Below are 112,710 nucleotides of genomic sequence, written 5' to 3' on the forward strand. Positions count from 1 at the left end.
TGCTCATGATGAACCGGTCGCGGTCCGGATGGCGCGGCTCGTTGGGATCGTAGCGCATGACGCCGAAGTACAGCGTCGCCAGGATGTCGGCTGCCGAGAAGTCGCCGCCGGGATGGCCGAGCCGGGCCTCGTGCACCATCGTGAAGGCGCTGCGGCGAATGCTCAGAGCCCGGGCGCGGACCATGTCGATCCTGTCGATATCAGATGAAATAGGCCACGACCCACCAGTAGACATGCAATGTCTCCAGCTGCATTGACGCACCGGAAATACAGGTCCGATTAATATTTCACGGTCCGAAGTTATTATTGTTCGAGCGAGCCAAACCCAAGAACAAGCGTTTGGTTTCGATTTTTAGCGAATGTTATCGGATTCGAGGCGGGCGTCAATAGGATTTTACCGCTTACATGGACATTCCTGCCATTTGGCCCTGCAGGCATTGACCAGTTACACGAATAAGTCGAGCGATTCCGCTTCCCGAGACGCTCGAGGCGCAGACAGCTAACCCTCTGAAAGGAGAGAAAATAAAGAGATAGCAACCTGCACGCGCAAGTCATTTTGCACCATCGGTGCGATGAATCGCAAGAAATCGAAAATTACCGATTACGATATATCTCGATTGTGAGCTTTTATAATCGAGTCTTGCCAAGTTGGCGGATGCCCATCAAATGACCGGCCTGCATCGGCCGCGACGACGCCGCGCCGGCCAGCTCCAAGTGAAATAGAGGAGCGATGTCCGCAATAAATGCCGACCCTCAGCAGCGCGGCCTCGCCAGCGGAGAGGATCTGCAGGACTCAGATGTCGCGGCCATGGCTGCCGGCCACGATGGCCTCGATGGCCTCGTCGAGGCCGTCGAAATGCGGATCGATCGCCTGAAGGCGGCGCAACACCTCAAGGGCCCGCTCGTGCTGGCCGATGTCTTCGAGCAGTACGGCCAGATCCTTCATTGCCATGAAATGGCGCGGCTCGATGCGCAGCACGGTCTGGAAGTCGCCGAGCGCCGGCGACAGACGGCCAGCCAGAAGATGCAGGGTGCCGCGCCGATAGTAAGCTTCGGCGAGGGCCGGCTGCCGCACCGTCAGTTCGTCGAGAATATCGAGCGCGCCGGCGGCGTCACCGGCCGCCACCGCCTTCTGGGTCCACGACAGCATGAGATCGCAGGTGGCGCTGCCGCTCTCGGCCCAGCGGTTCCGGATGTCGGTCTCGATGCCGGCCGCCTCCTTGCGATCGCGGGCAGCGGCGAGGCGGGTGAACAGACCGTCCAGCTCGGCGGTCCTGTCGGCCGGAACGACCGAGGTCAGCCGTTCGCGCCCGCTGGCGGCGGGCGGCGGCAAACCGTCTTCGGCGAAAGCCGATCCGGCAGCGATCATGAACAGCAAAGCGAAGGGCACAAAAACACGCATACCCGGGAAGGTACCTTCCCGGGCAGCGATCGTCGAGTGCATCCTGGCGCCGAGGCGGGCCAAGCGCCCGCCCTCAATCAGCCCTGACGGGCCTTGTAGCGCGGATTCTTCTTGTTGATGATGTAGATACGGCCCTTGCGACGGACCATGCGATTGTTGCGGTCGCGGGTCATGAGGGCCCGGAGAGAGTTCTTGATCTTCATTTGGTCCATCCTTGCCGACATGCCGCCACGGCGTCAGCGTCAGAAGACGCGCCGCCGACGGGGCGATGCCCGACGTCATCAATCCCGATGCCAGGAGGGCAGAGCCCCCTTGCCCGAATTCGGGCGGACCATACGTATCGACCTCGCAGATGTCAATTGCGCCATGACCGACTTTTCGGGGGGAGACAGCTGTTTTTGCGAGGACGAAGATGGCGGCCGGCAGAGGCAATCCGGCTAACGGCTTTCCCTGTTCTGTTCGGCCACCTCCTCGAGGTCCTCAGCCTTGTCGGCCATGTCGTCCAGCGCCTCCGCCTTCTCGGCCAGGGCCTGGCTGACCTCGCGAATTTCGTCCTCGTCCAGCTTCTCGATGCCGACGAACTTGTTCTGCGCCTTCGACGTCAGGATCAACTCGTCGATCTTCGCCTGCAGGGCCTTGCCGTCGCGGTTCTGGGAGTTCTGGAGAACGAACACCATCAGGAAGGTGACGATGGTGGTCGAGGTGTTGATGACGAGCTGCCAGGTTTCGGAAAAGCCGAAGAAAGGCCCGGAGATCGCCCAGACGACGACCATGCCCACGGCGAGGGCGAAGGTCGCCGGCCGGCCGGACAGTTCGGAGATGGCGGAGGCAAATTGCGAGAAAAGGCGCGACGCAGTGGAACCGCTCATGGTCACCTCGTGTTGCGAACGTAGGACGCCCTCGTCGACGCGGGGATCGGACCCCGGCCCGTGCGGCGAGGAGCGACACGCACGCGGAGACAACCAAATCCCAAGGAGGCGGTTCCGCGCCGGCCCTACGGTTTCGTCGTCCCCGCCCTTTTCTCGCCGCCATTCCGCTGTTATCGCATGGAGGACGGGAACCGACGTCCAGAACTCCAGTGCCGGCTCCCGACGTCGGACGAAGAGGCTCGAACACCATGCCCGGGCAGTTTGCCAGCCTTTCCCGCCTGCTTGACAGCGTTGGCCGCTTCATCCGGCTCGGCCGGGCGCCCGATGCCGCCACGGCGGCGCCGGCCTGCGACGGCTGCGATCTCGTCCGCGTCGCCAGCTACAATATTCACAAGGGCATCGGCAACGACGGCACCTACGATCCGGCCCGCACGATTTCGGTGATCGCCGAGATCGACGCCGACATCATCGCGCTGCAGGAATGCGACCGTCGCCTGGGCGACCGCAAAGGCCGGCTCAACCTTGCCACGTTGGAGCGGGAAACCGGCCTCACCCTGGTGCCGCTGGCAGCCCGGCCGATGAGCCATGGCTGGCACGGCAATGCCCTGTTCTACCGGCGCGGCACCATCATCAGGGCCGAGCGACTCCACCTGCCGCACGCCGAACCGCGCGGCGCCGTGCTGGCTGAGTTCGACATCGGCGGCCGACCGCTGCGCGTCGTTGCCGCCCATCTCGGCCTGTTGAGCCGTACTCGGCGCCTGCAGATGGAGCGCCTGCGCTCGCACCTCGAAGCGCGCGAGGCGATGCCGACGCTCTTGTGCGGCGATTTCAACGAATGGCGGCCCGGCCGGGTCAACTCGCCGCTGGAACGGCTGTCGCCCCTGTTCCAGACGGCCAACGCCGTACCGAGCTTTCCCTCGCGCCGACCGGTCTTCCCGCTCGACCGCATCTTCGGCTGGCCCGACGGACTGGTCGCGGAATTCGGCGTGCATGACAGCCCGGTCGCCCGGCGTGCGTCGGACCACCTGCCGGTCAAGGCGGTGGTCGACCTGAAGTCGGCCGGCGGGCTGTTCGGCGACACCTCACTCCTGCCGCCGCGCCGCGAGCGCGACGCGGGCGGCGGCCAGGTCTTCGACGGCGAGTCCGACCGACTTGAAGACCGTTATCTCCGCCGCTGACCGCCGCCCTTCGACACGCCCCCCGCAAAGATCGTAGAGCGTGCCGGCAATCTCCTTCAGCGCGCCCGATGCCATCGGCCCCTTGATGTCGCCCGATTCGATCGCCGCCGCCGGCCCGTCGACGAACACCCGGCCGCGCGCCACGGCGTCATCGTCGGCCTCGCGCATGTCCGGGGTGAAGGAGCCGACGAGATCGAGGTGCTGGCCGGGGCGTAACCAGTCGCCTCGGATCAATGGCGACCGGGACAATGTGGCGCAGGAGATGACATCCGCCTCGCCGACGGCCGCTTCGAGATCGCCGCGCACGTCGGCCGCAATGCCCTTGTCCCGCAGGCGGCGCACCAGCCGCTCGGCCCTCGCCGGCGTCGGGTTCCAGACGAGCACGCGCTCGATGGACAACGCCGCGCGGTAGGCATCGGGCATCTCCGATCCGATGTGGCCTGCCCCGACCACAAGAAGCGTGCGGGCATCGGGCCGCGCCAGATAGGACGCGGCGAGCGCCGAGGCGGCCGCCGTGCGCCGCCCCGTCAGCGTCGCGCCATCCATCAGCGCCATGTGGGCGCCGGTCGTTTCGTCGAACAGCAGATAGCTCGCCGTCACCGCCGCAAGACCGCGTTTGGCGTTGCCCGGCACGACGTTGACGATCTTGACGCCGCCGTGGCTGCCGTCGCCCATCCAGGCCGGCATCACGAGCAGCGTGGCATCCGGCTCACCGGAGCGCGGCAGACCATGGGCGTGGCGCAGCGGCGCCGTCACGCCGGCCGCGAACATCTCGCGCAGCCCGGCGATCAGCGCCGAGTAGTCGAGGGCGGACGCGGTGGCATTGGCGTCGAGAACGAGCATGAAAGGCTCCCGGATGCGGAAAGCCGGAAGCATAACGCCCCGGCGTGCGATTGGAAGCCCGCTCTCGCGCCACGTCGCCTTCATATCGGCGCGTCAAGGACACCCATGTAGACGAGCCATCCATTTTCCGTATATGTGCCATGCAAATCCAGTTTTAACGTTAAACTCGCCAAACGAATAGTTTTTGAGCGCACCCACCGCGACTATCATTGCCGACATAACCTTAGACAACTCACCGAACGAAATCGGAATATGCTTTGACAGGATGATTTTATTCGAGGCGAAAGCCAATAAAGACAGCTCGTTTTGTGCGCATTAGCCTCGCAAAGCGGCAAAGGCGATCATCCCCACCTCCTCTCGGGAGAGACCATGACCTATCGACGCATCACACTGCCGCTCTTTCTGGTGCAGGAGCAGCGGCGCCTCGGCGGCAGCGGCGTGTTCACCGCGCTGATGACCGACATCTGCACCACCTGCAAGACGATCTCCAACGAGGTGAACCGCGGCGCCATGGCCGGCACCATGGGCTATGCCGGTTCGCGCAACGTGCAGGGCGAGGAGCAGAAGGAGCTCGACGTTCTCGCCAACGACATCTTCCTCTACATGACCGACCAGAGCGGCAACTGGGCCGGTGTCGCCTCCGAGGAACTGGAGGACGCCTATATCTCGCGCGGCTCCGATGGCCGCTATCTGCTGCTGTTCGATCCGCTCGACGGCTCGTCCAACATCGGCGTCAACGTGGCCGTCGGCAGCATCTTCTCGATCCTGCGCCTGCCCGAGGGCGCCGACCCCGCCGACGAGAACGTCTACCTGCAGCCCGGCGTCAAACAGGTGGCCGCCGGCTATACCATCTATGGCTCGTCGACCATGATGGTGCTGACCTCCGGCCACGGCGTCAACGGCTTCACGCTCGACCACAACATCGGCGTCTTCGTCCTTACCCACCCCGACATGCGCATTCCCGAGGACACCGGCGAATATGCCATCAACGCCTCGCGCGAGCGCCACTGGCCGGCGCCGATTCGCCGCTATGTCCGCGAATGCATCGCCGGGCCGGAAGGGCCGCGCGGCAGGAGCTTCAACACCCGCTGGATCGCCTCGATGGTGGCCGAGGTGCATCGCATCCTGATGCGCGGCGGCGTGTTCATGTATCCGGTGGACAGCGACAACGCGCAGAGGGGCGGTCACCTGCGTCTTCTTTATGAAGCCAACCCGATGGCCTTCATCGTCGAGCAGGCCGGCGGCCGGGCGATCTCCGGAGACGAGCGCATCCTCGACATCGCGCCCGAGCGGCTGCACCAGCGCACCGGCGTCATCCTCGGTTCGAAGAACGAGGTGGAGCGCATCGGCCGCTATTACGCCGAAGCGGGCGGCAAGGAAGAGATATCCGCCGCCTGATGCCGTCCTGAGTCAAGCGCGAATGTCGCGGATGATCTCGGCGGCGGCCTGCCCAAGGTCGCGTGCCTTCATCCAGACAAGGCAGACCGGCAGGTCGAAGGCGGCGGGCAGCTCCACCGCGTCGACCCCGCCGATGACGCCATCGACCGACACCTTGGGCAGCACGCTGAGATAGCCGTGCTCGCGCACCAGGTTGATGATGACGGGGATCGAGTCGATCTCGGTGAAGTTGGCCGGTGTCTGGTCGCTGCGTTCGCCGCCCGCCTCCAGGAGGTCCCGCACGGCGCGCCTGAGACCGGAGCGGGCGGTCGGCACCGCCACAGGTTCGCGGCGCAGCGCTTCCACCGGATCGGGCGAGCGAGTCCGGAAGCCCGCCGCCCCGACCACGGCGAGGCGCGAGCGGCCGATCTCGACGCTGTCGAAGTCGGGGCCGGATACCAGCATGTCGACCAGCGCGAAGTCGAGTCGCCCGGCCTTCAGCTCGGAGATCAGATCCTCGGCGGTCGAACTCTTCAGCATCAGGTGGCTGCGCCGACCCGGCTGCCGCCAAGCGGCGACGAGATCGGCCAGCATGTGGGCGATCTGGCTTTCATGGCCGAGCGGCACGATGGCGCCGAGCCGGAGCGTGGCGACCTGACGGCGAAAGTCGCGGGCCGACGTGCTGGTCAGCAGGGTCCAGCGGCCGAGAAGCTCGGAAGCGAGCGCGGCGACCCGCTCTCCGGCCGGCGTCGGCCGGCAGCCGCCGGCATTCCGGTCAAGCAGCCGGGTTCCGAGCTTCTCCTCGAGGCGGGCGAGCTGGCGCGACAGCTGCGGCTGGCCGACGCCGATGCGCCGGGCCGCCGTGCGAATGCTGCCGGCGGCAAGCGCGTCGACGAAATGTTGCAGCGCCAGGAGCGACAACGGCCGGGCCGCCGCCCACTGCCGGCCGCTTTCCGCCTGATCGTCACCCCATATCGCCACGGCGAGGTCGGCGATCTGCGCCAGATCGCGCCCGATGCGGCGCGCCTCGAAGGTGAAGGTCAGGCTGGAGCCGGCGGCAAAGGCCAGATCGACGGCCAGGGCCGCTTCCACCCGGCGAAAGGCCGCCGCCACGCTGCCGGTCGGCCGGTCCAGCGTCCGCGCCGCGCCCCGGAGCGAGGCGGCGCGCAAAACGCTATCGCAAATGATGAGTGCTGCTGTATCCATATGAGGCAGATCCGCGGGATTTGACCAACTCAGAGGCAGCGACAGACGCTAGGCATAGGCCGTTCAGATAAAGGGATATCCCTTCCCTCGCAACCTTGACCTATGCTGGCCGACGAAAAGGTGACGAGAGTGTCAGAATTGTCCTCCCCCGATTTCGCAGACGAAACGTCGACGGGCCTCGCCGTCCTGGAAGCCGTGGCGGCGGGAATGGGCGCCGTCGTGCTCGATGGCAAGCCGCTGCATTTCACCGCCCTGAGGCGTCTGTCGGCCGGAACCGACGTCGTGGTGATCGACGAGGCGGCCCTGGCCGCCGCCGCCGCCGCCCGTGCGGCCTTCGAGGCGGCGCTTGCCTCCGGAGCGCTCGTCTACGGCGCCAACACTGGCGTCGGGGCCATGAAGGATTGGACGCCGTCGCCGCAGGACCTTGCCCGCTTCAACGCCGACCTCGTCATCGCCCATTCGTTCGGCATCGGCACGCCGCTGCCCATCCCGGTCACCCGTCTTGCCATGGCGATCCGCGCCAACACCATGCTCGCCGGTCACACCGGTTCGACGCCGGCCCTCGCCCGCCAGCTGGTCGCCTGGCTCAACGCCGGCCTGACGCCGGTGCTGCGGCCGGTCGGCTCCATGGGGACCGGCGACATCGGCCTGATGGGACAGGTGGGAGCCGCGTTGGCCGGCGAAGGCGAGGTCCTATTGGCCGGTGAGACGATGCCCGCGCGCGAAGCGATCGCCCGGGCCGGCCTTGGTTCCTTCGAGTGCGGCGTGAAGGACAGTCTGGCCGCCCTGAGCTCCAACGCCGCCGGCGTGGCACTTGCCGCCTCCGCCATCGGCCGCGCCGCCGGCACGCTGCGCACGCTGATGGCCACCGGCCTCACCGCCGCCTCGGCTGCCGGCTCCCTGCCGGCGCCGGCACTGGCCGCCACCGTTCTCGGCACGCCGCGTCAGGCGGAGATCGGCCACTGGATCGACACCGCCCGCACGGAAGCGGCCATCCCGCCCGGCAATCGCGTCCACGATCCGCTCAGCCTGCGCATGATGCCGCAAGTGTTTGCCGCCGCCATCGACGCCGTCGAGGCCACCGGCCGCGCAGCTGTCGCCGACACCGCCAAGAACGACGACAACCCCGTGGTCGTCGATGGCGCCGTCCTGTCGTCCGGCGGTTCGCTGCCGCTCGACCTGACGCTCGCCGTCGAGGGCACAACGCTGGCGCTAGCCCATCTGGCGCGCAACGCCATGAACCGCTGCATCCTGATCGCCAACGGCCGCCTGATCGGCTTGCCGGTCAATCTGGTGGCGCCCGGCACGACGAGGACCGGCTTCGGGCCGGTGCTGAAGCTCGCCGCCGAACTGTTCGCCCGCGTCCGCCATCTCGCCATACCGGTTTCGACGGAACCGGTCGTGGTGGCCGACGGTTTGGAGGACGAGGCGACCTTCCTGCCGCTGGCCGTGGAGAACCTGTCGGGTGCGCTCGACGCGCTCGACATGCTGGCCGCGCTGGAAGCGTTGATCGCCGCCGCCGCCTTCGACGTGGCCGGCCTCCGGCCCGAGGGCCTCGCCGGCCGCGTCCATGCCACCGTTCGCCGCTTCGCAGCGCCGCACGACCGAGACCGCCCGCTGTCGCGCGAGATCGAGGCGATCGCCGCCGACCTCGCTTCCACGGCGCGGATCGCCGAGTTGGGGAAGGCGGCGCCACTGCCAGGATTCGACAATTTTTTTGCTATTTTCGACAGCGCCTGAGAATGCCGTGCCTCTCAATGGCCGGTGAAGACTGAAAAAATAGAACGGGATTACCCGCTACCTGCCAGGAGAACAGTCATGACCCAGTTGAAATACGCTACCGCCGTGCTTGCCCTTGGCCTTCTCGCCGGCACCGCCGACGCCAAGGTCGTGGTGTCCTCGAAGATCGACACCGAGGGCGGTGTCCTCGGCAACATCATCCTGCTCGCGCTTCAGAATTCCGGCATCGAGGTCGAGGACCGCATCCAGCTCGGCGGAACGCCGGTGGTGCGCCAGGCGATCACCGCCGGCGAGATCGACATCTATCCCGAGTACACCGGCAACGCCGCCTTCTTCTTCAACAAGGCCGACGATCCGCTGTGGAAGGATGCCGCCAAGGCCTACGAGGAAGCCAAGAAGCTCGACTACGACGCCAACAAGATCGTCTGGCTGACGCCGTCGCCGGCCAACAACACCTGGGCCATCGCCCTGCGCAAGGACGTGGCCGACAAGGCCGGCGTCAAGTCGCTCAGCGATTTCGGTGCCTGGGTCGCCAAGGGCGGCGAAGTGAAGCTGGCCGGCTCGGCCGAGTTCGTCAATTCGGCCTCCGCGTTGCCCTCGTTCCAGACCACCTACGGCTTCAAGCTGACGCCCGAGCAGCTGATCGTGCTGTCCGGCGGCGACACGGCGGCCACCATCAAGGCGGCGGCCGACCAGACCAACGGCGCCAATGCCGCCATGGTCTACGGCACGGACGGCGCCATCGCCCCCTCGGGCCTCCTAGTGCTCGACGACGACAAGGCGGTGCAGCCGGTCTACCAGCCGACCGCCATCGTCCGCGAAGAGGTGCTGAAGGCCAACCCGACGATCGCCGACACGCTGAAGCCGATCTTCGAAAGCCTCGACCTTGTGACGCTGCAGGACCTCAACGCCCGCGTCCAGATCGGCGGCGAGCCGGCCAAGGCGGTTGCCGAGGACTATCTGAAGACCAAGGGCTTCCTCAAGTAACAGCCTGACGCGGAGGGGTTCTGCCCCTCCGCCTTTCCCAGCCGAAGGATTGCCATGACGACGCTTTCAGATGCCGGAACGGACGGAGCCGCCGCGCCGCGGGTCGACCGTCTCGGCGTCGTCATCGCCATCCTGGTGGCCGTGACGCTGGCACTGCCCTTTGCCACCTTCCGGGCGACCCGCATCGCCTCGGGAACCGGCCTCCGGCTGTTCGACGCGCTGCCGCCGATGGAGGCCGCCGCGGTCACCGCCGTTCTCGTCGCCGCGCTGGTCACGGCCGTGGCGAGCCGCAGCCCGGTGTTCCGCCTCGTCCTCGGCGCGCTGGCCATCGGCGCCCTCGCCCTCAGCGTCGGCGCCGCCGGCACGCACCTGACGCCGACCGACAACCCCTATGCCCGCATCGCGCCGGCCAGCGGCTTCTGGGTCGGGGTGTTCGCCACCGCCATGCTGGTCACCGACGCCATGGTGCGGCTGAAGCTCGGCCCAGTCGGCCGGCTGGTCGCGCTGGTCGCCACGGCGGCGCTGATCGTCGCCCTGCTCGCCTCCGGCGCCTGGAGCCACCTGTCGCTCATCGCCGAATACCGCAACCGCGCCGACGTGTTCTGGCGCGAGGCGATCAACCACGTGGTGCTCGCCGCCGGCTCGCTGGCCGCCGCCGTCGCCATCGGTCTGCCGCTCGGCGTCCTCGCCTATCAGGTCCGCGCCGTCCGCGACCCGATGATCAACGTCCTCAACATCATCCAGACCATTCCGTCGATGGCGCTGTTCGGCATCCTGATCGCCCCGCTCGGCTGGATCGCCGCCAACGTGCCGGGCGCGCATGCCATCGGCATTCGCGGCATCGGCACGGCGCCGGCCTTCCTGGCGCTGTTCCTCTATTCGCTGCTGCCGATGGTCGCCAACACCGTGGTCGGCCTGTCCGGGGTGTCGCGCGCCGTGGTCGACGCCGCGCGCGGCATGGGGCTCACCGACCGGCAGCGCCTCCTCCAGGTGGAAATGCCGCTGGCGCTGCCGGTCGTTCTCACCGGCATCCGCATCGTCCTCGTCCAGAACATCGGCCTTGCCACGGTGGCGGCGCTGATCGGCGGCGGCGGCTTCGGCGTCTTCCTGTTCCAGGGGCTAGGCCAGACGGCCACCGACCTCATCCTGCTCGGCGCGCTGCCGCCGGTGGCGCTGGCTTTCGCCGCCGCCGTCGTGCTCGACGCCGTCATCGAGATTTCCGGCAAGGGTAAGGCATGATCGAACTCAGCCATCTCACCAAGGTCTATGGCGACATCCCCGTCGTCAACGACGTCCACATGGAGATCGAGTCCGGCACGATCACCGTCATCGTCGGCACCTCCGGCTCGGGCAAGTCGACGCTCTTGCGCATGGTCAACCGGCTGATCGAGCCGACCGAGGGCCGCGTCTTCATCGAAGGCAACGACGTGTCGATGATGCCGGCGCACGAACTCCGGCGCTCGATCGGCTACGCCATCCAGAACCACGGCCTGTTTCCGCACTGGACCGTCGCCCGCAACATCGCCACCGTGCCGATGCTGCTCGGCTGGGACCGCAAGACGGTGGCCGCCCGCGTCGAGGAACTGATGGAGCTGTTCCAGCTCGATCACGCCCAGTTCGCCGGCCGCTATCCGCACGAACTGTCCGGCGGCCAGCAGCAGCGCGTCGGCGTCGCCCGCGCGCTGGCGGCCAAGCCCGCCCTCCTGCTGATGGACGAGCCGTTCGGGGCCCTCGATCCGATCATCCGCGCCAAGGCGCAGTCCGACCTCAAGGCCATCCAGCGGCGCACCGGCACCACCATACTGCTGGTCACCCACGACATGGCCGAGGCGGTCCATCTCGGCGACCGCATCGCCGTCATGGACGGTGGCCGCCTCAAGCAATATGCGCCGGCCGCCGACATTCTGGCCCGACCGGCCGATGCCTTCGTCGACGACCTGATCGGCTCCCTCGACCGCCCCTTCCATTACCTGACGCTCGGCACGGTCGGTGCGGCGGTCGAACCCGGCGAGGCGGACGGTGCACCGCTTGCCGCCGATGCCAGCCTCTACGAGGGCCTCGGCGTGCTGCTCTGGTCCGGCCGCAAGACGGCGCCGGTGGTCGACGCCGCCGGAGCGCCGATCGGCCGCGTCAGTCTCGACAGCATTGCCGGCCGGGCGGCGCGGCCCAGATGATCCGCCCCGGCACCCTCCTGCGGCTGATCGTCTTCCTGACGCTCATCACCTTTCTCGCGGCGCCGGATCGCTTTGCCGGCCTGCTGGCGCCGCTGACCAACAACGGCGCACCGCCGATCTACAATCAGGGCAGCCTGATCGACCTGACGTTGTCGCATCTGCTCACCGTCGCCGTGTCGACGCTGGCCGCCGCCGTGGTCGCCGTCGGGCTCGCCATCTTCGTGACGAGGCCGGCCGGCGCCGAGTTCCTCGCCCTGTCGCGCGCCGTCGTCAACATCGGCCAGACCTTCCCGCCGGTGGCGGTGCTGGCGCTTTCGGTACCAGCCATGGGCTTCGGCGAGGCGCCGACCCGCATGGCGCTGTTCCTCTACGGCCTGCTGCCGATCTTCGAGAACACGCTGGTCGGCCTGTCGACGCTGCCGCCGGCCGTCGTCGAGGCCGCCTCGGCCATGGGCATGACGAACCGCCAGCGCCTTCTGAAGGTCGAGCTGCCGCTCGCCATGCCGCTGATCGTCGAGGGCATCCGGCTGTCGGCCGTCATCGGCCTGGCCACGGCGACCATCGGCTCGACGGTGGCCGCCAAGGGGCTCGGCGAGGTGATCGTCGCCGGCCTGTTGTCCAACAATCTCGCCTTCATCGTCCAGGGCGGCGTCATCACCGGCGTCCTGGCCGTGCTGATTTCCGACGGCTTTCAGGCCGTGGCGCGCCAAGCGGCAAAGCGGCGCGGCGCCCGGCCGCAGACGGAGACCTGAGCCATGTCCGATTTCGACCTCGTCCTCGCCGGCACGCTGGTTCTGCCGGACGAGCTGGTGCCGCGCGGCTTCGTCGCCGTTTCGGGCGGCAAGGTGGCGATGATCGGCCGCGGCGTCGCCCCCTCGGCCCGCACCCGCCACGACCTCGGCGACGCTCTGATCCTGCCCGGCGCCATCGACGCCCAGGTGCATTCGCTCAGCCAGAAGGGCCAGGAGGACTTCGTCTGGTCGACGCGGGCGGCGGCAGCCGGCGGCGTCACCACCATCGTCGACATGCCCTATGACGAGGGCGACGTGGTCAACTCCGCCGACGCGGTGAAGCGCAAGGTCGCCCATGCCGAGAGCCAAGCGCGCGTCGACTTCGCCCTGCATGGCACCATCGACCCGGCCGAGGGAGCAAGCCGCATTGCCGAGATGATCGAGGCCGGCGTTGCCGCCTTCAAGTTCTCGACCTTCGGCACCCACCCGACGCGCTTTCCCCGCATCCCGCCGCAGATGCTCCACGACGCCTTCGCCGCCATCGCGCCTTACGGACTGGTGGCCGGCGTTCACAACGAGAACCACGAGGCGGTCGAGGCGCACATGGCCAAGGTGAAGGCGGCCGGCATCACCGACTGGCGCGCCCACGGCCTGTCCCGCCCGCCGATCACCGAAACGCTGGCCATGGCCGAGATCTACGAGATCGGCGCCAGCACGGGCTGCGACGCCCACGTCGTCCACTGCTCGGTGGGGCGCGGCTACGAGCTGGCCGCCCGCTATCGCGCCGAAGGCCACATGGCCACCGCCGAGGCCTGCATCCACTACCTGACGCTCGACGAGGAGCACGACGTCGCCCGGCTCGGCGGCAGGGCCAAGATCAACCCGCCGATCCGGCCGCGCGCCGAGGTGGAGACGCTGTGGCGCCACGTCGCCGCCGGCAACGTCTGGCTGGTGTCCACCGACCACGTCGCCTGGTCGGAGGAGCGCAAGACCGACCCGGACATGCTGAAGAACGCGTCCGGCGCCCCCGGCCTCGAAGCGATGATCCCGCTGTTCGTCAAGGGCGCGCTCGAACGTGGCGTGCCGCTGACCTGGGCGGCGAAGCTGATGGCCGAGAACCCGGCCCGCCATTTCCGCATCGACCACGTCAAGGGCGCGCTCGCCGTCGGCCGCGATGCCGACATCGTGGTGATGACGCCCGAGCCCTACGTCTACGACGCCGCCGCGAGCGGCAACACGGTGGTCGGCTGGTCGCCCTACAACGGCATGCGCCTGCCCTGGCGCGTCGCCGCCACCTACAATCGAGGCGATGAGGTCTATGCCGGCGGCAAGGTGCTGGCCGAGCCCGGCCGTGGCCGCTTCGTCCGCCCGCCAGTCACCCGGCCGATTTCGCCATGACCAACCGTCTCGCCCGCGCCGACCGCATCGCCGCCGACATCGACGCGCTGGCCGCGCTGACCGATCCCGATCGTCCCTGGACGCGCCGCGCCTTCACGCCGCGCTTCCTCGACGGGCGAGCCTACATGGCCAAGGCAATGGCGGACGCCGGGCTCGACGTCCGCATCGACACCGCCGGCAACATGATCGGACGCCGGCCGGGGCGGGTTCCCGGCAAAGGCGTCCTCGCCGTCGGCTCGCATTCCGACACGGTGCCGGACGGCGGCCGGTTCGACGGCATTGCCGGCGTGGTGGCCGGCCTGGAGATCGCCCGCGCCCTCCGGGAGCGCGGCATCGAACTCGACCACGATTTCGAGGTGGTCGACTGCCTCGCCGAGGAGGTGTCGATCTTCGGCGTCTCCTGCGTCGGCTCGCGGGCCATCGCCGGCGTGCTGCCGGAAGACTGGCTCGTCCGCACCGCCGACAGCCTCACCCTCGCCGAAGGCATCCGGGGCGTCGGCGGCGATCCCGCCCGCCTTGCCGAGGCGAAGCGGTCCGACATCGCCGCCTTCCTCGAACTGCACATAGAGCAGGGGCCGGTGCTGGAAGCCGGACGGCTCGACGTCGGCATCGTCACGGCCATCGCCGGCATCACCCGCGTCGAGATCGCCGTTGCCGGCCGGGCCGACCACGCCGGCACCACGCCGATGACCACCCGCGCCGACGCGCTGGTCGCCGCCGCCGAACTGGTGATCGCCATCGAACGGCTGGCGCTCGAACGGTCGCTGGGCGAGGCCCACTTCGCCGCCACCGTCGGCGAATTCTCCATCCTGCCCGGCGCCGCCAACGTGGTGCCGTCGTCCGCCCGACTGCTGATCGACGCCCGCGCCGAACGGCGCGCCGACATGGAGGCCTTCCTCGCCGATCTCGCGGGCCTCGTCGCCGACATCGCCGGCCGTCGCGGCGTGGCGATCGCCGAGCCGCGCCGGGTGTCCGACAACTGGCCGACGCCATCCGACGCGGGGCTGCTGTCACTCATGGAAACCGCCGCCGACACAGCGGGCGCCACCCACCGGCGCATGGCCTCCGGCGCCGGCCACGACATGGCGTTCTTCGCGCGCATCGCGCCGGCCGCCATGCTGTTCGTCCCCTGCCGGGACGGCCGCAGCCATTCCCCCGACGAATGGGCGGAGGCCGAGGCCATCGCCCTCGGCACCGACGTGCTGATCGAAACCATCCGGCGCCTCGATGCGCGCCAAGACACGGAGTGAACCCATGGGCCGCATTCTCACCCTCCGCGACGTCGAGGCCGCCGTGCGCGGCGGCTCCGTCTACGCCGCCGGCGGCGGCGGCTGGGTCGACCATGGCCGCATGCTCGGCGGCGCCGCCGTGCGCATGGGCAAGCCGGAGCTGGTCTCGGTCGACGAACTCGCCCCCGAGGCGATCGTCGCTACGGCGGCGGCCATCGGCGCGCCGGCCGGCACCACGCCCTGGGAGATGCAGGGCGTCGACTACGTCAAGGCCGCCCAACTGCTGCAGGAGACGCTCGGCAAGAAGATCGCCGGCTTCATGGTCGGCCAGAACGGCCGCTCGTCGACGCTGAACGGCTGGCTGCCGGCGGTGACGCTCGGCGCCAAGGTGGTCGACGCGGTCGGCGACATCCGGGCGCATCCGACCGGCGACATGGGCTCCATCGGCCTTGCCGGTTCGCCCGCGCCGACCATCCAGACCGCCGTCGGCGGCAACCGCGCCGACAATCGCTACATCGAGCTGGTCGTGCGCGGCGCCACCGCCAAGGTATCGCCGATCCTGCGCACCGCCTCCGACATGTCCGGCGGGTTCATCGCCTCCTGCCGCGCGCCCGTCACCGCCGCCTACGTCAAGGCCAACGCGGCGCTGGGCGGCATTTCCCTGGCGCTCGCCCTCGGCGAGGCCATCCTCGACGCCGAGGACAAGGGCGGCGCGGCGGTGATCGATGCCATCCTGAAGACCACCGGCGGCGCGCTGCTCTCCGAGGGCCGCATCACCAAAAAGGCGGTGGTCTACACCAAGGAAGCCTTCGACATCGGTACGGTGACGCTCGAAAGCGGCAAGCGGGCGACCACGCTGCACATCATGAACGAGTACATGGCGGTCGACGATGCCGGCGGCCGGCGCATCGCCACCTTCCCCGACGTCATCACCACGCTCAATACCAACGGCGAGCCGCTGTCGGTCGGCCAGCTCGAAGAGGGAATGACCATCTTCGTGCTGCACGTGCCGAAGACGCTGATCCCCCTGGGGTCCTCGGTGCTCGATCCCACCGTCTATCCGCCGGTGGAAAAGGCGATGGGCATCGACATCGCCCGCTACGCGCTCGGCGCATCGGTCTGAGGGGGGAGACGACCATGGCCAATCCCCGCTTTCCCACCCCCGGCGGCACCACGCTCCGCGCCAAGGGCTGGCGGCAGGAAGCGCTGCTGCGCCTCCTCGAAAACGTGCTGTCGGTCGGCGAAGACCCCGACAACCTGATCGTCTACGCCTCGCTCGGTCGCGCCGCCCGCAACTGGGCCGCCCACGACAGGATCGTCGAGACGCTGAAGACCATGGACGAGGACCAGACGCTGCTGATCCAGTCCGGCAAGCCGGTCGGGCTTCTGAAGACGCACCCGCAAGCGCCGCTGGTCATCATGGCCAACTGCAACATCGTCGGCCAGTGGGCAAAGGCCGAGGTGTTCTACGACCTTCAGGAAAAGGGCCTGATCTGCTGGGGCGGCCTGACGGCCGGCGCCTGGCAGTATATCGGCAGCCAGGGCGTCATCCAGGGCACCTACGAAATCTTCATGCGCATCGCCGAGAAGCGATTCGGCGGCACGCTCGCCGGCCGTTTCGTGCTGACCGCCGGCCTCGGCGGCATGGGCGGTTCGCAGCCGCTGGCCGGCCGCATGGCCGGCGCCGCCATCCTCTGCGTCGACGTCGATCCGGAGAGGGCCGAGAAGCGCAAGGCGATCGGCTATCTCGACGTGGTCGCCCCCGATCTCGACGCGGCGCTCGACATGGTGCTGGCGGCCAAGGCGGAGGGCCGGGCGCTGTCGGTCGGCCTCGTCGCCAACGCCGCCGACGTCTATCCGGAGATCGTCCGGCGCGGCATCATCCCCGACGTCGTCACCGACCAGACCGCCGCCCACGACCTCGTCTACGGCTACGTGCCCAACACCCGCACGCTTGCCGAGGCGCGGGCCATGCGCAAGACCGACCCGGCCAGCCTGATGGCCGAGAGCCGCGCCGCCATCGCCGTCCACGTCTCCGCCATGCTGGATTTCCAGAAGGCCGGCGCCGAGGTGTTCGACAACGGCAACCTGATCCGCACCCATGCCCGCGACGGCGGGGTAGCGAACGCCTTCGACATCCCGATCTTCACCGAGGCCTATCTCCGGCCGCTGTTCTCCCGTGCCATCGGACCGTTCCGCTGGATGGCGCTCAGCGGCGACCCCGAGGACATCCGCAAGATCGATGACAAGGTGCTGGAGCTGTTCCCCGACGACCACATCGTCGGCAACTGGATTCGCCTCGCCCGCGAGAACGTGCCCTTCGAGGGCCTGCCGGCCCGCATCGCCTGGCTTGGCCACGGCGCCCGCACCGAACTGGCGCTCGCCGTCAACGCCATGGTGAGGGACGGCACGCTCAGGGGGCCGGTCGCCTTCTCGCGCGATCATCTCGATGCCGGCGCCATGGCCCACCCCAACATCATGACCGAGAAGATGAAGGACGGCTCCGACGCCATCGCCGACTGGCCGCTCATCGACGCCATGACGCTCTGTTCGTCGATGGCCGACCTCGTGGTCGTCCATTCGGGCGGCGGCGGCTATGCCGGCTTCATGACCTCGGCCGGCGTGACGCTGGTCGCCGACGGCACCGACGCCGCCGATCGCCGCCTCGACCTGTCGCTCACCAACGACACGTCGATCGGCGTCATCCGCTATGCCGACGCCGGCTATGCCGATGCGGCGGACGAAGCGGAGAGGAAGGCGGTCGGCTGGTTGGGGCTTTAGGCAGTTTGGCGGGGATCGTCTGAAGTTCTCGTCCGTCAGGCAGCTAGCACGGCTTTCGACAACCGGAGCGAGCTTGAGGTTCGTGGAGTGGAATTTCAGCGCCAGCCGCGGCCGCCGCGCTCGCGACTGTGGGCGACCGCCGCAAGAACGCGCTGGCGCGACAGGTCCAGGAGCCGGCGCATCGCCGCCTCCGCCCGCCCGCCGTCGCGCGCCAGGATGGCCGACAGCACCTCTTCGTAGGGTGCGAGATCGATCGGCGTGCCGCTGGCATCCTTCTGGGTCAGGCTGAAGGAGGCCTTGAGCGCTGTCTTCACCGCGCCGCCGATGGTGACGAACAGGCCGTTGTGCGTCGCCGCGATGATGGCGAGGTGGAACTCGCTCTCGGCGCCGGCGGCCAGCGGCGCCTGATCGAGCATCGACACCATGTCGGCGTAGCGCCGGCAGATGCGGTCGTGATCCTCGGCCGTGCCGGAGTGGGCGGCAAGGTAGCAGGCGCGCGGCTCGAAGCACTGGCGCACCTCGTAAAGATCCTCGATGATCCGTTCGTCGAACTGGGCGCTCAGCCGCCAGGACAGCACGTCGGGGTCGAGGAGATTCCAGTCGGCGAACGGCAGCACCCGCGTGCCGAGCTTGGGCGCCACCTCGATCAGCCGTTTTGCCGCGAGGTTCTTCACCGCCTCGCGCACCGTCGAGCGGCTGACACCGTATTCCTGGCAGAGTTCGGCTTCGATCGGCAAGGAGTCTCCGGGACCGAACTCGCCTGAGACGATCCGCGTGCCGATGATTCGCGCGACCTGGGCACTCATGGTGCCGATGGTGGAGTCTCTCTCGAACATACTTCTCTTTCCCGGAGCATCCGCCACGGAGGCCGAAGCGGCCCGATCGAAGCGCGTCTGCTCAGCCACACCAATTCGAGCGTCCATCCGCCCGGCCCGGCACCGGACCTCGGGGCGGACACCCGGCCGTCCGGCGAGCTGGCCGCCCGTTCGGAAAGCGTGTCCGGTCGAGGCCCCGGCGGGAAAACGGCACCAGAGGAGTCCCGCTCTTCCACTGGAAGCGCGCTCTACCTGTACCTTTTTCTCACCAAAAATGTCCAACGCGAGGATTGACAAGGCCCCCTCTCGCCGTACAATCTTATCATCATACCATAAGAAGAAAACTGGTTTTCTGGAGGAGAATGCAGGTGAGCAGCATCGAACTGGATTCGGTGTCCAAGCGGTTCGGCTCCGTCGAGGTCATCTCGGAGCTGTCGCTGACCATCCACTCCGGCGAGTTCATCGCCTTTCTCGGGCCGTCGGGCTGCGGCAAATCGACGCTTCTGCGCATGATCGCCGGGCTGGAATCGGTCGACGGCGGCGAAATCCGCATCGGCGGGGAAAGAGTGGATCACCTTCCCCCGGGGGCGCGCGGCGTCGCCATGGTGTTCCAGCACTACGCACTCTACCCGCACATGACCGTGTTCGATAACTTGGCATTTGGTCTCAGGAACATCGGCACGCCCGAGAACGAGATCGCCCGCCGCATCGAGGAAGCGGCCCGCATCCTGGAAATCGGCCATCTCCTCAAGCGCAAGCCGGGCCAGTTGTCCGGCGGCCAGCGCCAGCGCGTCGCCATCGGCCGCGCCCTCGTCAAGGATCCGAAGGCCTATCTCTTCGACGAACCGCTTTCCAACCTCGATGCCGCGCTGCGCGTCCGCACCCGCGTCGAGCTGGCCCGCCTGCACCAGCAGACGCGCGCCACCACCATCTTCGTCACCCACGATCAGGTCGAGGCGATGACGCTGGCGAGCCGCATCGTGGTGATGAACGCCCGCAAGGTCGAGCAGGTCGGCACGCCGATGGACATCTACGGTCGTCCGGCCACCGAGTTCGTCGCCCGCTTCGTCGGCTCGCCGGCCATGAACTTCCTGCCCGTGAGCATCAGCGAGCGCGGCGGCCTCGCATCCGCCGCGCTCGGCGACGGATCGATCGTCGACACCGACGTTCCCGTCAACACCCTCCCGGCTGGCGGCGCGCTGCGCGTCGGCATCCGCGCCGAGGCGATCCACGTCCGGCCGGACGGCGCGATTCCCGGCAAGGTGGAGGTGGTCGAGCGCCTCGGCGATCGCACCCATCTGCACATCCGCCTGACGGACGGCAACACGCTGGTCGCCGAGGACAAGGGCATCAGCCAGGTCCAGCCCGGCGATACCGTTCGCCTCGCGGTCGAAGGCGCCACCGCGCACCTCTTCGACGACGCGGGCCTTGCCTATCACGCACGCCAGTGACGGAGGCTGATATGACGGACGTCACGCTATCGCCTAGCAAGGCGGTCGCGGCGGTCAAGCGCCCGACGGGCGCCTCGATCGGCCCGCGCTGGAGCAACGCGCTGTTCGTGGCACCTTACATGGTGTTCTACGTCGTGCTGCTGGTCTATCCGCTGTTCAAGGGCATCTGGATGTCGATGCTCGAGTCCGACATGTTCGACGACACGTCGAAATTCGCCGGACTGGCCAACTATCATCGCCTGTTCAACGACAAGATCTTCATCGGCACCGTCTGGAACACCGTTCTGTTCGTGCTGATGACCGTTCCGGTGTTCGTGGCGATCGGTCTTCTCCTGGCGCTCGCCCTCAACCGGAGCGACCGCACCTCGGCGAGCCTGCGCGCCATCTTCTTCGGCACCTCGGTGCTGTCGGTCACCATCGTCACCATCATCTGGAAGATGATGTACATGCCCGGCAACGGCGCCATCGCCAGCATCATGAAGCTGTTCGGTCTGGAGCCGGTCGCCTTCATCACCACGGCGTCGCTGGCGCTACCGGCCATCGCCGTCACCACCATCTGGTGGATCATCGGCCTGCCGATGATGCTGTTCCTCGCCGCGTTGCAACAGATCCCCGGCGAACTCTACGAGGCCGCCGCCCTCGACAACGCCAGCCGTTGGCGCTCGTTCTGGTCGATCACCCTGCCCTCGATCCGGCGTACCATGCTGGTCGTGGTCATCTACGAGATCGTCGCCCAGTTCCAGCTGTTCGGTCAGGCCCAGTTGCTGACCCAGGGCGGTCCCAACAACGCATCGCGCCCGATCGTTCTGTTCATCTACGAGCAGGGCTTCCGCTCATGGAACCTCGGCTACGCCGCCGCCGCCTCGGAAATCCTGTTCCTGATCATGGCGGTCGCAGCGCTCGCCCAGTTCTTCGCATCTCGCAAGCGCGTGGAGGAATAAGCCATGGCTGCCAGTGAACACATCGTCGGCCGCGGCATCGGCAACAAGCTGATCCTTCTGTCCGTCGTCCTCGTCGCCGTCATCTGGATGCTTCCGATCGCCTGGACGCTTCTTCTGTCGTTCAAGCCGAACTCGGAACTGATGATCTCGACGGCGTCGGCCTTCCACCCGCCCTACACGCTCAAGAACTACTCCGACATCTTCCAGTCGTCGGGTGTGTTCCGCTGGCTGTGGAACAGCGCCGTGGTGTCGGTCGGCGTCACCGCCGGCATTCTGATCCTGTCCTCGCTCGCCGGCTACGGCTTCGCCCGGGCCGAGTTCAAGGGCCGCGACATCCTGTTCGTGCTGGTGCTGCTCGGCCTCGCCGTGCCGGAGCAGGCGGTGATCATCGCCCGTCACCAGATGTTCTCCGACCTGAAGATGCACAACACCTATCCGGCGATCATCCTGCCGGGCCTGTCGAGCGCCTTCGGCGTCTTCCTGATGACCCAGTACTTCAAGGCGATCCCCAAGGATATCGACGAAGCGGCGATGCTCGACAACGCCTCGCGCTTCAAGATCTTCTGGAAGGTGCTGCTGCCGCTGACCATCCCGGCCCAGGCGACGCTCGGCATCTTCTCCTTCCTCGGTGCCTGGAACGACTACCTCTGGCCGCTGATCTCGGCGACCAAGCCGGAGATGTTCACCATCACCGTCGGCATGGCCTCGACCCAGACCAACTTCGCCCAGTCGGAAGGCCTCGGCTTCCTGATGGCGCAAGCGATCTTCGCGGGCCTGCCGGTGTTCATCGTCTACCTGTTCTTCCAGAAATACATCGTCCGGGCCGTCGCCGGCGCGGCGATCAACTGACCCCCGGAGGAGGGGTTCAGCGACGCGGAATCCAGCGCATATCCGGCCGAGCGCGAGGGTTTTTCAAAGAGATCGGCCGTATTGGAGGAGGTCCAATGAGAAAGCTGACTACTGCCCTGCTGGCAGGTCTGGTCCTTACGGCCGGCGCCAGCGCCGCCCTGGCGGCCGACAAGACCGAAATCTCTGTCGCCCGCTTCTTCGGCGCCTGCGAAGCCGACTACGGTACCGTCACCGACGTGACCAAGGCCAACGGCGAGTGCGGCATCATCACCGCGCTGATCAACAAGTTCAACGCCGAGAGCAAGACCACCGTCGTCAAGCCGGAAATCGTCGAGTGGCCTGGCTACGACCAGCTGACCGCCCGCATCCGTTCGGGCGAGCCGCCGGTCATCTCGGTCATGCATGAAGCCGTCATCTCCGACTATTCGTCGCGCGGCCTGCTCGAGCCCCTCGACGAGGACTTCGCCAAGGCCGGCGTCGACGTCAACGACATGACCGACGCCGCCCGCCAGGGTGTCACCAAGGACGGCAAGATCTACGCCATGCCGTTCGACACCCACACCTGGCTGTGGCACATCAACATGAACCTCTTCAAGCAGGCCGGTCTCGTCGACGAGGCGGGCAAGCCGATCCTGCCGAAGAGCACCGACGAGCTGATGAAGCAGGCCGAGCAGTTCAAGGAAAAGACCGGCAAGCCTTACTTCGTCTGGACGCTCGCCAACGAGACGGCCTTCTACACCCGCACCTTCGACACGCTGCTCTACCAGCAGAATGCCGACTTCTTCGCCGACCCGAACAAGGTCAACTTCTCCTCGCCCGAGGCGAAGAACGGCCTGCAGCTCTTGACCGACCTCTATTCGAAGGGTCTGACCACCAAGAACCAGGACTACGCGGCCTCGGTCTCCAGCTTCGCGGCGGGTGATGCCGGCGTGTTCATCTGCGGTACCTGGCTGATCGACACCTACGACCAGGAAGCCAAGAAGGACGGCGCGCTGGCCAACGGCTATGCCGTGACCGCCTTCCCGCAGATCTACCCCGGCAGCCCGCGCGTTTGGGCCGACGGTCATAGCTGGGTGCTTCTGAAGCAGGATCTGTCCGAAGCGCAGCGCGCCTCGGCGATCGAGTTCATGAAGTTCCTCTGGGACAACAACTACGAGTGGTCGCGCACCGGTCACCTGCCGATCCGCAAGTCGATCATCGACGGCGACCAGTTCAAGGGTCTGCCGCATCGCGGCGACATCGCCTCGCTCGCCGTCAACGGCACCGCGCTGCCGTCCGCCGTCAAGCGTCAGTTCTCGATCCAGGACATCGAGGGCGAGGAAGTCGGTTCGGCCATCCGCGGCGACAAGTCCGTCGAGCAGGCCCTGACCGACGCCGAGACCCGCATCAACGAGCTGCTCGCCAACGCGAAGTAAGCCGACACCACCTGCCCGGCCGGATCACTCCGGCCGGGCAGACACCGCCTTGGTCGCCCGGCCGAACCTCCCACCGGTCGAACAGACGACACGCGCCGTCCGAACCCCGACCGGGAGATCGCGAACTCTCCCGCCTTCGGACCGCGCCATTCCGAGATCATCCAAACCCGAAAGCTGAAAGCCCATGACGTCCGCTCGTCTCATCGTCGACGCCGATTTTGCCATCTCCGATCTCGACCGCCGCGTGTTCGGCACCTTCGTCGAGCACATGGGTCGCTGCGTCTACACCGGCATCTTCGAGCCGGGCCACCCCACCGCCGACGAGAACGGCTTCCGTCAGGACGTTGCCGAACTCACCAAGGAACTCGGCGTCACCATCGTCCGCTATCCCGGCGGCAACTTCCTCTCCGGCTACAACTGGGAGGACGGCGTCGGCCCGAAGGAACAGCGCCCGACCCGCCTCGACCTCGCCTGGTTCTCCACCGAGACCAACGCCTTCGGCACCAACGAGTTCATCGACTGGGCCCGCCAGGTCGGCGTCGAGCCGATGTTCGGCGTCAACCTCGGCACGCGCGGCATCGACGATGCCCGCCGCTTCATCGAGTATTGCAACCATCCCGGCGGCACCGAGCTTTCCGAGCTGCGCAAGAGCCACGGCTACGAGAAGCCGCACGACATCAAGTTCTGGTGCCTCGGCAACGAGATGGACGGCCCCTGGCAGATCGGCGCCAAGACGGCGGCCGAATACGGCCGCGCCGCCCACGAGACGGCCAAGGTGATGCGCTGGGTCGACCCGTCGATCGAGCTGGCCGCCTGCGGCTCGTCGAACCGCGACATGGCCACCTACGCCCGCTGGGAATACGAGGTGCTCGACCACTGCTTCGACCACGTCGACTTCATCTCGCTGCACACCTACTTCATGAATCCCCACGACTCGACCGAGGAGTTCCTCGGCAACATCGAGCTGCTGGACTATTTCATCAAGGAAGTGGTGGCGATCGCCGACGCCGTGGCGGCCACCCGCCGCTCGCAGAAGCGCATCATGCTGTCGCTCGACGAGTGGAACGTCTGGTACAAGGCGCGCGGCCATGACGACCTGCGCAAGCCCGGCTGGCCGGAGCATCCGCCGCTGATCGAGGAAGTCTACAACACCGAAGACGCCCTGCTGATCGGTGGCGCGCTGATCACGCTGCTCAACAACTCCGACCGCGTGAAGTGCGCCTGCCTTGCCCAGCTGGTCAACATCATCGGCCCGATCATGACCGAGCAGGGGGGCCCGGCCTGGCGGCAGACGATCTTCCACCCGTTCGCGCTGACGGCAAAGTACGCCAAGGGCCGCGTGCTGCGCACGCTCGCCACCTCCGGCAGCTTCGCCGGCAAGACGGCCGAGGAGATGCCCTACCTGATCTCCGCCGTCACCGAGGACGAGAGCACCGGCGAAGTGGTTATCTTCGCGCTCAACCGCAACCTCGCCGAGCCGATGGACCTCAAGGTCGAGCTGCGCGGCTTCGGCGGCACGCGCGAAGTGGTCGAGGCGCTGCAGGTCTCTCACCCCAACATGAAGGCGGTGAACACCAAGGACGCTCCGAACACCGTGGCCCCGGCGCCGATCAAGTCGGTCAGCATCGACAAGGACACGCTGACCGCCAAGCTGGTGCCCGGCAGCTGGAACGTCATCGTCACCAAGCCGAAGGCCTGACCCAGCCATTGAGACGGGTGTGTGGCGGCCTCTTCCCGGGTCCGCCGCACCTTTCCGGCCCGGTCGTCCGCCCCGCATTCCTCCACCCGGCGGCCACCGAGCCACCCCGCATGAACGCCGCGACGCCCCCCGTCGCGGCGTTCGTTGCTTTCCGGGTCCGGAGCGCCGTCATACCGCTTCCGTCAGGTTTCGCCCTTCCGGGCGGAAGCTGACGGAAACGGAAGCGCCCGACCGGGCGCCGGCCGGTCAGGCCGAAACCCGTTTGAGCTGGATGAGTCCAGATCAAACGGAACGGGCATCAGTCGAGGAAATGGAAGACGACGTAGTGATCGATCGGCTCGATCACCACAGTGATATTCTTGGACTTCTCCTTGTCGCGGAAGCCGATGATCGTCTTGCCCAGCGTGGTCTTGGGCTCGCCGATCTGTTCCCACTTCCTGACGGCCTGAACCCAGGCCCTGAGGTCGCGCACCGTCGACACAGGAAGCGCGTTGTCATCCATTCCCAGCATCGAGCGCGCCCGGCTGTTGGCAAGCAGGATGACGGCATCTTCGAGGGTTTTCTCCTCGCCGATGGTCTTGGCGGCGGCAACCATGCCGATGGCCGACCTGTCGAAGGCGGCTTGCAGGATCTCAAGCTTGTCGTCGAGCGGCTCCGAATAGAGCAGCAGAAACTTGGAGGCCTGCTTCTCGTCCGAGACCAGCGGCAGCACGATGCGTTCCCAGCGGACGTGGCGAGCAGAGAAATCGGTGCGGAACTGCAGGTAGCGCGGCCGCATGTCGGCGGCAGCGGCATTGTAGTGATGGCGGAAGGACAGGCTCATGTTGCCGGGAATGGACGACAGGAGGGCGCCCCGGAACACCTTGCCGTACTCCAGGACCGAGCGCGGGCCTTGATGGACGTAGATGAAGTCGTCGTCCTGCTGCAGGAGCAGCATGGCGTCGTCGAGGTGGGCTTCTTCCTCGAAACCGTAAAGGTCTTTGAGCAGTGGCGGCGCACCGGCAGTCCGGCTCGCCTTGATCCAGTTCTCGAGCCGGCTGCGCAGGAACAGCGACCGGCAGATGCCGAACACCCCTGTTCCTTCCCAGACCTGGATTTCCGAGCCGCCCAGCCGCGTCAGATCCAGCCGGGCCGCATGCACGGCCGAGCTTTCCGGCGTCTGGCGGCGATAGAGTTCCGTGTTCCGCATTTCTAGCTCCTGAAATATAGATATCGTCGTGAACTTAAATTTTCATGAACCAGAGATTGCATAGACGCCATCAATAACCATCAGAAAATCGGCATGTCCACGGGCCGTTTTCAAAACAAAGGACGGCTGACGAGATACGAGCGCAAAGTAATCCGCAGGTCTTTCCTCAACCATCCCGCGCAAAACCCGTAGCGAGTAATCGGGCGGAGGGACGACGAAGCGCCGCTGTTCATCAGTCCTCACCGCATGACGATCGATGGGAGAAAGGCGCGCCTTTTTGACCTTCCCACACGGCGCAGCCTGTCCCCGGCTTATCTTCCGGGATTCGCTGGAACCGGCGGCGAAAACACCGCGAGGCGGCCAGGTATTTACCATTGAGAACAATTAAAGCGGCGGCGTCATCTGCGATGCCTAGTCAATTCATACAATAGACCTGCGATTTACATCATCAGGGATTCCATCTGAACAGATCTATCGATCACGTTGACTTGGCGATTTCTACCACCACCGGTTCTCATTTACTCGATGTTCTCAATTTTGACTTACAACAGGCGGCAATGGAAATCCTTCTCAGGACACAGACATGCAGACCATACGCGGCCGCCTGATCGCCATCGTCGGCGTTCTCTGTCTCAGCTTCATCCTGCTCGCCGTCTACTCGGTGGTTCAGTTCCGTTCCACCCTCTACACCGATACCGACCACCGCCTGCAGAACATGGTCGACAGCGCCTACAGCATCTTCGACGGTTATCAGGAGCGGGTCGCCAAGGGCGAGCTGTCCGAAGAGGACGCCAAGGCCCAGGCGCTCGCGGCCATCAAGTCGATGCGCTACGACGGCACCGGCTATTTCTGGGTCCACGATCTTCACCCAACCATGATCATGCACCCCACGGTGCCCAAGCTGAACGGCCAGGACCTCACCGACTACAGGGGCAACGACGGCATCGCCATCTTCGTCGGCATGAACGAGGCCATCAAGGCGGCGGGCGGCGAAGAAGCCGCCTACAGCTACCAGTGGTCCAAGCCCGGAGAGGACGCCGCCAAGCTGTTCCCGAAGCGCTCCTTCGTCAAGCTGTTCAAGCCCTGGGGCTATGTGATCGGCACCGGCCTCTACGTCGACGACCTCGACGCCAGAACCTTCCGCCTGACGGCCATTCTCGCCGGCATCTGCGTCGTCCTTCTGGTGGTGGCGGCCGTCCTCGCCATCCTCATCATGCGCTCCATCCTGTCGCCGCTGGCCAAAGCCGTCGGCGAGTTGCGCACCCTGGCGACCGGCAACACCGACGTTTACCTCGATCAATCCGGCGGACTGAAGGAAATCGCCGCCATGCGGCACGCCGTCGCCTATTTCCGCGACGCCATCATCGAACGCAAGAAGCTGAGCGACGAGCAGGAGCAGGAGAACCGCAAGCAACGCGACCGCCAGGAGCGCGTCGACACGCTGGTCGACACCTTCCGGGGCGAGATCACCGGATCCCTCGGCACGGTGGTCAGCACTGCCGGCGCCATGACCAACACGGCGAACGCCCTCAACGGCATCGCCGATGCGACGTCGAGCCAGGCCACCGGCGCGGCATCGGCCTCGGAGGAAGCGGCCGCCGCCGTCGACGCCGTCGCCTCGGCCACCGAGGAACTGTCGGCCTCGGTGCGCGAGATCTCCCGCCAGGTGTCGCAGACCAAGGACATCGTCCACAGCGCCACCGACGCCGCCACCTCCACCAGCCAAAAGATCGACGGGCTGGTCAGCTCGGTCGAGCGCATCGGTACGGTGGTTCAGCTGATCTCCGACATCGCCGGCCAGACCAACCTCCTGGCGCTCAACGCCGCCATCGAGGCGGCGCGGGCCGGCGAGGCCGGCAGAGGCTTCGCCGTGGTCGCTTCGGAAGTGAAATCGCTCGCCTCCCAGACCGCCCATGCGACGGACGAGATCTCCGAGCAGATCTCCAACGTCCAATCGTCGACCGCCGAGGCCGTCGAGGCGATCCGCCAGATCACGGAGATCATGACCGACATCGACCACAGCACCACGGTCATCGTCACGGCCGTGGAGCAGCAGGGCCTCGCCACCCAGGAAATCTCCCACAACATCACCGAAACGGCCAACGGCGCCAAGGACGTGGTGCGGGCGATGACCGAAGTGTCCGGCCGCGTCGGCGAAACCCTCCGCTGCGCCACCGACGTTCTCGACGCCTCGAAACTGGTCACCGACCGCTCGGGCGACCTGCGCAAGACGGTGGAGCGGTTCCTGAGGGATGTCGCGGCGGCGTGAGGGCTAAAGTCTCATAAATGAGGGGCTGTCATTCCTCGGGAGGCAGCCCGCTCTGTGCTCACGGTTGTCCAATCGCCTGCGGGCTCCGTGGAAATCGACCAAGCTTCGGCAATCAGCCGTAAGTGTAGCAGCACTACATTATTTCCATCCTGAGGCACCCATCAGCAGTTTTCACAGGCAACTTAAGCACCGTTTACCAAAAAAAGGAGACAGTCCTCTCGATTCAGCAACACGATCGTTTCGTTAATTATTGTGACGCCAAACACCATCTAAATTTTAAAGCGACCAGAGAAATATACTGGAGCTTTATAGCATGCTATCTCGCCTCGTATTGTACGGCCGTACCAATATGAAAGTCGGCGAGTCCGCCGGAGCGATCAAAAGCATTCTAGCGGCTGCAAGTGACTACAGCCCTGCCTCCGGACTGACCGGTGGCCTCGTCTTCAACGAAAAATACATGATGGAGGCTGTAGAGGGCGCTCGAGATCAGGTCTCGAAAAGGATACACTCGCTTTTTGAAGATAAACGGTTTGAAGAGATAACAGTTATTGCATTGAGCGCAATTGATAAACGTATTTTCGAAGGCTGGGCTGTCGGGTACGCAGGACGGACGATCGATGCCGAGCGGCTTTACCTAAAATACTGCCCAACGGTAGATATCAACCCGGCAAACATGTCCGCAGTTGGGGTTCTCGACTTCATCAGAGACTTCTGCGCTCTCGACACACTATACGTACAGCGCACTGGCCTTGCTGAACAGCGAATGTCTATTCCGCAGGCACCACAGCAACGGCCATCTTCTCCCAGGCAGGACTCCGGGATTGAGACCATCAAGATCGGGACCAATAGGCCGCTTTCTAACAAGCCAGCTGGGAACGCGTGAAGGCGCCACAAAGCGATATGCAAATAAGGTGTATCACCTTGGGCTCATCAACCAACGCGCCGTACAATGACATCGGCCACCCGTGACGGTCATCATGGCCGAACGGACTGCAATGAGCTGAGCTATTGTTTTTTTGGCACTCCCAACCGGAATCGAACCGGTGTTTTCGCCGTGAGAGGGCGACGTCCTGGACCGCTAGACGATGGGAGCGCGGTACGCTCTGAAAGCGTGGGGCGGATATAGCGAAGCCCCTTGGAGAGCGCAAGGGGGAATTTCATTTTCCGGCTCGGCTTTTACGGAGCCCTGGGGGCAGCCGCGCGCCATTGGCGGAAAGCCGCCCTCGCACCCGGGTGGGGCCATGTCGCCTGTCCGTCTCCTACCCCGCGGGGACCCCTCTCCGATCCCGCCGTCGCGACCCGTCCGTCCCTACGCTCTGGACATCGGCGTCCCGGGCGGTCATAACTGTCGCCGTTCCGAGGGGTGTCCTCCATCCGGGAGGGCTGAGATGATCCGCAAGGCGGATCGAACCCTTCGAACCTGATCCGGGTCATACCGGCGAAGGGACGGAACCTCATGGCCTAAGCCGCGTCGCACGCGGCACATCCAGCCATGTCTCCCCCAACGCCGCTGGCCTATTCGCCCGTCCGGGCGCGGTGTGCGATGGGGATGAAGATGCAGCCGAAGACGATGCTTGCCGCCGGTCGCGGCGTCGCCATCCAGGCGCTGGTGTCGTTCGGCGCCGTGCTGGTCTTGTGGCAGGTGGCGGCGACGGGCCTCGCCCTCCCCGCCTTCCTCCTGCCCTCGCCGGGCGACGTGGTCGCCGCCTATGGCGCCTATGGCTCGCGCCTTCTGACGGAAGCCGGCATCACGCTGATCGAAACCCTGCTCGGCCTTGCCGCCGGCATCGCCTTCGGCCTTCTGGCCGGGCTCGCCGTTTCCGCTTCACCGCTCGCCAACCGGCTGCTGTCGCCGCTCCTGGTCGTCAGCCAGGCGTTGCCGGTGTTCGCGCTGGCGCCACTCCTGGTGCTGTGGTTCGGCTTCGGCCTCGCCTCCAAGGTGGTGATGACGACGTTGGTGATCTTCTTCCCCGTCGCCTCGTCCTTCGCCGATGGCCTTCGCCGCACGCCGCCGCACTTCCTTGACCTCGCCCGCCTCAACGGCGCCGGCGCCTTCCGCACGCTGCGGCTGATCCGCGTGCCGGCCGCCCTGCCGGCGCTGGTCACCGGCATCCGCGTCGCCGCCGTCTACGCGCCGATCGGCGCGGTGATCGGCGAATGGGTTGGCGCCTCGCGCGGCCTCGGCCTGCTGATGGTGCAGGCCAATGCCCGCATGCAGACGCCGCTCCTGTTCGCCGCCCTCGGCGTGCTCGCCGCCGCCACGCTGCTTCTGAAGATCGCCGTCGACCGGCTGACGCTTCGCCTCATCCCCTGGATCGAAAAAGACTGACCTTCGAAAGGACCCGTCATGCGCCTTCTTCCCGCCCTCGCCGCCGCCCTGATGTTCGCCGCCACCCCGGCGTCGGCCGCCGAAAAGCTGTCGGTGATGCTCGAATGGTTCGTCAATCCCGATCATGCGCCGTTGGTGATCGCCAAGGAAAAGGGCATGTTCTCCGCCCACGGCCTCGATGTCGACCTCGTCGCGCCGGCCGACCCGTCGTCACCGCCGCGCCTCGTCGCCGCCGGTCAGGCCGACGTGGCGCTGCACTACCAACCGAGCCTCGACCTCGACGTCGATGCCGGCCTGCCGCTGGTGCGCTTCGGCACGCTGATCGAGACGCCGCTCAACACGCTGATCGTCCTGAAGGACGGCCCGGTGAAGTCGCTGGCCGATCTCAAGGGCCGCAAGATCGGCTATTCGGTGTCCGGCTTCGAGGATGCCATGCTCGGCCAGTTCCTGAAGACCGCCGGTCTCGGCGTCGGCGACGTCGAGCTGATCAATGTCAACTTCGCGCTGTCGGCATCGCTGCTCGCCGGCCAGGTCGACGCAGTGGTCGGCGGTTATCGCAACTTCGAGCTCAACCAGATGAAGATCGAAGGGCACGAGGGCCTCGCCTTCTATCCGGAAGAGAACGGCATGCCGGCTTACGACGAGCTGATCTACGTGACGCGCAAGGATCTCGTCGGCGACAAGCGGCTGCCGGAGTTCCTCGCCGCCGTCGAGGAGGCGACCATCTACCTCACCAACCACCCGGACGACGCCTGGGCGATGTTCATCAAGGCCTACCCCGACCTCGATGACGAGCTCAACCGCCGCGCCTGGGCCGACACGCTGCCGCGCTTTGCCAAGCGCCCCGCCGCGCTCGACGCCGGCCGCTATGCCCGCTTTTCGCAGTTCATGAAGGACGCCGGTCTGATCAAGACGGTGAAGCCGGTCGAGGACTACGCGGTGGAACTGCGCTGACCGTCTGCGCGCCGAAAACAGAACCGCCCGGAAGCAGTCTCGGCTTTCGGGCGCCTGTTCGACTGGACATGAGAGAAAGGCGCGGCTTCAGCCCTTGCAGACGGCGAGCTTGACCGGCTCCACGCAACCGCAATCTTCGCCGCGGCAGGCATCCTCATCGGCGCCGCCCGGTGGTTCGGAGGCGGTTTCGATGGCGAAGCGAATGCCGGCGATCACGTCGTCGATGCGCGGCTGGGCCACCGGCACCGTCTGGACGAAGCCGGCATAGAGGCGGCCGTCGGGCTTGATGAAGAACATGCCGGGCTCGACGAACCAGTTCGGCTCCTCGATGCCGTCATAGGACTTGCCCCGGCCCTCGCTGAGATAAAGGCCCCAGTCGCGCGCCTGATCGATGGTCAGGCCCCAGCAGACCGTCAGCTCGTCGAGGTGCCAGTCGCGCACCGTCCTCTCGGCACGCTCGCGGTCGTCGGCGGAGACGGCCAGCACGCGGACGCCGAGCTTGCGGAACTCGTCGTAGCGCGCCTCGTAGGCCTGGAGCTGCGTTTTGCAGAAACCGCAGTGCAGGCCACGATAGAACAGGACCAGCGTGAAATGCTGAGGCTTCTGGTCGCACAGCCGCCAGCACGGACCGCCGACGGTCTTCACCCTGAGCGGGGGAACCGGCTGGTTCGGAATGAGGCGGGCGGGCATGGACATCGGAACGCGGCACTCGCAGGGCTCGTCGCAAGACTATACGACAGGAATGGCGGAGATCGCCACTCTTCTTGACACCCCTAATCTGCTTATTGTGCGTTCACAGGTTAAGAAGTCCACCATCACGATTCGCGGAGGTAGCCGAAAGTCTCGTAGATAGAGGGGCTTCTCGTGCTCCTTAGACCCATTTTGAGGAACAAAGCGCCTCGGAATGGGCAATCGGGCCGCCTCGGCGGCCCGGCGCGCCGCTCCGATCAGCCGGCGAGGCCGGGAATTTCCAGGCCCAGCGCGCCGGCCACCAGCACGGCGTTGAGCGACAGCACCAGCACGGTGGCGGCGATCGCCAGGGCGTCGGTCAGCCGGCCATTGGCATAGGAGCCCATGATGTCGGCCCGGCGGGTGAGCAGCACCAGCGCGATCATCGGCACCGGCAGCGACAGCGACAGCACCACCTGGCTGATGACCAGCGCGTCGGTGGCATTGACGCCGGCGGCGACCACGGCGAAGGCCGGCACCATGGTGACGAGGCGGCGGACGAACACCGGGATCTCCATGCGGACGAAGCCCTGCATGATCATCTGGCCGGCCATGGTGCCCACCACCGACGAGGAGATGCCGGAGGCGATCAGCGACACCAGGAACACGCCAGCCGCGGCGGCGCCGAGCAGCGGGGTCAGGGTGTGATAGGCGGTCTCGATCTCGGCGACGTCGCTGTGGCCGGCGTGGAAGGCCGAGGCGGCCATCATGACCATGGCGATGTTGACGAGGCCGGCGACGGCCAGCGCCGCCACCACTTCGATGTTGGAGAACTTCAGAACCTTGCGGCGCTCGCCCTCGTTGCGCACCGGGACGCGGTGCTGGGTGAGGCCGGAGTGCAGATAGACGGCGTGCGGCATGACGGTGGCGCCGATGATGCCGACCGCAAGGGTCAGCGCGCCGGCATCCGGCAGAACCGGGGTGACGGCACCGGCGGCGGCGGCCGACCAGTCGATCGGGGCGATCAGCATCTCGATCAGGTAGCTGACGCCGATGACGCCGACGAGCCCGCCGATGATCAGCTCCATCGGCCGGAAACCGCCGCGATCGAACATCAGAAGCGCGTAGGTGACGAGCGCGGTGATCACCATGCCGGTAAAGAGCGAGGTGCCGAACAGCAGCGACAGGCCGATGGCACCGCCCAGGAACTCGGCGAGGTCGGTGGCCATGGCGGCGATCTCGGAGACGATCCACATGAAGATCACCACCGGGAAAGGAAACCGGTCGCGGCTCATTTCGGCGAGGTTGCGACCGGTGACGATGCCGAGCTTGGCCGACAGCGCCTGGAACAGCATGGCGACCATGTTGGCCATCACCACCACCCAGATCAGCGCGTAGCCGTAGCCGGCGCCGGCCCCGATGTTGGTGGCGTAGTTGCCGGGGTCCATGTAGGCGATGGAGGCGATCACCGCAGGACCCATGAAGGCCAGCATGGCCCGTGGTCCCTTCAGCCGTCCCGCCAGCGCTTCGGAGATCGCCAGCGACGTGCGGCTGGTCATTCCGGAGGGGGTAACGCTGACGGCGGACTGGGAGAGAGCGGACATGGGGGGCACCCGAAGTTTCCTATGCTTGGAAATATAGCATCGGCTACATTTCTGTCAAGCCAGATGCGACTGACTTGCAATAAAATCTGATGCCCCGCTTTCGGTTCCGCTGGGGATTTGCCCCTGATTGTCGATTGCAAATCGTAGCCGGGGCTGCATAGTGTGCCGCGACATTGAAGCGTCGCGGCGGCAAAGCTCGCGGACGGCTCAGGAAACAGGACCCGCGAAGGACAGGACATGTCGAGGGATGATCTTCCTCCCGGCCCCGAAACCGCCTCGGAGATGACCGACGCCGACCGCTTCACCAACGCTCGCGCCATCCGCTCGACGGCTCTGTTCGAGGACTACACCGAACTGATCGCCGACCTCATCGAGGAATTCGGCGAGGCTCGCATCACCGACATCGCCCGCCGGCTCGGCGTCACCCACCCCACCGCCAACAAGGCGGTGCTCCGCCTGAAGCGCGAGGGCCTGGTGATTTCCCGGCCCTATCGCGGCGTGTTCCTCACCGAAGCCGGCGCCGCCATGGCGCGCGAGGTCAAGGCCCGCCATCGCCTGGTGGTCCGACTGCTGATCGCCGTCGGCGTGCCGCCGGAAGCGGCCGAAATGGACGCCGAGGGCATCGAGCACTACGTCTCCGAGACGACCCTCAAGGCTTTCGAGGCCTACCTCGACGGCCGCGATTGAATTGGCATTGACAACCATTCCGCGAAGCTCTACTTCGGCGCCGGTTCCTGGCACCGGCCGCCCGCATGCCCTTGAGCATTGGTGAAGCCAGCTTTCTTGTCTCTATCGGTTTTTCGCACTCCGACGTGCGGCAACGCGGGCCCCTCATCTGTTTGCCGGAGTGAACCGGGGGCAAGTCATGTCCGAACAAGACCAAGCGCATAATCCCTATCTTCACGGGTCGCTGGCGCGCGTGTTCCTGCGCACAGCCGCACCCATCGTGCTGTTCATGGCCGTGAGCGGCCTCTACACCGTGGTCGACGCACTGCTGCTCGGCCGCCTCGCCGGACCGAAGGCGCTCACCGCCGTGACGCTGATGTTCCCGGTGATGATGCTGATCGTCGCCTTGCAGAGCATGGTGTCGTCCGGCATGGCGTCCATCATCGCCCGCGAGATCGGCGCCGGCGACATCCGCGCCGCCGAGGGCACGCTCAACGCCGCCAACCTTCTGGCCCTCGTCGTCTGCGGCGTGCTGATCCTGGCGCTGTTCTTCGTCGGCGGGCCGCTGACGCACGCCCTGTCGGAAGGCGACCCCGAGATCGCCCGCATGGGCTTCGAGTTCACCGCCATCATGGTGGTATTCTCGCCGTTCAGCTTCTTCCTGTCGATTCAGGGCGACGCATTGCGGTCGGAGGGCAAGGTCGGCACCATGGCCGCCGTCGCCATCGCCGTGACGCTGCTCAACATCGTCTTCAACTACATCCTGATCGGCCCGTTCGGCCTCGGCGTCGCCGGCTCGGCCGCCGGCACGGTGCTGGCTCAGGTGGTGGCGATCGCCGCCGTGCTGTTCCTGCGCCTCAGCGGGCGCACGCGGCTGCCGCTCTACGCCCACGGCACCGGCTCGTTTCTCGCCAACTGGAAGGAGATGCTGGCCCTCGGCGCGCCGCCGTCGCTCGGCCTCCTCGGCATCAGCCTGTCGAGCGGCATGATCATCGCCGACATCCAGCTCTGGCCGACCGCCGATCCGACGGCCACGGTCGCCGCCTACGGCGTGTTCACTCGCGTGTTGACCTTCGCCTTCCTGCCGCTGCTCGGCATCACGATGGCCTGCCAGTCGATCGCCGGCAACAACTTCGGCGCCGGCCAGCACGACCGGGTCAGGGCGACGCTGAAGATCGCCTTCTCCGTCGCGATCGTCTACGCCGCCGTCTTCGAGAGCATGTTCGTGTTTCTCGCCCGGCCGCTCGGCGCGCTGTTCGTCGATGACCCGCGGGTCATCGACGAGGTGGCGCGCATCATGCCGATCACCACCGCCACCTACGCATTCTCGGCGCCGTTGATGGTGCTCGGCGGCTACTATCAGGCGCTCGGCATGGCCGGCAGCGCGGCGATCCTCAACCTCGTCCGCACCTATGTCATCGGCCTGCCGCTGCTCGCGCTGCTACCGGTGGTGGCCGGCGAGTTCGGCATCTGGATCGCCTATCCGGTCGGCGACGTGGTGATGTGGGGCGTGGTGGCCGCCCTGCTGGTCTGGAACGCCCGCCGCCACCACCTCGCCTGGGGCATCTTCCACCGCGAGCCGGCGTGATCACGATACACGAAAAAGAAAGGGCCGCCGCGTTCACCGCGACGGCCCTTTTTTTTCACCTTGTCATGAGCCTCATTCGAGGTTCTTGACGATGGTCTCCACCATCTTCTTGGCGTCGGCGAACAGCATCATGGTGTTGTCGCGGAAGAACAGCTCGTTCTCGACGCCGGCATAGCCCGAGCCCATGCCGCGCTTGACGAACAGCACCGTGCCGGCCTTCTCGACGTCGAGGATCGGCATGCCGTAGATCGGCGAGGTCTTGTCCGTCTTGGCGGCGGGGTTGGTCACGTCGTTGGCGCCGATGACGAAGGCGACGTCGGCCTGCGCGAACTCGGAGTTGATGTCCTCGAGCTCGAACACCTCGTCATAGGGCACCGACGCCTCGGCGAGCAGCACGTTCATGTGGCCGGGCATGCGACCGGCCACCGGGTGGATGGCGTACTTCACCTCGACGCCCTCCGCCTTCAGCTTGTCGGCCATCTCGCGCAGCGCGTGCTGGGCCTGGGCCACCGCCATGCCGTAGCCCGGCACGATGATCACCTTGGAGGCGTTCTTCATGATGAAGGCAGCGTCCTCGGCCGAACCCTGCTTGACCGGCCGCTGTTCAACCTCGCCACTGGCCGCCGCCGTCTCGCCGCCGAAGCCGCCGAGAATGACGGAGACGAACGAGCGGTTCATGCCCTTGCACATGATGTAGCTGAGGATGGCGCCCGACGAGCCGACCAGCGCGCCGGTGACGATCAGCGCCGTGTTGCCCAGCGTGAAGCCGATGCCGGCCGCCGCCCAGCCCGAGTAGCTGTTGAGCATGGAGACCACGACGGGCATGTCGGCGCCGCCGATCGGGATGATCATGAGGCCGCCGAAGGCCAGCGACACCAGCACGATCAGCCAGAACACGAAGTGGCTTTCCGTGTTGACCAGCACCACCACCAGCACCACCAGCAGCGCCGCCAGCGCCGCGTTGACGATGTGGCGGAAGGGCAGGATGATGGGCTTGCCGCTCATCCGGCCGTCGAGCTTCAGGAAGGCGATCACCGAGCCGGTGAAGGTGATGGCGCCGATGGCGACGCCGAGGCTCATCTCGACCAGCGCCTGCCCGTGGATCGAACCGGGCAGACCGATGCCGAAGGCCTCCGGCGCATAGAGCGCCGCTGCGGCCACCAGCACGGCGGCGAGGCCGACCAGCGAGTGGAAGGCGGCGACCAGTTGCGGCATGGCCGTCATGGCGATCTTGCGCGCGATGTAGGCGCCGGCGCCGCCACCGATGGCGAGGCCGACGACGATCAGCGCATAGGCGCCGAAGGACGGCTTGATCGAGGCGAGCGTCGTGCCGATGGCGATCGCCATGCCGAGCATGCCGAGAAGGTTGCCGCGCCGGGCCGTCACCGGGCTGGAGAGCCCCCTGAGCGCCAGGATGAACAGCGCTCCGGAGATCAGGTAGAGGACGGCGGATATATTGGCTGTCATGTCCGTGTCCTCAGTGCTTTTTCTTGTACATGGCGAGCATGCGACTGGTGACCAGGAAGCCACCGAAGATATTCACCGATGCCAGGATGACGGCGACGAAGCCGAAGCCGCGCGACACGCCGGTGCCCGGCGCCAGGAACTCGACGCCGACGGCGAGCAGCGCGCCGACGATGATCACCGAGGAGATGGCGTTGGTCACCGCCATCAGCGGCGTGTGCAGTGCCGGCGTCACCGACCAGACCACGTAGTAGCCGACGAAGATCGCCAGCACGAAGATGGACAGGCGGAAGACGAAGGGGTCGATCACCCCGCCCGACAGGGCATGAGCGGCGGCGGCCGCCACGTCGGCGGTGGTGCCCGCCTGACCGGAGGCGACGGCATCGGCGGCGGCGTTGGCAGCGGCTTCGGCGGCGCGGGCGGCGTCGGCCGCCGCGCGCGCGGCGATCCGCGCCTGTTCAAGGGCCTGTTCGGCCGTGAGCATAGAGGACATCGGACGGGTCTCCGCGTCAGTTCAGAAAGGCGGGATGGATGACGGCGCCCTCGCGCGTCAGCGCGGTCGCCTTGACGAGTTCGTCGTCCCAGTTGACGGCCAGAACCTTGTCCTTCTTGTCGATCAGCGTCTCGACGAAGGCGAAGAGGTTCTTGGCGTAGAGCTGGGAGGCGGTGGCGGCGATGCGGCCGGGCACGTTCTTGTGGCCGACGATGCGGATGCCCTCCGGCGTCGTCACCACCTCGCCGAGACGCGCGCCTTCGACGTTGCCGCCACGCTCGACGGCGAGGTCGACCAGCACCGAGCCCGGCTTCATCGACTTCACCATGTCCGCCGAAACGAGGCGCGGCGCCGGCCGGCCCGGGATCAGCGCCGTGGTGATGACGATGTCCTGCTTCTTGATGTGCTCGGCGACCAGCGCTGCCTGCTTGGCCTGGTATTCGGCCGACATCGGCTTGGCGTAGCCCGCCGCCGTCTCGGCCTGCTTGAATTCCTCGTCCTCGACGGCGACGAACTTGGCGCCCAGGCTTTCAACCTGCTCCTTGGCGGCGGGGCGCACGTCGGTCGCCGTCACCACGGCGCCGAGACGCCGGGCGGTGGCGATGGCCTGAAGACCGGCAACGCCGGCGCCCATCACGAAGACGCGCGCCGCCGGCACCGTGCCGGCCGCCGTCATCATCATCGGAAAGGCGCGGCCATACTCGGAGGCGGCATCGATCACCGCCTGATAGCCGGCGAGGTTGGCCTGGCTCGAGAGAACGTCCATCACCTGCGCTCGGGTGATGCGCGGCATGAACTCCATGGCGAAGGCGGTGACGCCGGTGTCGGCCATGGCCTTGATGGCGGCATCGTCGCCATAGGGATCCATCATGGCGATGGCGAGCGCGCCCTTCTTGAGCTGGGACAGCACATCCGGCGACGGACGTCGCACGGTCAGAACCACGTCGGCATCGCGTACGGTGTCCGCGGCGGTCTCGGTCATCACGGCGCCGACCATCGTGTAGTCGAAGTCCAGGATAAGCGACCGCAGGCCCGCTCCGGCCTCCACGAACACGGTGGCACCAAGGCCGATAAAGCGCTTGGCCGTCTCGGGCGTGATGGCAACGCGTCCCTCCTCGGGATCGGGTTCTTTCAACACCGCAATCTTCATTGAGCTTCTCCAGGGTGTCTTTCGGGCGCCGGCATCGAGAGGGCTATCCGAAAGGAGCCCCCGTTCCCCACCGCCCCTCCCCGGACGACGGGCCGAGGCCGACCGGACCTCCGGAAAAACTCCTAGAGCCTTTTGCTTGCGTAATGCAACGTAACGTTCGGCCTGTGCAAAACCGGACCGGGCCGCACTTGCACGTCATTTCCCGATAAGTAGTTGACCCAAAAGGAAAAACCCGTCGGCGAACCGACGGGTTTTCTGCGTTTCCGCGCAAATACTTATGAACGATGGGCGATGCGCTCAGCCCTGCCGGGCGATACTGGCGTCGAGCACTTCCAGCTCGCCGATCATCCGCTCGATCACCGAAAGCCCCATCTGCCAGAAGGCGGGATCGGAGGCATCGAGACCGAAGGGCTTGAGAAGCTCCGTGTGGTGCTTGGTGCCGCCGGCCTCCAGCATGGCGAAGTACTTGTCCTGGAACCCGGCCTCGGCCGTTTCGAACACGGCGTAGAGCGAGTTCACCAGGCAATCGCCGAAGGCGTAGGCGTAGACGTAGAACGGCGAGTGGATGAAATGCGGGATGTAGGCCCAGAAGGTCTCGTAGCCCGGACCGACGGTGATGGCCGGACCGAGGCTTTCGCCCTGCACGGAGAGCCAGGCCTCGTTGATGCGGTCGGCCGTCAGCTCGCCCTCGCGGCGGGCGGCGTGCACCTTGCGCTCGAACGAATAGAAGGCGATCTGCCGCACCACCGTGTTGAGCATGTCCTCGACCTTGGAGGCGAGCAGTGTCCGCTTTTCCGCCGGCGTCGCCGCATTGCGAAGCAGCGACTGGAAGGTCAGCATCTCGCCGAACACCGAGGCCGTCTCGGCCAGCGTCAGCGGTGTCGGCGCCATCAGCGCGCCCTGCCGGCCGGCCAGCACCTGATGCACGCCGTGGCCGAGTTCGTGGGCCAGCGTCATCACGTCGCGCGTGCGCCCGAGATAGTTGAGCAGCACGTAAGGATGCGCCGACGGCACGGTCGGATGGGCGAAGGCGCCCGGTGACTTGCCCGGCCGCACCGGCGCGTCGATCCAACGCTCGTCGAAGAAGCGACGGGCGATGTCGGCCATCTTCGGCGAAAAGCGACCGTAGGCGTCGAGCACCGTGGCCTTGGCCTCGCCCCACGACACCTGCCGCGTGACCGCGCCGGGCAGCGGCGCGTTGCGATCCCAGTAAGGCATGGTCTCGCCGCCCATCCAGCGCGCCTTGAGCTGGTAGTAGCGATGGCTGAGGCGCGGATAGGCCGCCCGCACCGCCTCGACCAGCGCATCGACCACCTCGCGCTCGACGCGGTTGGCAAGATGACGCGAGTCGGCGATGTCCTTGAAGCCGCGCCAACGGTCGGAAATCTCCTTGTCCTTGGCGAGCGTGTTGGTGATGCGGGCGAAGATGCCGATGTTGTCGCTGAACACGTTGCCGAGCGCCTCGGCCGCCGCCTTGCGCTTGGCCGGGTCCGTCTCCTGCAGCAGGTGCAGGGTCGGCTCGATCGCCAGGTCCTCGCCGTCGACGGGGAAGCGCAGGCCGGCGATGGTCTCGTCGAACAGGCGGTTCCAGGCCGAATAGGCGGTGATCGACTTCTCGTGGAACAGCTCCTCCACCCGGTCCTCGAGCTGATAGGGCTTGTCGAGGCGAATGTCGGTGAGCCAGGGCCGGTAGTGGGCGAGCGCCGGATCGGCGAAGCCGGCCTCGATCAGGCCGTCGTCGATCCGGTTGATTTCCAGTTCGAAGAACAGCAGGCCGGAGGAGATGGCGGTGATCTTCTCCTGGACGTCGCCGTAGAACTTCATGCGCTGGGGATCGGTGGTGTCGCCCGAATAAAGAAGACCGGCATAGGACATCACCCGGCCCAGAAGATCCTGCAGCTTCTCGTAGTCGGCGATCAGCGCGGCGAAGACGGCGGCGCCGTCCGGCGCCTTGAGGATCGCCTCCAGCCGCCCCTTGGCCCGACCGGCGAGATCCCTGGCGGCATCGGCCGCCGCCTCGATGTCGCGCTCGATGGCCGGATCGTCGGGCGAGGCGTAAAGCGCCGACAGATCCCACTCCGGCAGTGCCTCGGCTACGGCGCCGGCATCGGCAGGATGGAAGACGGGACGGGGCAGACGGAAACGGCTCATCGAACGACAACTCCAAAAGCGGCGCAGGGCACCCATGCGCAAGACTACGTGTTCGGGCCGCCAAGGATCAACGGAAATGTCGGCGAAAATGGGGGATGGGGCGCCTTGGCCTAACCTTCTCTTAACCCTTGGACCGGCACAGTGCCCCGAATTGGCACAGACGCGGAAGGACGGACTAACCCATGGCCGCTCGCATCCTGATCGTCGACGACGATCCGATTCAGCGCCGCCTCCTCGAGGAGGCCGTCAAGCGCTTCGGTCACGAGGCGGTCACCGCCGACGGCGGCGAGGCCGGTCTTGCCATGCTGGCCGCCGCACGCGGCGATTTCCATCTGATGATTCTCGACCTCGTCATGCCCGACCTCGACGGCATGGCGGTGCTCGAACGCCTGGCCAAGGCCGGCGAAACCATTCCGGTGATCGTCCAGACCTCGCGCGGCTCCATCGACACGGTGGTCGGCGCCATGCGGGCCGGCGCCTTCGACTTCATCGTCAAGCCGGTCAACCACGAGCGCCTCGCCGTCTCGATCCAGAACGCGTTGAAGGTCACGGCGCTAGAAGGCGAGATTCGCCGCGCCCGCCGGCCGGCAACCTCCGGCCTCGGCTTCCGCGACATCATCACCAAGAGCCCGGAGATGGCCCGCGTCCTGCGCCTCGGCGAACGCGCCGCCACCTCGGGCATTCCCATCCTGATCGAGGGGGAGAGCGGCGTCGGCAAGGAACTGGTCGCCCGCGCCATCCAGAATGCGTCCGATCGCCGAACCAAGCCCTTCGTCACCGTCAACTGCGGCGCCATTCCGGAAAACCTCGTCCAGAGCACGCTGTTCGGCCACGAGAAGGGGGCATTCACCGGCGCCATCGACCGTCACACCGGCAAGTTCCAGGAAGCGCACACCGGCACGCTGTTCCTCGACGAGGTCGGCGAACTGCCACTCGACATCCAGGTCCAGCTGCTGCGCGCCATCCAGGAAGGCGAGATCGAGCCGGTCGGCGCCCGCCGGTCGCAGAAGGTGGATTTCCGCCTGATCTCCGCCACCAACCGGCGCCTTCTCGACATGGTCAAGGAAGGTCGGTTCCGCGAGGACCTCTACTACCGCCTCAACGTCTACCCCATCTTCGTGCCGCCGCTGCGCGACCGTCGCGAGGACATACCGCTGCTGGTCGATCACTTCGTGTCGCGTTTCGCCGCCGAGGAGGGCAAGCGTCGCATCACCGGCATCCGGCCCGACGCCGTCGCCATGCTCAGCGCCTTCAACTGGCCGGGCAACATCCGCCAGTTGGAAAACGCCGTCTTCCGGGCGGTCATCCTCGGCGACGGCGGCGAACTGACCGTCGACGAATTCCCGCAGATCGCCGCGCAGACCGGCCACGTCTCGGCCCTTCGCCGGGTCGAGGGAACCGACGCGCCGCTGACCGACCCCTTGGTCATCGAGACGGCCCCGCAAACGGTGGCGGCCGAGGACGGCCTCATCGGCGTCGCCGTCCACTCTGGCCCCGGTAACGACCCTGCCCCCTTCGGCTTCCTGCGCTCGCTGGCCGACGATGGCCACGTGCGCCAGCTCGTCGCCATCGAGGAGGAGATGATCCGCCTCGCCATCGACCATTACGGCGGCCGCATGGCCGAAGTGGCGCGTCGCCTCGGCATCGGCCGCTCGACGCTCTACCGCAAACTCAAGGAATATGGCCTCGCCGACGGCGAGGACGATGACACGGGTGTGGCCGCCGAGTAACAAGAAGCCCGTAATCGACCTTTGGCGGTGTGTCGGCCTTGTCGATGGATCGCCGAACCGCCAAACAGACTTCTATGACAATTCTTGTCTGGCCGTACGCCCCACAGGAATGGACGTGGTGAACGTTATGATCTCCTCGCTGTCCCGGTTTCTCCTCTCCACCGCCGTGATCGGCCTCACCGCCCTGCCGGCGCTCGCCGAGACCGGCTTCGACCCGTTGGGCGCCAAGGCGACCGCCACGCCGGAGGCCGTCGAAAGCAAGGCCCTGCCGCCGGCCACCGACGCCGCCACGCCGCCCCCGGGCGCCGCGGCTCCGGCCGCCCCCGTTGCGGCTTCGCCCGCGGTGGAGCCCGCAGCGCCGACGACGGAAGCCGTCACGCCCGCAGCGACGCCGGCCGTCGAGCCGGCACCCGCCGTCGTCGCCACCGTCCCGGGCATGCCCGTCGATCAGGCGATCGTCGCCGAGATCGCCAAGGTCGTCGCCTCGGCGACCGGCGATGCCCGCCGCCGCGCCGACGCCGTTGCCAAGGTCTACGCGGCGCGCGGCAACCAGCCGCTGTGGGTCGTGGGCGATCATTATTCGGACAAGGCCAAGGCGACGATCGCCCGCCTCGCCGACGCCGTGGAAGACGGCCTCAACCCGCTCGACTACGCGCTGCCCGACACCGACCTTTCGGCCGCCACCACCGAGCTCGTCGCCAACGCCGACCTTCGCGTCTCCATGGCGGTGGCGACCTTCGCCGAGCAGGCCTCCGGCGGCCGCGTCGCGCCGCTGGCCATCTCCAAGGACATCACCCGCACGCCCGAGCGCATTCCCGCCGACAAGGCGCTCGCCACCGTCGCCAATGCAGCCGATCCCGTTGCGGCGCTCGAAGGGTTCAACCCGCCGACCGACGGCTTCAAGCGCCTCAAGGCCATGCTGGCCGAGGTGCGCGCCGCCAAGAGCAAGGCCGACGCGGCACCCGAACCCGTGGCAATCGCCAAGTCGCTGAAGCCCGGCATGAGCGACGAGGGCGTGCCCGGCCTGCGCAAGCGGCTCGGCCTCGACGCCCCCGCCGAAGGCATCGAGCCGGCCCTTTATGACGAGGCGCTGGTCGCCGCCGTCGAGGCCTTCCAGAAGGAGAACGGCCTCTCCGCCGACGGCGTGGTCGGTGCGCGCACGATCGCCGTTCTCAACGGCGCCCATCGCGACGTCGAGGGCGAGATCATCGCCAACATGGAAATGTGGCGCTGGATGCCGCGCGACCTCAGCCAGGACTACGTCTTCGTCAACATCCCCGAGTTCAAGGTGCGCGTGATCCGCCATGGACAGCAGGTGCATGAGGCTCGGGTGGTGGTCGGCAAGGTCGCCAACCAGACGCCGGTGTTCACCGGCGAAATGCAGTATCTGGTGGTCAATCCCTACTGGCACATTCCCGAGTCGATCAAGGTCAAGGAGATGCTGCCGCAGATCCAGGCCGACCCGGCCGGCTACTTTGCCCGCCACGGCTACGAGGTGACCTGGGACGGCCAGCTCATCGACCCGACCCGCATCATCTGGGACGAGAACGCGGTGAAGGCGGTCGGCATCCGGCAGGTGCCGGGCGAGGCCAACGCGCTCGGCAACATCAAGTTCATGTTCCCGAACAAACACGCCGTCTACCTGCACGACACGCCGCTCAGGAGCCTGTTCGGCCGTGACGTCCGCGCCTTCAGCCACGGCTGCGTGCGCGTCGACGATCCCATGGCCTTCGCCGACGCCGTGCTGCAGGGCGATCCGCAGTGGACGGTACCCAAGCTGCAGGCGATGTTCGGCGGCGACGAACGGCGGGTGGACATCGCCACCCACCTCAAGGTGCATCTGGCCTACTTCACCGCCTTCGTGGACGAGGGCGGAAAGCTGCAGCTCCGCGACGACATCTACGGCCACGTCCAGGCCATCAAGAAGGCGTTGGGCATGTCGCAGGTCTGACCGTCCAGACCCGGTCAATCAGTCCAAAAAACCCGCTTTGCCTTTGGCGGAGCAGGTCTTTTGGCATTTCCACCATGCCATAAACTACCCACTTGGCCTTTTAACCGGTGGCGGCTATTGTACGGCCCGTGAAATCCAGGGGATTTTTCCGACCATCGAGGCCAAAGCAAGCCAAGATCGGCTTACGGTAAACCGTTGCTTAATTCTCTCCGCCAATAATCCCAGCCGGCTGGAGACGAGAGCAAGCGGATAGAGACGCGTGAAAACCCGGACAGTGAACACATCATCAGGGAGAGGAATCGCTTCGATGAAAGCAGTCAAGGCTTTCGGCGCAAAGGCGGGCTTCTCCTCTTCCCGTTTCGCCCTCGCCGCCGGCCGCGCGACGCTCGGCACCTTCGTGGCGTCCGCCGCGGCGCTGGCGATCTTCGCCTCCGCGGCCCGGGCGGCCGACAGCCGCACCCTCGACCTCTACAACGTCCACACCAAGGAACGGCTGACCATCGTCTTCAAGAAGGATGGCCGCTTCGTTCCCTCCGCCCTCAATGAGCTCAATCGCTTCCTTCGCGACTGGCGGCGCAACGAGGCGACGCGGATGGACCCGCGCCTGTTCGACACGGTGTGGGAGCTCTACCGGAAGTCCGGCTCGCGCCAGCCGATCCAGGTGGTTTGCGGCTATCGCTCGCTTGCCACCAACAACATGTTGCGGTCCCGTTCCTCGGCCGTCGCCAAGCATAGCCAGCACTCGCTCGGCAAGGCGATGGACATGAACATTCCCGACGTGTCCGTCGACAAGCTGCGCATGATCGCCGTGCAGATGCAGAACGGCGGCGTCGGCTGGTATCCGTCGGCCAACAGCCCCTTCGTTCACATCGACGTCGGTTCGGTGCGCGCTTGGCCGCGTCTCAATCGCACGCAGCTCGTCGGCCTGTTCCCCGACGGCAAGACGGCTCATATTCCGGCTGACGGCAAGCCGCTGCCCGGCTATCAGCAGGCGCTTGCCGAGTTGCAGCGCGAGAAGGGCACGAGCCCGAATATCGCCATGGCTTCGGCCGACTCCCCGTCCTCCAAGTCCGGCAAGGGCGGCGGCCTGCTCGCCATGCTGTTCTCCAACGACGAGGAAGATACCTCCGAGGAAATCGGCGCCGCCGGTGGCGAGGAAGCGCCAGCCGTGGCCGCCAGACCGGCGCCCGCTGCTCCCAAGGCCGTCCCGCCGGCCATCACACCGCCGCCGGTCGCAAGCCAGCCTGTGGCCGCACCGACGGCTCCGGTGCTGACCGCCGCCTTCACTCCGCCGGCCGCGCCCGAACGCCGGGTAACCAGCCTCGCCGAGGCGACGCTGCCGGCCGGCCTCGAACCCGCCGCCGCGCCCACGCTCAGCGGCGCCGACCGGCTGGCCATGGACAATGTCCCCCTGCCGCAGGCCAAACCGTCGGAGATCGCCGAGGCCACCACCGAGGTGGCGATGCTCGACGCGCCGATGATGCTGCCTCCGCAAAAGCCGCCGGCGCCCGTCGAGGCGCCGCTGCCGCCGGCTGCCAACCGCCAGGACGCCATCGCCGCCCAGCTGGCTTTGGCCGAAGTCGCCCAGGACCAGGAACCGTCCGCATCCGCCCTCTCCTTCGCGCCGCCGGCCGCGGAGCCTCCGCTGCCGACCGCCAACGCCGCGCGCCAGCCGCAGCAGATGGCCGCCCTGGTGCCGACCCCGCGCAAGCCGGCCGCTCCGGCGCCGGTGCCCGAACTCGCCCGTCCGGCGATCGACGGCAGCAAGAGCGACATGTTCGGCAATGTCGAGCTGCCGGAAGTCGCCTCCGAGGACGGACCGTCGCTTCTCGATGGCGGTCAGTCGGTCTATTGGGGCCGCTTCCGGACGCTGACCCACCCCGACCAGTTGCACATCGCCACACTGTTCGAGGCGCCGGTCCAGGTCGTGAAAGCCAGCTTCTCCACCAGTCCCTATGGCACGCTGGTCTCGACCCGCTTCGCCGGCCCGGTGGCGGCGCCGACCGAGGTGATCGACTTCACGCCGCGCCAGTTGGCCATGCGCTGATATCGCGCCACTTCATACGCAAAACGCCGGCCCCGTGGCCGGCGTTTTCGTTTGATGTCCAGGCATGAGCGGCAATCTCGCGGCCGGCCCTCACTGAATGACGGTCGCCTCGCCCTCGAACACCCGCAACACGGTAAGGCGGCCGGTGGCGAAGGCCCCCGTGTCGATGCCGATGCGCCCCGGCGCGAAGACGGGCTCGTTGGCAGGCGTGTGCCCGTGCACCACGGTGAGCCCCAGACCGTGCGGCTGGCTGACGAAGGGCTCGCGGATCCACATGAAATCGTCCTCATCCTGCTCGTCGAGCGGCACGCCGGGGCGAACGCCGGCGTGAACGAACAGGACGTCGCCGAAGCGCACCGACACCGGCAGTTGTCTCAGAAAGGCGACATGAGCCTCCGGCACCGTCACCTGAAGGATGTCGCGAAGACCGGCGGCACCGCCGCGATGCCGAGCGAGCCGCGTCAGGTCGACGCCATAGGCTTCAAGCGTTTGCTCGCCACCGAACTCCAGCCATCCCATGTTTTCATGAGGATCGTCGATGAAGGAGAGGAAGGTCTCGTCGTGATTGCCGCAGATCGACATGCGCTCGAAACCGTCCGGCGGAGCGGAGATCAGGTGATCGAGCACGTCGGCCGACCTTGGTCCGCGATCAACGAGGTCGCCCAGGCATAAAATGATGCGCCGCTTGGCCGAGATGCGGGCGGCGTCCTCGACGATCCGCCGTTCGGCCGCCCTCAGTTCCTCAAAGCAACCGTGTACGTCGCCGATCGCATAGACGGCGGTATCCTTCGGATCGATCTCGATGCGCCCGCGACTGCCGACCACCGGGACCGGAGCGGATTTGCCGCCAAAACCGAAAAACGACCGAACCCCTGTGAGCAAAGAAAAAGCTCCAAATCGAGACCACTGTCCGACTGGCCGACGCCGACGGACAGTTGGCGGCCGCAGCCGCGAGCACCTCTTGTTTTTAAGTAGTTATCCGGTCTACCCTGCAAAAGGTCCAGCGGTTTTTGCCGGTGGCCGGCGAATTTTCCCGAGACGGTTAAGGCTGTCCGAGGTAGAGAGACAGGGAGAATGGCAGCCGCGCCGCTCTGGGTCTACGCCGGGCCACCGCCCAAAAGACCTGGGGCACCTGCCGTAGCCTGAACCCGCGATTGGGGAATCTGGTGATGATGTCGCTGAAGCTGTCGGCACCCTTGATCGGCCTGTTCTCGGGCGGACTGCTCTGCCTCGGCCTCTACGGAATGAGCATCGAAGCCTCGCCCTTCCTCAGCACGGCCGGCAACTCGGTCGACCGGTTGCGGTCGGTGGCAGCCGATCCGGACGTGCCTTTCCTGTCCAGCAAGCGCGCCCTTACCGTCTTCGAGTTCGACTGCCGCACCCTGGCTTTCGGCCTGACCACCCCCCCGATCGCCCCTGAGGATCGTACGCGCCTCAACGAGGCCTGCTACGAGCGCGCCCGCTCGCTCGTGGAGACGGCGCCGGGCAACGCCCGCCTGTGGCTGACCCTTGCCCAGTTCGCGGCCACCCTGCCCGACAAGCGCGACATCGCCTTTCAGGCTCTCGAGCGCAGCCGCGCCTACGGTCCCTGGCAGTATGCCCTGGCCATCGAGCGGACGAGGCTGATCGCCACGTTGCCGGATGCGCCACCGGCCGTCATGGCCGTCGCCGACGGCGATACCCAAACGCTGTCCGCCAGCTATCGGGGGCGCGAAGCCCTCGCGCAGATCTACATCACGGAGCCAGGCCGCCGCGATGTGATCACGGCGGCCATCGAGAAACGCGCACCCGACGAGCAGAGGCATTTCGTGGGCCGCATCCAGCGCAACATGCGATGACGGGAAGCGGCGACCTATTTCAGGGAAAACGCCCTATCGCACCGTCCGCCTGACATCGGCCAGCACACGCGGCAACACCGAGCCGACCTGGGAACGGGTCATGCCGGGGCGGATGCGCCGGTCGTAGAGCATCGACACCACAGCCCGATCGAAGGGCATGAACCGATCGTGACGTGAACGGTCGTTGAACACCGACGCGTAGAGCGCCGCGTTGTCGTTCATCGGGCCGAGCCCTTGCAGGATTTCTTCCACCATGCAGCGGCGGAACAGGCTGTCGCCCTCGTCGGACACGATCACCGCCGTGGACCGGACGATGCCGAGCGAGCCCGGATAGACCCGCACGAGGCACTGCCCCGGCGCGGCGCCGTGCGTCGAGCCGAGCACGTCGCTCCGGACGGTGTCGACGTAATCGGCGCGGTCGACGACATAGACGGTGAAGTTGGGGTTCTCGCCAGGGCGCGCCATGCGAATGTCGAGGCCGCGCACGAGGCGGGGGAGACGGGTCACGAAACCGGCGATCTCGCGCTGCCGGTCCTTGTCGGAGAGATTAATGACGCGAAGGCGCACGGCACCGTCGAACTTCTTGACGGCACTGCCGGCAGTCGCGCTGCCGTACTCGACGCCGAACACCGTTTTCTGAAAGCCGTCCAGCAGTTCGTCGTCGGAGAACCCGACAATGCTTTCGGCGCGGACCGGGGTGGACAGAAGGTCACCGGCCGTGGCCAGTGCGACCGCAAACAGCAAACACCCGAAAATCGTCCTGAAAGCTGCCATGACCACCTCGCCGCAGGGGATGGAACGCCTCGAGCCCATGGAAAGAATTAACCGGTCTTTACCTCTGGTCAATGCGGTCTATCACGGTCACGTGATGCAATTGTGATCATTGACAGCCAACGAATAGGCGCATTGCCGAGCAATGTGGCACTTCACGCCGACGCCCCGCGGGCAGCTTGGCAACGATGCCCCTTTCGTGCAAAACGAAAGGCGAACAGCCGGCGCCGCGCGCCGATTCGCCAGGATGATCCGATCCCCCGACGTGGCCTGAAGGCGTGTGTCGGACAGTGCTGTCGAAGCCGAGCAACCAGGGCCGCCGGAGACGATCGGACCACCATGAGCGATGAAAGCCGTCTCGTCTCGGGCGACAAGCGCCCCGAGGATTTCGAGCAGTCGATCCGACCGAGCGCGCTTTCGGAATTTGTCGGCCAGGCGTCGGCGCGCGCCAATCTTCAGGTGTTCATCAACGCCGCCAAGACGCGCAAGGAAGCGCTCGATCACGTGTTGTTCGTCGGCCCGCCCGGCCTCGGCAAGACAACGCTGGCCCAGATCGTTTCCCGCGAGCTCGGCGTCAACTTCCGCGCCACCTCCGGCCCGGTGATCGCCAAGGCCGGCGATCTCGCCGCCCTCCTCACCAATCTTGAGGAGCGCGACGTCCTGTTCATCGACGAGATCCATCGCATGAGCCCGGCGGTGGAGGAAATCCTCTACCCGGCCATGGAGGACTATCAGCTCGATCTGATCATTGGCGAGGGCCCCGCCGCCCGCTCGGTCAAGATCGATCTCGCCAAGTTCACGCTGGTCGGCGCCACCACCCGCCTCGGCCTCCTGACGACGCCGCTGCGCGACCGCTTCGGCATTCCCATCCGTCTCGAGTTCTACACCACCGAGGAACTGGAGCTGATCGTCCGGCGCGGTGCCCGCATTTTCGGCATCGGCATCTCTGACGACGGCGCCACCGAGATCGCCAAACGGTCGCGCGGCACGCCGCGCATCGCCGGCCGCCTGCTGCGCCGCGTCCGCGACTTCGCCATCGTCGACGATGCCGAGACGATCACCGCCGAGATCGCCGACCGGGCGCTGACGCGACTCGACGTCGACCCCATCGGTCTCGACGCGCTCGATCTCCGCTATCTCAACACCATCGCCTTGAGCTTCAACGGCGGCCCAGTCGGCATCGAGACCATCGCCGCCGCCATCGCCGAGCCGCGCGACGCCATCGAAGACATCGTCGAGCCCTATCTCATCCAGAAGGGCTTCGTCCAACGCACGCCGCGCGGTCGTCTCCTGACGCCGCACGCCTTCCGCCACCTCGGCTTCGCCGTGCCGAAGACCGCCGAGGAGGCCCAGTTCACGCTGTTTTCCAGTGGAGAGGAGGAGTGAGATGAGCCAAGCCCTCGTCATCATCGACGTGCAAGCCAATCTCTTCGACGAGCCGCGCGCCTATCGCATCGACGACGTAGCCGCCCTTCTCGACCGCAAGGCGGCCGAGGCGCGGGCAGCCGGTGCTCCGGTGATCTTCATCCAGCATGAAGAGGCGGGATGCGAATGGGAACGCGGCACGCCCGGCTGGGAGTTCCACCCCTCCCTTTCCCCTAGGCACGGCGACACCGTGGTTGCCAAGTCCTTCTGCGACGGCTTCCGCGATACCGAATTTGCCGCCACGCTCGATCGGCTGGGCGTCGATGGCATCGTGGTCGGCGGCTACGCCTCGGACTTCTGCGTCGACACCACCGTCCGCGCCGCCGCCTCGCGCGGCATTCCCACGACAGTCATTGCCGACGGCCACACGACCTCGGACCGGCCGCACCTTCCGGCGGCCGACGTGGTGCGCCATCACACCTGGGTCTGGTCGCGATTCGACGCGCCGGTCACCGTCGCCGCCGCCAAGGACATAGCCTTTTGACCGTCCATCGCCTCGCCATCCGCGTCTATTTCGAGGATACTGACGCCGGCGGCATTCTCTACCACGGCAGCCACATGCGCTTTTTCGAGCGCGGACGGACCGAGTTCCTGCGCGACCTCGGCATCAGCCAGAGCGCCACGGCCGACCGGACCGACCCCGACGCGCTGCTGTTCGTCGTCCGCAAGTTTTCCATCGAGTATCGCAAGCCGGGCCTTCTCGACGATCTTCTGACCGTGGAAACGGAAATCGCCAGCATTTCCGGCCCGCGCTTCACCGTGTCCCAGCGGCTTCTGCGCGAGAACGACCTCATCGCTTCGGCCGAAGTCGAGGTGGTGGCCATCGCCGGCAACGGCCGGCCGCGCCGCCTTCCGCCCGCCATGGCGACGCTGATCGAAGGTGCGCGCTGAAACAGGGCGTTTCGGTAAACCTTCCTTAACCATACCATAGGATGACAGGAACGGGACCCCGGCGCCGTCGGCGGCGGAACCCGTCCCGGCGGCAGAGAGGCGAAATGCCCCAGTTTTCCTGACCGTCAAGTCCCGTTTTCGCCAAATTTCGGCGGCATGTGGAAGTCCTGGCATTGACGCATGCCGCCACAGCCCGCCCCGGCCGACGCGACCTGACGCCAAGAGATTGCCGCTTCATCCTGAGGACAACGGAAGATACCCATGAATCCGGTCGAACTGACCCAGAACGCGCTCGCAGCACCTGCCGTCGAGGTGTCCGTCTGGGCATTGTTCTGGCAGGCGAGTTTCGTCGTTAAGGCGGTGATGCTCGGCCTTCTGGTGGCATCGGTATGGTGCTGGGCGATCATCGTCGACAAGATCGTCGCCTACAATCGCGCCCGCCGCTCGATGGACCGCTTCGAGAAGGTGTTCTGGTCCGGACAGTCTCTCGAGGAACTCTATCGCTCGTTGACCTCCCGTTCCAACGAGGGTCTCGCTGCCATCTTCGTCGCCGCCATGCGCGAGTGGAAACGCAGCCACGAAGCAGGACGCGTCTCCTTCCAGGGCATCACCGACCGTATTGGCAAGGTGATCGACGTCACCATTTCCCGAGAGATGGAGCGCCTGGAGGCGCGTCTCATCTTTCTCGCCACCGTCGGTTCGGCCGGGCCGTTCATCGGCCTGTTCGGCACCGTCTGGGGCATCATGAGCTCGTTCCAGGCGATCGCCTCGTCCAAGAACACCAGTCTGGTGGTGGTGGCGCCAGCCATCTCGGAGGCGCTGCTCGCCACCGCCATGGGCCTTGCCGCCGCCATTCCGGCGGTGCTCGCCTACAACAAACTCTCCGCCGATGCCGCCAAGCTCGGCTCGCGCATGGATGGCTTCGCCGACGAGTTCGCCGCCATCCTGTCGCGCCAGATCGACGACAGGAGCTGAGCGATGGGCATGGGCGTCCCAGGGGGCGGATCCGCAGGAGGCAGTCGCCGCCGCAGGCGTCGTCATGCCAGCGGCGTCATGAGCGAAATCAACGTGACGCCGATGGTCGACGTCATGCTGGTTCTGCTCATCATCTTCATGGTGGCCGCGCCCCTGATGACCGTCGGCGTGCCGATCGATCTTCCCGAAACGGCCGCCAAGCCGATGGAGGGGCAGACCGACCCGATCAACATTTCGGTCGACGCCGCTGGCAAGGTGTTCATCCAGGACACCGAAATCACCATCGAGGAACTGGTGCCCAAGCTGATGGCCGTCGCCAAGAACGGCGTCGAGGAGCGTATCTACGTGCGCGGCGACAAAGCCACCGACTACGGGGCGGTGATGCGCGTCATGGCGCGCATTTCGGCGGCCGGCTTCAAGAAGATCGGTCTCATCACGCAAGAGGAAACGGGGACGGCTGCGACGCCGTCCAACTGATACATGCGCATAGGTCTTACGACATCCGTCATCGGTCACGTCCTGCTTTTCGCCTGGGGATTTGCATCCTTTTCCGGCGCGAAGCCGTTCGACGCCGCGCCGGTGGACGCCCTGCCGGTCGACCTCGTGCCGATCTCGGACGTGTCGCAGATCGCCGAAGGCACCAAGACCGCGCCGAAATCGAACAACGCCTCGCAGGCCAAGGTGAAGACGCCGACGCCGCGCCCCGACTCTCAACGGGTCGGCGCTGCCAAGAACGACCAGTCGACGCCCATCACCGAGAAGGCGACCGATACCGCCGCCGCCAAGTCGGCCGAGGCGCCGCCGCCGCCACCGCCCAAGGCCGCGCCGCCCAAGCCCGCCGAAACGCCGCCCCCGGCCGAGAAGCCGGAGGAGACGAAGACGGCGGCGCTGGAGGAGACTCCCAAGGCCGACACGGGCGAGATCGCCGAGAAAATCAAGGAAGCCGACAAGCCGGCGCCCGTTCCGCCGAAGCTGCCGCCGGTGAAGCCCAAGCCGCCGGCCCCCACGCCGGCCGAGGACGCCGCCGACGCACCCGACAAGACGCCTGCCAAGCCCGTCAAGGAAAAGCCCAAGCAGACGCAGAAGGACTCCAAGAGCGAGGACTTCGACCCCAACGAGATGGCGGCGCTGCTCAACAAGGTGGATCCGTCGGGCGGCGGCGGGCGCGAGTCCGACAAGGAAGCCTCGCTGGGCTCGGAGAACCGCACCGGTCCGGTGGCCGAGATGAGCCAGAGCGAACTCGACGCGCTGACCGCCGCCGTGACCGCCTGCTTCAATCCGCCGGTCGGAGCCGAAGGCGTCGACCAAATGGTCGTGCCGCTACGCGTGACCTTCACCATCGACGGCGACCTCGCCGGGCCGCCCGAGATCAAGGCCATTCCCTCCGGTCCCGGCGGCCAAGCGGTCGCCGAAGCCGCCGTGCGCGCCGTCCAGCGCTGCGCGCCCTATCCGTTCCTGCCGAAGGACAAGTTCGACAACTGGCAGGTCGTGAACATGAACTTCACCCCGCCGTCGTCCTATTGACGCGGCGCGACACGCAAGTCGAGCCGGACGGCCCCGCATCGTTCGATCGGAGCACGTCCGGAACATCCGTCTGGGAGCACCTCAGGATGCGAAAACTGGTCCGCACTCTCTTCGCCGCGTTGGCGGCCTTCGCCGCGGTCGTCGCGGCGGCGCCATCCAACGCTGAAATCACCATCAACATCAACGGCGGCAACGTTCAGCCGCTGCCGATCGCCATCCCGAATTTCGTGGGCAGTGGCGACACGGCCAGCATCGGCCAGCAGATGGCCGGCGTCATCGCCGCCGACCTGCAGCGCTCCGGCCTGTTCCAGGTGCTGAACCAGGCATCCTTCGTCGACCGCATCACCGATCCGAACGCGGTGCCGAACTTCCAGAACTGGCGGGTGATCAACGCCCAGGCCCTCGTCTCGGGCGGCATCGTCCGCGCCGCCGACGGCCGCCTGCAGGCCGACTTCCGCCTGTGGGACGTGTTCGGCGGCACCCAGCTCGCCGGCCAGCAGTATTTCACCACGCCGGAGAACTGGCGCCGCATCGCCCACATCATCGCCGACGCCATCTACGAGCGTCTGACCGGCGAGAAGGGCTATTTCGACACCCGCATCGTCTTCGTCGACGAAAGCGGCCCCAAGGGCAACCGCGTCAAGCGCCTCGCCCTGATGGATCAGGACGGCGCCAACGTCCGCTTCCTCACCAACGGCAAGGACTTGGTGCTGACGCCGCGCTTCTCGCCGACCTCCCAGCAGGTCACCTACATGTCCTTCGGGGCCAGCGAGCCGCGCGTCTATCTGCTCAACATCGAGAGCGGCCAGCGCACTCTGGTCGGCAACTTCCCGAACATGACCTTCTCGCCGCGCTTCTCGCCCGACGGCAGCTCGGTGGTCATGAGCCTTGAGCAGGACGGCAACGCCAACATCTATGCCATGCCGATCGGCGGCGCGCCGGCCCGGCTGACCAACACGGCGGCCATCGACACCTCGCCCTCCTACTCGCCCGACGGCTCGCGCATCGTCTTCGAGAGCGACCGTGGCGGCAACCAGCAGCTCTACGTGATGAGCGCTGGCGGTGGCGGGGCCACCCGCATCTCCTTCGGCAGCGGCCGCTACAGCACGCCGGTGTGGAGCCCGCGCGGCGACCTGATCGCCTTCACCCGCCAGTCGGGCGGCGGCTTCGCCATCGGCGTCATGAAGCCGGACGGCTCGGGCGAGCGCATCCTCACCGAGGGCTTCCACAACGAAGGCCCGACCTGGGCGCCCAACGGCCGCGTCATCATGTTCTTCCGTGACTCGGGCGGTCCGAACGGCGGTCCGCAGCTCTGGTCGGTCGATCTCACCGGCCGCAACGAGCAGAAGGTCCCGACGCCGAACTTCGCCTCCGACCCAGCATGGTCGCCGTTGCTCAAGTGACAACTAAGGCGCGCCGGACGCTTCGTCCGGCGCGCGTTTACCATCAAAAGGCCGGTATCCCGAGATTTAGTGCTTCGTTAACCATGTCTTTGAACGTGGGCTTAACCAAAGCCGTTTACCAAGACTCTCGAAACATCCGGTCAGCACGTATCCGAGGATTACCGGTATCATGACGACAGCCACCAGACTTTTTAACCGCCGTGGAGCGCTTGCTCTCGGCCTTGCCCTTCTCGCCGCAGCCTGCGCCAAAAGCCCGAGCGAACTCGACGGCCAGCTCGCAGGAGGCGCCGGTGGCGCCGGTGCCGCGACGCCGGGCAGCGCCCAGGATTTCGTGGTCAACGTCGGCGACCGCGTGTTCTTCGACACCGACTCGACCTCGCTCAACGCCGAGGCCCAGACCGTTCTCGGCCGTCAGGCCCAGTGGCTGGCGCTCTACCCGCGCTACACGGTGACCGTGGAAGGCCATGCCGACGAGCGCGGCACGCGCGAATACAACCTCGCCCTCGGCGCCCGCCGCGCCAAGGCCGCCCAGGACTTCCTCGCCGCCCGCGGCGTCGCCAGCACCCGCATCCGCACCATCTCCTACGGCAAGGAACGCCCGGTCGCCCTCTGCGATCAGGACAGCTGCTGGGCGCAGAACCGCCGCGCCGTCACCGTGCTGAACACTGGCGGCTGATCTCCGCCCTCTGCCGCCACACCCCAGGCACGATCGTCCCGGAATCCCGAAAGGGAGTCCGGGATTTTCGTGTTGCGGCCGCATTGCCGCCGAAGTCCGGCGCTTAAGTGCCGGTGGAGGGACCGAAGCGGCCGCCAAGCTGCCCGCAAGTCCGTCCGCCGCCGTCGTCGGGGTTGCGTCGGCAGCGGCATCATGGTCCTGTCTTCGATGAAGGCGCCCTCCGGCCGGCGGATCACCGGCCGCACGGAGGGCCCGCCAGAAATGCCTGGGATAACCGCGCTGATGACCAGCCGTCTCTTTCGTCCGCCGAGCCGTCTCCGTTCCGCCACGCTGGCCGCCGCCGCGCTTGGCCTCGCCCTGCTTGCCGCCGCTCCCGCTTCGGCGGGCCTGTTCGGTTCCGATCCTACTCCGCCCGCCAGCATTCCCGGTCAGCAGGACGCCGCGCAGCAGGCCGTCCGTCTGGACAACATGGAACAGCAGATGCGCCAGCTGAACGGCCGCATCGACGAGCTGACCCACCAGATCGAACAGTTGCAGAACCTCCTGAAGCGTTCCCAGGAGGACACCGAGTTCCGCTTCCAGCAACTTGAGGGCGGCAAGGGCCAGAAGCGCTCCGACGTCGCTCCGCCGGCCGCCGCCCCAGCCGTCAATCCGACCGCCAGCGCTGGCGCGCCGATGGATTCGGTCGGCGATGGCGAGACCCTGCAGGCGGGTTTTGCCATCGACGCCCCCGGCACGGTCGCCGCCACCCCGCCGCCGGTGGACGCCACGCTCGGTGCGCCTCCCGCTCCGCTCGGCACGCTTCCCGGTGCCATGGCCGATGGCGCCGCGCCGTCGGCCAGCGCCGTCGGCGGCCCGCTCGACCTCTCAGCGATCGCCCGCGGCGACTTTACCCCCAACAACACGGCGATCGACACCTCCGGTGGCCTGGCCGCCGCTGCCAGCCAGAACCTTGCAACAGGAGGCGCGCTCGCCGCGCCGCCGACCTCGGCGGCCCCGCCGCAGCAAATGGCCGCTGTGGCGCCGACCACCGTCGACCCCGGCGCCGACTACGACAGCGCCTATTCCTCCATCGTCAGAGGCGACTACGCGGCGGCGGAAACCGGCTTCAAGAAGTTCCTCACCGACTTCCCGGGCGATCCGCGTGCGGCCGACGCCCAGTATTGGCTCGGCGAGAGCTACTACTCGCGCCACCAGTATCGCGACGCCGCGACGTCCTATCTCGCCACCTATAAGAGCCATCCGACCAGCCAGAAGGCGCCCGACAGCCTGTTCAAGCTGGGCCTGTCGCTCGAAGGTCTCGGCGAGACCAGCGCCGCCTGCGCCACCTATGGCGAACTGACCAAGAAATTCCCCAAGGCGCAGTCCGGCCTTGTCTCGCGCGTCACCACGCAGAAGCAGAAGCTCGGCTGCAACTGACATGATCGGCAGTTCCGCTTCGCCCGACACTCTGACGGCGGCGGCGCGAGCCCGGCTGTTTTCCCCTTTCGCCGGCCTTTGCCGCGTCGGCATCGCCGTCTCCGGAGGCCCGGATTCGACGGCCCTGCTCGTTCTCTTCGACCGCTGGAAGCACGAGAGCCCGGCCGCTCCCACACTTTGCGTGCTGACCGTCGACCATGGTCTCAGGCCGGAAGCCGCCCGCGAGGCCGACGCCGTGCTGGAGCTCGCCGCCCGCCTCGGCCATCCCTCGGAAAAGCTCGTCTGGCGCCACGACGGGCCGCCCCCCACCAACGACATTCAGGCCGAAGCCCGCACCGCCCGCTACCGCCTCCTCGTCGAGGCGGCCCGCCGGAACAAGCTCGACGCCGTGCTTCTCGCCCACACCCGCGACGATCAGGCCGAAACGCTGCTGATGCATCTGGCGCGCGGCTCGGGCGTCGCCGGCCTCGCCGGCATGCCGGCCGAGCGATCGATCGAAGGCGTCCGGTTCCTGCGTCCGCTCCTCGACGTCGCCAAGGCCGATCTCGTCGCCGTGCTGGACGAGGCCGGCATTCCCTACGTCACCGACCCTTCCAACGCCTCGGACCGCTCCACCCGCGTCCGCTTTCGCAAGACGCTGCCGACCCTCGCCGACCTCGGCCTCACCGCCGAGCGCCTGGCCGGCACCGCCCGGCGCATGGCCCGCGCGGAGGCGGCGCTGCAATCGGCGACCGACGACCTGGCCCTGAAATCGGCCGCGAGCCACGGCGGCGTCTGGTCGGTGGATGCGGCCGCCCTGGCCGCCGCGCCCGACGAGATCGGCCTTCGCCTCATCGTGCGACTGATCCGCGCCATCCGCCCGTCGGACTATCCGCCGCGCGCCGACGCCCCCGAGGGCTGGCACGCCGCCTTCCGGGCCGGCACCGCCCCGCGCCGCGCCACCATGGCCGGCGTGGTGCTGCACCTTCGGCCGGATCGCCTCTGGCTTTACGCCGAGGCCGGTCGCGCCGGCTTCCCAGAACTGGTCGTCGACGCCGACGGCGATCATGTCTGGGACAATAGATTCTTGGTCACCATTGCCGGCGCCGAAGGCCGCCCCCTGGTCATCGCCTCGCGCGGCCCCGGCGCCCGCAGCGGCGACATGCCGGCCGCAGCAGCCGCCAGCCTGCCGACCGTTCGCGCCGCCGAGGGCGACGAGCTGCCGGCCCGATTGACCGTCATGACCCGGCCGATCGGCAGGCAATCGCCCGCCGCAAGCGAGGATTGCCGGTCCGTGGCTTGGCAAGGCAGCACCGACAACCTATCTTAACCCGACATGGGCTAGGGTGATGAGGGCCGGACCCTGTCTCCCGGCCCCTTCCGCATCGCGCGATGCGCCTCAAAGGTCGACGATGAACGCAAATTTCCGCAATTTCGCACTCTGGGTCATCATCCTGTTGCTGCTGGTGGCACTCTTCCAGTTGTTCCAGGGCTCGGACACGCGCCAACCCGGCAATGACGTGGCCTTCTCGGAGTTCCTCAAGAACGTCGACCAGGGCTCCGTGCGCGACGTGACCATCGTCAACCAGACGATCACCGGTCACTTGCAGAACGGCGCGACCTTCCAGACTTACGCGCCCTATAACGCCGACTATATCGGCGAACTGACCAAGGCCGGGGTCACCATCGTCGCCCGTCCGCCCACCGAGAGCATCTCGCTGATCGGCACGCTGCTCAACTGGCTGCCGATGCTGATCCTGCTCGGCCTCTGGATCTTCTTCATGCGGCAGATGCAGGGCGGCGCCGGCGGCAAGGCCATGGGCTTCGGCAAGTCGAAGGCCAAGCTTCTGACCGAAGCGCACGGCCGCGTCACCTTCGACGACGTCGCGGGCATCGACGAGGCTAAGGAAGACCTGCTGGAGGTCGTCGAATTCCTGCGCGACCCGCAGAAGTTCCAGCGCCTCGGCGGCCGCATTCCGCGCGGCGTGCTGCTGGTCGGCCCTCCGGGTACCGGCAAGACGCTGACCGCCCGCGCCGTCGCCGGCGAGGCCAACGTGCCCTTCTTCACCATTTCCGGCTCGGACTTCGTTGAAATGTTCGTCGGCGTCGGTGCTTCGCGTGTCCGCGACATGTTCGAGCAGGCCAAGAAGAATGCGCCCTGCATCATCTTCATCGACGAGATCGACGCGGTCGGCCGCCATCGCGGCGCCGGCCTCGGCGGCGGCAACGACGAGCGCGAGCAGACGCTGAACCAGTTGCTGGTCGAGATGGACGGCTTCGAGCAGAACGAAGGCGTCATCATCATCGCCGCCACCAACCGTCCCGACGTGCTCGACCCGGCCCTGCTGCGTCCCGGCCGTTTCGACCGCCAGATCACCGTGCCGAACCCGGACGTCAACGGCCGCGAGAAGATCCTGAAGGTGCATGTGCGCAAGGTGCCGATGGCCCCTGACGTCGACCTGAAGGTGCTCGCCCGCGGTACGCCCGGCTTCTCGGGCGCCGACCTGATGAACCTCGTCAACGAGGCTGCGTTGCTGGCCGCCCGCCGCAACAAGCGCATCGTCACCATGGGCGAGTTCGAGGATGCCAAAGACAAGGTGATGATGGGCGCCGAGCGCAAGTCATTGGCCATGACCCCGGAAGAAAAGCGCAACACAGCCTATCACGAGGCCGGCCACGCCATCATCGCGCTCATCCTCGACAAGACCATCGATCCGATCCACAAGGCAACCATCATTCCGCGCGGCCGTTCGCTCGGCATGGTGATGACCCTGCCCGAGAGCGACCGTTACAACTGGACCTACGAGAAGGCGGTGGCCCGCCTGACCATGCTGTTCGGCGGCCGCGAAGCGGAAATCCAGACCTTTGGCCCGGAGAAGGTCACCACCGGCGCTGCCGGCGACATCCAGATGGCCACCAGCCTCGCCCGCTCGATGGTGATGGAGTGGGGCATGAGCGAGAAGCTCGGCCGCGTCCGCTACCGCCCCAACGAGCAGGAAGTCTTCCTCGGTCACTCGGTCAGCCAGTCGACCAACATGGCCGACGAGACCGCCAAGCTGATCGACGAGGAAGTCCGCCGCTATATCGAGGAAGGCGAGCAGAACGCCCGTCGCATCATCAGCGAGAACCACGACAAGTTCGTCGCCATCGCCGAGGCGCTTCTGGAGTTCGAGACGCTGACCGGAGAGGAACTGCGCGGCATCATGAACGGCCGCTCGCCGGTGCGTGACGCCTTCGACGACACAACGCCGCCGCGCGGCTCGGCAGTGCCGACCACCAAGCCGCGTCCCAAGGGCGAAGAGCCGGACGGCGCCACGCCGCAGCCGACCGCCTGAACGGCAACCAACGAACGAACAAGCGAAACAAAGGCGCGGGACATTGTGTTCAGCGCCTTCTTCTTTGCCCGCCGTCAAACAAGAACGACCGCCCAAGCTGGCCAGGGACATGGGTTGGATGGATTACCTTTTCTTTTGCCGGAACAAACCGGACAAACAGTGAACTATTCAACACCTTGCTGGAGATGCATTGGAGGGCTGATATGCTGATCGGCTAAAGACCCGCGGACCGCCCCCCGGCGCCGACGCCAAGCAGCACACCGGCAGTCTCAACATCGTCGATCTGGCGAGCCCCGACGGAGCCGAGTTTTTCGCCTATCGTGAGTCCCTCTGCGGGGAGGCGCCTATGCCGAGGTAATGATCAGGCGATGGGAGAACTTGCTCGATCGGTCCATGTGGGATTATCGGGTATACAGCGATAACCCGATGTTCCTCTTGATTGCCCACTCGGGCGCTCGTCGCAGAGTTCGCCGACATATCTCGCCCTTTTGCTGCCATGCATAGGAGCCGGACCGTTGTTTACTACTCCATGCGCATGCCGGGGGTAGGAGAATGGGCCGGGTTCGCCGCGGTTCTGCAAAAGCCATCCTCTGTAAGGAGATGGAGAAGACTGTCGCGGACGATCCGGCGATCGCCTCATCGACAACCGCACATAAAGAAATCCATCGGCGGGAAGCGGCCGGCAACACCAAACCGAGCCCCAATATGGTCACTCGAGCTACCCACAGAGTGTTAAGCCGTCGCAGTCTTACAGAGTGACTATCGCAGAACAGGCGCCGAAACCGACGGTCACCTCTGGTTCCGCGTGGAACAGGAGACGACAGAATGATTTTTGCCGCGCACCGACGATCTATGGCTGTAGTTGCTATAAGGGATGGCTTGACTTGGACGAGCAAGTTGAAGACCGTATAAATTTACACGCTCTAAGTGAGTTTGCTCGTGACGAGTGGAACCAGCTTGGATATTCACTGGTCACCGATTTCCAGAGTTAGAGTGGGGCACTGATGCATATGAGATATTTCGCGCTGGCCTTAGCAGGCTGTTTCCTTGCATCTTGTCAAACTGGTCCAGTGCTTATCCCGTTCAAGGCAGGCACTCTGCGAGCGGAGAGATTGCGTGATATTGACGCTTGTAAGATCGCCTCGTTTAAGGAAATACCGCAGACCATCGCCACGCAAATAAATCCTGGCTATTCAAGCGCCCCTACAATCCATTGTAGTAATATCGGAGGCGTCGCGACATGCAACACATTCGGGGGAATTAATATTCCACCATCCTCATACAACTATGACGTCAATGAAGGGCTGCGAGATCGTTACATAGAAAGATGTTTGCAGGGTAAAGGCTACTCTTTCATCGAAAGACCAATCTGTCCCGCAGATCATAAGTTCAAGGATATCCCTGTTACAACGCCTGACTCGGTCAAATGTGTCGTTAGGGTGGATGGCTAGATATTGGGTTGAAGGCGCCGGACTGCATTGTTCCATCGCGTTCTTAAATGCGCTTTCCAAAGCAAACGGTCGCCGAACCGGCGACCGCTCAAGCTGTCCGACAGCCGAGTCGTCAGCGTCAGCCCTGAGCCTGAACCTCTGACAACCGCAGAGCATCACGGGCCGGACCGTATCCGGGCTTCAACACCAATGCCCGGTTGATCGAGTCGCGGCCGCGCTGCACCTCGCCGGTGCGGATCTGGGCGATGCCGAGGTTGGTCCAGAACTCGGCCGACTGCTTGTTGCGGTTGACGGCAGCGGCGAAGTCCTGCATCGCATCCTTGTCCTTGCCGACCTGAAGCCGGCTGAGACCGCGCGCATTGTAAGGCTCGGGGGAGTTGGCATCGAGCGCGATGGCCGCATCGAGATCGGCGATGGCGCGAATGTGGTTGCCACGGCTCTGGTAGATCATCGCCCTGTAGTAATAACCCTTGGCGTCGGACGTGTTCAGCGTAACCGCCTGATCGAAATCGGCCATGGCGAAATCGAGCTGGCCGGACTGGCGATAGAGAATACCGCGGCCGAGGTAGGCCGGCTGGTAGCCGGCATTGAGCGCAATCGCCTGATTGTAGTCGGCAAGTGCCGCCTGTGGTTGATTAAGCTGCTCGCGGTAGATCAGGGCGCGATTGTTGTACGCTTGGTAATAGCCCGGGTTGAGCTGGATAGCGGTGGTGAAGTCGGCGAGCGCCGCCTGGAACTGGCCGGCCTGGCCGTAAGCCGAGCCGCGCACGTTGTAGTTCACCGCGTTTTGCGGATCACGCTGGATGGCTGCGGAGAGCGACGCGAGATTGGCCGTCGAACCGGCATTGGGGTCGACCACCCACGTTTGCTCACGCGTCGGGCCGGTCGACGTGCAGGCGGAAACCAGAAGGCCGAGGGCGAGAGCGCCCGCGAAACCGCGAAGAGCCGAAGACGTCGCAATGAACCGCATCAATCCATCCCTTTCAGGCAATACCGGGCAAGCCGGACCGGCGGGCACCCCTACTCGGCGCTGTCGTCCGCAAAATCAAACCGGCGGCGGCGTTCTGGCGCCACACGCGTCGGTTTACGCCGGACAAAACAAAAGAGACGGTCGACTCGCGTGACCGTCCCTCGACTTCGACAAACACCATCGGGCGACGGGGCCCGTATATCAGTGGGTGCGGCCCTTGACCGACACCAGACCCTCGCGCTGAGCCCGCTTGCGAGCCAGCTTACGCGACCGGCGAACGGCTTCGGCCTTCTCGCGAGCCTTCTTCTCCGACGGCTTTTCGTAATGGCCGCGCAGCTTCATCTCGCGGAAAATGCCTTCGCGCTGCATCTTCTTCTTCAGCGCCTTGAGAGCCTGGTCGACGTTGTTGTCGCGAACGAGTACCTGCACGCCTGTTCTTCCCGTGGTCGGTCACCGTGAAACCCATCTTGCCGCGGCGGACACACCCGCGGCTTCGCGTCTCAGGCGACATGATGAAACCAATCTCGCGGAAATGACAAATTTCCGCCGCAGCACGCCAGGGCGCCGCAAGAGTGGTGGTTCTCTAGCAAATCGTCGGGGACCTGTCCACTGGAGATCGGGCCGGATTGGCCGGAAAATGCGTTCACCGTCCGGCCGCCAGCCTCCGGCGCAACCGCAAAGCCACAGCGCTCATCTCTCGTGCCCCGGTAGGTCATGGTTAACGCATTTTCGCCAAGATGGTCGGCATGGGATTTGCACATGAAGAATCGGGTCAGATAGGCTGACCCGCTCTCAGTTGATGCGTCCGCGTCGAGGTCGCCCCTGTCATGTGCCGTTGGCTCGCCTATTCCGGTCGTCCGATCTTCCTGGATACCCTGGTTTCCAAACCCTGCCACTCGCTCGTCCATCAGAGCCAGTCGGCCACCGAGTGCCTCGCCGCCACCAATGGCGACGGGTTCGGCCTCGGCTGGTATGGCGCCTGGGAGGAGCCGGGCCTGTTCCGCGACGCCATGCCTGCCTGGAATGACGACAATCTGAAGAGCCTGACGCATCAGATTTCATCATCGCTGTTCTTCGCCCACGTTCGTGCGTCCACCGGAACGCCGACCACACGCGTCAACTGCCACCCGTTCGCCAGCGGCCGCTGGATGTTCATGCACAACGGCCAGGTCGGTGGCTGGGACCGCATCCGCCGCCGCCTGGAAGCTCGCCTGTCCGACGCCCGCTATCGCGAGCGCCATGGCTCCACCGATTCCGAGGTGCTGTTCCTGCTGCTCGACGCCGACGATCTCGATGCCAATCCGATCGGCGCCATGCGCTCGGTGCTCGCCGAGACGCGCCGGGCGATGATCGAAGCCGGCGTCGAGGAACCGTTTCGCCTCACCGCCGCGCTATCGGACGGCAAGCGTCTTCACGCCTTCCGCTATTCGTCCGACGAGTGCCCGCCCAGCCTCTACTGGCGGCATGGCGACGATGGCATCACCGTGGTGTCGGAGCCGATCGACGCCGCCCACGACCAGTGGACCGCCGTCGCGCCGAACACGGTGCTGACGGTCGAGCCGGGCGGCCACGTCAACCTCGACAGCTTCGAGGTCGAAACGGTCCGTCGGGTTGCAGCTCGCGTCGCCGTCGCCTGACGGTCATCGCCGAACGATCATAGTCCGACGGTCAGGCGCCCACCCAGTTGACGTGCCCCATCTTGCGGCCAGGGCGGCTTTCGGCCTTGCCGTAGAGGTGGAGCCGCGCCCTGGGGTCGGCCGTGATATCGGCCCAGGCATCGGCCTCGGCACCGATCAGGTTCTCCATCACCGTCGGCGCGATGGTCTCGACCGAGCCGATCGACCAGCCGGCAATCGCCCGCACGTGGTTCTCGAACTGCGAAGTCACGGCACCATCTTCCGTCCAATGGCCGGAGTTGTGGACGCGCGGCGCGATCTCGTTGACGACGAGCCGTTCGTCACCGCTCTCGCGCACCACGAACAGCTCGACGCCGAGCACGCCCACGTAGTCCAGAGCATCGGCGATGCGGCGACCGAGCGCCACCGCCGCGCCCGCCGTATCGGAACCGATCCGGGCCGGAACCCGCGTTTCCTTCAGGATATGGTTGGCGTGCGAGTTCTCGCCGATATCGTAGACGGCCACCGCGCCATCGGCGCCGCGCACCACGATGGCCGAGACCTCCATGGCAAATGGCACGAGCGCTTCGAGGATGAGATCGCCGCCGCCAAGCTCGGCCACCGCCGCCGCGAGCGCCTCGCGGCTCTCCACCTTGCGCTGGCCCTTGCCGTCGTAGCCGAAGCGTCGCGTCTTGACGATGGCGGGCAGGCCGGTGACCGCGATCGCCCCGTCGATGTCATCGGCCCGGTCAATGGGAGCGAAGGCCGCCACCTGCGCGCCGGCCTTCCGCAGGAAGGTCTTCTCGACGAGCCGGTCCTGCGACGTCGCGAGCGCCAGCGCGCCGGGCCGGAGCAGGGTTTTGCCGGCAATCACCTCGGCGGCACGGGCCGGCACGTTCTCGAACTCGTAGGTGACCACGTCGCAACGGTCGGCGAAGGCGGCCAGCGCCGCCTCGTCGTCATAGGCGGCGACGGTGTGGGCTTTCGCCACTTCGAACGCCGGGCTGTCGGGGTCGGGGCAGAAGACGTGAACGGAGAGACCGAGCCGGGCAGCGGCGAGCGCCATCATGCGGCCGAGCTGGCCACCGCCGAGCATGCCGATCACCGAACCGGGGGGGAGCATCTCAGGCGCCATCGACGGGCCCCTCGGCGACGGCGGCCGTCTGGCGGGCACGGAAATCGTCGAGCCGGGCGGCCAGCGCCGCATCCGACAGTGCCAGCACGGCAGCGGCGAGCAAAGCCGCGTTGACGGCGCCGGCCTTGCCGATCGCCAGCGTCCCCACCGGAACGCCACCGGGCATCTGCACGATGGACAGAAGGCTGTCCTGTCCCTTGAGGGCATGGCTTTCGACCGGCACGCCCAGCACGGGCAGCGGCGTCAGCGCCGCCACCATGCCAGGCAGATGCGCCGCGCCTCCGGCGCCGGCAATGATCACCTTGAAGCCGTCGGCGCGCGCGCCCTTGGCAAAGGCCACCATGCGGTCGGGCGTACGATGGGCGGATACGATCATCGCCTTGTGCGGCACGCCGAGTACGTCCAGCGTATCGGCGGCGTGTTTCATGGTCGCCCAGTCGGACTGGCTGCCCATGATGATGGCGACAGGCGGCTTATCGGTCATCTCTCGAAAATCCCCGGCTCTCGGCGTCGCCCAAGGCGGTAGGGGAAATACCGGGCAATGGCAAGCCTCAGGCGCAAATCTCGTAGGGTTGCGCGAAATTGCCGGGCTGCGCCTGCCTCGCCGAGCGCTGGGCTCAGGCGATGATGTCGGGAACCGTCTGGTCCTCGAGTTGCTTGATGCGATCCTTCAGGACCAGCTTTCGTTTCTTGAGGCGTTGGATCTGAATGGTGTCCGCGGTGCCGAGCGACACCATCGCATCGATGGCCGCGTCGAGGTCCCGGTGCTCCTGGCGAAGCCGCGCCAGTTCGAGCTGCACCTGTTCATTGGCTTCTTCCTGCCCCGTCATCCAGCAAACCCTTCGCCTCGTCCCCGCCGGCCGCCGCGCGCCGACCTTCCTGATAGTCTAGCAGATCGCCCCGGCCTTTTCATGGTCCTCGGCGGGAAAGCCCCGCATTTGAAAAACGATTTCCACGGATCGCGGCGGACGAGCCCGCTCCGCCGGTGCCGGAGGCCGTTCAAAAGCTTAGCCGCCTCATGCCGATTGCCGCGCATTTTCGGGGAATGGGGGCGCCCCCGCGCTTTCTCCATCTTGCCGCACTCCACCGAATATGTCTAAGCAATGATCGTTTCCTGCGACCGCCCGGAGAGTGGCGCGTGGGTGACAAGATCTTCCTCGGAGACCGCCCCGTCCGACCGGCAAGTCCGGCCACCGTCCCATGCGGCGAATGACGACGTCCGGTTTCCAAATCGATACAAGCCGGCAGCCGCCGTGCAACCCCGTCGCCCGCCGCGCCGGGACAGGTGACGACGCGATGATCGACGATCCTCTCTTCTACCTCGCCGCGATACCGGCCGTGGTGCTTACCGGCCTGTCGAAAGGCGGGCTCGGCGCCGCCTTCGGGCTCGCGGCGGTGCCCATTCTGGCCCTCGTCGTTTCACCGATCCGCGCCGCAGGGCTGATGCTGCCGATTCTCCTGATTTCCGACGTGGTCGCCATGTGGTCCTACCGAAGGCACTTCAGCGCCGACCTGGTCTGGCATCTGATGCCGGCGGCGATCTTCGGCACCTTCCTCGGCTGGGCGACCGCCAGCTACGTGTCCGACGATGTCCTGCGCCTCGTCGTGGGCGGCCTCGCCATCGCCTTCGTCGCCCGAATCTTCCTTCTCGAACGGGCTCACGCGCGCAAGGTCGCCAGCGGCGCGGCCGTCGGCGATCCCCCGCCCACCGGAAAATCGACGCTCGGCGCCGCCATCTGGGGAACGCTCACCGGCTACACCTCCTTCGTCGCGCATGCCGGCGGTCCGCCGTTCCAGACCTATGTCCAGCCGATGCGGCTCAGCCCGACGCTGTTCGCCGGCACCGCCGCCATCTTCTTCGGCGCGCTCAACATGATGAAGGTCGTACCCTATGCCATGCTCGGCCAGTTCACCGGCGAAAACCTGCTGATGTCGGCCATTCTGGCGCCGCTAACCGTCGGCTCCACCTATGTCGGCGTGAAGCTCGTCAAGCAGATCGACGAGCGGATGTTCTACCGAATCCTGACGATTTCGGTATTCGCCGTCGGTTTGAAGCTGATTTACGACGGCGCGATGCATCTCTTTGGCCTCTGACGCGTTTAGGGCCAAAGGCCACAGTTCCGCCGCGTCATTGCCGATGTCGGCGGCTAAGCTTTGCGGGACACGATTGTGCGGGAAGCTCCACGGGGCCGACCGAGACGGGAGAAAAGAATGAACATCAAGCCGCTCGGCAAGCGCGATCATCGCATCGATATCCTGCGCGCCCTGGCGCTCTTGTCCATCTTCATCAACCACATTCCCGGCAACGTGCTCGAGCCTTTCACGCACAAGAACTTCGGCCTCTCGGATTCGGCCGAGGCCTTCGTGCTGCTTGCCGGCGTCGCCTCGGCCTTTGCCTATTTTCCCCGTTTCTATGCCGGTGCCGTCCTCCTGCCGCTGGCAAAGATCGCCAAGCGCGTGGTCGTCCTGTATGTCGCCCATCTCGCCTCGCTGATGGTCGGCCTCGGCATCTTCTGCTTCGCGCTCCAGCAGTGGGGCATGCCGATCCTAGATACGCCGCTCAACATCGACACCATCTTCGCCCAGCCCACCAAGGCCTTCATCGGCATTCCGCTCATGACGCAGCAGATCGGCTATCACAACATCCTGCCGCTCTACGTCTGCCTCCTGATCTTCCTGCCGGTGCTGATGGCGGTGGCTCGCTTCTTCGGCCTCGGCGCCATGCTGGCCACCTCCTTCGCCATCTATGCCGCCGCCCACGTGTTCGGGCTCAACATGCCGAGCTATCCGAGCAATGGCGGCTGGTTCTTCAACCCGATCACCTGGCAGCTCATCTTCGGCATCGGCTTCTTCGTCGGCGTGCGCGTGCTGCGCGGCCAGACGCCGGTTCCCTTCTCCCGGCCGCTCTGGTGGCTGGGGGTCGCCTACCTGATCGGCGCCTGCATCTACCACCGCTACAATCTCTATGGCTCCATTCCCAACGTCAGCTGGCTGCCGCGCAATTTCCAGATCAACGAGAAGCCCTGGGTGGCGCTGCCGCGCCTTCTGCACATCCTGTCGCTCGCCTATGTCATCGGCCACAGCCGGCTGATCATGACCTGGCTCGGCCGCCTGTCGCCGGATGGCGTCCTGTCGCGCATCGGCCGAAACTCGCTGCCGGTGTTCTGGTTCGGCACGGCGCTGTCGGTGGTGGGCCAAGTCTTCCTGTTCGCCAGCACCCCCGGTCCGCTCGGTCAGATCGCCTTCATCGCGCTCGGCATCTTTGCCCAGGCGGCCCTGGCCTATTTCCTCGACTACCTTAGCAAGGCGAGCAAGGCCAAGCCGGCTCCCAAGCCCATGCCGGAACCGGCCCAGGACCCGATCGCGGCCTGAGAAAGGCCCCTAAAACAAAACGCCACGGACCTGAGGCCGTGGCGTTTGCCGGATCAAGAGATTCCGAACCGCGGTGTCCTTAGTGCAGGACCTTGGCGTCGGTCGAGAGCTTGACGATTTCGTCCTTCAGGGCCAGCTTTTGCCGCTTCAACTCGCGCAGTGCCGTGCCGTCCATGCTCGGGTGCTGGTTAGCCTCGTCGAGTTCGCGCTCGAGAGCGGCGTGACGGCGTTCAAGTTCTGCAATATGCGACTGAACAGACATTCGGGCCTCCTTGCTGTGGGCTAAGCCTCAACACGTTCATCGTGTCACAATTTTGATATGAAGTCGATGGTCGCCGACTTCAAGGCGTCGGCCTGCGTTTATAAATTGCGCTTATTGGGATAATTATTGTGTATAATTGCGCAAGTTTGCCATCCATGATCTCGAATGTTGCGCTATCGACCAAGGTCTCATCGTTGGGCCGGAAAGAACGCCCGCGCTGAGTAGAAACCCGGACAACCTCGCCGGTGCCTTCGGAAGGCCCGAGAGCCGGCAGTCGGCCCCGTCAACCAAACGCCAAATGTTTGCTGCTAGGACGTGATCGCATGGAAGCGTCGCGCACCGCCGCGACGGCTTTCACCCCTCCTGAGGTGACCATGCGCGCCGGAAAATTGCCCACCACCCTGCTTTCAGCCTTCCTCCTCGCGTCCGCCGCCGTGCCGGCCGGCGCCGTCGTCATCCTAGACTCCACCTGGTCCGAGCAAGGCGGTGAACCTGGCAACGAGGCGGCCGGCTTCGGCGCGGCCCTGCGCCTTGCCGCTCAACCGCAGTTCCGGGCCGTCCTGGCCCTGTCCACCGACGGCGAGTCCTGGGGTGAAGCGTCCGGCACCTGGCTGGGGAACAGAGATGGCAAAGCCTACATACTCTCGGCAGCCCACATCTTCGATCTTCCCGCCACCACCGACCAGTATGTCGTACGAACGCCCAACGGCGAAACGCTGGACATCGATCGCGTCTGGGTCCTGCCGGAATGGAATGGCGATCCGGACACCCGCGCCGGCTACGATCTCAGCATCCTCCGTCTCGACGGTGAGATCGAGGACGCCGGGCCGCAACCGGTTCTTTACACCGGCGCGGGCGAAGCGGGGAAACTGATCACCTTCGTCGGATACGGCAGCCGCGGCATCGGCTCCACCGGTGAGCGGGACGAGTACTATGAAGGCTCCGACAAGGCGGCGGCCCAAGGGGTGGTCGACAGTTGGGAAGAGCTGGCGCGTCCCCCGGTCGATGGCGAGGAGGCCGGCAACGAACTCGGCATCTTCCTGCCCAAGGAAGACGAGTCGATCGAGAACTCGCTCGGCGGCTCCAGCCGGCCCGCCACGCCACTGGTCGGCCTGCTCGGTTCGGGCGACAGCGGCGGATCCGCCTGGATGAAGACCAAGTCCGCCGGCTGGGTGCTGGTGGGCGTCAACTCCAACGGCACCGGCGAAGCGGCTTATGGCGAAACGTCCTGGTTCTGCCGCGTGTCGCCCCACCGCGCCTGGATTCGCTCGATCTTTCCGGGCGTCCGCTTCTCGCCACCCTGACACCCAAACGAAAACGGCCGCCCCGGGGGACGGCCGCCGTTCGCACGATCTCGCGATCGTCAGATATCGTCGTCCTCGTCGGACTTCGGACCGGAGAGGGCGTTAAGCTTGGCGAACACCGCATCGGCGTCGAGCTCCTCCTCGTCGTCGCGCGACGGGGCACGGAAACCGGACAGCGCGTCGGGTGACGTGGTCTCTTCGACCGGAAGCAGCGTCTGCGTCAGCACCTTCTCCGGCGACACCTTGCCCGCCTTCTCGACCTCCATGTCCAGCTCGATCTGCGAGCAGAGGCCGAGCGTGACCGGATCGGCCGGCGTCAGGTTGGCGGAGTTCCAGTGCGTGCGGTCGCGGATCTGGGCGATCGTCGTCTTGGTCGTGCCGACGAGGCGCATGATCTGCGCGTCCTTGAGCTCGGGATGGTTGCGCACCAGCCAGAGGATGGCATTCGGCCGATCCTGGCGGCGCGACACCGGCGTGTAGCGCGGCCCCCGGCGCTTGGCCTCGGGCACGCGAACCTTGGGGTCGAGCAGCTTCAGGCGGATCGAACCATCCCTCTCGGCCCTCTCGATATCGTCACGGCTGAGCTGGCCGGTCAGGATCGGATCGAGACCCTTGATGCCCTGGGCCGCTTCGCCGTCGGCGATGGCCTTGACCTCGAGGGCGTGCAGCTTGCAGAAGGCGGCGATCTGGTCGAACGACAGAGCCGTGTTCTCGACCAGCCAGACGGCGGTTGCCTTGGGCATCAACGGGGTCGACATCGATAAATCCTCTTCGCTGGTCCACCGGCTCTCGCCGACGGCCCTCCGTCTCGTATCACGATGACTGGGGAATGCGATCTATATACAGACTGCGCCACTGTTCCGCAATCGAGCTAAGCCGGAAAATCCGGGTTTTGGCCGAAGGTCAGCACGATCTTGCCGATGTGGTCGGCTTCGAGGCGGGCATGGGCCTCCGCGGCCCGTTCGGCCGGCAACACCGCGTCGATCACCGGCGCCACACTGCCGGCGGCAAGAAGCGGCCACACCCTGTCGCGAAGCGAAGCGGCGATCCCGGCCTTGAAGGCAGGCTCGCGCGGCCTCAGCGTCGAGCCGGTGTGGACGAGCCGCTTCTGCATCAGCATGGCGAAGTTAGCCGAAGCCTTCGCGCCGCCGAGAAAGGCGATCTGCACGATGCGGCCGTCGACGGCGGCGAGCTCATAGTTGCGGTCGACGTAATCGCCGCCCACCATGTCGAGGATGACGTCGACGCCCCGCCCGTCCGTCGCCGCCTTCAGCACGGCGACGAAGTTCTCGTCGCGATAGTTGACGGCGATCTCGGCGCCAAGCCGGCGGCAGGCCTCGCATTTGTCGGCGCTGCCGGCGGTGGCGAAGACGCGCGCCCCGAAGGCGCGGGCGAGCTGGATCGCCGTAGTGCCGATGCCGGACGTGCCGCCATGGACGAGAAAGCTCTCGCCGGCCAGGAGCCGCCCGCGATCGAACACATTGGACCAGACCGTGAAGAAGGTCTCCGGCAAGGCGGCCGACCGCACCGCGTCGAAGCCGACCGGCCATGGCAGGCAGCTGCCGGCCGGCGCAGCGCAATATTCGGCATAGCCACCGCCGGCCACCAGCGCCGTCACCTTGTCCCCGATGGAGACGCCCCGCGCCTCGGCGCCAACCGCCGCGATAGTGCCAGCAACCTCGAGGCCGGGAATGTCGGATGCACCGGGCGGAGGCGGATAGACGCCTTGCCGCTGCAGCGCATCCGGCCGGTTGACGCCGGCCGCCTCGACGGCGATCAGCACGCCGTCGGCGGGCAACGCCGGCAGGGGACGTCGCACCGGCTTCAGCACCTCCGGCCCGCCGGGGCGGGAAATCTCGATCGCCAGCATGTCGGACGGCAGAGCGGCCATGTCTTCGGTCTCCTTGAAACGCGGACGGCGAAGCCTCCCGCCGCCCCTCGGCCGGCAATCGTCCGGACGAGGCCAGTTGCCCTCTCGGATGGGCTAGAGATGCTTCCGCATGATCGAGAACGGTTCGCCATGCATGTCGAAGGTCTCGACCGCTTCCCACCCTGCCCTTGCATAGAGCCCCACGGCACCAGCAGTGTACAGGGAAAGACGCGGGATGCGCGAGGCATGGGCCAGCGATTCCAGTTCGGCAATCAAACGCAGGCCGTGCCCCTGTCCGCGATGCGCAGGATCGACGTAAAGGCCCGCCAGCCATGGATTGAGCTCCGGCCTTCCCTCAAGATCGTCGAGGCAGAGCGCCACCATGCCGATGGGCTGCTGCCCGTCGAGCAGCACCAGCACCGTGGGCATCAGACCGGGGCCTCGCGCGCTTTCGGCCTCGAAAGCGAGAGTATCTTCCAGGGAAACGCCATCGGCCTCGAAGAAAGCCTGCCACCGCCACGTGCCGGTGATCTGTGCGAGATCGGGACGATCCCGGGTCGTGACGATGGTCAAGTCCATCCGTGTCTCCGATCGCAAGGCAGCCTCTGGTGGCGCCGCCGACGCCTTGTCCTGTTCGAGACCCGTTCTATCCTGCCTCGCCGCCTATGGTCCACTGAGCCGACTTGACACGCCGGTCGGGCGAGCCTTCACTTCCCTGTGCCATAACGAGGAGGGTTCAGATGACCATCGATGACGATCGGCCAGAGACGCCACCGCCCGCCCACGTGGTCGGCCAGGACCTGTCGCGCCTTTCGGTGGCCGAGCTCCGCGCCCGCGTCGGCCTGTTGCACGCCGAGATCGCCCGGATCGAGGAAGCCCTGCGCCTCAAGGACGATGTCCGTAGCGCCGCCGACTCCCTCTTCAAGTTCTGAGGCGGATGGCTAACGGAATCCATCGAAAAATATTCATTGTTAAGGACACGTTTACCAGTTTCGTTTATCAAGAACTTGATCCGTATGGTTGGATCACGAGTGGCTCCTGTCACTCTTTTGACGCCTCCCTGTTCAACTTAGGAAGGGCCGCCCCTGGCGGCCTTCTTTTTTTGTCCGGCCTTTCTCGCCGTGGGATCGACGCTCCGCCAACTCCCGCTTTTCGGCCGATTCCCGACACCCTAGGATTTGTCGAGACTCGCTCCCCGCTTTGCGTTAACCTTTCATTCATGTTCGAGCCGGGCCTTGCCGTTCCTGGCATGCCGGTTGCGACCTTGACCGCAAAGTCGGACGACTGTTCCGGAAGGGGATTCAGGTCACCCTTTTGGGGATTGCGGGGAAGAGTGGCGGCAGCCGCCAGCTTTTTCTTTGCGACGGCGCTTTCGCGGTCCAACTCATGGGCGTGAAACCGGCCGGGCCAATCGTCCGAGCGTCTGGTGCAGAGGTGGCGTGATGAGTGATTTTACCGGCAAGTCCCATTCCGGCACGGAGGCCATCGCCTTCGGTGCGCGTGCGCTCAATTCGGAGCTGTTCCGTGAGCTGTTCCGCGAGGGCATGGCGCTCGTCGAGGAAACGGCGAGCTATCTCGACGGTGACGGCCGTATCGAGAGCCGCAATCTCAGCCGAGCCGCCACGCTCTCCTACTCCACCGAATCGATGCGCCTCACGACTCGTCTGATGCAGATCGCCTCGTGGCTGCTGATGCAGCGTGCCGTCAACGAGGGCGAGATGTCACCCGAGCAGGCCCGCAGCGAGAAGAACAAGGTTCGCCTCGACTTCCAGCCGCCGGTCATGTCCGGCCCGCTGTGGAGCGAGCTGCCGGCGGCCCTCCGCTCGATCATCGAGCGGACCGACCGTCTGCACGGCCGCATCGTCCACATGGACAAGGCCATCTACGTCGCCGCCGAGCCAGCCGCCAACCTCGTCGCCCGCGACCTCGACCGCCTCGCCAGCGCCTTCGGCGCCCGCCGCATCGACAACTGATCGCGATCGGCAGATCGTCGGCGCGTCCCGCGCCGACCCCATCCGTCTTGCGGCCGTTCCTACAGCGCGTACGGCGAATTCTGGTTCGCCAACGTGCTCTATCTCTTTGTTTTTACGCAACTCCGGATGCAAACCCGGTTCCCACTTTTGCTGGAGTTGCTCTAGTTCAAAACAAAAACCCCGGCGAGCAGCACTCGCCGGGGTTTTTCATGTTCGTCCTGCCGTCCAACCTTACTTGGTGGAGAACAGGCCACCGAACTTGGAATTGAAGCGCGACAGGCGGCCACCGCGGTCCATCAGCTGCTGCTGACCACCGGTCCAGGCCGGATGCACCTTCGGGTCGATGTCGAGGTTGAGCGTCGCATTCTTGGCGCCGTAGCACGAGCGGGTGATGAACTCGGTGCCATCGGTCATGACGACCTTGATGTCGTGATAGTCGGGATGAATGCCCTGCTTCATCTTATCGATCCTTTCGGGCGTCGCAAGGACGCGATCATTGACGCCGGCCTTGTCGGGGCGCCCGGTGTTGGGTATCGGCCGCGCGGCGGCTCATCAGAGGAACGAGCCGCCCCGAGGATGCCTCGAGCGGCTCGTTTCCGGTCCACCGCATGGCCCGGTCGGGCGCCTCTATAGCGCAAAGGCTCGGCGCGGACAAGCGTCGAGGAGGCGCGCCAGCGCTTTTCGCGCCGGTCCGCGCCGCTTTCTGTCAACCGGCCTCGACGACGGCCGGCACCTGCTCGCGGGCTTGCGCCTTGACGGCCTCCTGCACCTTCTCGAAGGCGCGCACCTCGATCTGGCGCACGCGCTCGCGGCTGACGCCGAACTCGGTGGAGAGATCTTCCAGCGTCATCGGATCCTCGGCCAGACGCCGTGCCTCGAAGATGCGGCGCTCGCGCTCGTTGAGCACGCCCAGCGCCCGCTTCAGCATGGCGCGGCGCTGGTCGAGCTCTTCCGTCTCGGCCATCACCGTTTCCTGGTTGTCGCGGTCGTCGACCAGCCAGTCCTGCCACTCGCCGCTCTCGCTGTCGGAGCGCAGCGGCGAATTGAGCGACGCATCGCCGGAGAGACGGCGGTTCATCGACACGACGTCTTCCTCGGTCACGCCGAGCTTGGTGGCGATCGCCTCGACCTGGTCGGGCTTGAGATCGCCGTCGCCGAGCGCCTGGAGCTGGCTCTTGGCCTTGCGAAGGTTGAAGAACAGCCGCTTCTGGTTGGCCGTCGTGCCCATCTTGACCAGCGACCACGAGCGCAGGATGTACTCCTGGATCGCCGCCTTGATCCACCACATCGCATAGGTCGCAAGGCGGAAGCCCTTGTCGGGCTCGAAGCGCTTGACCGCCTGCATCAGGCCGACGTTGCCCTCGGAAATGACCTCGCCGATCGGCAACCCGTAGCCGCGATAGCCCATGGCGATCTTGGCGACGAGGCGCAGATGCGAGGTGACGAGCTTCTGGGCGGCGTCGCGGTCGCCGTAGTCCGCGTAGCGCTTGGCCAGCATGTATTCTTCCTGCGGCTCAAGCATCGGAAAGCGACGGATCTCGTCGAGATAGCGGCTGAGACCGCCCTCTCCCGCGGCGATCATCGGCAATGTGGTTCGGGCCATCGAGCACCCCCCTTTTCGTTTATTGGACCGCTCCCGGACGGACACGGCAACCCCTCGGCGCCTTACCAAGCAAGCGCGCCGAAAGCCGAATATAGGAACAATCCCGGCAATTTCATGGGGAAACTGCTGAAAAAGCCTAAAGTTCCCCGAACGCCTCCACGAGGGCAGACATGTCCGGCGGCAGTTCGCTGGTAAAACGCAGCAACTCTCCGGTCACCGGATGTTCGAAGGCGATCAGGAAGGCATGCAGCGCCTGACGCGGAAAGGCCCGGACCACCGCCCCCACCGCTTCGGGAAGCCGGTTGGCCTTGGTCAGGAAGTGAGCGCCATAAACCGCATCGCCGATGAGCGGATGGCCGGCCGCCGTCAGATGCACGCGGATCTGATGCGTCCGCCCCGTCTCCAGATGGCATTCGACGAGCGAGGCGATCGCGCCCCGCCCCGACTCGGCTGGAAACCGTTCCGCCACCTCATAGTGAGTGATGGCCTCCTTGCCGCCGCCGCCCTTCACGATGGCCATCTTGGTACGGTCGGACGACGAGCGGCCGAGCGGCGCGTCGATGGTGCCGCGAAACGGCTCGGGGCTGCCCCAGACGAGCGCCAGATAGCCGCGCTCCAGCGGGCCGGTGCGGCCGTGGTCCGCGAACTGGGCGGCAAGGCCGGCATGCGACCGATCGGTCTTTGCCACCACCATCAGGCCGGTAGTGTCCTTGTCGAGCCGGTGCACGATGCCCGGCCGGCGGACGCCGCCGATCCCCGACAGGCTGTCGCCGCAATGGGCGATCAGCGCATTGACCAGCGTGCCGGTCCAGTTGCCGGCCGCCGGATGCACCACGAGGCCGGCCGGCTTGTCGATGACGATCAGTTCGTCGTCCTCGTAGACGACCTCGAGCGGGATGTCCTCGCCCTGCGGCTCGGCATCCTCGGCCGGCGGCACCACAACGGTGAGCGCGAGGTTGCCGGCGATCTTGCGGGAGGCGTCGGTGATGACGGTCCCGTCGACGGCCACCGCGCCCGCTTCGATCAGCGCCTTGAGGCGGGATCGGCTGATATCGGGGAACGCCTCGGCGACCAGCTTGTCGAACCGCGTCTTCGCGGCCGCCTCCACGGTGGCCGTCCGCGCCTCGCCGGCCTCGTCTTCCAAGGCGATATCGTCCTCATCCGCCATCGTTACCTCTTGGGCACCCACCCGAAAAGCCGGGAGACTTTTCGCAGAAGCGGATGCATGAAAACAACCAACCGGCAAAAGGCGCTTCGCGAGATCGCCGCTTGCTCCGGCGGCGCGTCGACAAACCGCGCCGGATTCGCTAAATGCGCCTATCGCAGAAATCCGCGCTGAAGGAAAGCATCATGGCAGGGCCGACCGACGACGAACGCGACGTACCGCTCGACCCGGCCATTGCCCGGGTGCAGGCCCGCCTCAGGACCATGATGCTGATCGCCGGGGGCACGCTGGGCATCGGCCTGATCGCCGTGTTCATCGCCATCGCCTTCCGCGTCGCCAAAAGCGGCGAGGACGCACCGCCGGCCGGCACGCCGTTCCAGACACTGGTCGAGGTGGCGACGCCCGGCACCGTCGTCGCCACCGATGTCGACGGCGACCGCCTGTCGCTGACCATTGACGGCCCCGAGGGCAAGGTGATCGAGATCCACCACCTGCCGTCCGGCAAGCTGATCGGCCGCGCCGTCCTCCTGTCGAAGTGAGCTCGGTCACCGCTTGACGGCGGCCGGCGGCGCCCCATCTGGATCCCGAGGCAACGTCCTCTCTCACTCCACCGGGTGAGCTCCAAGTCCGGGACGGCCCGGCCCTACCGAAAGGAGGGCCGTCATGGCCTGGATCTATCTTCTCATCGCCGGACTGCTGGAAGTCGTGTGGGCCTACGGCATGAAGCTGTCGGCCGGCTTCACCCAGATCGGCGCCAGCGTCGTCACCATCGTCGCCATGCTCATGAGCTTCGGCCTGCTCGCCATCGCCATGAAGTCGCTGCCACTCGGCACCGCTTACACGGTATGGACCGGCATCGGCGCCGTCGGCAGTTTCGCAATAGGCATCGTCGTGCTCGGCGAAGCGGTGACCGCGACGCGGCTCCTCGCAGCGGCGCTGATTCTCGCCGGCCTCGTGCTGATGAAGCTATCGAGCCCGGCCTGAAGCATCATCCGACCGGAGTGAAACGAGGATCGCCAAGACGATGCTCCACACACGAAAGCTTGGAGCGCCGATCTGACTCAATCAGATCGAACGGCGCTCCAAAGTCATTCTGGCAACGGTGGGAGCCGGTTGGTGCCGGGGACTTCCGCTTAGCAAAACGGCGCCACCCATGAGGCGGCGCCGTTTTGCAAGTCACTGACCCCAGGCGGCGAACGCGTCGGCGAAGGCCTTCTCGCCGGGCGCGCCCTTCTCGAAGGTGAGAATGGCGCGGCGGCGGTTGCCGTAGCGGATCGGAATGTCGATCCACGGCCGGTCCTTCAGCAGCAGGATGTTGCGGGCGACGTCCTGCTCCAGGCCGGACAGCGCCAGCCAGAACAAGCTGTCGGACACCTTGGCGACGGCACCGGCGATGGTGTCGCCACGCGCTTCCTCGGTCTGCTTGGCGATCATGCCGGGCGCGGCGTCGATGAACTTGCCGGCGAACGACGGCGGCACGTCAAACGACAGTTCGACGATATGGCTGGCCGGCAGCGCCTGATCGTCGTTCTTGTGGATCGACAGGCGCATCTTGAGACCGAGCTCGGGCACGTCGATGTCGCCACGAATCTGCGGCACAGGCTTGTCACCCGGCAAGGCCGGTTCGTTGACGAAGGACCAGACCACCGAACCGTCGAGCTTGGTGCCGGGCGAACCGGGGATGGGCTCTTCGTAGAGAATGGCCTTCTGGGCAACGCCGATCGCCTGGCTCGCCGGAGCGGAGGACGGCGCACTCGCCTGAGCGGCGGGAGCCGCGAGCGTGGGGCCGGTCTCGGGCACGGCCGCCGCGGGGGCAGACGTCGTCGGAGCCATGGCCGTCGCCGTGCCCGGCGGTGGCGGCAGATCGGGATCGACGGCCGCTGGCGCGGCGACGGCTTCGGTCTGGACCGACACAGCGTCGGGCGCGATGGGAGCCGCCGGCGCCTCGCCCTCGGCCGGCAGGCGGTCGAGTATCTTCGGCGACAGGCCGTCGTCGCCGGGCGTCGCGGCGCTCGTCTGGGTTTGCGGTTCGCCGGTGAACAGGTCGGCCAGAGCTCCGCGGAAGGTGTAGGCCAGCGTGGCGAAGAGCCCCACCAGCACCACGACCAGGAAGCCGATCAACAGCATGCGCACGCGGCGGCCGGTGCTGGCCCCGTCGTCGGGCCACGGCAACGTCGCCGCTTCGCGCTGCGGCTGCAACCGTTCGGCCTCGAGCTTGTCTCCTGCGCCGCCGACGGACGAATCCTGGCGCAAGCCGGCCGAGCGGACGCCGCCGAGATCAGGCTCGATCCGTTCGCCCACGACCGGCTCGTCGACTTCATCGACCTCGCTCATGGCGTGGCGCGCTGCGCGCACCGCGGTGGAGGACGCCTCGCCGAGCGAATCGGCCTGCTTGAGCGTGCGGGACAGCGCGCTGACGCCGACGCCGATGCGCGGCTCGCCATGCTCGTCGGGCAGGCGGGCGTTCGGCAAGCGGGGGCGCTCGGTCGGCAGGCTGACCGGCGCCCGATCCGGCATCCGATCCTGGGGCGCGGCCCGGGCCGGCGCGCCACCGCGAGTCGCCAGCGGCTCGATATGATGGAAGGGGTTCATCTCCGGCTGAGCGAGCGGCTCGATGTGCCGGAAGGGATTCATCTCCGGCTCGGCGAGCGAGGTCAGCCCGCTCCGGCGCGGTGCCGGCTCTTCGCGTTTCACCTCGGCGCGCGGCGCCGGCTCGCTGCGGGGGGGAGCCTCCTGCGGTGGCGCGACCTTGGGAGCGGCGGGCGCGGCCGGGGGAGGCGGCGCGGCTGGTGCCGGGGTATGAGAATCGGCGCTGGCCGGAGCATCGTCCGGAACACCGGCGACCTCGGCCTCGACCCGACGGATGCAATCCTCGAGCGCCACGCGCTGGTCGGCGATCTCGGTCGGCGACAGCGGCGGGTTATAGGAACTCAGCTGGCGGAGAAGGGCGACACGAGCTTTCTCGTAGACGGCGCGCCGCGCCTCGCCCGAGCCCGACGGCAGCGAGGAAATGGCACGCTTCAATACGGGATAGTAGTCGGCCATGTACCGCATCTCTCGGCTTGGCGCCCCGCCTCATGGCGGAGCGCTGTTTCGATAGGACACCCGGCGGCCAGCCTTGCGACGGCGGCCGGGCTTTTTTGCGGCGGGAGAGCCGGCAAAACGTGGTGAATCACTTAATCCTGAAACGGATCACGCACAAGAATCGTGTCGAGACGATCAGGACTGGTCGACAGCATGGCCACGGGTGCGCCGATCAACTCCTCGATATGACGCACATACTTGATCGCCTGTGCCGGAAGCTCGGCCCAGGAGCGGGCGCCGGCGGTCGATTCCTTCCAGCCTTCCATGGTCTCGTAGATCGGCTTCACCCGTGCCTGATCTTCCTGGTTGGCAGGCAGATAGTCGAGCGTGCGACCGTCGATCTCGTAGCCGATGCAAACCTTGATCTCGTCGAGGCCGTCGAGAACGTCGAGCTTGGTCAGCGCGATGCCGTTGATGCCCGAGGTGACCACCGTCTGGCGCACCAGCACGGCATCGAACCAGCCGCAGCGGCGCTTGCGCCCCGTCACCGTGCCGAACTCGCGGCCGCGCTCGCCGAGGAAGTCGCCAACCTCGTCGAACAGCTCGGTCGGGAACGGACCGGAGCCGACGCGCGTCGTGTAGGCCTTGGTGATGCCGAGCACGTAGTCGAGCGCCCCCGGCCCCATGCCGGAACCGGCGGCGGCCTGACCGGCCATGGTGTTGGAGCCGGTGACGAAGGGATAGGTGCCGTGGTCGTTGTCGAGCAGGGCGCCCTGCGCGCCCTCGAACAGGATGCGGGAGCCGGCCTTGCGCTTCTCGTCGAGCAGACGCCAGGTGACGTCCATGTAGGGCAGGATGAAGTCGGCCACCGCCATCAGCTCGTCGCGAACGGTCTCGGGCGCGATCTCCGCATGGCCGAGGCCGCGGCGCAGCGGATTGTGGTGGGCGAGCAACCGCTCGATGCGATTGTTCAGCGTCTCGGGATGGGCGAGATCGACGAGTCGGATGGCGCGGCGGCCGACCTTGTCCTCATAGGCGGGGCCGATGCCACGCTTGGTGGTGCCGATGCGCGTGGTCGGCGAGGCGGCGTTCTCGCGCAGCTCGTCGAGCTCCTGATGGATGGACAGGATCAGCGTGGCGTTCTCGGCGATGCGCAGGTTGTCCGGGCTGATCTTGACGCCCTGCTCGCGGATGCGCGTCACCTCGTTGACGAAAGCGCGCGGATCGACGACGACGCCGTTGCCGATAATGGAGAGCTTGCCCGGGCGGGCGACGCCGGAGGGCAGCAGCGACAGCTTGTAGGAAACGCCGTCGATCACCAGCGTGTGGCCGGCATTATGACCGCCCTGGAAGCGGACGACCACGTCGGCACGCTCGGACAGCCAGTCGACGATTTTGCCCTTGCCTTCGTCTCCCCACTGGGAGCCGACCACCACTACGTTCGCCATTGAAAAGGTCCCGTCGTTCAAGTTTCAGACCTTTCCGCGCCATGCCACCGACGGCAGCACGCACACGGAAAGCCCCGATACCATGGGCACCGGGGCTTGACCGACTATAGCGACGCCCGCCCCCCAATGAAAGCCGCGATGTCGGAAATCTGCCATTTGTCCAGCTTCAGGCGTACCGGATCGCGTCAAAGAGGCGTGCGGATGGCAGCCGGACGCTCTAGGAAGAAGCCGACAAAGTGCTTTGACGAGAGGTGTTTCGTGGCTGATGACGGTCTCTGGTCGCGCCTTTACGGCCGGCCCTACCTGCTGCTCGTGCTGTCGCCGCTGTTCTGGGCCGGCAACACTGTGGCGAGCCGTCTCGCCGTCGGGGAAGTGTCGCCGATGGCGCTGACCACCTACCGCTGGTCGGGCGTGTTGCTGCTGCTCGTCCTGTTCGCCCGCCGCTCCGTCCTCGCCGAATGGCCGGCGATGAAGACGCGCCTTCCCTACATGCTGGCGATGGGCGCGCTGGGTTTCACGATCTTCAACGCCTTCTACTACATCGCCGCCCATTTCACCTCGGCGGTCAACATCGGCATCATCCAGGGCGCCCTGCCCGGCCTCGTCTTCGTCTTCGCCTACCTGATCGTCGGCACGCGGGCCGCCGCGGGCCAGCTTGCCGGCATGGCGACGACGCTCGTCGGCGTCGGCGTCATCGCGATCAAGGGCGATCTCAACACCCTCGCCTCGCTCGACTTCAACGCCGGCGACCTGATGATGCTCGGCGCCTGCGTCGTCTACGCCCTCTACACCGTGCTGCTGCCGCGCCGGCCGAAGATCACCGGCCTGTCCTTCTTCGCCGGACTCTCCGTCGCCGCCCTGCTCACCTCGCTGCCCTTCCTCGCCGCCGAGATCGCCATGGGGCAATACGTGGCGCCGACGGCCTTCGGCTGGGGGCTGGTGGCCTATTGCGCCGTCTTCCCTTCGGTGGTGTCGCAGATCTTCTTCGTACGCGGCGTCGAACTGGTCGGCCCCGGCCGAGCGGGTGTCTTCATCAACCTCATTCCGGTGTTCGGCTCGATCCTCGCGGTTCTTGTGCTGGGCGAGAGCTTCCGTCTCTATCACGCGGCGGCGCTGGCGCTGGTGCTGGGCGGCATATTCTGGGCGGAATGGAGCAAGCGCGGCGAGACGGCGTAAGCCGCAGCCGTCACCGGCGCACCCGGTCCTTACTGACGCAAAGTCAGGGTGGCGGTGACTTTGCTGTCGGTATAGTCGCCACCCGACTCGCTCGACCGGACGATCTTGTGCTCGCCGTCGAGACCGAGCTCCACCGAGCGGTTGAGCTTGTAGCCGACGCCAGCCTTCAGCGCCGTCGTGGTCACGTTTCGGTCGATGCCGACATAGTCCTCCAGCGTCAGCTCGCCGCCGGCCACCACGAAGGCGTTGGGCGCCAGCGCATAGGTGACGGTGCCTCCGGCGATCCGCTTTAGGACGCCCGACGCGCCGGCCGTGGACGTCGGCTCGAAGCTGGTGGTGGCCGTCGCCGTCAAGCGCAGAAGCTCGCTGGCGTCCCAGGAGAGCGAGGCCGAGCCGATGAGACCGGAGATGTCGTCGAGGTCGTCGTCCTTGAGCCATTCGTAGCCATAGCCGAGGGCGACTTCGCCGGTCAGGTCCTCTTGCGCCACGGTAACGCCGATCTTCGCCTCGCCCCCCATGCCGCTGCGACTGAGGCCGTCGCCCGCCGCCGGCCGATCGAAACCGCGACCGAAAGCGCCGACTTCCACGAAGGGCTGCAAGACCGCGCCACTGTCGTGCGACAGGCGCAGCGACAGGGACAATGCCGTGTTGTCGAGCGTCGTGTCGGTCTCGTTGACCGTCCTGTCGATGCCGAGCCCCGTCTTGAGACCGATCAGACCGCCGAACCGTTCGTAGCCGAGCGAACCGGAGAAGGTGTTTTCCTTGCCGCTCCCCGAGACGTCGTCGCGCAAGGTCCAGCCGGCCGCCGCGGTGAGGCGATCGGCCCCGGTGACGTCAAAACGGCCGGCGATGCGCGCGTCCCCCTCCGGCAGCTTTTCGTCGATGCCGGAAAGCGACCGGCGAAACGCGCCGCCGACGCGCAGGTCCACGCTGTTGCTATCCCAGTCCGAACGGGCGGCAAGCTCGCCCGTCGAGCGGAAAAAGGTCTCATTACCCTGCGTCGAATGATGACGAGCGCCGATGCCGGTCGACGAGGTGGCATTCACCACGAAACTGCCGAGCCGGAGCCCCAGCGGCTCGTACTCGGCGCGGGCATCGGCCTCGCGGGTGACGGCCGGCAGGCTCGGCGCCACCGCCGGCAGCTTCGCCGACTGGCTGGGCGGCACGGGGCGAACGACGGCCCGGAGCTCGACCGACGGCAGGCTGGCCCGCAGCGGGGGAATGACGAAATCGGGGTCGTTGGACTTGCTGGGCTCGGCCGGGTCTGTGTTATCGAGCGAAGGATCGGCGGCCGTATCGACGGTCTTTGCAGGCAACGCGCCCTTCAGCGCCGGCACGGCGTCCATGTCGTCCGCGTCTTGAGCAAGGGCGGGTACGGCGAGGAGAACCGACGCCATCGCCAGAGCCCGAAAGGTCTGCCGCCGATGCACGCCTCGCCTCCGTCGCCGCGCCAACCGCCCCGAGCGGTATCCAGTGTTGACGAAAGGTAAAGGGAATTGGTTAACGACTCGTTAGGCGCCTGCGGGACGGCATGCGCGCCTCAGTCGGACGGCACCGGCTCCACCAGGAAACGGCCGTCGCGATGGCCCGTTATGCGCACCCGCGCACCCACCGGGAGGTCGGGCCCATCGGCCCGCCAGACGGTGTCGTCGAGCCGGATATGACCGGAGCCACCCTCGATCGCCCGGTCGACCACGGCGAAGCGGCCGACCTGCCGGCCAAGCCGGTCGTTGGCGAAGCCGTCGCTTTCCTTGGACGCCCGGCCATAGAAGCGACGACCGATGAGCACCGCCACCGCCGACAGCACGACGAACAGCACCAGCTCCACCTGCCAGCTCATCGCGACGGCGAGCGCCAGGAGGCCGACGACCAGCGCCGCCGCGCCGAACCAGATGAAGAAGGTGCCGGGAACCACCACCTCGATGCCGGCGAGCAGAAGCGACAGCACCAGCCAGGACCACGGGCCGAGAGAGGCGATCAGTCCTTCGATGAGCCCCATGATGTCGCGCCCCTCAGCCGCCGACCGGCGGCACGGCTCCGCGCCGACGCGGCGTTGCATCCTGCGGACCATTGCCACCGAAGGCCGCGCGGGCCAGCTCAGCGATACCGCCAAGCGAACCGATCAGCGCCGAAGCCTCGACCGGCAGCATCAGGATCTTCTGGTTGGGCGACTGGGCGAACAGGCCGAGCGCCTGCGTGTACTTGTCGGCGACGAAGTAGTTGAGAGCTTGCACATCGCCCTTGGCCACCGCCTCGGACACCATCGACGTGGCCTTGGCCTCGGCCTCGGCGAGACGTTCGCGCGCCTCGGCGTCGCGGAAGGCGGCTTCGCGCCGCCCCTCGGCCTGAAGCACCTGCGCCTGCTTCTCGCCTTCGGCCTTCAGGATGGCCGACTGGCGCAAGCCCTCGGCTTCAAGGATCTGGGCACGCTTTTCGCGCTCGGCCTTCATCTGTCGAGCCATGGACGCGACGAGGTCGGCCGGCGGATTGATGTCCTTGATCTCCACGCGGGTGATCTTGACGCCCCAGGCCTCGGTTGCCGCGTCGACCACATGCAGCAGGCGGGCGTTGATCTCGTCGCGGTTGGAGAGAAGGTTGTCGAGGTCCATCGAACCCATCACCGTGCGGATGTTGGTCATGGTGATGTTGAGAATGGCCATCTGCAGGTTGGAGACCTCATACGCCGCGCGGGCGGCGTCGAGCACCTGATAGAAGGCGACGCCGTCGACCGTGCAGGTGGCGTTGTCGCGGGTGATGATCTCCTGGCTCGGCACGTCCAGCACCTGCTCCATGCGGTTGAGCTTGGCGCCGATGCGGTCGAAGAACGGGATGATCAGGTTGAGGCCCGGTTGGAGCGTCCGCGTGTAGCGACCGAAGCGCTCGACCGTCCAGTTGTAGCCCTGCGGCACCTGCTTGATGCCGGCGAACAGGACGACGATTGCAAACAGCACCAGTGCGATGATCGCGATATCACCGCCGCTCAAGAACACGTCCATGACAGCCCTCCCGGAAAACACCAAGCAAGTCTAGGCATTTCCGAGAAGGATATCAAATGGCACACCGAACGGACGGACATATTGAAGCCGCGTGAGCGGCTTCCGGCGCCGAGCGGCGACCGCGCGGGAAGCGCGAAAGCCGAGGACCGGAGGCCTGCCGGCACTTGAGGCGGGGAAAGGCGGCCGTCATCGACGATCGCCGCGTCAGGCCGCAACCGTCGCGTGTTCGACGGGCGCGAGACGGCCGGTCGGCCGGAGCACGCCCGAGGCGCTCGCGAGCGCGCCGGGAACAAGCTCCAGACCGAGAAAACGGCTCCGCTCGAAGGGACCGGGCATGGCAAGCCGGTCCATGCCGCGCATCGAGAAGCCGAACCGCCGGTAGTAGGGCTCGTCGCCCACCAGAACGACGGCGCCATGACCGAGCGTCCGCGCCCGGTCGATGGCAAGACGCATCAGCGCGGCGCCGATGCCGGCGCCACGGCACTCGTCGTCGACGGCAAGCGGGCCGAGCAAAAGGAGCGGCGTCCGGTCGGCCGCCGCTTCCCACAGGCGCACGCTGCCGACGAGACGGTCATCGTCCCGGGCAACGAGCGCCAGCCCCTCGGAGGGCAGACGCCCCGAGCGAATTTTCTCCGAGGATTTGCGGAAGCGGCCGGGCCCGAAGGCACGGTCGAGCAGCGTCTCGCGGGCGAATACGTCACCCGCCTGTTCATTGGTGTAGGCGATCATCGAGGCAACCCCGTCCCCCGCCGCAACCGGCGGGGCGATGAAGTCACAAAGGGAACCGGTCGGAGGCTGCCGCCCGGAGCGAGTTCAGATGATGTACGACCTGAGCGGCGAGAACCCGTTGAAGGCCACCGCCGAATAGGTCGTCGTGTAGGCGCCGGTTCCTTCGATCAGCACTTCGTCGCCGATCTCCAGGCTGATGGGCAGCTCGTAGGGCGTCTTCTCGTAGAGCACGTCGGCGCTGTCGCAGGTCGGGCCGGCCAGCACGCAGGGCGCCGTGGCGGCACCGTCGTGGCGGGTGCGGATCGGGTAGCGAATCGCCTCTTCCATCGTCTCGGCGAGACCGCCGAACTTGCCGATGTCGAGATAGACCCAGCGCTGCTCGTCGTCGCGATGCTTCTTAGAGATCAGCACCACTTCCGCCTTGATCATGCCGGCGCCGCCAACCATGCCGCGGCCCGGCTCGATGATCGTCTCGGGCACGTGGTTGCCGAAGTGACGGCGCACCGCCTCGTCGATCGAGCGGCCGTAGGCCTCCGTTGCCGGAACGTCCTTGAGATAGCGGGTGGGGAAACCGCCGCCGAGATTGACCATCTTGAGCTGGATGCCGCGCTCGGCCAGCTCGCCGAAGATGGCGGCCGCCGAAGAGAGCGCGCCGTCCCAGGCGTCGAGGTTGGCCTGCTGCGAGCCGACGTGGAAGGAGATGCCATAGGCGGTGAGCCCGGCCCGGTGGGCGTGCTCGAGCACCTCGGCCGCCATCGACGGATCACAACCGAACTTGCGGCTCAGCGGCCACTCGGCGCCGGCGCCGTCGCAGAGGATGCGGCAGAACACACGGGCGCGAGCCTTGCCGGTCGCGGCAGCCTGACGGGCGACCTTGTCGACCTCGGCCTCGCAGTCGACGGCGAACAGGTCGACGCCGAGCTCCAGGGCGCGAGCGACGTCGCGCTCCTTCTTGATGGTGTTGCCGAAGGAGATGCGGTCGGCCGTGGCGCCGGTGGCCAGCACCATCTCGATTTCCGGAATCGAGGCGCAGTCGAAGGACGAACCGAGATCGGCGAGCAGCTGCAGCACTTCCGGCGCCGGATTGGCCTTCACCGCATAATAGATACGGGTGTCGGGCAGCGCATGGCGGAAGGCTTTGAAATTGTCGCGGACGACATCGAGGTCGACCACCAGGCAGGGGCCTTCGGGTCGTCGGTTGGCAAGGAAGTCAAGAATGCGCGCGGTCATGGCCGTGGAACTCCGTCGTCCAAACTCTACTTCGAGGATGAGCACCCACCCTCCGCGACCGGTGTGGACCCGGCACGCGCGAGCAAATGCATCCTCATCGTCTCCCGTTTCCGGAAGACGGCGGATATCGGTATGACCTTGAAACCTCAGCGCTGCGGCGAAGATGCGCCGTGCGGTCGAGACTCTTGGTCGTGCAGCCTTTGATTGGACGGATTGCTCCAGTCCGCACGTCCGGCAAGGAAGTAGTGCCTCTTCAGTAACGCCTGCGTTTGGAGCGCAGGCAGAGACCAAAAAAGCCCTCTACGTCGTTGCTTTAAGTCGCGTCCGCCGCTTGAGAAGCAGCTTAGACCCGGTTTAACTCCGGTCACCGGTTGCCCTCGCCGGAACCGCCGTTAGCGGCCCTAGCGAAACCGGCACGCAACCACAGGCACGTGCGAAATTGGGCAAGGACGCATGTACTCTGCGTCGCCCCCTTCTGCAAGACCCTGCACTTCGAAAATCCGTTTGTGACGACAATTTCATGTGGTGTGCCCCTGCGGCGACACCTCGGCCGAAGGCCGTCTGGAGGCTCCCGCCCTCATCGCGGCCGACAAGTGCAAAAGGCGCTGCCTAAGCGGCATTAGTTCAGCCGGAAGAATTCGATTGTCCACTCACGGGAAACTATACGTAAAAGAGCAGAAAATCGCATGATTCTGCGATGGAGACCCGATTTTTCATATTGACGGAACTCGTTGAATTCAGGTCATTAGAGTTAATGGGGCGCGACTGCCGGTAAGCCGATTGCTTGGGCTGTCATATGGTCGGCCCTAAAGCGCTTTCGGCAGCGCGCAGACGTTCCGGAGGCCACGGAACCGGTCCGCGCGATCTCGTCGAAAGACGGACATGTCCTCAAACTGGCGGCGGATAATGGATACTTTCACTCGCATGCGTACTTTCGTGGAGGTCGTCGAAGCAGGCGGCTTCTCCGCGGCGGCGCGGAAGCTCGGCCGATCCAAGGCCTTGATTTCAAAATACGTCAAGGAACTCGAGGACGAACTTGGCGCCCGTCTCATGAACCGCACGACGCGGCGCCTTTCCCTGACCGAGCTGGGTCAGGCCTACTTCCGCGATGCCGGCGAAATCCTTCAGCGCGTCGACGATCTTCAGGACATGGTGAGAGAACGCCACGGCGAGCCCACAGGCCTCCTGCGCGTCGCCGCCCCGCGCACCTTCGGCGATTCGATGCTGGGCAAGGCGATCATGGATTTCGTGGCGGCCAACCCCGCCATCCGCCTCGACCTCCGGCTGGACGACCGCTTCGTCGACCTGATCGACGAGGGCTTCGACTGCGCCATTCGCGTCAGCGAACTCTCCGATTCCAGCCTGATCGCCCGCAAGCTCGCCGACTATCGCTTTGCGACCGTGGTCCGCCCCGATATCGCCGAGCTGCACGGCCTTCCCGCCACCCCCGACGACCTGACGCGCCTCCCCTGCATCATCGATTCCAACCTGCGCAACCGCTTCAACTGGCGTTTCCTCGTCGATGGCGTCCGCCAGACGGTGCCGGTATCCGGTCGCGTCGAGGTGAACTCGCCATCGGCGGTCCGCCTCGCGGTGCTGGCCGGCCTCGGCTTCGGCTCGGTGCCCTACAAGATGGTGGAGGACGACATCGAAGCCGGCCGTCTCAAGATCGTCCTCTCCGATTTCGAGCTGGGCGCGGCCAACATCTACGTCGTCTATCCGCATCGCCGGCATCTCTCCGCCAAGATTCGCGCCTTCGTCGACTTCATGGCCGACTGGTTCCAGAAAAACGGCGACGAATGCAGCGGTGGCCCGACGAGCCCGGCAGAAGAGGCGGAAGAGCCGGGTTGACATCGTACCGCCTTGTTTGGCAGCGATGTCTCGCCGGAGGCGCCGCCCCGTCGCCGCCATCGCCACGGATGCCGCACTTGATCAAGAGGACGATTGCCTTCGCCGCAGCGCTCGTCGGCGTCTTCGCCGCCGTGCCGGCGGTTGCCCACCCTCACGTCTGGGTCGACGCCAAGGCCGAGGTGGTATTCGACGACAAGGGTGAGATCACCGCCATCCGCAACATCTGGCGATTTGACGACGCCTATTCGGCCTTTGCCAGCCAGGGCCTCGACACCAACGGCGACGGCAAGCTCAGCGTCGACGAACTGAAGCCGTTGGCCGACATCAACGTCGAGTCGCTGAAGGACTATGCCTACTTCACCTTTGTCACGGCCGCCGACGGCACGGACGTCGACTTCGACAAGCCGACCGAATACTGGCTACAGGATAACGGCGGTCGCCTCATCCTGTTCTTCACGCTGCCGACCAAGGCGCCGGTCAAGGCGGCCGGATCGATCCGGCTGGAGATCTACGACCCCACCTTCTTCGTCGCCTTTCGCATGATCGACGACAAGGACGGGCCGGTCGTCCTCGACGCCGCACCCCAGGCCTGCACCACGAAGACCTTCCGTCCGCCCGACATGGACCCGGCCGCCGCCGCCGCCCTGGCCGCGGTGCCGGCCGACCAGCGCGACCTGCCGCCGGCCTTGCAGCTCCTGACAGAGGGCCAGACCAACGGGGCCGACATCACATGTCCCTGACCGTCCGCCGCCTCGGCCTCGTCGCCGTCCTGCTCCTCGCCGCGACACCGGTTCTCGCCTCGAACGGGCCGTTCGGCGTCGGCCTGCCGGAACCCGCCGCCACGGGCGGTGGTCTCCTTCCGGGCCTGTTCCGCACCATCGCCGTTTGGCAGGCGGGATTTTATCGCGAGCTCACGGCGACGCTGACCGCCATGAAGGCCAACGGCAATGCCGGGTTCTGGCTGATGGCGCTGTCGTTTCTCTACGGCGTGCTGCATGCGGCGGGCCCGGGGCATGGCAAGGCGGTCATCTCCACCTACGTCCTCGCCAACAGGGAAACGGCCAGGAACGGCGCCATCCTCGCCTTCGTCTCGGCGCTTGCCCAGGCCGTCACGGCCGTGGTCATGGTGCTGGTCGCCGCCGTCCTGCTCGGCGCCACCTCCATTGCCATGACCCGCGCGGCCGCCCTGCTCGAGACCGGCTCCTTCGCGCTGATCGTCTGCCTCGGCCTGTGGCTGGTGTGGCGCAAGATCGCCCGCCCGTTTCTCCGGTGGTCTGCCGAGCGCTACGCGCCCGTCATGGTGACGGTGGGCGGCACGCCAGCCCTGATGACCGCCAGCTTCGGCATCGCCGCCCATGACGGCTGCGATCACGAGCACCGGTTCGGGCTGAAGCCGGCCCGCCCATCTCCCGGCCATGTCCATGACGATGGCTGCGGCCACGTCCACGCGCCGTCGCCGGAGATGGCCTCCGGCCGTCTCGACTGGAAGAAGGCCTGGTCGGCGGTGGTGGCCGTCGGTCTGCGTCCCTGCACCGGCGCGCTGATCGTGCTGGTCTTCGCCCTCAGCCAGGGCTTGCTGCTCGCCGGCATCGCGTCCGCCTTCACCATGGCGCTCGGCACCGGTCTCACCGTCGCCCTCTTGACGCTCGCAGCCGTCACGACACGAGGGCTCGCCGTCCGCATCGCCGCCGCCGGAGGTGGCGAGGCGGCCCATCGTCTGCACACCGTCGTCGAAGCCGCCGCCGCCGTGGCGGTACTGCTGTTCGGCCTGCTGATGTTCGGCGCCTCGCTCTGGGGCTGACCTACCTCACATTCATCATCGCTTGGCGGCAGCGGCGGAAATGGCAGCGCCGAATGCCTGGAGAATGGCCTTCGACGGGCCATCGGTCGTCGCCCAATATTCGGGGTGCCACTGGACGCCCAGGGTGAAGCCGGCCGCCCCCTTCACCGACACCGCCTCGATGGTGCCGTCCGGCGCCGTCGCTTCGACGGCGAGCCGATCGGACAGGCGCGCCACCGCCTGCCGGTGCAGCGAGTTGACCTGGATCTCTGGGTCGACGATGCGGCCGAGACAGCCGCCGGCGGCGATGGTCACGCCGTGGCGGATGGCGAACTTGCCGTCCATGTCGGCGACGTCCGGATGGCGGTGGTCCATGCGGTCAGGCAGATCCTGCGCATCCGAGGCTAGCGTGCCGCCCAGCGCCACGTTGAGTTCCTGCAACCCGCGACAGATGCAGAGCAGCGGAATGCCCCGCTCGATGGTCCGCCGGATCAGCGGCAGGCTGGTGGCGTCGCGCACCTCGTCATAGGGGCCCATCGCCTCGGTGGCCGCCACGCCATAGTGGGAAGGGTGGACGTTGCTCTTCGATCCGGTCGCGACGACGCCGTCGACCCGGTCGAGAACGGCGTCGAGATCGAGGCGCGGCCCGAAAGCCGAGAGGATCAGCGGCATGCCGCCGGATACCGCGAGCACCGCCTCGAGATAGGTCGTCGGCGCGCAGTGCCAGGTGTAGCCGTCGAAATCACGGGAATCGGCGGTGAAGAGGACGACGGGAGTGGTCATGAGCGGATCCGAAGCGATGAGAACGCTCCCTTGTTAGCCGATCCGCCGGACAGGCGGGAAGATCATTCTTTGCGCGCGGAGGCCTTTTGGCGTCGCCACGACGATTTTGCGCAACTTTCGGAAAAGTTTGCAGGATTGGAGCATCACCTAATTGCGCAATGGCGGTTTTTCCGCTTCTAATGCCCGCCGTGCCGGCTCGGCCCGCTTGCGGATCGAGCCGCGCTTTCGAGTTTCAACGATGCCGCCGCGCACGCGGGGCCAGTGAATAAGGGGCAAGGGGAGGATCGCATGGATCGTCGTCAATTCATCAGGAAGGCCGGGCTCGTCTCCACCGGCGCCGCGGCCAGCGTGGGAACGCTCGCCATGCCGGCCATCGCGCAGTCCATGCCGGAGATCAAGTGGCGCCTTGCCTCCAGCTTCCCCAAGTCGACCGACGCCATCTTCGGATCGTCGGAGCTGTTCGCCAAGACCGTCTCCGAGGCGACCGACGGCAAGTTCCAGATCCAGGTTTTCCCGGCCGGCGAACTGGTTCCGGCGCTGCAGGTGCTCGACGCCGTCCAGAACGACACCGTCGAGATCACCCACACCGCGTCCTACTACTTCATCGGCAAGGACCTGACCTTCGCCATCGCCACCTCGCTGCCCTTCGGCCTCAACACGCGCCAGCAGCAGGCCTGGATTCTCCAGGGCGGCGGCCTCGACCTCTTCAACGACTTCCTCTCCAACTACAACGCGGTGATGCTGCTCGGCGGCAACACCGGCACGCAGATGGGCGGCTGGTTCCGTCACGAGATCAACACCGTTGCCGATCTCAATGGTCTGAAGTTCCGCGTCGGCGGCGTCGGCGGCAAGGTGCTGTCGTCCCTCGGCGTGGTACCGCAGCAGATCCCGGCGCCCGACATCTATCCGGCGCTCGAGAAGGGCACCATCGACGCCACCGAGTGGGTCGGCCCCTATGACGACGAGCGGCTCGGCCTCTACCAGGTGGCCAAGTACTACTATTACCCGAGCTTCTGGGAAGGCTCGTCGGCGCTGCAGTACATGATCAACAAGAAGAAGTGGGAAGAACTGCCGCAGGCCTACAAGGCCGTGCTGAAGGCCGCCGCCGCGCTCGCCAACGACGACATGACCGCTGCCTACGACGCCCGCAACTTCGCCGCCCTGAAGCGGCTGGTGGCGCAGGGCGTGCAGCTCCGTCCGTTCAGCCGCGAGATCCTCGACGCCGCCTATGACGCCGCCTTCAAGCTCTACGATGACGAAGCGGCGAAGAACCCGGCCTTCAAGAAGATCTACGAGCCGTGGAAGCAGTTCCGCGCCGAGAGCTACCAGTGGTTCCGCGTCGCCGAATACAACTTCGACTCTTACGTCTACTCGCAGCAGGCCGCCGGCAAGTAAGCCGACGCCTCGACGCGAACCGCCACGAGAACCGCCCGACCGTCATGGCCGGGCGGTTTTCATTTGATCAGCTGCCGAGCAGATCGGCCTCGGCGTGGCGGGCGAACGCCTGCCGCACGAGGCAGTCGATGACGAGACGCATCGGCGTGCCGCTCGCCGCCATCGCCAGCGGGTACATGCTGATGTCGGTGCAGCCGGGAATGGTGTTGATCTCGTTGACCACGAAGCGGCCATCGGCGCAGACAAAGAAGTCGACTCGGGCGCAACCGTCGCAGCCGGCAGCGCGGAAGGCGGCGGCGGCGGCCCGCCGCAGCTCTCGCTCGATGTCTTCCGGCAGGTCCGCCGGCACCATCAGCGCCGCGCCGTCCTTGTCGATATACTTGGCATCGTAGCTGTAGAAGCCGTGCTTTTCCGCCGGTGCGATCTCGCCTGGCCGCGACACGGTAAGCGCGCCGTCGTCATCCTCAAGCACGGCGCACTCGATCTCGCGGCCACGGATGAATTCCTCGGCGAGCAGCTTGCGATCATATTTGAAGCCCGTGGCCACCGCCGCCGCGTAGTCATCGGCGCTCGCCACCTTGCTGACGCCGACTGAAGACCCCTGCGACGCCGGCTTGACGAACAACGGCAGACCGAGTTCGCGGACGAGCGTCTCGAAGGCCGGGACATCGCCGCGATGGATCGTTGCCGACCGTGCGACCGGCAGGCCGGCGTCGCGCAGGAGGCGCTTGGCCACCTCCTTGTCGAGCGTCGCAGCCGAGCCGAGCGTGTCGCAGCCGACGAGTGGCAGGCGCGCCACGCGCGCAAGCCCCTGCAGCGAGCCGTCCTCACCGTTCTGACCATGGATGAGCGGATAGAGAAGGTCGATGGGTCGCACATCCGCGTCACCGCCGACAACGATCAGCCGGCCGCCGCCACCCGGCAGCAGCGCCAGTTGCGGCCCGCTTTCCGGACGAGCGAGCTTGCCTGCTTCCAACCTGCTGAGCCGCCACACGCCCTCACGGTCGACATAGATCGGCACGGCTTCGAAGTGATCGGGATCGATCGCCCCGATCACGTTCACGGCGGACATCACCGACACCTCGTGTTCGGTGGACCGGCCGCCGAACAGGACGGCGAGGCGAGGACGGCTCGACTTCATCTGTGTCACGAAAAACCCTCACGCACGGCGGCGTGCAAGCCACCGACTTTCAATGGCAGACGTGCCTGTCGATTATGGCGAAATTGTCCGCTTCCAACGCCTCAGGGAGCGGCGGGTGCCCCGAAGGCGGGTGCCGCCGGACTGCCGGACGGGCTGGCCCCGGGTGCCGTCGGCGCACCGAAATCCGGAGCCGGTGCACCGAAGGATGGCGCGGGCGCCCCGAAGGAAGGAGCGGCGGGCGCCCCGAACGGGCTCGCACCGGCTGCGGCCGGATCGCCAAAGGCCGGCGCAGCCGGTGCCGGCGCCATGATGTCGATCTTGACCTTGTCGAGATCGACCTGCGGATGATCAGCCTTGTAGTGCGTCACCATCCCCGGGAACGTGATGACCAGGACCACCATCAGCACCTGGATCAGCACGAAGGGAAGAGCGCCCATGTAGATCTGCGACGAGGTGACCGGCGCCGTCTTCAGACCGGAAATCTTGTCGACATAAGGATGGTTCGGCGCCACCGAGCGCAGGAAGAACAGCGCGAAGCCGAACGGCGGGTGCATGAAGGACGTCTGCATGTTGACGCCCAGAAGCACGCCGAACCACACGAGGTCGATGCCGAGCTTGTCGGCCACCGGCGCCAGCAGCGGGATGATGATGAAGGCCAGCTCGAAATAGTCGAGGAAGAAGGCGAGGAAGAACACGAGAATGTTGACGACGATCAGGAAGCCGACCTCGCCGCCCGGCAGGCCGGCCAGAAGGCTTTCCACCCACAGGTGGCCGTTGATGCCGTAGAAGGTCAGCGAGAAGACGCGGGCGCCGAGCAGCACGAACATGCAGAAGGCGGAAAGCTTGGCCGTCTGCTCCAGCGCCTGCACCACCATGCGGAACGTCAGGCGGCGGTTGGAAATGGCCAGCAGCAGCGCGCCCACCGCGCCCATAGCACCGCCCTCGGTCGGCGTGGCGACGCCGATGAAAATGGTGCCGAGCACCAGGAACACCAGCACCAGCGGCGGCACCAGCGACGTCAGCACCTTGCCGACAAGGCGCCAGCCGCGCAGCGTGCGCGCCTCGAGCGGCAGGGCCGGCACCCAATCGGGCTTGACCACCGAGACGATGAACACGAACAGGGCGTAGAGCCCCGTCAGGATCAGGCTCGGATAGAGCGCGCCTTCGTACATGTCACCCACCGAGCGGCCCAGCTGGTCGGCGAGCACGATCAGCACGAGGCTCGGCGGAATGATCTGGGCAAGCGTGCCGGAGGCGGCGATGACGCCCGAAGCGACGCGCCGGTCGTAGCCGTAGCGCAACATGATCGGCAGCGAGATGAGCCCCATGGCGATCACCGACGCCGCGACGACGCCGGTGGTGGCAGCGAGCAGCGCGCCGACGAAGATCACCGCGTAGGCGAGGCCGCCGCGGATCGGGCCGAACAACTGGCCGATGGTGTCGAGGAGGTCCTCGGCCATGCCCGAGCGTTCCAGCACCAGCCCCATGAAGGTGAAGAAGGGGATGGCGAGCAGCGTGTCGTTGCTCATGATCGACCAGACGCGGTCGGGAATGGCCTGGAACAGGTTGGGCGACAGCAGGCCGAGCTCGATGCCGATCAGGCCGAAGCCGAAGCCGCAGGCGGCAAGCGCAAAGGCGACGGGATAGCCGATCAGCAGGAACAGCAGCATCGAGCCGAACATGATCGGCGCGAGGTTGGCGACGAGGAAGGCGGTCATAACAAGCAATCCCCGTCGATCAATTGTGGGAGGCGTGGGTCGGCAGCGGGTCCGGCCCGTCACCTCTGAGGAAAGCGACGCGCTTGATGATCTCGCTCACGCCCTGCAGGCCGAGCAGGGAGAAACCGATGGGGATCAGCACCCAGGCCGGCCACAGCGGCAGGCCGCCGGCGCTCGACGACACTTCGCCGGAAAGGACCTTGGACACCACTTGCGGCCAGCTGAGCCAGATGGCGGCCACCGTAAACGGCAGCAGGAAGAACAGCGTGCCGAAAATGTCGATCATCACCTGCGTCCGGCGATTGAGGCGCGAGACCAGAATGTCGATCCGCACGTGCTCGCCCTTGAGCAGCGTGTAGCCGGCGCAGAGCAGGAACACCGCCGAGAACAGGTACCATTGCCCTTCCAGCAGCGAGTTGGCGGAATAGTTGAACAGCTTGCGAACGATGGCATTGCCCGCCGACAGCAGAACGGCCGCCAGCACCAACCAACGGGCGAAATAGTTGACGCCGACGTTCAGCGCGTCGATCGCCGCACACACCTTGAGCAAGCCTCGCATCGTCTTCCCCCGGCCGGATGGTCGCCGCTCCCAGTGAGCTGCGCGCGTCACCCTGCCACCCCCTTCGCTTTTCTTGCGGAGACCGGGTTTCCATAGCTTATTTTCGGCGAGAAGCACAAGCAACCCGCAGGGAATACGCAATACCCATATGGTCTTGGCTGTTTTTCGTCATAGATGCCGATCGTCTTGCCGCAAGCGCCGCCCCCTTCGCATGGGTCTCGCGCACCGCCTCGGTTTCGGCTAGAAATTCTCTAAAGTCACAGTCCGGATCGAGCCGAAATGTCGTTGCCGTCCAATCATCCCGTCGTTCCCCATGGCAAGGTCGGCGTCCTTCTCGTCAACCTCGGCACGCCCGACGGTACCGATCGCCGTTCGATGCGCCGCTATCTCGAGGAATTCCTGACCGATCGGCGGGTGATCGAGACGTCGCGCCTCAAGTGGTACCCCATACTCTACGGCATCATCCTCAACACCCGGCCGCAGAAGAAGGGCCGCGACTACGACACCATCTGGAACCGGGAACGCGACGAGAGCCCCTTGCGCACCTACACCCGCTCGCAGGCGGAAAAGCTCGGCGCCCGCCTCGGAAACGTGGTCGTCGACTGGGCGATGCGCTACGGCAACCCGTCGATCGCCAGCCGCCTCGATGCGTTGCAGGCGGCGGGGTGCGAACGCATCCTCCTCTATCCGCTCTATCCCCAATACGCTGCCGCCACCACGGCCACCGTCAACGACAAGGCCTTCGCGCACCTCATCACCAAGCGCTGGCAGCCGGCGCTGCGCACCGTGCCGCCCTACCACGACGACCCCGTCTACATCGACGCCCTCGCCCGTTCGGTCGAGGGCCATCTCGCTACCCTGTCGTTCGAGCCGGAGGTGGTGCTCGCCTCCTTTCACGGCATACCCCAGAGCTATTTCAGAAAGGGCGATCCCTACTACTGCCACTGCCAGAAGACGGCGCGGCTCTTGCGCGAGCGTCTCGGCTGGAGCGAGGACCGCCTCCGCATCACCTTCCAGTCGCGCTTCGGGCCGGAGGAATGGCTCCAGCCCTACACCGACAAGACCGTCGAGGCGCTGGCCCGGTCGGGCATCAAGTCCATCGCCGTGATGACGCCGGGCTTCGTCGCCGACTGCCTGGAGACCATCGAGGAGATCGGCGTCGAGAACGCCGACATCTTCCATGAGAACGGCGGCGTCAACTTCGCCCGCATCCCCTGCCTCAACGACGGCGACGACGGCATGACGGTCATCGAGCACGTGGTGCGCCGCGAGCTTCAAGGCTGGGTTTAGTAGACCGCATTGCGGTTTTTCGAACCCCGCCGAAGTTCACTGCCCCACGTCCTCGCGCCATCTTCGACTAATGCGTGCTTTTTCGGACGAACCCGATGTCGAACCTCGGAATTTCTTCCAAGGGTGCGACTGGAAAACTTGGCGCCGGCATGCTCTAATAGCTGCAGGGGACGGCACCGAAGGCACAGGCGCCGCCGTTTCACCCTTCAATAACTATTCCCGTTGACCTGAAAGACGCGGAGATCTTCCGGCACCAGGGGTGCCGTGACAGGAGAAGTTTGAATGAATTCATGGCCCGTGCATGGCACGATCACCGGTCCCATCGTCATGATCGGTTTTGGCTCCATTGGACGCGGTACATTGCCGCTCATCGAACGGCACCTTGAATTCGACCGATCACGCTTCGTCGTCATCGATCCCAGCGACGCCGGAAAGGACATCCTCGCCTACCACGGCATTCGCTATATCCAGGCGAAGATCACCCCCGAAAGCTATCGCGACATCCTGACCCCGCTGCTCACCGAAGGCGGCGGCCAGGGCTTCTGCGTCAACCTGTCGGTCGATACCGGCTCGCTCGACATCCTGAAGCTCTGCCGGGAGATCGGGGCGCTCTACATCGACACCGTCGCCGAGCCCTGGGAAGGCTTCTATTTCGACAAGGATGTCGAACCGGCCCATCGCACCAACTACTGGCTGCGCGAGGCGGTCCGCACCGAAAAGCGGAGAAGTCCCGGCGGCACCACCGCCGTCTCCTGCTGCGGCGCCAACCCCGGCATGGTCTCGTGGTTCGTCAAGGTGGCGCTGGAAAACCTCGCCCGCGACATGGGTATCGCCCACAAGCCGCCCAAGAGCCGCGAGGATTGGGCGAAGCTGATGCAGACCGCCGGGGTCAAGGGCATCCACATCGCCGAGCGCGACACCCAGCGCACGCTGATTCCGCATTCGATGGACGTCTTCCGCAACACCTGGTCGGTGGACGGCTTCGTGTCGGAGGGCCTGCAGCCGGCCGAACTCGGCTGGGGAACCGGCGAGACCTGGGAACCGGAAACGGCCCGCCACCACGACGGCGGCTGTCAGGCGGCGATCTATCTGCTCCAGGCCGGCGCCAACACGCGCGTCCGCACCTGGTGTCCGACGCCGGGTCCGCAGTTCGGCTTCCTCGTCACGCACAACGAGGCGATCTCCATCGCCGATTACTACACCGTCGGCGAGGGCGCTCACCCCGAATACCGGCCGACCTGCCACTACGCCTACCACCCCGCCAACATCGCCGTGCTCTCCCTGCACGAAATGTTCGGCCAGGGCGGGCAGGTGCAGCAGGAAACCGAGGTGCTCTCCGAGGACAAGATCATCGATGGCGCCGATGAACTCGGCGTGCTGCTCTACGGCCACGGCAAGAACGCCTACTGGTACGGCTCGCAGCTGACCATCGAGGAGGCGCGCAAGCTCGCCCCCTACCAGAACGCCACCGGCCTTCAGGTCACTTCGGCGGTTCTGGCCGGCATGGTCTGGGCGCTGGAGAATCCGCAGGCCGGCATCGTCGAGACCGACGAGATGGACCACAGGCGCTGCCTTGAAGTGCAGATGCCCTATCTCGGGCCGGTGAAGGGCTACTACACCGACTGGACGCCGCTTGCCGGCCGCCCCGGATTCTTCCCCGAGGACATCGACGAAAGCGATCCCTGGAGCTTCCGCAACATCCTGGTGCGGTAACTTCAGCGGTCGGCCCCATCCACCGTTCCGACGATCGGAACCAGGATTTCGACGCCCCCACCCCCATCCGGGCGGGGGCGCTCGATGACAAAATCCGCCGCCAGCCGATCGCCGGCCGCCGGCAACAAATCCCCATAGATCGCCTCGTAGGCCGCCGCCAGAGTCTCGCCCGGACGTTCCATCACGAACCGCCGGCAAAGGGCGGCCGGAACGCGCAGCAGGGTGAATGGCAACGACAGATCTTCGCCCGCGCCGCACACAAAGCCCGCGGCGCAGGTGTAGCGTGTCTGCGGATCGCCGCGCCAGAACGCCACCTGTCGCATGTTCCCTCCATCGATTCGCAGGCCGGTCTCTTCCAGGTGCCGGCGCACCGACTGCCAGAGGCCGGCGGGCGCCGTAGGATCGTCCACCACGTCGACCGTCAGCGCCGAGAGGCAGAAGGCGGGGGATGCGACGGTTCCCGCCTCCCGGACCGACCCGACAGGGCGTTCGCCACCCGCCCCCATCGCCCGCCGGTAGGCGCTCGGCGACAGGCCGGTACGGCGGCGAAACGCCCGCGCAAAGGTGGTCACATCGGCAAAGCCGCAGTCCAGGGCGATGTCGAGCACATGTGTCCGGCTGGACCGCAGGTGCTCGGCCGCCCGCATCACGCGTCGTCCAGTCAGCCAGCCGGCCGGGCTCTCGCCGGCCACCGCCGAGAACAGCCGCGAGAAGTGGGCTTCGGAATAGCCTGATCGCCTCGCCATCGCCGCGACGCTCAGGTCGTCGGCGAGCCGTTCGCCGGCCCACCGCATCACGTCCTCGATGATCTGCCGGTTCGCGCGCATGCCGGCAGCATGCACCGGCCGACCGGCAAACAAAAGCACCGGCTCAGCCGGGAAAGACCGAAGCCCAGTCGAACGCGCCCGACGTTTCCACCGAGCGCGGCCAGGCGGCGCACCACGTCGGCGGCTCGGGATTTTCGACCCGGTCGAAGCTCGGCTGATAGGGCTTGATGTCGAGGATCGGCGTGCCGTCGTCGCAGTCGATCCAGCCGAGGCGGATCGTGCCGGCGGCGACGTCGACGCCGGCAAGCGCCGCCACGGTCATGCAGAGCGGATTGGGGCGAAGCGGCGACCGCGTCGCGAACACGCCCAACCGGTCCGGGGCGCCGCGATAGGGTGCCGGCAGAACGAGCGGCGTCGCGCTCGCCCCTTCCGCCCGGTGGGCGAACCAGTGAACGACGATCCATCGGAAGGCATCGAGCCCGACGAGGCCTTCCCGACAGGCGGGTTCGATCTCCATCAGAGGACCATCGACGGTGTGGACGACACGGCCGATGGGAACAAGGCGGCAGGAAGTCATGGCGGGTTCTCCATCTGAGCGGTGACGGGACAACTGCGCACCGCGGAACCTGAGGAGAGCTAGGCCATGCCGGACCAAAGAGCGCGGCGATTTCCGGCGGCTCGGAGCGAGAGTTCGGCGTTTTATGATGGGGGCGGGCGAACCGGCGCCCTTAACCTGCTGGCTGTATTTTTACGTATAATGTAGTATGGTCATCCTGACCGGATTTTTGCCGGCATGGAGACCATTGTGAGCAATCCCATTTCGCTCCTGTACTTTCGCACCGCCGCCGTCCTGCTGATCGTCGGCATGTTATTCGGCATCTACATGTCGGCCAGCGGCAATCACGCCGCGACCGGCGCGCACGCCCATCTCAACCTGATCGGGTTCGTGGTGATGGCCGTCTACGGCATCTTCTTCGGCCTCAATCCGGCCAAGAGCACCGGCCGCCTGCCAAAGATCCTCTGGGCGCTCAACACCATCGCCGCCGTGGTGATGTTTCCCTCGCTGGCACTTCTGCTCAACGGCCACCCCAGCTTCGAGCCGCTGGTCGCAGCGGCCTCGTTCCTGGCGCTCGGCGGTGCGATCCTGTTCGCCGTGGTGTTGTTTCTGCCGAGGGCGACGGCCTGATCAGCCCTTCCAGAGCAGCGTGTCCCGGTCGCCGGGAACGTCGAGCTCGTGGGGAAAGTCGGGAAAGACGAAACGTTGGCCCGCCTTCTCGAAGGTGACGAGGCCGGCCGATCTGTCGCGCGCCACGATATGCTCGCGCCGGACCTTGCCGACCGGGCTGTCGAGGGTGAAGCGAACGGCGTTGATCCAGCTCGGCGTCGTGGCGGTCAGCTCGTCCTGCAGGGCAAAGAAGCGATCGAGCGTCACCCGGAACGGCGCCGAATGGCGGATCGGTTCGGATACGTAGACGGACAGCGTGCGCACGCGGTGATCGTCGAGCGTCTCGATCAGACGCGCCAGCACGTCGCGATGGTCGTTGACGCCACGCAGCAGCGGAAAGTGATTGTAGAGACGGATGCGGTGCCGATCGAGCCGATCGAGCACCTCGGCCACGTCGCCGCAGATCTCGTAGGGATGGGCGAAGTGCAGGACGAGCCGGACGTCCGCCTCGGCGAGAAGGTCGAGCTTCTTGTCGTCGCCGAAGATCTTGGGCGCGAAGGCTGGCGTGCGCGTATGCAGGCGGATCGACCGGATGGTCGGAACGGTGCGAATGCCCGTGAGCACCAGCGCAAGATCCCGCAAGGACAGCGTCAACGGATCGCCGCCGGAGAGCACCACTTCCGACACCTCGGGACGCGTGCCGAGATAGGCCGTCAGCCGCTCCACCTCGGCGGCAAGGCCCTTGAGGTCGCCGCCCTCGGCATGGGCGTCGGTCAGCACGTCCTGCCGGAAACAGTACTGGCAGTGTCCGGCGCAGACCGACGTCGGCATAAACAGGACGCGGTCGGCATACTTGTGGATGATCGCCCTCGAGCCCGGCACCGGCATGTTGGCGCGGTCGTCGACCCAATCGGGCACCTCGCCCCCGGCCGGCGCGCCGAAGCGCTCACGCGTCGGCCGCACCATGCGGTGAAGCGGCCCCTCCGTGTGACCGAGCGACGCCGCCTCCTCGTCGAGCTTGCGCTGGTAGAAGGCCGGAACCTTGATCGGCAGCAGCCGCTCGCGAGCAGCCAGCGCCGCGTAGGCGGCGTCGAGTTCGCCCTGCTCGGCTGGCGTCGTGTGCAAGGAGGAGGATCGAAGGGCGGTCATCAGCGTGTGAGGTCGATCAGGCCGGCAGCGCCGCTCTCGCAGCCGAAGGCCAGCTCCAGGCCATTGCTGCTCCAGGAGAGCGCCGACACCGGCGAGCCGTTCGGGCGGGCAAGCAGCACCTCCTCGCGGTCGGAGAAGCGGCTCAGCAGGATCATGCCGTCATCATAGCCGAGCGCGGCGATTTCTTCGGCGGGGTGGCAGGCGACGCGGGTCACCAGCTCCTGGCGACCGCCGAGTTCCAGCGGTCGCTGCCCCATCGGCCCGTCCTTGTGGAAAAACGGCCAGAGCACCGAGACGCCCGCGCCGGAGGTGGCGAGGTAGCGCCCCTTGGCCGACCACGACATCGACTTGACCTTGGCCGGATAGCCGGACATGCGCATGTGCTGGCCGTCGCGCAGGCGCCAGCCGTGCAGCGCCATCTCCTGCATGGAGGTGACGACATTGGCGCCATCGGGCGACAGCGTCACCGCGATGTGCGAGCCCTTCCACTCCAGCTCCTGCACCGGCGCGGCGGTGCCGGGGAACCACAGGCCGACGCCGTTGTAACCGGCGATGGCAAGACGCAGCCCCTTCTGGAAGAAGGTAAGGCCGAGGGCGGCGCGCGGCCGTTCCAGTTCGTGCACCTTGCCGGTGCCGTCGACCACCACCACGGTTCTCCCCGAAGCGAAGGCGACGGCGCCGCCGGGGCCGGCGGCAACCACGTCGATCCACTTGCGCCCGCGCTCGGCGACGAGCGTGCTCGTTCCGTCGGCGGTGGTGCGCATCACCTTGCCGTCGTCGCCGCCGGTGACCACCGACTTGCCGTCGGCGGCAAGCGCCGATGCGAGAATGCCGCCCGCATGCGGCTTCACCACCCGGCCGGCCGTACCGAGCGCGATGGCGCCGTCGCCGGTGACGAAGGTCGGCACGCCGGCCACGTAGTGGACGTCGATGACATAGCCGGAAAGCGGAAGCGGGGTAACCTCGGGCACGGGTGCGGCTCCGGAGCTGTGTTGGAAATAGTGCGACGGGAGTGCGTCATTCAGGCTGCAAATGCAAGAGCGGCCGTGAACCAGAAGCCGCCATCCGGCTTCCGGCGCCAAGCGGCGCCCGCGCGAAGCGCGAAAGCCAAGGGCCGGAGGCCCGCCGGCGACTGAGGCAGAAGACCAGAAGCCGCAACGCGGCTTCCGGCGCCAAGCGGCGCCGCGCGAAGCGAGCCTGACGTGGCGAGCATCGCCCCGTCAGGCGCAAAGCGAAGCGGAAGCCAAGGCGACGGATGTCGCCGCCGGCGCCTGAGGCTGGATCAAGCCTCCGCGCCCTTGAAGCCGGCCTCCAGTTCGGCACGGTCGAGCTTGCGACCGATGAAGACGAGACGGCTCTCGCGCGGCTCGCCGGGCTTCCAATCGCGCTGCAGATCGCCTTCGACGATCATGTGCACGCCCTGCACCACGTAGCGCTTGGGCTCGTTGGGGAAGGCCAGAATGCCCTTGAGGCGCAGGATGTTCGGGCCCTGAGCCTGGGTGATTTCCGAGATCCACGGCAGGATCTTGTCGGGGTTGAGCTCGCCGGTCTTCAGCGACACCGACGTCACCTCGGTATCGTGATGCGTCTCGTGGCCATGATGGTGATGATCGTGGTCGTGATCGTGGTGATGATGGTCATGGTCGCAGTCCGGGCCGCAGACATGGTCATGGTCGTGATCGTGCTCGTCGACATCGAGGAAGGATGGATCGAGTTCCAGCACGCGGTCGAGATCGAAGGCGCCGCGATCGAGGATGGCGTCGAGCGCCACGCCGGAGCGGGTCGCCTTGTGGATCTTGGCGTAGGGGTTGAGCTGGCGGAGCGTCGTCTCCACCTCGCGCAGCTCTTCCGGGCTGACGAGGTCGGTCTTGTTGAGCACGATGACGTCGGCGAAGGCCACCTGGTCCTCGGCCTCGGGCGCATCGCCGAGCCGGTCGAGGAAGAACTTGGCGTCGACCAGCGTCACGACGGCATCGAGGTGGGCGAACTTCCTGACTTCCTCGTCCATGAAGAAGGTCTGGGCGACCGGCACCGGATCGGCGATGCCGGTGGTTTCCACCAGGATGGCATCGAAGCTGCCACGACGCTTGGCGAGATTCTCGACGACGCGGATCAGGTCGCCGCGAACGGTGCAGCAGATGCAGCCGTTGTTCATCTCGAACACTTCCTCGTCGGTATCGACCACGAGGTCGTTGTCGATGCCGATCTCGCCGAACTCGTTGACGATGACGGCATAGCGCTTGCCATGATCCTCGGTGAGGATGCGGTTGAGCAGCGTCGTCTTGCCGGCACCGAGGTAGCCGGTGAGGACGGTGACGGGAACGGACGGGGCGGCGGCCGGAGCGGACATGCGCATCTCCACGGATAAGAGGACCGCTGTCCTAGCACGCCCTCCAGACGGACGCACGACAAAGGCGGACGGCGGCTTATGGAAAAATCTTCGGCCCCTAAATAAGTGTCATAGTTTCGTGTGAAAAGGGGATCACTCAAAGGTGTAGAACGGTGACCGGCCCGGCCGGCGCCGACGACGGAGACGAGGCGGCATGAGCTTCAACCATCGCAAGAGCGTCACCCACCGTCTGGTGCAGGCGGCCCGTGTCCATCGTACGCGCGCCGCGGTCCATTTGGGCCGTATCGGCCTGCACCCGGGCCAGGAGGCGGTGCTGAAGGCGCTGGCCGAACGCGACGGTCAGTCCATGTCGGAGCTCGCCGCCGAACTCGCCGTGCAGCCGCCGACCGTCACCAAGATGATCTCCCGCCTCGGCGCGCAGGGGCTGCTCACCCGCCAGACGTCCAGCGCCGACGGCCGCCTCGCCCGCGTGTTCCTGACCGATGCCGGTCGCGAACGGGCGGGAGCAGTGGATGCCGTGTGGAAGCGAGTCGAGAAGGAGGCGTTGGCCGGCCTCGACGAGAAGGACCGCAAGCGCCTCAAGAAGCTCCTGCGCCAGATCGAGAAGAATCTGCTGCCGGCCGGCGCTTCGGCCAACACCGAAGACGATGACGACGAGGGGCACGAAGCCGGCGCCAAGCCGACCGCACCGATCCTGCGCGACGAGGCCGAGGAAGGCGCCAGCGACTGACGGCCACCGAACGGGCTTACATCGGCCAGAACAATACTTTAGTATGATTTTGAACCGATCCGGTGGCGGGTTCCGCTCCGGTGCCCGTCGTCACGCGCCAGCGAAGTTGTCCATGACCGTTCCCGGGCCAAGTGCGCCCTCGCCCCAGCCGTCCGTTCCGCCCGCCCGAGCGCCCCTCAAGGCCTTGATCCCGCTGTTCGGCTCGACCATGGTCTTCGCCTGCCTCGACACGACGGCCAAGGCGATGAGCTACCATCTGCCGGTGATCGAAGTGTCCTGGTTCCGTTATGTCATCAACCTGCTGATGGCGATGGCGGTGCTGAACCCGCTGTCTTCGCCCGGCGCCTGGCGCTTCGAACGCCCTGGGCTGCAGATCGTCAGAGCGCTGCTCCTGACGTTGATGACGCTCGCCAACTTCACCGCCCTGCACTACCTGCAAGTGGCCGAGACCACGTCCATCGGCTTCCTGTCGCCGATGGTCATCACCCTGCTGTCGGTGATCTTCCTGCACGAGAAGATCGGCATCCGCCGCGTCGTCGCCATCGTCGTCGGCTTCCTCGGCGTGCTGCTGATCACCCAGCCGGGCTTCGGCGACTTCCATCCGGCCATGCTGCTGGCGCTCGCCTCGATGCTGTCCGGCGCGCTGTACACTCTCGTCACCCGCCACCTTGCCACTCGCGTCAATCCTGGCTCGCTGGTGATTTCGCTCGCGGCCGTGCCAAGCCTCCTGCTGATTCCCCCGCTCCTCGTCGTCTGGCAGACGCCGTCGTCGCCGGTCGTCTGGGCAGGCCTGATCTTCATGGGAGCTGCCGGCGGCTTCGGCCACTTCCTGGTGATGACCGCCCATCGCTTCGCCACGGCGGCCACGCTGGCACCCTACGGCTACATCCAGCTCATCTGGACGGTCATTTCCGGTTATCTCGTCTTCGCCGATGTACCGTCGATCTGGACCCTCGTCGGCGCTGGCGTCGTCGTTGCCTCCGGGCTTTATCTTCTCCACCGCGAGCGCGTCGTGCACGCCCGCGAGATGGCGGCCGCGGCGGGTTCCTGAGGGAACCGCAGGCAGCCGGCTCCGTACGTAGGCAATTCAGTTGACGCCAGCCGTTCTTATGTTTCATGTGATCGATTGAGAAGGCAGAAAACGGGACCCTAGATGACCACCAGCAAACGGGAAGACCTCCGCCGATTCCGCCGTCGCCGCGTGACGCTGAGCCAGCTCGCCGCGCAGCTCGAGGTCTCGACTGCGACGGTTTCCCTGGCGCTGCGCGACAACCCGGCCGTCTCGGCCGAGACGCGCAAGCGCGTGCAGGCGCTGGCCGCCGAGATGGGCTACATCTACAATCGGCAGGCCGCCTCTCTGCGCACCGCCCGCACCGACATCGTCGGCGTGGTGGTGCATGACGTGCTCAACCCCTACTTCGCCGAGGTGTTTCGCGCCGTCGAGAGCGAGCTCGAGACATACGGGCTCACCATCCTCATCTGCAATCACCGCGACAGCATCGAGCGCCAGCGCAATTTCGTCCAGGTGCTGCAGCAGCAGAATGCCGACGGCCTGGTGCTCTGTCCCTCGGTCGGCACCACGGTCGCCGACATCGAGGCCATCATGCGCACCGGCACGCCGGTGACTCTGGTCTGCCGCGACATCGACGGCGCCAATGCCCCGAGCGTACGCGGCGACGACCGCCACGGCATGTACGAGATCACGCGCCTGCTGATCGGCAAGGGACACAAGGACATCGCCTTCGTCGGCGGTCTCCGGTCCACTTCGTCGGGTCGCGACCGCTACGCCGGCTTCCGCGAGGCAATGACCGAGGCCGGCCTTGCTCCAGTGCTCGATGTCCCCGAACTGATGACGCAGGGCGACGGCCGCAAGGCCGCCGAGATCATCGCCAACCACTCTCCACGCCCGTCTGCCGTCGTCTGTTTCAACGACGTCCTGGCTTTCGGCCTGATGAGCAGCTTCGCCCGCCTCGGCATCCGCCCCGGCGTCGACATCGCCGTCACCGGCTACGACGATGTCGACGGCTCCGAAACCTGGGCGCCGGCGCTGACCACCGTCGAGAACGGCTCCGAGGAGATCGGGCGGGAAGCGGCGCGCGCCATTTACGCCCTGATCGTCGGCGAGGAGCCGCCGTTCGAGCATAAGCTCATAGCTCCGCATCTGGTCATTCGGGAATCGAGTGGCTGATCGGACGCTTTTCTGCCATACCACACTGGAATGGTAGGCCGCCGTCAACGATCTCGCAGCCGCCTGCCGATTGGTGCGCCGACATCGTCATGCCCCAAGGCGTGAACTCAGTGCCGGTGTTGCCGCTTGCGACCGCCGATGCAAAAGGACCCGCCATGTTCGACACGTCCGCCCTTCTCGCCGTTCTCCGCCGCGCGCCGGTGGTTCCGGTGCTGATCATCGACCGCCTGGAAGACGCCGTGCCGCTCGGCACCGCGCTGGTCAAGGGCGGCCTGCCGGCGCTGGAAGTGACCCTGCGCACCCCGGCGGCGCTCGAAGCCATCCGGGCGATGAGCGCCATTCCCGGCGGCGTGGTCGGGGCCGGCACCGTGCTCGACCGAGCCCAGGCCGAGGCCGCCGTCGCGGCCGGCGCCAAGTTCCTGGTCAGCCCCGGCGCCACGCCCGATCTGCTCGACGCGGCGATCGAGCTCGATGTTCCGCTCTTGCCCGGTGTCGCCACGGCATCGGAAGCGATGGTGGCCCGCGACAAGGGCTACCGCATCGTCAAGTTCTTCCCGGCCGGTCCCGCCGGCGGACCGAAGTATCTGCAGGCGCTTGCCTCGCCGCTCGGCGAGATGGTGTTCTGCCCGACCGGCGGCGTCAGCCTCGACAACGCAGCCGACTATCTCAAGCTGAAGAACGTCGTCTGCGTCGGCGGTTCCTGGGTGGCGCCGGCCGATGCCGTCAAGGCCGGCGACTGGGCGCGCATCGAACAGCTGGCAAGGGAAGCCGCGGCGATCGCCGCCTGAGATCTGCGCGAAGTCAGAGAACCAACTGCCGCCGATCGGATCAAACCGGTCGGCGAAATCTTGTCCGGTTCAGGCGCGGACTTGCGTGGCAACCATGCTGACCAGGCCCGACGCCTCGATCTGCGCCGGCAGCATGGCGCGCGAGAACAGGTAGCCCTGGCCGAAATCGACGCCGAAATGCCGGAGCATGTCGCGCTGGGCCGAGGTCTCGACGCCCTCCGCGATCACCGGAATGCCGAGATCGTGGGCGAGCGCGGTGATGCCGCGCACGATGGAGCGGCTCTCGCGCTCCTCGGTCAGCGTCGCCACGAAGGAGCGATCGATCTTCAGAAGGTCGACCGGAAAATCCTTGAGATGGCTCAACGACGCATAGCCGGTGCCGAAGTCGTCGAGCGCGATCTTGATGCCCTTGCCGGCCAGTTGCGACAGCGTCGTCTGCACCTCGTCGGCCACCTTGGACAGCAGCACGTTCTCGGTCACCTCGACCATCAGCGCCGCCGGCGGTACGTCGAACTCGTCGAGCGCGGCGGTCAGGCAGTCGCAAAGGTCGCCGCGCCGGAACTGCGGCGTGGCGACGTTGATCGCCACGTGATCGAACACGACGCCACGCGCGCGCCAGTCCGCCGCCTGCCGCACCGCCTCGCGGATGACGAGGTCGCCGATGGCAAGGCCCAACTGCGGATCGTCGAGAGCGATGCCGAAGAAGCCCGGGCTGGCGATGAAGCCATCCGGACGATGCCAGCGCAAGAGCGCCTCGAAGCCAGCCAGCACGCCGGTGCGGAGCGAGTACTTGGGCTGATAGTGAAGCCGCAGATCGCCCCTGTCGATCGCCTGACGAATGGCTCGCAGGATGGAATGGCGCAGCTCGATCGCCTCGCGCATCGCCCTGTCGAACAGCACGAAGCGGTTCCGCCCCTCGCCCTTGGCCTCGTAGAGCGCGATGTCGGCGTCCTTGAACAGCTGGTCGGCCGGCGTGCCCGACGGAGCGCGCGCGATGCCGACGGAAATGGTCACCGGGATCGACTCGGCGTCATAGGCGATCGGCTCCTGCAGGCCGCGCATCATCTGTTCGCCAATGGCGACCAGCTCGCTTTCACCGCCGCAGTCCGGCATCATCAACGCGAACTCGTCGCCGCCGAGTCGGGCGACGATGCCGAGCTCGCCGACCGCTTCGCGCAGCCGCCGCCCTACCTCGGCCAGCAGCACGTCTCCGGCGTGGTGGCCGAGCGTGTCGTTGACCGACTTGAAATGGTCGACGTCGATCAGGTAGAGGCCGACGGTACGAGCCGGCGTCCGGAAAGCCAGGGCGCGGTCGAGCCGCTCCTGGAACACCGCGCGGTTGAGAAGCCCCGTCACCATGTCATGCGTGGCGATGAAGTTGACCTCTTCCTCGGTCGCCCGCTGTAAGGTCGTGTCCTGCACCGTGCCCAAGAGGCGGACGACCTTGCCGCGCTGGACTTCCGCCTCGCAGACGCAGCGCGCCCAGCGTCGCCGGCCCGACTGGGTAATCAACGGAATCTCGGTCTCGAAGGACTCGCCGCGCGTCAGCACGCGAACGATCAGCCGCTTCACCTCGCCCGCGGCCTCTTCCTGGCAATAGCTCAGCAGCGCGGTCAGGTTCGGCGGCGCAGCCGTTTCGTCGAGCTCCAGCAGGCGATAGATTTCCGCCGACCAGATCATGCGGTCGGCGGCGACCTCGTATTCCCAACCGCCGATGCGGGCGAGGCGGGCCGTCTGCTCGAGGAGACGCCGCTGCTTGCCGATTTCCCACTTCTGGGCGGCGATCTCGGCGTCCTTCTTGGCACGGGCGATCTGGTCGAGCTCGCGCTCGATGCGAATGCGGCGAAGATGCAGGCGGTCGATGATGGCGCGCGTCAGGCGCAGCAGGTTTTCGATGTCGGCGATCGATATCTGGCGAGGTTCGTCGAACAATGCGACGACGGCGCCGATGCAAAGTCCCTTCTTGACTTCGATCGGCACCCCGACGGCGGCCCGCATGCCAGTCTCGCCCTGGACGAGTGGATGCTCGCGAAACAGCGGTTCTTGGGCGAGGTCCTCATAGACCACCGCTTCGCCGGCAATCACCGCCTGCTCGCTGACCGAGGTAGAGCGCGGCAACGAGACGACGTGTCGCCCGGCGGAAGCCTTGCACCACGAACGATCGGCATCCTGAAAGGTAATGACGGCGGCATCGGCGCCCAGCAGGCTGCGAACGAGATCGCAAAGGCCATCGAACTCGGGCTCTGGCGGCGTATCCAGAATGCGGTAGCGATAGAGCTCGCGCAGCCGCTTCTTCTCGATTGCGCCTGATCTGATCATCGCCCTCGTCACTCCCCGGCCCGACAGAATCGTCGCGACCGCCCCCGCAGGTGGCAGTTTGAGAGGTGATCGTTGCCAAAGCCTGAATCGCACCGCACAAAAAGCGAGTCATCGACATAAAACGA

Annotated in this window: 101 protein-coding genes, 1 tRNA gene, 1 pseudogene and 1 riboswitch; of the genes and pseudogenes, 57 read left to right on the forward strand and 46 right to left on the reverse strand. The window is 66.3% G+C overall.

The features are described from left to right. The 4 genes and pseudogenes from QQZ18_RS22695 to QQZ18_RS22710 form a co-directional block, all read right to left on the reverse strand. Positions 1–235: pseudogene (locus tag QQZ18_RS22695) on the reverse strand (transketolase); the annotation flags it as partial. 558 nt (positions 236–793) lie between these two features. Next, positions 794–1,402 carry a tetratricopeptide repeat protein gene (locus QQZ18_RS22700; RefSeq protein ID WP_284543313.1) on the reverse strand — a complete coding sequence of 203 codons (609 nt, stop codon included), beginning with the start codon at positions 1,400–1,402 and terminating at the stop codon, positions 794–796. Between the two features lie 77 nt (positions 1,403–1,479). After that, positions 1,480–1,605 carry a type B 50S ribosomal protein L36 gene (ykgO, locus tag QQZ18_RS22705; protein WP_026783921.1) on the reverse strand — a complete coding sequence of 42 codons (126 nt, stop codon included), beginning with the start codon at positions 1,603–1,605 and terminating at the stop codon, positions 1,480–1,482. Positions 1,606–1,839: 234 nt separating this feature from the next. After that, positions 1,840–2,271 carry a low affinity iron permease family protein gene (locus QQZ18_RS22710; protein ID WP_284543315.1) on the reverse strand — a complete coding sequence of 144 codons (432 nt, stop codon included), beginning with the start codon at positions 2,269–2,271 and terminating at the stop codon, positions 1,840–1,842. A 248-nt stretch (positions 2,272–2,519) separates the two neighbouring features. Between QQZ18_RS22710 and QQZ18_RS22715 the strand changes: the two genes are divergently transcribed. Beyond that, positions 2,520–3,449 (forward strand): endonuclease/exonuclease/phosphatase family protein, encoded by a 930-nt coding sequence (locus QQZ18_RS22715; protein WP_284543318.1) that lies wholly within the window; start codon positions 2,520–2,522, stop codon positions 3,447–3,449. Here the strand turns inward: QQZ18_RS22715 and QQZ18_RS22720 are convergent. Continuing rightward, entirely contained in the window at positions 3,354–4,292 is a 939-nt protein-coding gene (locus QQZ18_RS22720) for an ornithine cyclodeaminase family protein (protein ID WP_446728698.1), read from the reverse strand. The two genes, QQZ18_RS22715 and QQZ18_RS22720, sit on opposite strands and share 96 nt — an antisense overlap. Positions 4,293–4,661: 369 nt before the next feature. Here QQZ18_RS22720 and QQZ18_RS22725 point away from each other — a divergent pair, with 369 nt between their 5' ends. Next, on the forward strand, positions 4,662–5,690 hold the full coding sequence (locus tag QQZ18_RS22725; RefSeq protein ID WP_284543319.1) for a class 1 fructose-bisphosphatase: 1,029 nt from the start codon (positions 4,662–4,664) through the stop codon (positions 5,688–5,690). A gap of 12 nt (positions 5,691–5,702) precedes the next feature. Here the strand turns inward: QQZ18_RS22725 and QQZ18_RS22730 are convergent, their stop codons facing one another. After that, entirely contained in the window at positions 5,703–6,875 is a 1,173-nt protein-coding gene (locus tag QQZ18_RS22730; RefSeq protein ID WP_284543320.1) for a LysR family transcriptional regulator, read from the reverse strand. Between the two features lie 129 nt (positions 6,876–7,004). Here QQZ18_RS22730 and QQZ18_RS22735 point away from each other — a divergent pair, with 129 nt between their 5' ends. The 9 genes from QQZ18_RS22735 to QQZ18_RS22775 all read left to right on the forward strand — a co-directional run bounded on the left by QQZ18_RS22735 (position 7,005) and on the right by QQZ18_RS22775 (position 17,915). Further along, on the forward strand, positions 7,005–8,615 hold the full coding sequence (locus tag QQZ18_RS22735; RefSeq protein WP_284543322.1) for an aromatic amino acid lyase: 1,611 nt from the start codon (positions 7,005–7,007) through the stop codon (positions 8,613–8,615). Positions 8,616–8,693: 78 nt separating this feature from the next. Continuing rightward, on the forward strand, positions 8,694–9,602 hold the full coding sequence (osmF, locus tag QQZ18_RS22740; protein ID WP_284543325.1) for a glycine betaine ABC transporter substrate-binding protein OsmF: 909 nt from the start codon (positions 8,694–8,696) through the stop codon (positions 9,600–9,602). A 54-nt stretch (positions 9,603–9,656) separates the two neighbouring features. After that, a complete protein-coding gene (locus QQZ18_RS22745; RefSeq protein WP_284543327.1) occupies positions 9,657–10,841 on the forward strand; it encodes an ABC transporter permease in 1,185 nt (394 codons plus the stop codon). Then, positions 10,838–11,776, forward strand: a complete 939-nt coding sequence (locus tag QQZ18_RS22750; RefSeq protein ID WP_284543328.1) for an ABC transporter ATP-binding protein — start codon at positions 10,838–10,840, stop codon at positions 11,774–11,776. The genes QQZ18_RS22745 and QQZ18_RS22750 overlap by 4 nt, the downstream gene beginning before the upstream one ends. After that, positions 11,773–12,528 (forward strand): ABC transporter permease, encoded by a 756-nt coding sequence (locus tag QQZ18_RS22755; protein WP_284543329.1) that lies wholly within the window; start codon positions 11,773–11,775, stop codon positions 12,526–12,528. The genes QQZ18_RS22750 and QQZ18_RS22755 overlap by 4 nt, the downstream gene beginning before the upstream one ends. Positions 12,529–12,531: 3 nt before the next feature. Then, on the forward strand, positions 12,532–13,905 hold the full coding sequence (locus tag QQZ18_RS22760) for a dihydroorotase (RefSeq protein ID WP_284543331.1): 1,374 nt from the start codon (positions 12,532–12,534) through the stop codon (positions 13,903–13,905). Continuing rightward, positions 13,902–15,155 (forward strand): Zn-dependent hydrolase, encoded by a 1,254-nt coding sequence (locus QQZ18_RS22765; protein ID WP_284543333.1) that lies wholly within the window; start codon positions 13,902–13,904, stop codon positions 15,153–15,155. Before QQZ18_RS22760 ends, QQZ18_RS22765 begins: the two co-directional genes overlap by 4 nt. Before the next feature lie 4 nt (positions 15,156–15,159). Beyond that, positions 15,160–16,257: a DUF917 domain-containing protein gene (locus QQZ18_RS22770; protein WP_284543335.1), complete on the forward strand. Its 1,098-nt coding sequence runs from the start codon at positions 15,160–15,162 to the stop codon at positions 16,255–16,257. Between the two features lie 14 nt (positions 16,258–16,271). Further along, the gene (locus QQZ18_RS22775) at positions 16,272–17,915 is read left to right on the forward strand and encodes a urocanate hydratase (RefSeq protein WP_284543337.1); all 1,644 of its coding nucleotides are present in this window, start codon (positions 16,272–16,274) and stop codon (positions 17,913–17,915) included. 95 nt (positions 17,916–18,010) lie between these two features. Here the strand turns inward: QQZ18_RS22775 and QQZ18_RS22780 are convergent, their stop codons facing one another. After that, positions 18,011–18,751 carry a FadR/GntR family transcriptional regulator gene (locus QQZ18_RS22780; RefSeq protein WP_284543339.1) on the reverse strand — a complete coding sequence of 247 codons (741 nt, stop codon included), beginning with the start codon at positions 18,749–18,751 and terminating at the stop codon, positions 18,011–18,013. 347 nt (positions 18,752–19,098) lie between these two features. Here QQZ18_RS22780 and QQZ18_RS22785 point away from each other — a divergent pair, with 347 nt between their 5' ends. From QQZ18_RS22785 to arfA, 5 genes are all read left to right on the forward strand, one after another. Then, entirely contained in the window at positions 19,099–20,181 is a 1,083-nt protein-coding gene (locus QQZ18_RS22785) for an ABC transporter ATP-binding protein (protein WP_284543341.1), read from the forward strand. Positions 20,182–20,192: 11 nt separating this feature from the next. Next, the gene (locus tag QQZ18_RS22790; RefSeq protein ID WP_284543342.1) at positions 20,193–21,122 is read left to right on the forward strand and encodes a carbohydrate ABC transporter permease; all 930 of its coding nucleotides are present in this window, start codon (positions 20,193–20,195) and stop codon (positions 21,120–21,122) included. 3 nt (positions 21,123–21,125) lie between these two features. Next, positions 21,126–21,971: a carbohydrate ABC transporter permease gene (locus QQZ18_RS22795; RefSeq protein WP_284543344.1), complete on the forward strand. Its 846-nt coding sequence runs from the start codon at positions 21,126–21,128 to the stop codon at positions 21,969–21,971. 95 nt (positions 21,972–22,066) lie between these two features. Next, positions 22,067–23,386, forward strand: a complete 1,320-nt coding sequence (locus QQZ18_RS22800; RefSeq protein ID WP_284543346.1) for an extracellular solute-binding protein — start codon at positions 22,067–22,069, stop codon at positions 23,384–23,386. Positions 23,387–23,570: 184 nt separating this feature from the next. Further along, on the forward strand, positions 23,571–25,085 hold the full coding sequence (gene arfA, locus QQZ18_RS22805) for an arabinosylfuranosidase ArfA (RefSeq protein ID WP_284543348.1): 1,515 nt from the start codon (positions 23,571–23,573) through the stop codon (positions 25,083–25,085). Between the two features lie 298 nt (positions 25,086–25,383). Here arfA and QQZ18_RS22810 read toward each other — a convergent pair whose 3' ends face one another. Beyond that, a complete protein-coding gene (locus QQZ18_RS22810; protein WP_284543350.1) occupies positions 25,384–26,274 on the reverse strand; it encodes a hypothetical protein in 891 nt (296 codons plus the stop codon). A 583-nt stretch (positions 26,275–26,857) separates the two neighbouring features. Here QQZ18_RS22810 and QQZ18_RS22815 point away from each other — a divergent pair. Both QQZ18_RS22815 and QQZ18_RS22820 read left to right on the forward strand, forming a co-directional pair. Beyond that, the gene (locus tag QQZ18_RS22815) at positions 26,858–28,543 is read left to right on the forward strand and encodes a methyl-accepting chemotaxis protein (RefSeq protein ID WP_284543352.1); all 1,686 of its coding nucleotides are present in this window, start codon (positions 26,858–26,860) and stop codon (positions 28,541–28,543) included. A gap of 313 nt (positions 28,544–28,856) precedes the next feature. Next, positions 28,857–29,426: a BLUF domain-containing protein gene (locus tag QQZ18_RS22820; RefSeq protein ID WP_284543354.1), complete on the forward strand. Its 570-nt coding sequence runs from the start codon at positions 28,857–28,859 to the stop codon at positions 29,424–29,426. Between the two features lie 134 nt (positions 29,427–29,560). Here the strand turns inward: QQZ18_RS22820 and QQZ18_RS22825 are convergent. Beyond that, positions 29,561–29,636, reverse strand: a tRNA-Glu gene (locus QQZ18_RS22825). A gap of 256 nt (positions 29,637–29,892) precedes the next feature. Further along, a riboswitch (TPP riboswitch) is annotated at positions 29,893–30,007 on the forward strand. A gap of 91 nt (positions 30,008–30,098) precedes the next feature. Between QQZ18_RS22825 and QQZ18_RS22830 the strand changes: the two genes are divergently transcribed. Together QQZ18_RS22830 and QQZ18_RS22835 are read left to right on the forward strand one after the other, a co-directional pair. Continuing rightward, positions 30,099–30,872 (forward strand): ABC transporter permease, encoded by a 774-nt coding sequence (locus QQZ18_RS22830; protein WP_446728699.1) that lies wholly within the window; start codon positions 30,099–30,101, stop codon positions 30,870–30,872. Between the two features lie 18 nt (positions 30,873–30,890). After that, positions 30,891–31,826 (forward strand): ABC transporter substrate-binding protein, encoded by a 936-nt coding sequence (locus QQZ18_RS22835; RefSeq protein ID WP_284543356.1) that lies wholly within the window; start codon positions 30,891–30,893, stop codon positions 31,824–31,826. An 87-nt stretch (positions 31,827–31,913) separates the two neighbouring features. Here QQZ18_RS22835 and QQZ18_RS22840 read toward each other — a convergent pair whose 3' ends face one another. Together QQZ18_RS22840 and QQZ18_RS22845 are read right to left on the reverse strand one after the other, a co-directional pair. After that, complete coding sequence (locus tag QQZ18_RS22840; RefSeq protein WP_284543357.1) at positions 31,914–32,522, reverse strand: peroxiredoxin-like family protein; 609 nt, start codon at positions 32,520–32,522, stop codon at positions 31,914–31,916. Between the two features lie 251 nt (positions 32,523–32,773). Beyond that, entirely contained in the window at positions 32,774–34,099 is a 1,326-nt protein-coding gene (locus QQZ18_RS22845) for an Nramp family divalent metal transporter (RefSeq protein WP_284543359.1), read from the reverse strand. Between the two features lie 237 nt (positions 34,100–34,336). Between QQZ18_RS22845 and mntR the strand changes: the two genes are divergently transcribed. Together mntR and QQZ18_RS22855 are read left to right on the forward strand one after the other, a co-directional pair. Next, a complete protein-coding gene (gene mntR, locus QQZ18_RS22850) occupies positions 34,337–34,786 on the forward strand; it encodes a manganese-binding transcriptional regulator MntR (RefSeq protein WP_284543361.1) in 450 nt (149 codons plus the stop codon). A 178-nt stretch (positions 34,787–34,964) separates the two neighbouring features. Further along, positions 34,965–36,353 (forward strand): MATE family efflux transporter, encoded by a 1,389-nt coding sequence (locus QQZ18_RS22855; protein ID WP_284543364.1) that lies wholly within the window; start codon positions 34,965–34,967, stop codon positions 36,351–36,353. Positions 36,354–36,425: 72 nt separating this feature from the next. On the opposite strand, the gene QQZ18_RS22860 is transcribed toward QQZ18_RS22855, so the two are convergent. The 4 genes from QQZ18_RS22860 to QQZ18_RS22875 all read right to left on the reverse strand — a co-directional run bounded on the left by QQZ18_RS22860 (position 36,426) and on the right by QQZ18_RS22875 (position 41,611). Further along, positions 36,426–37,820 (reverse strand): NAD(P)(+) transhydrogenase (Re/Si-specific) subunit beta, encoded by a 1,395-nt coding sequence (locus QQZ18_RS22860; protein WP_284543365.1) that lies wholly within the window; start codon positions 37,818–37,820, stop codon positions 36,426–36,428. Positions 37,821–37,830: 10 nt separating this feature from the next. Next, positions 37,831–38,301, reverse strand: coding sequence for a proton-translocating transhydrogenase family protein (locus QQZ18_RS22865; protein ID WP_446728701.1), 471 nt, complete (start codon positions 38,299–38,301; stop codon positions 37,831–37,833). A 25-nt stretch (positions 38,302–38,326) separates the two neighbouring features. After that, positions 38,327–39,460: a Re/Si-specific NAD(P)(+) transhydrogenase subunit alpha gene (locus tag QQZ18_RS22870; RefSeq protein ID WP_284543369.1), complete on the reverse strand. Its 1,134-nt coding sequence runs from the start codon at positions 39,458–39,460 to the stop codon at positions 38,327–38,329. A gap of 297 nt (positions 39,461–39,757) precedes the next feature. Further along, positions 39,758–41,611 carry a M3 family oligoendopeptidase gene (locus QQZ18_RS22875; RefSeq protein WP_284543370.1) on the reverse strand — a complete coding sequence of 618 codons (1,854 nt, stop codon included), beginning with the start codon at positions 41,609–41,611 and terminating at the stop codon, positions 39,758–39,760. 182 nt (positions 41,612–41,793) lie between these two features. Between QQZ18_RS22875 and QQZ18_RS22880 the strand changes: the two genes are divergently transcribed. The 3 genes from QQZ18_RS22880 to QQZ18_RS22890 all read left to right on the forward strand — a co-directional run bounded on the left by QQZ18_RS22880 (position 41,794) and on the right by QQZ18_RS22890 (position 47,339). Beyond that, positions 41,794–43,341, forward strand: coding sequence for a sigma-54-dependent transcriptional regulator (locus QQZ18_RS22880; RefSeq protein WP_284543372.1), 1,548 nt, complete (start codon positions 41,794–41,796; stop codon positions 43,339–43,341). A 115-nt stretch (positions 43,342–43,456) separates the two neighbouring features. After that, entirely contained in the window at positions 43,457–45,292 is a 1,836-nt protein-coding gene (locus QQZ18_RS22885; RefSeq protein WP_284543375.1) for a L,D-transpeptidase family protein, read from the forward strand. A gap of 307 nt (positions 45,293–45,599) precedes the next feature. Next, positions 45,600–47,339 (forward strand): DUF882 domain-containing protein, encoded by a 1,740-nt coding sequence (locus QQZ18_RS22890; protein WP_284543376.1) that lies wholly within the window; start codon positions 45,600–45,602, stop codon positions 47,337–47,339. A 90-nt stretch (positions 47,340–47,429) separates the two neighbouring features. Here the strand turns inward: QQZ18_RS22890 and QQZ18_RS22895 are convergent, their stop codons facing one another. Next, positions 47,430–48,221: a metallophosphoesterase family protein gene (locus tag QQZ18_RS22895; RefSeq protein ID WP_284543378.1), complete on the reverse strand. Its 792-nt coding sequence runs from the start codon at positions 48,219–48,221 to the stop codon at positions 47,430–47,432. A 287-nt stretch (positions 48,222–48,508) separates the two neighbouring features. Here QQZ18_RS22895 and QQZ18_RS22900 point away from each other — a divergent pair, with 287 nt between their 5' ends. Next, a complete protein-coding gene (locus QQZ18_RS22900; protein ID WP_284543380.1) occupies positions 48,509–49,177 on the forward strand; it encodes a hypothetical protein in 669 nt (222 codons plus the stop codon). A gap of 33 nt (positions 49,178–49,210) precedes the next feature. On the opposite strand, the gene QQZ18_RS22905 is transcribed toward QQZ18_RS22900, so the two are convergent. Next, positions 49,211–49,951 carry a DUF2927 domain-containing protein gene (locus QQZ18_RS22905; protein WP_284543381.1) on the reverse strand — a complete coding sequence of 247 codons (741 nt, stop codon included), beginning with the start codon at positions 49,949–49,951 and terminating at the stop codon, positions 49,211–49,213. A 336-nt stretch (positions 49,952–50,287) separates the two neighbouring features. Between QQZ18_RS22905 and ruvB the strand changes: the two genes are divergently transcribed. From ruvB to ftsH, 11 genes are all read left to right on the forward strand, one after another. Beyond that, positions 50,288–51,334 (forward strand): Holliday junction branch migration DNA helicase RuvB, encoded by a 1,047-nt coding sequence (gene ruvB, locus QQZ18_RS22910; protein ID WP_284543382.1) that lies wholly within the window; start codon positions 50,288–50,290, stop codon positions 51,332–51,334. A 1-nt stretch (position 51,335) separates the two neighbouring features. Next, positions 51,336–51,857 carry an isochorismatase family protein gene (locus QQZ18_RS22915; protein ID WP_284543384.1) on the forward strand — a complete coding sequence of 174 codons (522 nt, stop codon included), beginning with the start codon at positions 51,336–51,338 and terminating at the stop codon, positions 51,855–51,857. Continuing rightward, positions 51,854–52,264, forward strand: a complete 411-nt coding sequence (locus QQZ18_RS22920; RefSeq protein ID WP_284543386.1) for a YbgC/FadM family acyl-CoA thioesterase — start codon at positions 51,854–51,856, stop codon at positions 52,262–52,264. The genes QQZ18_RS22915 and QQZ18_RS22920 overlap by 4 nt, the downstream gene beginning before the upstream one ends. Before the next feature lie 276 nt (positions 52,265–52,540). After that, entirely contained in the window at positions 52,541–53,239 is a 699-nt protein-coding gene (tolQ, locus tag QQZ18_RS22925) for a protein TolQ (protein WP_284543490.1), read from the forward strand. A 3-nt stretch (positions 53,240–53,242) separates the two neighbouring features. Next, positions 53,243–53,716 (forward strand): protein TolR, encoded by a 474-nt coding sequence (gene tolR / locus QQZ18_RS22930; RefSeq protein ID WP_284543388.1) that lies wholly within the window; start codon positions 53,243–53,245, stop codon positions 53,714–53,716. Between the two features lie 3 nt (positions 53,717–53,719). Further along, complete coding sequence (locus QQZ18_RS22935; RefSeq protein ID WP_284543390.1) at positions 53,720–54,763, forward strand: cell envelope biogenesis protein TolA; 1,044 nt, start codon at positions 53,720–53,722, stop codon at positions 54,761–54,763. 86 nt (positions 54,764–54,849) lie between these two features. After that, a complete protein-coding gene (gene tolB / locus QQZ18_RS22940) occupies positions 54,850–56,166 on the forward strand; it encodes a Tol-Pal system beta propeller repeat protein TolB (RefSeq protein ID WP_284543392.1) in 1,317 nt (438 codons plus the stop codon). 169 nt (positions 56,167–56,335) lie between these two features. Continuing rightward, the gene (gene pal, locus QQZ18_RS22945) at positions 56,336–56,842 is read left to right on the forward strand and encodes a peptidoglycan-associated lipoprotein Pal (RefSeq protein WP_284543394.1); all 507 of its coding nucleotides are present in this window, start codon (positions 56,336–56,338) and stop codon (positions 56,840–56,842) included. Between the two features lie 282 nt (positions 56,843–57,124). Continuing rightward, the gene (ybgF, locus tag QQZ18_RS22950) at positions 57,125–58,261 is read left to right on the forward strand and encodes a tol-pal system protein YbgF (RefSeq protein ID WP_284543396.1); all 1,137 of its coding nucleotides are present in this window, start codon (positions 57,125–57,127) and stop codon (positions 58,259–58,261) included. A 1-nt stretch (position 58,262) separates the two neighbouring features. Beyond that, positions 58,263–59,570: a tRNA lysidine(34) synthetase TilS gene (gene tilS, locus QQZ18_RS22955; protein ID WP_284543397.1), complete on the forward strand. Its 1,308-nt coding sequence runs from the start codon at positions 58,263–58,265 to the stop codon at positions 59,568–59,570. Positions 59,571–59,652: 82 nt separating this feature from the next. After that, on the forward strand, positions 59,653–61,575 hold the full coding sequence (gene ftsH, locus QQZ18_RS22960; RefSeq protein ID WP_284543399.1) for an ATP-dependent zinc metalloprotease FtsH: 1,923 nt from the start codon (positions 59,653–59,655) through the stop codon (positions 61,573–61,575). 1,569 nt (positions 61,576–63,144) lie between these two features. Here ftsH and QQZ18_RS22965 read toward each other — a convergent pair. Together QQZ18_RS22965 and rpsU are read right to left on the reverse strand one after the other, a co-directional pair. After that, the gene (locus QQZ18_RS22965) at positions 63,145–63,996 is read right to left on the reverse strand and encodes a tetratricopeptide repeat protein (RefSeq protein ID WP_284543401.1); all 852 of its coding nucleotides are present in this window, start codon (positions 63,994–63,996) and stop codon (positions 63,145–63,147) included. A gap of 201 nt (positions 63,997–64,197) precedes the next feature. Beyond that, positions 64,198–64,425 carry a 30S ribosomal protein S21 gene (rpsU, locus tag QQZ18_RS22970; protein WP_026783967.1) on the reverse strand — a complete coding sequence of 76 codons (228 nt, stop codon included), beginning with the start codon at positions 64,423–64,425 and terminating at the stop codon, positions 64,198–64,200. Between the two features lie 398 nt (positions 64,426–64,823). Here rpsU and QQZ18_RS22975 point away from each other — a divergent pair, with 398 nt between their 5' ends. Beyond that, positions 64,824–65,633, forward strand: coding sequence for a class II glutamine amidotransferase (locus QQZ18_RS22975; RefSeq protein WP_284543402.1), 810 nt, complete (start codon positions 64,824–64,826; stop codon positions 65,631–65,633). Between the two features lie 31 nt (positions 65,634–65,664). On the opposite strand, the gene QQZ18_RS22980 is transcribed toward QQZ18_RS22975, so the two are convergent. The 3 genes from QQZ18_RS22980 to QQZ18_RS22990 form a co-directional block, all read right to left on the reverse strand. After that, positions 65,665–66,747, reverse strand: a complete 1,083-nt coding sequence (locus tag QQZ18_RS22980; RefSeq protein WP_284543404.1) for a 5-(carboxyamino)imidazole ribonucleotide synthase — start codon at positions 66,745–66,747, stop codon at positions 65,665–65,667. Next, on the reverse strand, positions 66,737–67,231 hold the full coding sequence (purE, locus tag QQZ18_RS22985; protein WP_284543406.1) for a 5-(carboxyamino)imidazole ribonucleotide mutase: 495 nt from the start codon (positions 67,229–67,231) through the stop codon (positions 66,737–66,739). Before purE ends, QQZ18_RS22980 begins: the two co-directional genes overlap by 11 nt. 133 nt (positions 67,232–67,364) lie before the next feature. After that, the gene (locus QQZ18_RS22990) at positions 67,365–67,577 is read right to left on the reverse strand and encodes a YdcH family protein (protein WP_026792623.1); all 213 of its coding nucleotides are present in this window, start codon (positions 67,575–67,577) and stop codon (positions 67,365–67,367) included. A 466-nt stretch (positions 67,578–68,043) separates the two neighbouring features. Between QQZ18_RS22990 and QQZ18_RS22995 the strand changes: the two genes are divergently transcribed. Next, positions 68,044–68,841, forward strand: coding sequence for a sulfite exporter TauE/SafE family protein (locus tag QQZ18_RS22995; RefSeq protein WP_284543409.1), 798 nt, complete (start codon positions 68,044–68,046; stop codon positions 68,839–68,841). Between the two features lie 117 nt (positions 68,842–68,958). Next, complete coding sequence (locus tag QQZ18_RS23000; protein WP_284543410.1) at positions 68,959–70,119, forward strand: OpgC family protein; 1,161 nt, start codon at positions 68,959–68,961, stop codon at positions 70,117–70,119. A 79-nt stretch (positions 70,120–70,198) separates the two neighbouring features. Here the strand turns inward: QQZ18_RS23000 and QQZ18_RS23005 are convergent, their stop codons facing one another. Beyond that, positions 70,199–70,381: a YdcH family protein gene (locus QQZ18_RS23005; protein ID WP_284543412.1), complete on the reverse strand. Its 183-nt coding sequence runs from the start codon at positions 70,379–70,381 to the stop codon at positions 70,199–70,201. Positions 70,382–70,704: 323 nt separating this feature from the next. Here QQZ18_RS23005 and QQZ18_RS23010 point away from each other — a divergent pair, with 323 nt between their 5' ends. Further along, positions 70,705–71,685, forward strand: coding sequence for a hypothetical protein (locus QQZ18_RS23010; protein WP_284543414.1), 981 nt, complete (start codon positions 70,705–70,707; stop codon positions 71,683–71,685). Positions 71,686–71,744: 59 nt separating this feature from the next. On the opposite strand, the gene QQZ18_RS23015 is transcribed toward QQZ18_RS23010, so the two are convergent. The 3 genes from QQZ18_RS23015 to QQZ18_RS23025 form a co-directional block, all read right to left on the reverse strand. Beyond that, positions 71,745–72,443 (reverse strand): DUF1013 domain-containing protein, encoded by a 699-nt coding sequence (locus QQZ18_RS23015; RefSeq protein WP_284543416.1) that lies wholly within the window; start codon positions 72,441–72,443, stop codon positions 71,745–71,747. A 113-nt stretch (positions 72,444–72,556) separates the two neighbouring features. Next, the gene (locus tag QQZ18_RS23020; RefSeq protein WP_284543417.1) at positions 72,557–73,576 is read right to left on the reverse strand and encodes an NAD(P)H-quinone oxidoreductase; all 1,020 of its coding nucleotides are present in this window, start codon (positions 73,574–73,576) and stop codon (positions 72,557–72,559) included. Between the two features lie 93 nt (positions 73,577–73,669). Beyond that, the gene (locus QQZ18_RS23025; RefSeq protein ID WP_284543419.1) at positions 73,670–74,134 is read right to left on the reverse strand and encodes a GNAT family N-acetyltransferase; all 465 of its coding nucleotides are present in this window, start codon (positions 74,132–74,134) and stop codon (positions 73,670–73,672) included. 161 nt (positions 74,135–74,295) lie between these two features. Here QQZ18_RS23025 and QQZ18_RS23030 point away from each other — a divergent pair, with 161 nt between their 5' ends. Next, entirely contained in the window at positions 74,296–74,487 is a 192-nt protein-coding gene (locus QQZ18_RS23030) for a DUF1192 domain-containing protein (RefSeq protein WP_284543421.1), read from the forward strand. A gap of 510 nt (positions 74,488–74,997) precedes the next feature. Next, entirely contained in the window at positions 74,998–75,528 is a 531-nt protein-coding gene (gene rcdA / locus QQZ18_RS23035; protein WP_284543422.1) for a protease adaptor protein RcdA, read from the forward strand. Between the two features lie 231 nt (positions 75,529–75,759). Here rcdA and rpmE read toward each other — a convergent pair whose 3' ends face one another. From rpmE to QQZ18_RS23050, 3 genes are all read right to left on the reverse strand, one after another. Further along, a complete protein-coding gene (gene rpmE / locus QQZ18_RS23040; protein WP_284543424.1) occupies positions 75,760–75,987 on the reverse strand; it encodes a 50S ribosomal protein L31 in 228 nt (75 codons plus the stop codon). Between the two features lie 247 nt (positions 75,988–76,234). Continuing rightward, positions 76,235–77,131 (reverse strand): RNA polymerase sigma factor RpoH, encoded by an 897-nt coding sequence (rpoH, locus tag QQZ18_RS23045; RefSeq protein WP_284543426.1) that lies wholly within the window; start codon positions 77,129–77,131, stop codon positions 76,235–76,237. Positions 77,132–77,267: 136 nt separating this feature from the next. Continuing rightward, positions 77,268–78,299: an RluA family pseudouridine synthase gene (locus tag QQZ18_RS23050; RefSeq protein ID WP_284543428.1), complete on the reverse strand. Its 1,032-nt coding sequence runs from the start codon at positions 78,297–78,299 to the stop codon at positions 77,268–77,270. 182 nt (positions 78,300–78,481) lie between these two features. Between QQZ18_RS23050 and QQZ18_RS23055 the strand changes: the two genes are divergently transcribed. Further along, positions 78,482–78,835, forward strand: coding sequence for a hypothetical protein (locus QQZ18_RS23055; protein WP_284543430.1), 354 nt, complete (start codon positions 78,482–78,484; stop codon positions 78,833–78,835). 124 nt (positions 78,836–78,959) lie between these two features. After that, on the forward strand, positions 78,960–79,280 hold the full coding sequence (locus tag QQZ18_RS23060; RefSeq protein WP_284543431.1) for a DMT family transporter: 321 nt from the start codon (positions 78,960–78,962) through the stop codon (positions 79,278–79,280). 192 nt (positions 79,281–79,472) lie between these two features. On the opposite strand, the gene QQZ18_RS23065 is transcribed toward QQZ18_RS23060, so the two are convergent. Together QQZ18_RS23065 and QQZ18_RS23070 are read right to left on the reverse strand one after the other, a co-directional pair. Further along, complete coding sequence (locus QQZ18_RS23065) at positions 79,473–81,341, reverse strand: hypothetical protein (protein ID WP_284543432.1); 1,869 nt, start codon at positions 81,339–81,341, stop codon at positions 79,473–79,475. A gap of 131 nt (positions 81,342–81,472) precedes the next feature. After that, positions 81,473–82,768: an adenylosuccinate synthase gene (locus QQZ18_RS23070; protein ID WP_284543434.1), complete on the reverse strand. Its 1,296-nt coding sequence runs from the start codon at positions 82,766–82,768 to the stop codon at positions 81,473–81,475. A gap of 258 nt (positions 82,769–83,026) precedes the next feature. On the opposite strand from QQZ18_RS23070, the gene QQZ18_RS23075 reads away from it, so the two are divergent. Then, a complete protein-coding gene (locus QQZ18_RS23075) occupies positions 83,027–83,944 on the forward strand; it encodes a DMT family transporter (protein WP_284543435.1) in 918 nt (305 codons plus the stop codon). Between the two features lie 29 nt (positions 83,945–83,973). Here QQZ18_RS23075 and QQZ18_RS23080 read toward each other — a convergent pair whose 3' ends face one another. From QQZ18_RS23080 to QQZ18_RS23100, 5 genes are all read right to left on the reverse strand, one after another. Continuing rightward, positions 83,974–85,341 carry an outer membrane beta-barrel protein gene (locus QQZ18_RS23080; RefSeq protein WP_284543436.1) on the reverse strand — a complete coding sequence of 456 codons (1,368 nt, stop codon included), beginning with the start codon at positions 85,339–85,341 and terminating at the stop codon, positions 83,974–83,976. A 143-nt stretch (positions 85,342–85,484) separates the two neighbouring features. Next, on the reverse strand, positions 85,485–85,943 hold the full coding sequence (locus QQZ18_RS23085) for an NfeD family protein (RefSeq protein WP_284543438.1): 459 nt from the start codon (positions 85,941–85,943) through the stop codon (positions 85,485–85,487). Positions 85,944–85,956: 13 nt separating this feature from the next. After that, positions 85,957–86,928: an SPFH domain-containing protein gene (locus QQZ18_RS23090; RefSeq protein ID WP_284543492.1), complete on the reverse strand. Its 972-nt coding sequence runs from the start codon at positions 86,926–86,928 to the stop codon at positions 85,957–85,959. 216 nt (positions 86,929–87,144) lie between these two features. Further along, on the reverse strand, positions 87,145–87,669 hold the full coding sequence (locus tag QQZ18_RS23095) for a GNAT family N-acetyltransferase (RefSeq protein ID WP_284543440.1): 525 nt from the start codon (positions 87,667–87,669) through the stop codon (positions 87,145–87,147). Positions 87,670–87,753: 84 nt separating this feature from the next. Then, positions 87,754–88,899 carry a type III PLP-dependent enzyme gene (locus tag QQZ18_RS23100; protein ID WP_284543442.1) on the reverse strand — a complete coding sequence of 382 codons (1,146 nt, stop codon included), beginning with the start codon at positions 88,897–88,899 and terminating at the stop codon, positions 87,754–87,756. Positions 88,900–89,805: 906 nt separating this feature from the next. Between QQZ18_RS23100 and QQZ18_RS23105 the strand changes: the two genes are divergently transcribed. The 3 genes from QQZ18_RS23105 (at position 89,806) to QQZ18_RS23115 (ending at position 92,551) form a co-directional block, all read left to right on the forward strand. Beyond that, positions 89,806–90,750, forward strand: coding sequence for a LysR family transcriptional regulator (locus QQZ18_RS23105; protein ID WP_284543444.1), 945 nt, complete (start codon positions 89,806–89,808; stop codon positions 90,748–90,750). A 77-nt stretch (positions 90,751–90,827) separates the two neighbouring features. After that, positions 90,828–91,490, forward strand: a complete 663-nt coding sequence (locus tag QQZ18_RS23110; RefSeq protein ID WP_284543445.1) for a DUF1007 family protein — start codon at positions 90,828–90,830, stop codon at positions 91,488–91,490. Further along, on the forward strand, positions 91,481–92,551 hold the full coding sequence (locus QQZ18_RS23115) for a nickel/cobalt transporter (RefSeq protein WP_284543447.1): 1,071 nt from the start codon (positions 91,481–91,483) through the stop codon (positions 92,549–92,551). Before QQZ18_RS23110 ends, QQZ18_RS23115 begins: the two co-directional genes overlap by 10 nt. A gap of 15 nt (positions 92,552–92,566) precedes the next feature. Here QQZ18_RS23115 and QQZ18_RS23120 read toward each other — a convergent pair whose 3' ends face one another. Then, on the reverse strand, positions 92,567–93,313 hold the full coding sequence (locus QQZ18_RS23120) for a gamma-glutamyl-gamma-aminobutyrate hydrolase family protein (RefSeq protein ID WP_284543448.1): 747 nt from the start codon (positions 93,311–93,313) through the stop codon (positions 92,567–92,569). Positions 93,314–93,601: 288 nt separating this feature from the next. Between QQZ18_RS23120 and QQZ18_RS23125 the strand changes: the two genes are divergently transcribed. After that, on the forward strand, positions 93,602–94,708 hold the full coding sequence (locus QQZ18_RS23125; protein ID WP_284543449.1) for a TRAP transporter substrate-binding protein: 1,107 nt from the start codon (positions 93,602–93,604) through the stop codon (positions 94,706–94,708). A gap of 67 nt (positions 94,709–94,775) precedes the next feature. On the opposite strand, the gene QQZ18_RS23130 is transcribed toward QQZ18_RS23125, so the two are convergent. The 3 genes from QQZ18_RS23130 to QQZ18_RS23140 form a co-directional block, all read right to left on the reverse strand. Beyond that, positions 94,776–95,849, reverse strand: a complete 1,074-nt coding sequence (locus QQZ18_RS23130; RefSeq protein ID WP_284543494.1) for a D-alanine--D-alanine ligase family protein — start codon at positions 95,847–95,849, stop codon at positions 94,776–94,778. Between the two features lie 101 nt (positions 95,850–95,950). Further along, positions 95,951–97,567: a TRAP transporter large permease gene (locus QQZ18_RS23135; RefSeq protein WP_284543450.1), complete on the reverse strand. Its 1,617-nt coding sequence runs from the start codon at positions 97,565–97,567 to the stop codon at positions 95,951–95,953. Positions 97,568–97,586: 19 nt separating this feature from the next. Next, positions 97,587–98,126 (reverse strand): TRAP transporter small permease subunit, encoded by a 540-nt coding sequence (locus QQZ18_RS23140; protein ID WP_284543453.1) that lies wholly within the window; start codon positions 98,124–98,126, stop codon positions 97,587–97,589. A gap of 279 nt (positions 98,127–98,405) precedes the next feature. Here QQZ18_RS23140 and hemH point away from each other — a divergent pair, with 279 nt between their 5' ends. Further along, positions 98,406–99,416 (forward strand): ferrochelatase, encoded by a 1,011-nt coding sequence (gene hemH / locus QQZ18_RS23145; RefSeq protein ID WP_284543455.1) that lies wholly within the window; start codon positions 98,406–98,408, stop codon positions 99,414–99,416. Positions 99,417–99,698: 282 nt separating this feature from the next. Beyond that, positions 99,699–101,129 (forward strand): homospermidine synthase, encoded by a 1,431-nt coding sequence (locus tag QQZ18_RS23150; RefSeq protein WP_284543456.1) that lies wholly within the window; start codon positions 99,699–99,701, stop codon positions 101,127–101,129. Positions 101,130–101,131: 2 nt separating this feature from the next. Here the strand turns inward: QQZ18_RS23150 and QQZ18_RS23155 are convergent, their stop codons facing one another. Both QQZ18_RS23155 and QQZ18_RS23160 read right to left on the reverse strand, forming a co-directional pair. Further along, on the reverse strand, positions 101,132–101,995 hold the full coding sequence (locus QQZ18_RS23155) for an AraC family transcriptional regulator (protein ID WP_284543457.1): 864 nt from the start codon (positions 101,993–101,995) through the stop codon (positions 101,132–101,134). Positions 101,996–101,999: 4 nt separating this feature from the next. Then, the gene (locus tag QQZ18_RS23160) at positions 102,000–102,473 is read right to left on the reverse strand and encodes a TrmO family methyltransferase domain-containing protein (RefSeq protein WP_284543459.1); all 474 of its coding nucleotides are present in this window, start codon (positions 102,471–102,473) and stop codon (positions 102,000–102,002) included. A gap of 228 nt (positions 102,474–102,701) precedes the next feature. On the opposite strand from QQZ18_RS23160, the gene QQZ18_RS23165 reads away from it, so the two are divergent. Continuing rightward, positions 102,702–103,082 (forward strand): hypothetical protein, encoded by a 381-nt coding sequence (locus QQZ18_RS23165; protein WP_284543461.1) that lies wholly within the window; start codon positions 102,702–102,704, stop codon positions 103,080–103,082. Here the strand turns inward: QQZ18_RS23165 and QQZ18_RS23170 are convergent, their stop codons facing one another. The 3 genes from QQZ18_RS23170 to QQZ18_RS23180 all read right to left on the reverse strand — a co-directional run bounded on the left by QQZ18_RS23170 (position 103,083) and on the right by QQZ18_RS23180 (position 106,566). After that, a complete protein-coding gene (locus QQZ18_RS23170; RefSeq protein ID WP_284543463.1) occupies positions 103,083–104,210 on the reverse strand; it encodes a radical SAM protein in 1,128 nt (375 codons plus the stop codon). After that, on the reverse strand, positions 104,210–105,181 hold the full coding sequence (locus tag QQZ18_RS23175; protein WP_284543465.1) for a WD40 repeat domain-containing protein: 972 nt from the start codon (positions 105,179–105,181) through the stop codon (positions 104,210–104,212). The genes QQZ18_RS23170 and QQZ18_RS23175 overlap by 1 nt, the downstream gene beginning before the upstream one ends. Before the next feature lie 311 nt (positions 105,182–105,492). Beyond that, the gene (locus QQZ18_RS23180) at positions 105,493–106,566 is read right to left on the reverse strand and encodes a CobW family GTP-binding protein (RefSeq protein WP_446728700.1); all 1,074 of its coding nucleotides are present in this window, start codon (positions 106,564–106,566) and stop codon (positions 105,493–105,495) included. 187 nt (positions 106,567–106,753) lie between these two features. Between QQZ18_RS23180 and QQZ18_RS23185 the strand changes: the two genes are divergently transcribed. From QQZ18_RS23185 to eda, 4 genes are all read left to right on the forward strand, one after another. Beyond that, the gene (locus QQZ18_RS23185) at positions 106,754–107,290 is read left to right on the forward strand and encodes a MarR family winged helix-turn-helix transcriptional regulator (RefSeq protein WP_284543469.1); all 537 of its coding nucleotides are present in this window, start codon (positions 106,754–106,756) and stop codon (positions 107,288–107,290) included. A gap of 112 nt (positions 107,291–107,402) precedes the next feature. After that, positions 107,403–108,341 (forward strand): DMT family transporter, encoded by a 939-nt coding sequence (locus QQZ18_RS23190; protein ID WP_284543471.1) that lies wholly within the window; start codon positions 107,403–107,405, stop codon positions 108,339–108,341. A gap of 102 nt (positions 108,342–108,443) precedes the next feature. After that, complete coding sequence (locus tag QQZ18_RS23195) at positions 108,444–109,478, forward strand: LacI family DNA-binding transcriptional regulator (RefSeq protein WP_284543473.1); 1,035 nt, start codon at positions 108,444–108,446, stop codon at positions 109,476–109,478. Positions 109,479–109,633: 155 nt separating this feature from the next. Then, the gene (eda, locus tag QQZ18_RS23200; protein ID WP_284543475.1) at positions 109,634–110,266 is read left to right on the forward strand and encodes a bifunctional 4-hydroxy-2-oxoglutarate aldolase/2-dehydro-3-deoxy-phosphogluconate aldolase; all 633 of its coding nucleotides are present in this window, start codon (positions 109,634–109,636) and stop codon (positions 110,264–110,266) included. 69 nt (positions 110,267–110,335) lie between these two features. Here eda and QQZ18_RS23205 read toward each other — a convergent pair whose 3' ends face one another. Further along, complete coding sequence (locus QQZ18_RS23205; protein WP_284543477.1) at positions 110,336–112,585, reverse strand: putative bifunctional diguanylate cyclase/phosphodiesterase; 2,250 nt, start codon at positions 112,583–112,585, stop codon at positions 110,336–110,338. Between the last annotated feature and the right edge of the window lie 125 nt (positions 112,586–112,710).

This window comes from Pleomorphomonas sp. T1.2MG-36, from assembly GCF_950100655.1.
Classification (GTDB): domain Bacteria; phylum Pseudomonadota; class Alphaproteobacteria; order Rhizobiales; family Pleomorphomonadaceae; genus Pleomorphomonas.

Coding starts and splice junctions, on each gene's coding strand:
- rpmE (WP_284543424.1), bottom strand. CDS start 75,987: ATGAAGCAGGGCATTCATCCCGACTATCACGACATCAAGGTCGTCATG.
- QQZ18_RS22865 (WP_446728701.1), bottom strand. CDS start 38,301: ATGCTCACGGCCGAACAGGCCCTTGAACAGGCGCGGATCGCCGCGCGC.
- QQZ18_RS22760 (WP_284543331.1), top strand. CDS start 12,532: ATGTCCGATTTCGACCTCGTCCTCGCCGGCACGCTGGTTCTGCCGGAC.
- QQZ18_RS22880 (WP_284543372.1), top strand. CDS start 41,794: ATGGCCGCTCGCATCCTGATCGTCGACGACGATCCGATTCAGCGCCGC.
- QQZ18_RS22855 (WP_284543364.1), top strand. CDS start 34,965: ATGTCCGAACAAGACCAAGCGCATAATCCCTATCTTCACGGGTCGCTG.
- QQZ18_RS23085 (WP_284543438.1), bottom strand. CDS start 85,943: ATGGGGCTCATCGAAGGACTGATCGCCTCTCTCGGCCCGTGGTCCTGG.
- QQZ18_RS23125 (WP_284543449.1), top strand. CDS start 93,602: ATGGATCGTCGTCAATTCATCAGGAAGGCCGGGCTCGTCTCCACCGGC.
- QQZ18_RS23185 (WP_284543469.1), top strand. CDS start 106,754: ATGAGCTTCAACCATCGCAAGAGCGTCACCCACCGTCTGGTGCAGGCG.
- QQZ18_RS22710 (WP_284543315.1), bottom strand. CDS start 2,271: ATGAGCGGTTCCACTGCGTCGCGCCTTTTCTCGCAATTTGCCTCCGCC.
- tilS (WP_284543397.1), top strand. CDS start 58,263: ATGATCGGCAGTTCCGCTTCGCCCGACACTCTGACGGCGGCGGCGCGA.
- QQZ18_RS22700 (WP_284543313.1), bottom strand. CDS start 1,402: ATGCGTGTTTTTGTGCCCTTCGCTTTGCTGTTCATGATCGCTGCCGGA.
- QQZ18_RS22875 (WP_284543370.1), bottom strand. CDS start 41,611: ATGAGCCGTTTCCGTCTGCCCCGTCCCGTCTTCCATCCTGCCGATGCC.
- rcdA (WP_284543422.1), top strand. CDS start 74,998: ATGAGTGATTTTACCGGCAAGTCCCATTCCGGCACGGAGGCCATCGCC.
- QQZ18_RS23190 (WP_284543471.1), top strand. CDS start 107,403: ATGACCGTTCCCGGGCCAAGTGCGCCCTCGCCCCAGCCGTCCGTTCCG.
- QQZ18_RS22835 (WP_284543356.1), top strand. CDS start 30,891: ATGCGCCTTCTTCCCGCCCTCGCCGCCGCCCTGATGTTCGCCGCCACC.
- QQZ18_RS22720 (WP_446728698.1), bottom strand. CDS start 4,292: ATGCTCGTTCTCGACGCCAATGCCACCGCGTCCGCCCTCGACTACTCG.
- QQZ18_RS22820 (WP_284543354.1), top strand. CDS start 28,857: ATGCTATCTCGCCTCGTATTGTACGGCCGTACCAATATGAAAGTCGGC.
- QQZ18_RS23180 (WP_446728700.1), bottom strand. CDS start 106,566: ATGCGCATGTCCGCTCCGGCCGCCGCCCCGTCCGTTCCCGTCACCGTC.
- QQZ18_RS23105 (WP_284543444.1), top strand. CDS start 89,806: ATGGATACTTTCACTCGCATGCGTACTTTCGTGGAGGTCGTCGAAGCA.
- QQZ18_RS23160 (WP_284543459.1), bottom strand. CDS start 102,473: ATGACTTCCTGCCGCCTTGTTCCCATCGGCCGTGTCGTCCACACCGTC.
- QQZ18_RS22815 (WP_284543352.1), top strand. CDS start 26,858: ATGCAGACCATACGCGGCCGCCTGATCGCCATCGTCGGCGTTCTCTGT.
- QQZ18_RS22730 (WP_284543320.1), bottom strand. CDS start 6,875: ATGGATACAGCAGCACTCATCATTTGCGATAGCGTTTTGCGCGCCGCC.
- QQZ18_RS23130 (WP_284543494.1), bottom strand. CDS start 95,849: ATGAAGTCGAGCCGTCCTCGCCTCGCCGTCCTGTTCGGCGGCCGGTCC.
- QQZ18_RS23065 (WP_284543432.1), bottom strand. CDS start 81,341: ATGGCCGACTACTATCCCGTATTGAAGCGTGCCATTTCCTCGCTGCCG.
- QQZ18_RS23100 (WP_284543442.1), bottom strand. CDS start 88,899: ATGACCGCGCGCATTCTTGACTTCCTTGCCAACCGACGACCCGAAGGC.
- eda (WP_284543475.1), top strand. CDS start 109,634: ATGTTCGACACGTCCGCCCTTCTCGCCGTTCTCCGCCGCGCGCCGGTG.
- tolR (WP_284543388.1), top strand. CDS start 53,243: ATGGGCATGGGCGTCCCAGGGGGCGGATCCGCAGGAGGCAGTCGCCGC.
- hemH (WP_284543455.1), top strand. CDS start 98,406: ATGTCGTTGCCGTCCAATCATCCCGTCGTTCCCCATGGCAAGGTCGGC.
- QQZ18_RS22900 (WP_284543380.1), top strand. CDS start 48,509: ATGATGTCGCTGAAGCTGTCGGCACCCTTGATCGGCCTGTTCTCGGGC.
- QQZ18_RS23195 (WP_284543473.1), top strand. CDS start 108,444: ATGACCACCAGCAAACGGGAAGACCTCCGCCGATTCCGCCGTCGCCGC.
- QQZ18_RS23020 (WP_284543417.1), bottom strand. CDS start 73,576: ATGGCCGCTCTGCCGTCCGACATGCTGGCGATCGAGATTTCCCGCCCC.
- QQZ18_RS22860 (WP_284543365.1), bottom strand. CDS start 37,820: ATGACAGCCAATATATCCGCCGTCCTCTACCTGATCTCCGGAGCGCTG.
- QQZ18_RS22890 (WP_284543376.1), top strand. CDS start 45,600: ATGAAAGCAGTCAAGGCTTTCGGCGCAAAGGCGGGCTTCTCCTCTTCC.
- QQZ18_RS22725 (WP_284543319.1), top strand. CDS start 4,662: ATGACCTATCGACGCATCACACTGCCGCTCTTTCTGGTGCAGGAGCAG.
- QQZ18_RS23080 (WP_284543436.1), bottom strand. CDS start 85,341: ATGGCGTCGGTTCTCCTCGCCGTACCCGCCCTTGCTCAAGACGCGGAC.
- QQZ18_RS23205 (WP_284543477.1), bottom strand. CDS start 112,585: ATGATCAGATCAGGCGCAATCGAGAAGAAGCGGCTGCGCGAGCTCTAT.
- tolB (WP_284543392.1), top strand. CDS start 54,850: ATGCGAAAACTGGTCCGCACTCTCTTCGCCGCGTTGGCGGCCTTCGCC.
- QQZ18_RS22840 (WP_284543357.1), bottom strand. CDS start 32,522: ATGTCCATGCCCGCCCGCCTCATTCCGAACCAGCCGGTTCCCCCGCTC.
- QQZ18_RS22980 (WP_284543404.1), bottom strand. CDS start 66,747: ATGGCGCCTGAGATGCTCCCCCCCGGTTCGGTGATCGGCATGCTCGGC.
- arfA (WP_284543348.1), top strand. CDS start 23,571: ATGACGTCCGCTCGTCTCATCGTCGACGCCGATTTTGCCATCTCCGAT.
- QQZ18_RS22990 (WP_026792623.1), bottom strand. CDS start 67,577: ATGACGGGGCAGGAAGAAGCCAATGAACAGGTGCAGCTCGAACTGGCG.
- QQZ18_RS23005 (WP_284543412.1), bottom strand. CDS start 70,381: ATGTCTGTTCAGTCGCATATTGCAGAACTTGAACGCCGTCACGCCGCT.
- QQZ18_RS22915 (WP_284543384.1), top strand. CDS start 51,336: ATGAGCCAAGCCCTCGTCATCATCGACGTGCAAGCCAATCTCTTCGAC.
- QQZ18_RS23120 (WP_284543448.1), bottom strand. CDS start 93,313: ATGACCACTCCCGTCGTCCTCTTCACCGCCGATTCCCGTGATTTCGAC.
- QQZ18_RS23015 (WP_284543416.1), bottom strand. CDS start 72,443: ATGTCGACCCCGTTGATGCCCAAGGCAACCGCCGTCTGGCTGGTCGAG.
- QQZ18_RS23060 (WP_284543431.1), top strand. CDS start 78,960: ATGGCCTGGATCTATCTTCTCATCGCCGGACTGCTGGAAGTCGTGTGG.
- QQZ18_RS22845 (WP_284543359.1), bottom strand. CDS start 34,099: ATGTCCGCTCTCTCCCAGTCCGCCGTCAGCGTTACCCCCTCCGGAATG.
- QQZ18_RS23135 (WP_284543450.1), bottom strand. CDS start 97,567: ATGACCGCCTTCCTCGTCGCCAACCTCGCGCCGATCATGTTCGGCTCG.
- QQZ18_RS22935 (WP_284543390.1), top strand. CDS start 53,720: ATGCGCATAGGTCTTACGACATCCGTCATCGGTCACGTCCTGCTTTTC.
- QQZ18_RS22975 (WP_284543402.1), top strand. CDS start 64,824: ATGTGCCGTTGGCTCGCCTATTCCGGTCGTCCGATCTTCCTGGATACC.
- QQZ18_RS22775 (WP_284543337.1), top strand. CDS start 16,272: ATGGCCAATCCCCGCTTTCCCACCCCCGGCGGCACCACGCTCCGCGCC.
- QQZ18_RS23115 (WP_284543447.1), top strand. CDS start 91,481: ATGTCCCTGACCGTCCGCCGCCTCGGCCTCGTCGCCGTCCTGCTCCTC.
- QQZ18_RS22790 (WP_284543342.1), top strand. CDS start 20,193: ATGACGGACGTCACGCTATCGCCTAGCAAGGCGGTCGCGGCGGTCAAG.
- ruvB (WP_284543382.1), top strand. CDS start 50,288: ATGAGCGATGAAAGCCGTCTCGTCTCGGGCGACAAGCGCCCCGAGGAT.
- QQZ18_RS23170 (WP_284543463.1), bottom strand. CDS start 104,210: ATGACCGCCCTTCGATCCTCCTCCTTGCACACGACGCCAGCCGAGCAG.
- QQZ18_RS22780 (WP_284543339.1), bottom strand. CDS start 18,751: ATGTTCGAGAGAGACTCCACCATCGGCACCATGAGTGCCCAGGTCGCG.
- QQZ18_RS22870 (WP_284543369.1), bottom strand. CDS start 39,460: ATGAAGATTGCGGTGTTGAAAGAACCCGATCCCGAGGAGGGACGCGTT.
- QQZ18_RS22800 (WP_284543346.1), top strand. CDS start 22,067: ATGAGAAAGCTGACTACTGCCCTGCTGGCAGGTCTGGTCCTTACGGCC.
- ykgO (WP_026783921.1), bottom strand. CDS start 1,605: ATGAAGATCAAGAACTCTCTCCGGGCCCTCATGACCCGCGACCGCAAC.
- ftsH (WP_284543399.1), top strand. CDS start 59,653: ATGAACGCAAATTTCCGCAATTTCGCACTCTGGGTCATCATCCTGTTG.
- QQZ18_RS22995 (WP_284543409.1), top strand. CDS start 68,044: ATGATCGACGATCCTCTCTTCTACCTCGCCGCGATACCGGCCGTGGTG.
- QQZ18_RS22715 (WP_284543318.1), top strand. CDS start 2,520: ATGCCCGGGCAGTTTGCCAGCCTTTCCCGCCTGCTTGACAGCGTTGGC.
- pal (WP_284543394.1), top strand. CDS start 56,336: ATGACGACAGCCACCAGACTTTTTAACCGCCGTGGAGCGCTTGCTCTC.
- QQZ18_RS23025 (WP_284543419.1), bottom strand. CDS start 74,134: ATGGACTTGACCATCGTCACGACCCGGGATCGTCCCGATCTCGCACAG.
- QQZ18_RS23095 (WP_284543440.1), bottom strand. CDS start 87,669: ATGATCGCCTACACCAATGAACAGGCGGGTGACGTATTCGCCCGCGAG.
- QQZ18_RS23140 (WP_284543453.1), bottom strand. CDS start 98,126: ATGCGAGGCTTGCTCAAGGTGTGTGCGGCGATCGACGCGCTGAACGTC.
- QQZ18_RS23030 (WP_284543421.1), top strand. CDS start 74,296: ATGACCATCGATGACGATCGGCCAGAGACGCCACCGCCCGCCCACGTG.
- QQZ18_RS23010 (WP_284543414.1), top strand. CDS start 70,705: ATGGAAGCGTCGCGCACCGCCGCGACGGCTTTCACCCCTCCTGAGGTG.
- ybgF (WP_284543396.1), top strand. CDS start 57,125: ATGACCAGCCGTCTCTTTCGTCCGCCGAGCCGTCTCCGTTCCGCCACG.
- QQZ18_RS22810 (WP_284543350.1), bottom strand. CDS start 26,274: ATGCGGAACACGGAACTCTATCGCCGCCAGACGCCGGAAAGCTCGGCC.
- QQZ18_RS22795 (WP_284543344.1), top strand. CDS start 21,126: ATGGCTGCCAGTGAACACATCGTCGGCCGCGGCATCGGCAACAAGCTG.
- rpoH (WP_284543426.1), bottom strand. CDS start 77,131: ATGGCCCGAACCACATTGCCGATGATCGCCGCGGGAGAGGGCGGTCTC.
- QQZ18_RS22770 (WP_284543335.1), top strand. CDS start 15,160: ATGGGCCGCATTCTCACCCTCCGCGACGTCGAGGCCGCCGTGCGCGGC.
- QQZ18_RS22965 (WP_284543401.1), bottom strand. CDS start 63,996: ATGCGGTTCATTGCGACGTCTTCGGCTCTTCGCGGTTTCGCGGGCGCT.
- QQZ18_RS23150 (WP_284543456.1), top strand. CDS start 99,699: ATGAATTCATGGCCCGTGCATGGCACGATCACCGGTCCCATCGTCATG.
- QQZ18_RS22755 (WP_284543329.1), top strand. CDS start 11,773: ATGATCCGCCCCGGCACCCTCCTGCGGCTGATCGTCTTCCTGACGCTC.
- purE (WP_284543406.1), bottom strand. CDS start 67,231: ATGACCGATAAGCCGCCTGTCGCCATCATCATGGGCAGCCAGTCCGAC.
- osmF (WP_284543325.1), top strand. CDS start 8,694: ATGACCCAGTTGAAATACGCTACCGCCGTGCTTGCCCTTGGCCTTCTC.
- QQZ18_RS22905 (WP_284543381.1), bottom strand. CDS start 49,951: ATGGCAGCTTTCAGGACGATTTTCGGGTGTTTGCTGTTTGCGGTCGCA.
- QQZ18_RS23000 (WP_284543410.1), top strand. CDS start 68,959: ATGAACATCAAGCCGCTCGGCAAGCGCGATCATCGCATCGATATCCTG.
- QQZ18_RS22750 (WP_284543328.1), top strand. CDS start 10,838: ATGATCGAACTCAGCCATCTCACCAAGGTCTATGGCGACATCCCCGTC.
- QQZ18_RS23050 (WP_284543428.1), bottom strand. CDS start 78,299: ATGGCGGATGAGGACGATATCGCCTTGGAAGACGAGGCCGGCGAGGCG.
- QQZ18_RS22745 (WP_284543327.1), top strand. CDS start 9,657: ATGACGACGCTTTCAGATGCCGGAACGGACGGAGCCGCCGCGCCGCGG.
- QQZ18_RS23055 (WP_284543430.1), top strand. CDS start 78,482: ATGGCAGGGCCGACCGACGACGAACGCGACGTACCGCTCGACCCGGCC.
- mntR (WP_284543361.1), top strand. CDS start 34,337: ATGTCGAGGGATGATCTTCCTCCCGGCCCCGAAACCGCCTCGGAGATG.
- QQZ18_RS23070 (WP_284543434.1), bottom strand. CDS start 82,768: ATGGCGAACGTAGTGGTGGTCGGCTCCCAGTGGGGAGACGAAGGCAAG.
- QQZ18_RS22830 (WP_446728699.1), top strand. CDS start 30,099: ATGCAGCCGAAGACGATGCTTGCCGCCGGTCGCGGCGTCGCCATCCAG.
- QQZ18_RS22765 (WP_284543333.1), top strand. CDS start 13,902: ATGACCAACCGTCTCGCCCGCGCCGACCGCATCGCCGCCGACATCGAC.